This window comes from Mesorhizobium sp. M0478 (genome assembly GCF_040321305.1).
Classification (GTDB): Bacteria; Pseudomonadota; Alphaproteobacteria; order Rhizobiales; family Rhizobiaceae; genus Mesorhizobium.
Map to the genome: position 1 here is coordinate 1 of NZ_JAMYRH010000013.1, position 114,679 is coordinate 114,679.

Annotated in this window: 102 protein-coding genes and 2 pseudogenes (1 of these 104 cut by a window edge); 48 read left to right on the top strand and 56 right to left on the bottom strand. The window is 63.1% G+C overall.

The features are described 5' to 3' along the window. The 3 genes and pseudogenes from NKI64_RS25355 to NKI64_RS25365 form a co-directional block, all read right to left on the bottom strand. Positions 1-285, bottom strand: a pseudogene (locus NKI64_RS25355) (IS4 family transposase); the annotation flags it as partial. 211 nt (positions 286-496) lie between these two features. After that, positions 497-1,291: a class II glutamine amidotransferase gene (locus NKI64_RS25360; protein WP_023685116.1), complete on the bottom strand. Its 795-nt coding sequence runs from the start codon at positions 1,289-1,291 to the stop codon at positions 497-499. 15 nt (positions 1,292-1,306) lie between these two features. Beyond that, positions 1,307-1,561, bottom strand: coding sequence for a DUF6356 family protein (locus NKI64_RS25365; RefSeq protein ID WP_023685117.1), 255 nt, complete (start codon positions 1,559-1,561; stop codon positions 1,307-1,309). A 113-nt stretch (positions 1,562-1,674) separates the two neighbouring features. Here NKI64_RS25365 and NKI64_RS25370 point away from each other — a divergent pair, with 113 nt between their 5' ends. The 6 genes from NKI64_RS25370 (at position 1,675) to NKI64_RS25395 (ending at position 6,264) form a co-directional block, all read left to right on the top strand. Continuing rightward, complete coding sequence (locus NKI64_RS25370) at positions 1,675-2,145, top strand: Lrp/AsnC family transcriptional regulator (RefSeq protein WP_023672880.1); 471 nt, start codon at positions 1,675-1,677, stop codon at positions 2,143-2,145. A gap of 85 nt (positions 2,146-2,230) precedes the next feature. Continuing rightward, positions 2,231-2,716, top strand: coding sequence for a dUTP diphosphatase (dut, locus tag NKI64_RS25375; protein WP_023672879.1), 486 nt, complete (start codon positions 2,231-2,233; stop codon positions 2,714-2,716). Position 2,717: 1 nt separating this feature from the next. Further along, positions 2,718-3,377, top strand: a complete 660-nt coding sequence (locus tag NKI64_RS25380) for an HAD family hydrolase (RefSeq protein ID WP_352461785.1) — start codon at positions 2,718-2,720, stop codon at positions 3,375-3,377. A gap of 176 nt (positions 3,378-3,553) precedes the next feature. Continuing rightward, complete coding sequence (locus tag NKI64_RS25385) at positions 3,554-4,372, top strand: hypothetical protein (RefSeq protein ID WP_352670764.1); 819 nt, start codon at positions 3,554-3,556, stop codon at positions 4,370-4,372. Between the two features lie 77 nt (positions 4,373-4,449). Next, on the top strand, positions 4,450-5,253 hold the full coding sequence (locus NKI64_RS25390; protein WP_352670767.1) for an isocitrate lyase/PEP mutase family protein: 804 nt from the start codon (positions 4,450-4,452) through the stop codon (positions 5,251-5,253). Positions 5,254-5,265: 12 nt separating this feature from the next. Then, positions 5,266-6,264 carry a proline racemase family protein gene (locus NKI64_RS25395; RefSeq protein WP_352670770.1) on the top strand — a complete coding sequence of 333 codons (999 nt, stop codon included), beginning with the start codon at positions 5,266-5,268 and terminating at the stop codon, positions 6,262-6,264. A 5-nt stretch (positions 6,265-6,269) separates the two neighbouring features. On the opposite strand, the gene NKI64_RS25400 is transcribed toward NKI64_RS25395, so the two are convergent. Together NKI64_RS25400 and NKI64_RS25405 are read right to left on the bottom strand one after the other, a co-directional pair. Then, the gene (locus NKI64_RS25400) at positions 6,270-6,971 is read right to left on the bottom strand and encodes a sulfate transporter family protein (protein WP_352670773.1); all 702 of its coding nucleotides are present in this window, start codon (positions 6,969-6,971) and stop codon (positions 6,270-6,272) included. A gap of 197 nt (positions 6,972-7,168) precedes the next feature. Further along, a complete protein-coding gene (locus NKI64_RS25405; protein WP_352670776.1) occupies positions 7,169-8,071 on the bottom strand; it encodes a DMT family transporter in 903 nt (300 codons plus the stop codon). Between the two features lie 216 nt (positions 8,072-8,287). Between NKI64_RS25405 and NKI64_RS25410 the strand changes: the two genes are divergently transcribed. After that, positions 8,288-9,280, top strand: a complete 993-nt coding sequence (locus NKI64_RS25410) for an adenosine kinase (RefSeq protein ID WP_023738127.1) — start codon at positions 8,288-8,290, stop codon at positions 9,278-9,280. A 71-nt stretch (positions 9,281-9,351) separates the two neighbouring features. Here the strand turns inward: NKI64_RS25410 and NKI64_RS25415 are convergent, their stop codons facing one another. The 3 genes from NKI64_RS25415 to NKI64_RS25425 form a co-directional block, all read right to left on the bottom strand. Then, positions 9,352-10,431 carry a GGDEF domain-containing protein gene (locus NKI64_RS25415; RefSeq protein WP_023685126.1) on the bottom strand — a complete coding sequence of 360 codons (1,080 nt, stop codon included), beginning with the start codon at positions 10,429-10,431 and terminating at the stop codon, positions 9,352-9,354. A 124-nt stretch (positions 10,432-10,555) separates the two neighbouring features. After that, positions 10,556-12,835, bottom strand: coding sequence for an NADP-dependent malic enzyme (locus tag NKI64_RS25420; RefSeq protein WP_023672870.1), 2,280 nt, complete (start codon positions 12,833-12,835; stop codon positions 10,556-10,558). 143 nt (positions 12,836-12,978) lie between these two features. Beyond that, positions 12,979-14,160, bottom strand: coding sequence for a glycosyltransferase family protein (locus tag NKI64_RS25425; protein ID WP_032934763.1), 1,182 nt, complete (start codon positions 14,158-14,160; stop codon positions 12,979-12,981). A gap of 165 nt (positions 14,161-14,325) precedes the next feature. Between NKI64_RS25425 and mutS the strand changes: the two genes are divergently transcribed. The 3 genes from mutS (at position 14,326) to NKI64_RS25440 (ending at position 18,214) form a co-directional block, all read left to right on the top strand. Then, a complete protein-coding gene (mutS, locus tag NKI64_RS25430; protein ID WP_023752996.1) occupies positions 14,326-17,055 on the top strand; it encodes a DNA mismatch repair protein MutS in 2,730 nt (909 codons plus the stop codon). Positions 17,056-17,128: 73 nt separating this feature from the next. Next, on the top strand, positions 17,129-17,593 hold the full coding sequence (locus tag NKI64_RS25435; protein ID WP_023685130.1) for a nuclear transport factor 2 family protein: 465 nt from the start codon (positions 17,129-17,131) through the stop codon (positions 17,591-17,593). Positions 17,594-17,659: 66 nt separating this feature from the next. After that, positions 17,660-18,214, top strand: a complete 555-nt coding sequence (locus NKI64_RS25440; protein ID WP_023685131.1) for a TetR/AcrR family transcriptional regulator — start codon at positions 17,660-17,662, stop codon at positions 18,212-18,214. 4 nt (positions 18,215-18,218) lie between these two features. Here the strand turns inward: NKI64_RS25440 and NKI64_RS25445 are convergent, their stop codons facing one another. From NKI64_RS25445 to NKI64_RS25460, 4 genes are all read right to left on the bottom strand, one after another. Next, positions 18,219-18,977 carry an MBL fold metallo-hydrolase gene (locus NKI64_RS25445; RefSeq protein WP_352670782.1) on the bottom strand — a complete coding sequence of 253 codons (759 nt, stop codon included), beginning with the start codon at positions 18,975-18,977 and terminating at the stop codon, positions 18,219-18,221. A gap of 52 nt (positions 18,978-19,029) precedes the next feature. Then, a complete protein-coding gene (locus tag NKI64_RS25450; protein WP_023685133.1) occupies positions 19,030-19,875 on the bottom strand; it encodes an aldo/keto reductase in 846 nt (281 codons plus the stop codon). A gap of 92 nt (positions 19,876-19,967) precedes the next feature. After that, positions 19,968-20,351 (bottom strand): CopM family metallochaperone, encoded by a 384-nt coding sequence (gene copM / locus NKI64_RS25455; RefSeq protein ID WP_023685134.1) that lies wholly within the window; start codon positions 20,349-20,351, stop codon positions 19,968-19,970. A gap of 43 nt (positions 20,352-20,394) precedes the next feature. Then, complete coding sequence (locus NKI64_RS25460; protein WP_352670785.1) at positions 20,395-22,908, bottom strand: heavy metal translocating P-type ATPase; 2,514 nt, start codon at positions 22,906-22,908, stop codon at positions 20,395-20,397. A 176-nt stretch (positions 22,909-23,084) separates the two neighbouring features. Here NKI64_RS25460 and NKI64_RS25465 point away from each other — a divergent pair, with 176 nt between their 5' ends. The 6 genes from NKI64_RS25465 to NKI64_RS25490 all read left to right on the top strand — a co-directional run bounded on the left by NKI64_RS25465 (position 23,085) and on the right by NKI64_RS25490 (position 31,045). Beyond that, positions 23,085-23,927, top strand: coding sequence for a glycosyltransferase family 25 protein (locus tag NKI64_RS25465; protein ID WP_023690024.1), 843 nt, complete (start codon positions 23,085-23,087; stop codon positions 23,925-23,927). A gap of 33 nt (positions 23,928-23,960) precedes the next feature. Next, the gene (locus NKI64_RS25470; protein ID WP_023822843.1) at positions 23,961-26,756 is read left to right on the top strand and encodes a [protein-PII] uridylyltransferase; all 2,796 of its coding nucleotides are present in this window, start codon (positions 23,961-23,963) and stop codon (positions 26,754-26,756) included. A 76-nt stretch (positions 26,757-26,832) separates the two neighbouring features. Beyond that, positions 26,833-28,440 carry a murein biosynthesis integral membrane protein MurJ gene (gene murJ / locus NKI64_RS25475; RefSeq protein WP_023745217.1) on the top strand — a complete coding sequence of 536 codons (1,608 nt, stop codon included), beginning with the start codon at positions 26,833-26,835 and terminating at the stop codon, positions 28,438-28,440. A 173-nt stretch (positions 28,441-28,613) separates the two neighbouring features. Next, positions 28,614-29,681: a tryptophan--tRNA ligase gene (trpS, locus tag NKI64_RS25480; RefSeq protein ID WP_023672858.1), complete on the top strand. Its 1,068-nt coding sequence runs from the start codon at positions 28,614-28,616 to the stop codon at positions 29,679-29,681. A gap of 101 nt (positions 29,682-29,782) precedes the next feature. Beyond that, the gene (locus tag NKI64_RS25485) at positions 29,783-30,274 is read left to right on the top strand and encodes a universal stress protein (RefSeq protein WP_023672856.1); all 492 of its coding nucleotides are present in this window, start codon (positions 29,783-29,785) and stop codon (positions 30,272-30,274) included. A gap of 201 nt (positions 30,275-30,475) precedes the next feature. Then, entirely contained in the window at positions 30,476-31,045 is a 570-nt protein-coding gene (locus NKI64_RS25490) for a NifU family protein (protein ID WP_352534560.1), read from the top strand. Between the two features lie 183 nt (positions 31,046-31,228). On the opposite strand, the gene NKI64_RS25495 is transcribed toward NKI64_RS25490, so the two are convergent. After that, the gene (locus NKI64_RS25495) at positions 31,229-31,846 is read right to left on the bottom strand and encodes a L,D-transpeptidase (protein ID WP_023692663.1); all 618 of its coding nucleotides are present in this window, start codon (positions 31,844-31,846) and stop codon (positions 31,229-31,231) included. A gap of 238 nt (positions 31,847-32,084) precedes the next feature. On the opposite strand from NKI64_RS25495, the gene cueR reads away from it, so the two are divergent. Together cueR and NKI64_RS25505 are read left to right on the top strand one after the other, a co-directional pair. Next, positions 32,085-32,519, top strand: a complete 435-nt coding sequence (gene cueR / locus NKI64_RS25500; RefSeq protein WP_352670790.1) for a Cu(I)-responsive transcriptional regulator — start codon at positions 32,085-32,087, stop codon at positions 32,517-32,519. A 347-nt stretch (positions 32,520-32,866) separates the two neighbouring features. Next, positions 32,867-33,118: a hypothetical protein gene (locus NKI64_RS25505; protein WP_023725838.1), complete on the top strand. Its 252-nt coding sequence runs from the start codon at positions 32,867-32,869 to the stop codon at positions 33,116-33,118. Between the two features lie 58 nt (positions 33,119-33,176). Here NKI64_RS25505 and NKI64_RS25510 read toward each other — a convergent pair whose 3' ends face one another. From NKI64_RS25510 to NKI64_RS25520, 3 genes are all read right to left on the bottom strand, one after another. Next, complete coding sequence (locus NKI64_RS25510) at positions 33,177-34,256, bottom strand: deaminase (protein ID WP_352670793.1); 1,080 nt, start codon at positions 34,254-34,256, stop codon at positions 33,177-33,179. A gap of 198 nt (positions 34,257-34,454) precedes the next feature. Next, positions 34,455-34,691, bottom strand: a complete 237-nt coding sequence (locus NKI64_RS25515) for a hypothetical protein (RefSeq protein WP_352670796.1) — start codon at positions 34,689-34,691, stop codon at positions 34,455-34,457. Positions 34,692-34,965: 274 nt separating this feature from the next. Continuing rightward, the gene (locus NKI64_RS25520; RefSeq protein WP_352670799.1) at positions 34,966-35,061 is read right to left on the bottom strand and encodes a DUF6471 domain-containing protein; all 96 of its coding nucleotides are present in this window, start codon (positions 35,059-35,061) and stop codon (positions 34,966-34,968) included. Between the two features lie 120 nt (positions 35,062-35,181). Between NKI64_RS25520 and NKI64_RS25525 the strand changes: the two genes are divergently transcribed. Next, positions 35,182-35,682, top strand: a complete 501-nt coding sequence (locus NKI64_RS25525) for an MmcB family DNA repair protein (RefSeq protein WP_352537239.1) — start codon at positions 35,182-35,184, stop codon at positions 35,680-35,682. A 53-nt stretch (positions 35,683-35,735) separates the two neighbouring features. Here the strand turns inward: NKI64_RS25525 and nhaA are convergent, their stop codons facing one another. From nhaA to NKI64_RS25550, 5 genes are all read right to left on the bottom strand, one after another. Continuing rightward, the gene (nhaA, locus tag NKI64_RS25530; protein WP_352670802.1) at positions 35,736-36,923 is read right to left on the bottom strand and encodes a Na+/H+ antiporter NhaA; all 1,188 of its coding nucleotides are present in this window, start codon (positions 36,921-36,923) and stop codon (positions 35,736-35,738) included. 371 nt (positions 36,924-37,294) lie between these two features. Continuing rightward, complete coding sequence (locus tag NKI64_RS25535) at positions 37,295-37,858, bottom strand: ActR/PrrA/RegA family redox response regulator transcription factor (RefSeq protein WP_023672848.1); 564 nt, start codon at positions 37,856-37,858, stop codon at positions 37,295-37,297. A gap of 86 nt (positions 37,859-37,944) precedes the next feature. Continuing rightward, entirely contained in the window at positions 37,945-39,270 is a 1,326-nt protein-coding gene (locus tag NKI64_RS25540) for an ActS/PrrB/RegB family redox-sensitive histidine kinase (protein ID WP_352670931.1), read from the bottom strand. Positions 39,271-39,505: 235 nt separating this feature from the next. Then, a complete protein-coding gene (hrpB, locus tag NKI64_RS25545; protein WP_352670805.1) occupies positions 39,506-41,968 on the bottom strand; it encodes an ATP-dependent helicase HrpB in 2,463 nt (820 codons plus the stop codon). Positions 41,969-42,009: 41 nt separating this feature from the next. After that, positions 42,010-42,900 (bottom strand): DMT family transporter, encoded by an 891-nt coding sequence (locus tag NKI64_RS25550; protein ID WP_352670808.1) that lies wholly within the window; start codon positions 42,898-42,900, stop codon positions 42,010-42,012. Between the two features lie 26 nt (positions 42,901-42,926). Between NKI64_RS25550 and NKI64_RS25555 the strand changes: the two genes are divergently transcribed. The 15 genes from NKI64_RS25555 to NKI64_RS25625 all read left to right on the top strand — a co-directional run bounded on the left by NKI64_RS25555 (position 42,927) and on the right by NKI64_RS25625 (position 57,344). After that, positions 42,927-43,625 (top strand): PIG-L deacetylase family protein, encoded by a 699-nt coding sequence (locus tag NKI64_RS25555; protein WP_023715560.1) that lies wholly within the window; start codon positions 42,927-42,929, stop codon positions 43,623-43,625. A 254-nt stretch (positions 43,626-43,879) separates the two neighbouring features. After that, positions 43,880-45,211, top strand: coding sequence for an ABC transporter substrate-binding protein (locus NKI64_RS25560; protein ID WP_352670811.1), 1,332 nt, complete (start codon positions 43,880-43,882; stop codon positions 45,209-45,211). A 123-nt stretch (positions 45,212-45,334) separates the two neighbouring features. Next, positions 45,335-46,282 (top strand): carbohydrate ABC transporter permease, encoded by a 948-nt coding sequence (locus NKI64_RS25565; protein WP_031198535.1) that lies wholly within the window; start codon positions 45,335-45,337, stop codon positions 46,280-46,282. Then, positions 46,279-47,229: a carbohydrate ABC transporter permease gene (locus NKI64_RS25570; RefSeq protein ID WP_023696983.1), complete on the top strand. Its 951-nt coding sequence runs from the start codon at positions 46,279-46,281 to the stop codon at positions 47,227-47,229. The genes NKI64_RS25565 and NKI64_RS25570 overlap by 4 nt, the downstream gene beginning before the upstream one ends. Positions 47,230-47,443: 214 nt before the next feature. Further along, complete coding sequence (locus tag NKI64_RS25575; protein WP_023668776.1) at positions 47,444-47,647, top strand: hypothetical protein; 204 nt, start codon at positions 47,444-47,446, stop codon at positions 47,645-47,647. A gap of 2 nt (positions 47,648-47,649) precedes the next feature. Continuing rightward, entirely contained in the window at positions 47,650-48,762 is a 1,113-nt protein-coding gene (locus NKI64_RS25580; protein ID WP_023711246.1) for an ABC transporter ATP-binding protein, read from the top strand. Beyond that, positions 48,755-49,768, top strand: a complete 1,014-nt coding sequence (locus NKI64_RS25585; RefSeq protein ID WP_023711247.1) for an ABC transporter ATP-binding protein — start codon at positions 48,755-48,757, stop codon at positions 49,766-49,768. The genes NKI64_RS25580 and NKI64_RS25585 overlap by 8 nt, the downstream gene beginning before the upstream one ends. A gap of 60 nt (positions 49,769-49,828) precedes the next feature. Beyond that, positions 49,829-51,472: a dihydroxyacetone kinase subunit DhaK gene (locus tag NKI64_RS25590; RefSeq protein WP_352670816.1), complete on the top strand. Its 1,644-nt coding sequence runs from the start codon at positions 49,829-49,831 to the stop codon at positions 51,470-51,472. A gap of 70 nt (positions 51,473-51,542) precedes the next feature. After that, positions 51,543-52,145, top strand: a complete 603-nt coding sequence (gene dhaL / locus NKI64_RS25595) for a dihydroxyacetone kinase subunit DhaL (protein WP_023806153.1) — start codon at positions 51,543-51,545, stop codon at positions 52,143-52,145. Continuing rightward, positions 52,142-52,531, top strand: coding sequence for a dihydroxyacetone kinase phosphoryl donor subunit DhaM (gene dhaM, locus NKI64_RS25600; protein WP_023725850.1), 390 nt, complete (start codon positions 52,142-52,144; stop codon positions 52,529-52,531). Before dhaL ends, dhaM begins: the two co-directional genes overlap by 4 nt. 21 nt (positions 52,532-52,552) lie before the next feature. After that, the gene (locus NKI64_RS25605) at positions 52,553-52,855 is read left to right on the top strand and encodes an HPr family phosphocarrier protein (protein ID WP_023684207.1); all 303 of its coding nucleotides are present in this window, start codon (positions 52,553-52,555) and stop codon (positions 52,853-52,855) included. Beyond that, the gene (gene ptsP, locus NKI64_RS25610; protein ID WP_352670821.1) at positions 52,839-54,425 is read left to right on the top strand and encodes a phosphoenolpyruvate--protein phosphotransferase; all 1,587 of its coding nucleotides are present in this window, start codon (positions 52,839-52,841) and stop codon (positions 54,423-54,425) included. The genes NKI64_RS25605 and ptsP overlap by 17 nt, the downstream gene beginning before the upstream one ends. Positions 54,426-54,435: 10 nt before the next feature. Beyond that, positions 54,436-54,861 (top strand): hypothetical protein, encoded by a 426-nt coding sequence (locus NKI64_RS25615; RefSeq protein WP_023668784.1) that lies wholly within the window; start codon positions 54,436-54,438, stop codon positions 54,859-54,861. A gap of 22 nt (positions 54,862-54,883) precedes the next feature. Continuing rightward, positions 54,884-55,870, top strand: a complete 987-nt coding sequence (dhaK, locus tag NKI64_RS25620; RefSeq protein WP_023694188.1) for a dihydroxyacetone kinase subunit DhaK — start codon at positions 54,884-54,886, stop codon at positions 55,868-55,870. 448 nt (positions 55,871-56,318) lie between these two features. Beyond that, positions 56,319-57,344 carry a nucleotidyltransferase family protein gene (locus NKI64_RS25625; RefSeq protein WP_023668787.1) on the top strand — a complete coding sequence of 342 codons (1,026 nt, stop codon included), beginning with the start codon at positions 56,319-56,321 and terminating at the stop codon, positions 57,342-57,344. Positions 57,345-57,352: 8 nt separating this feature from the next. On the opposite strand, the gene NKI64_RS25630 is transcribed toward NKI64_RS25625, so the two are convergent. The 4 genes from NKI64_RS25630 to NKI64_RS25645 form a co-directional block, all read right to left on the bottom strand. Continuing rightward, positions 57,353-58,348, bottom strand: coding sequence for a phosphoenolpyruvate carboxykinase (ATP) (locus NKI64_RS25630; RefSeq protein WP_023694189.1), 996 nt, complete (start codon positions 58,346-58,348; stop codon positions 57,353-57,355). Further along, on the bottom strand, positions 58,345-58,779 hold the full coding sequence (locus NKI64_RS25635) for a lasso peptide biosynthesis B2 protein (RefSeq protein ID WP_023668789.1): 435 nt from the start codon (positions 58,777-58,779) through the stop codon (positions 58,345-58,347). The genes NKI64_RS25630 and NKI64_RS25635 overlap by 4 nt, the downstream gene beginning before the upstream one ends. Further along, entirely contained in the window at positions 58,779-59,066 is a 288-nt protein-coding gene (locus NKI64_RS25640) for a PqqD family protein (protein ID WP_023684213.1), read from the bottom strand. The genes NKI64_RS25635 and NKI64_RS25640 overlap by 1 nt, the downstream gene beginning before the upstream one ends. Before the next feature lie 545 nt (positions 59,067-59,611). Then, a complete protein-coding gene (locus NKI64_RS25645; protein WP_023689998.1) occupies positions 59,612-60,409 on the bottom strand; it encodes a DUF2259 domain-containing protein in 798 nt (265 codons plus the stop codon). Positions 60,410-60,627: 218 nt separating this feature from the next. On the opposite strand from NKI64_RS25645, the gene NKI64_RS25650 reads away from it, so the two are divergent. Together NKI64_RS25650 and NKI64_RS25655 are read left to right on the top strand one after the other, a co-directional pair. Next, complete coding sequence (locus tag NKI64_RS25650) at positions 60,628-62,535, top strand: propionyl-CoA synthetase (protein ID WP_352670825.1); 1,908 nt, start codon at positions 60,628-60,630, stop codon at positions 62,533-62,535. A 71-nt stretch (positions 62,536-62,606) separates the two neighbouring features. Continuing rightward, positions 62,607-63,308, top strand: a complete 702-nt coding sequence (locus NKI64_RS25655; RefSeq protein ID WP_023689995.1) for a metallophosphoesterase family protein — start codon at positions 62,607-62,609, stop codon at positions 63,306-63,308. An 88-nt stretch (positions 63,309-63,396) separates the two neighbouring features. On the opposite strand, the gene NKI64_RS25660 is transcribed toward NKI64_RS25655, so the two are convergent. From NKI64_RS25660 to NKI64_RS25685, 6 genes are all read right to left on the bottom strand, one after another. Beyond that, the gene (locus NKI64_RS25660) at positions 63,397-65,775 is read right to left on the bottom strand and encodes a polysaccharide biosynthesis tyrosine autokinase (RefSeq protein ID WP_023689994.1); all 2,379 of its coding nucleotides are present in this window, start codon (positions 65,773-65,775) and stop codon (positions 63,397-63,399) included. A 190-nt stretch (positions 65,776-65,965) separates the two neighbouring features. After that, positions 65,966-66,862: a UTP--glucose-1-phosphate uridylyltransferase GalU gene (gene galU / locus NKI64_RS25665; protein WP_023668795.1), complete on the bottom strand. Its 897-nt coding sequence runs from the start codon at positions 66,860-66,862 to the stop codon at positions 65,966-65,968. Between the two features lie 75 nt (positions 66,863-66,937). Beyond that, the gene (locus tag NKI64_RS25670; RefSeq protein ID WP_352670828.1) at positions 66,938-67,885 is read right to left on the bottom strand and encodes a glycosyltransferase family 2 protein; all 948 of its coding nucleotides are present in this window, start codon (positions 67,883-67,885) and stop codon (positions 66,938-66,940) included. Next, positions 67,875-68,819, bottom strand: a complete 945-nt coding sequence (locus NKI64_RS25675; protein ID WP_196814109.1) for a glycosyltransferase family 2 protein — start codon at positions 68,817-68,819, stop codon at positions 67,875-67,877. Before NKI64_RS25675 ends, NKI64_RS25670 begins: the two co-directional genes overlap by 11 nt. Then, positions 68,819-69,814, bottom strand: a complete 996-nt coding sequence (locus NKI64_RS25680; protein ID WP_023694195.1) for a glycosyltransferase family 2 protein — start codon at positions 69,812-69,814, stop codon at positions 68,819-68,821. Before NKI64_RS25680 ends, NKI64_RS25675 begins: the two co-directional genes overlap by 1 nt. Before the next feature lie 42 nt (positions 69,815-69,856). Beyond that, entirely contained in the window at positions 69,857-71,029 is a 1,173-nt protein-coding gene (locus NKI64_RS25685; protein WP_023694196.1) for a glycosyltransferase, read from the bottom strand. 294 nt (positions 71,030-71,323) lie between these two features. Between NKI64_RS25685 and NKI64_RS25690 the strand changes: the two are divergent. Beyond that, a pseudogene (locus NKI64_RS25690) lies at positions 71,324-72,373 on the top strand (polysaccharide pyruvyl transferase family protein); the annotation flags it as partial. Between the two features lie 225 nt (positions 72,374-72,598). Here the strand turns inward: NKI64_RS25690 and NKI64_RS25695 are convergent. From NKI64_RS25695 to NKI64_RS25735, 9 genes are all read right to left on the bottom strand, one after another. Beyond that, positions 72,599-74,062: a lipopolysaccharide biosynthesis protein gene (locus NKI64_RS25695; RefSeq protein ID WP_023684224.1), complete on the bottom strand. Its 1,464-nt coding sequence runs from the start codon at positions 74,060-74,062 to the stop codon at positions 72,599-72,601. Continuing rightward, complete coding sequence (locus tag NKI64_RS25700) at positions 74,059-75,228, bottom strand: glycosyltransferase (protein ID WP_023694198.1); 1,170 nt, start codon at positions 75,226-75,228, stop codon at positions 74,059-74,061. The genes NKI64_RS25695 and NKI64_RS25700 overlap by 4 nt, the downstream gene beginning before the upstream one ends. A gap of 221 nt (positions 75,229-75,449) precedes the next feature. Then, the gene (locus tag NKI64_RS25705) at positions 75,450-76,691 is read right to left on the bottom strand and encodes a glycosyltransferase (RefSeq protein ID WP_023696969.1); all 1,242 of its coding nucleotides are present in this window, start codon (positions 76,689-76,691) and stop codon (positions 75,450-75,452) included. A 223-nt stretch (positions 76,692-76,914) separates the two neighbouring features. Further along, a complete protein-coding gene (locus NKI64_RS25710; protein ID WP_352670833.1) occupies positions 76,915-77,994 on the bottom strand; it encodes a glycosyltransferase in 1,080 nt (359 codons plus the stop codon). A 31-nt stretch (positions 77,995-78,025) separates the two neighbouring features. Further along, entirely contained in the window at positions 78,026-79,357 is a 1,332-nt protein-coding gene (locus NKI64_RS25715) for a UDP-glucose dehydrogenase family protein (RefSeq protein WP_023729640.1), read from the bottom strand. A 54-nt stretch (positions 79,358-79,411) separates the two neighbouring features. Next, positions 79,412-80,311, bottom strand: coding sequence for an endo-1,3-1,4-beta-glycanase ExoK (gene exoK / locus NKI64_RS25720; RefSeq protein WP_352670836.1), 900 nt, complete (start codon positions 80,309-80,311; stop codon positions 79,412-79,414). A 121-nt stretch (positions 80,312-80,432) separates the two neighbouring features. Continuing rightward, the gene (locus tag NKI64_RS25725) at positions 80,433-80,828 is read right to left on the bottom strand and encodes a cytochrome P450 family protein (RefSeq protein WP_023696966.1); all 396 of its coding nucleotides are present in this window, start codon (positions 80,826-80,828) and stop codon (positions 80,433-80,435) included. A gap of 127 nt (positions 80,829-80,955) precedes the next feature. Beyond that, complete coding sequence (locus NKI64_RS25730; RefSeq protein ID WP_352670839.1) at positions 80,956-81,978, bottom strand: glycosyltransferase family 2 protein; 1,023 nt, start codon at positions 81,976-81,978, stop codon at positions 80,956-80,958. 145 nt (positions 81,979-82,123) lie between these two features. Continuing rightward, the gene (locus NKI64_RS25735) at positions 82,124-83,248 is read right to left on the bottom strand and encodes a nucleotidyltransferase family protein (protein ID WP_352670845.1); all 1,125 of its coding nucleotides are present in this window, start codon (positions 83,246-83,248) and stop codon (positions 82,124-82,126) included. Positions 83,249-83,725: 477 nt separating this feature from the next. On the opposite strand from NKI64_RS25735, the gene NKI64_RS25740 reads away from it, so the two are divergent. The 6 genes from NKI64_RS25740 to NKI64_RS25765 all read left to right on the top strand — a co-directional run bounded on the left by NKI64_RS25740 (position 83,726) and on the right by NKI64_RS25765 (position 89,451). Beyond that, entirely contained in the window at positions 83,726-83,878 is a 153-nt protein-coding gene (locus NKI64_RS25740; RefSeq protein ID WP_023684233.1) for a lasso RiPP family leader peptide-containing protein, read from the top strand. A gap of 134 nt (positions 83,879-84,012) precedes the next feature. Next, positions 84,013-84,312 carry a PqqD family protein gene (locus tag NKI64_RS25745; protein WP_352670848.1) on the top strand — a complete coding sequence of 100 codons (300 nt, stop codon included), beginning with the start codon at positions 84,013-84,015 and terminating at the stop codon, positions 84,310-84,312. Between the two features lie 25 nt (positions 84,313-84,337). Then, on the top strand, positions 84,338-84,712 hold the full coding sequence (locus NKI64_RS25750) for a lasso peptide biosynthesis B2 protein (RefSeq protein ID WP_245263854.1): 375 nt from the start codon (positions 84,338-84,340) through the stop codon (positions 84,710-84,712). A gap of 3 nt (positions 84,713-84,715) precedes the next feature. Continuing rightward, complete coding sequence (locus NKI64_RS25755; protein ID WP_352670851.1) at positions 84,716-86,635, top strand: lasso peptide isopeptide bond-forming cyclase; 1,920 nt, start codon at positions 84,716-84,718, stop codon at positions 86,633-86,635. After that, a complete protein-coding gene (locus NKI64_RS25760) occupies positions 86,632-87,609 on the top strand; it encodes a phosphoenolpyruvate carboxykinase (ATP) (RefSeq protein WP_352670854.1) in 978 nt (325 codons plus the stop codon). The genes NKI64_RS25755 and NKI64_RS25760 overlap by 4 nt, the downstream gene beginning before the upstream one ends. Before the next feature lie 6 nt (positions 87,610-87,615). Further along, positions 87,616-89,451, top strand: coding sequence for an ABC transporter ATP-binding protein (locus NKI64_RS25765; protein WP_352670857.1), 1,836 nt, complete (start codon positions 87,616-87,618; stop codon positions 89,449-89,451). Between the two features lie 47 nt (positions 89,452-89,498). Here NKI64_RS25765 and NKI64_RS25770 read toward each other — a convergent pair whose 3' ends face one another. Continuing rightward, positions 89,499-89,771: an exopolysaccharide production repressor protein gene (locus NKI64_RS25770; protein WP_023668815.1), complete on the bottom strand. Its 273-nt coding sequence runs from the start codon at positions 89,769-89,771 to the stop codon at positions 89,499-89,501. Positions 89,772-90,378: 607 nt separating this feature from the next. Between NKI64_RS25770 and NKI64_RS25775 the strand changes: the two genes are divergently transcribed. The 3 genes from NKI64_RS25775 to NKI64_RS25785 all read left to right on the top strand — a co-directional run bounded on the left by NKI64_RS25775 (position 90,379) and on the right by NKI64_RS25785 (position 93,766). After that, complete coding sequence (locus NKI64_RS25775) at positions 90,379-91,056, top strand: sugar transferase (RefSeq protein ID WP_023746616.1); 678 nt, start codon at positions 90,379-90,381, stop codon at positions 91,054-91,056. A gap of 217 nt (positions 91,057-91,273) precedes the next feature. Beyond that, the gene (locus NKI64_RS25780; RefSeq protein WP_032904309.1) at positions 91,274-92,497 is read left to right on the top strand and encodes a polysaccharide biosynthesis/export family protein; all 1,224 of its coding nucleotides are present in this window, start codon (positions 91,274-91,276) and stop codon (positions 92,495-92,497) included. 177 nt (positions 92,498-92,674) lie between these two features. Beyond that, the gene (locus tag NKI64_RS25785; protein ID WP_352670860.1) at positions 92,675-93,766 is read left to right on the top strand and encodes an acyltransferase family protein; all 1,092 of its coding nucleotides are present in this window, start codon (positions 92,675-92,677) and stop codon (positions 93,764-93,766) included. 10 nt (positions 93,767-93,776) lie between these two features. On the opposite strand, the gene NKI64_RS25790 is transcribed toward NKI64_RS25785, so the two are convergent. From NKI64_RS25790 to NKI64_RS25810, 5 genes are all read right to left on the bottom strand, one after another. Further along, a complete protein-coding gene (locus NKI64_RS25790) occupies positions 93,777-95,060 on the bottom strand; it encodes an O-antigen ligase family protein (RefSeq protein WP_023689977.1) in 1,284 nt (427 codons plus the stop codon). Between the two features lie 275 nt (positions 95,061-95,335). Next, complete coding sequence (locus tag NKI64_RS25795; protein WP_352670864.1) at positions 95,336-96,163, bottom strand: SDR family NAD(P)-dependent oxidoreductase; 828 nt, start codon at positions 96,161-96,163, stop codon at positions 95,336-95,338. Between the two features lie 101 nt (positions 96,164-96,264). Continuing rightward, positions 96,265-96,750, bottom strand: a complete 486-nt coding sequence (locus NKI64_RS25800; protein ID WP_023668821.1) for an acetone carboxylase subunit gamma — start codon at positions 96,748-96,750, stop codon at positions 96,265-96,267. After that, positions 96,747-98,951, bottom strand: coding sequence for a hydantoinase B/oxoprolinase family protein (locus NKI64_RS25805; RefSeq protein ID WP_023711270.1), 2,205 nt, complete (start codon positions 98,949-98,951; stop codon positions 96,747-96,749). The genes NKI64_RS25800 and NKI64_RS25805 overlap by 4 nt, the downstream gene beginning before the upstream one ends. A 12-nt stretch (positions 98,952-98,963) precedes the next feature. Further along, on the bottom strand, positions 98,964-101,123 hold the full coding sequence (locus NKI64_RS25810) for a hydantoinase/oxoprolinase family protein (protein WP_352670866.1): 2,160 nt from the start codon (positions 101,121-101,123) through the stop codon (positions 98,964-98,966). Positions 101,124-101,233: 110 nt separating this feature from the next. Here NKI64_RS25810 and NKI64_RS25815 point away from each other — a divergent pair, with 110 nt between their 5' ends. After that, the gene (locus NKI64_RS25815) at positions 101,234-102,013 is read left to right on the top strand and encodes a helix-turn-helix transcriptional regulator (RefSeq protein ID WP_023684245.1); all 780 of its coding nucleotides are present in this window, start codon (positions 101,234-101,236) and stop codon (positions 102,011-102,013) included. Positions 102,014-102,031: 18 nt separating this feature from the next. Here the strand turns inward: NKI64_RS25815 and NKI64_RS25820 are convergent, their stop codons facing one another. The 8 genes from NKI64_RS25820 to NKI64_RS25855 form a co-directional block, all read right to left on the bottom strand. Continuing rightward, entirely contained in the window at positions 102,032-102,613 is a 582-nt protein-coding gene (locus NKI64_RS25820) for a DUF1349 domain-containing protein (RefSeq protein ID WP_352597314.1), read from the bottom strand. A gap of 15 nt (positions 102,614-102,628) precedes the next feature. Continuing rightward, positions 102,629-104,068 (bottom strand): aldehyde dehydrogenase family protein, encoded by a 1,440-nt coding sequence (locus NKI64_RS25825; protein WP_352445197.1) that lies wholly within the window; start codon positions 104,066-104,068, stop codon positions 102,629-102,631. Positions 104,069-104,233: 165 nt separating this feature from the next. Next, positions 104,234-104,719, bottom strand: a complete 486-nt coding sequence (locus NKI64_RS25830) for a hypothetical protein (RefSeq protein WP_023823836.1) — start codon at positions 104,717-104,719, stop codon at positions 104,234-104,236. Positions 104,720-104,819: 100 nt separating this feature from the next. Then, on the bottom strand, positions 104,820-105,701 hold the full coding sequence (locus tag NKI64_RS25835; RefSeq protein ID WP_023738078.1) for an ABC transporter permease: 882 nt from the start codon (positions 105,699-105,701) through the stop codon (positions 104,820-104,822). Then, entirely contained in the window at positions 105,698-106,657 is a 960-nt protein-coding gene (locus NKI64_RS25840; RefSeq protein WP_352459281.1) for an ABC transporter permease, read from the bottom strand. The genes NKI64_RS25835 and NKI64_RS25840 overlap by 4 nt, the downstream gene beginning before the upstream one ends. 37 nt (positions 106,658-106,694) lie before the next feature. Next, positions 106,695-108,338, bottom strand: coding sequence for an ABC transporter substrate-binding protein (locus tag NKI64_RS25845; protein WP_023738076.1), 1,644 nt, complete (start codon positions 108,336-108,338; stop codon positions 106,695-106,697). A gap of 35 nt (positions 108,339-108,373) precedes the next feature. After that, positions 108,374-109,150 carry a DUF427 domain-containing protein gene (locus NKI64_RS25850; RefSeq protein ID WP_023738075.1) on the bottom strand — a complete coding sequence of 259 codons (777 nt, stop codon included), beginning with the start codon at positions 109,148-109,150 and terminating at the stop codon, positions 108,374-108,376. 15 nt (positions 109,151-109,165) lie between these two features. Then, positions 109,166-110,524, bottom strand: coding sequence for an LLM class flavin-dependent oxidoreductase (locus NKI64_RS25855; RefSeq protein WP_023738074.1), 1,359 nt, complete (start codon positions 110,522-110,524; stop codon positions 109,166-109,168). A 191-nt stretch (positions 110,525-110,715) separates the two neighbouring features. On the opposite strand from NKI64_RS25855, the gene NKI64_RS25860 reads away from it, so the two are divergent. Beyond that, on the top strand, positions 110,716-112,518 hold the full coding sequence (locus NKI64_RS25860) for a dipeptide ABC transporter ATP-binding protein (protein ID WP_352670871.1): 1,803 nt from the start codon (positions 110,716-110,718) through the stop codon (positions 112,516-112,518). An 84-nt stretch (positions 112,519-112,602) separates the two neighbouring features. On the opposite strand, the gene NKI64_RS25865 is transcribed toward NKI64_RS25860, so the two are convergent. After that, entirely contained in the window at positions 112,603-113,613 is a 1,011-nt protein-coding gene (locus NKI64_RS25865; RefSeq protein WP_352670874.1) for a sugar-binding protein, read from the bottom strand. A gap of 117 nt (positions 113,614-113,730) precedes the next feature. Continuing rightward, positions 113,731-114,679, bottom strand: the 3' portion of a protein-coding gene (locus NKI64_RS25870; RefSeq protein ID WP_352670936.1) for an ABC transporter permease. 32 nt of this gene lie beyond the right edge of the window; 949 of the gene's 981 nt are visible here — the last part of the coding sequence; the start codon falls outside the window, past its right edge; the stop codon is at positions 113,731-113,733.

A 114,679-nucleotide genomic window follows, 5' to 3' on the forward strand; every position in this document is an offset into this window, starting at 1 on the left:
AATCAACTGCTGCAGCCATGGTCCTGCATTGCGCAGCCGGCCAAGCAACGCCACGTCCGAAATGTCGGCAATCCCGCTCGCCGCCGCCCAGGCCACGACGCCCCGCATGCCAACCTTGCCAAGGCAGTAAGCCAGTGTCAGGCGCAACAGATCGCTCGCCGACCTGACGCCCCGCGGGCGCAGGAACGCCTTCGTCTCGCGGGCACTTCCTGCGATCAACTCTTCGCCGCCCAGAAGCTCAATCGTCTCGGCCCAGCCGTCATCAACAAGCGATTCGTGTGTCATCGCAGTGTAGAATCACACCCGATTCCGCAGGGCAATACCTATCTTAGCGCCTATGCCCACTTTGGGGGGAGATTGGCAGCTTTGGCTTCGGCGCCCCTTTTCCTGCGTTGAAAATTGGCGAAGGCCGCCGTGACCTCCAATCTCCCCCCTCGTGGGGGAGATGTCCGGCAGGACAGAGGGGGGCGCGAAGGAATGCGGCTTAGACTAGGGCCTAGACGACCAGTGCCAGCCTTGCCACAGCCGGCACGAACGGCCGAATGCTCATCCCATCGCCAGTGATCGTGACAAAACTCGCCGGCGGGATCGCCTGCCAGTCGCCGCCTTCGCGGTCGAAGGGTTCGGACACGATGCAACGACCGCCGTTGCGGAGCGACGTGTACAGCGTCGGTGCGTGGGCATCGCTTGCGTAGCGCACGGCATAGAGCGCGCGCCCATCGGAAAGGGCTGCAGTGAGTTTCAAGGCCGGTTCGAGACCGGCGTGGCGTGACGCCTCCAGAACCCGAGCGGTGGCGCGCGATACTGCCCCTTGCGGGTCGCCAGCAAGACCCTCGTCGATCATCAGCAGGAAAAACAATTCGGAATCGGTGGTGCCCTCGCGCTGGTCGAAGACGGCGTCAGAGAGCGAGTTCTCCAGCGCGCGGCGGATCTTTTCGAAGCCGCCGATCTGGCCGTTGTGCATGAACGACCAGTTGCCGGAGATGAAGGGATGGCAGTTCATGCGGCTGGTGGCGCCGCCGGTCGACGCCCTGACATGGGCGAGGAACAGGCCGGATTTGATCTGCCGGCATAGGCTTTTCAGATTGGGATCCGACCAGGCCGGCAGGATGTCGCGGTAGAGGCCGGGCTCGGGCCGGTCGCCATACCAGGCAAGGCCGAAACCGTCGCCATTGGTCGGCGACTTGGCTTCCTGGGCGCAATGGCTCTGGGCGATCAGCGAGTGGCAAGGTGCGGTGACGACGTCTTCGAGGAAGACCGCTTCACCCAGATAGGCCGCCCATCGGCACATGGCTTCTAACCAATCCTAGGCGCGATCCAAGAGAGCCTGGGGCTCCTTGACCGCGTGCGAGCCTCTGTTGTGCGTCCGCTCGTAGAGTTCGCGAACGATTCGGCTTGCCGTAGTTTCGAAGAGAAACGGCAAGAAAGCGTGAACGAGTGCCGCACCAGCGGCCATCAGGAGGCGCGAGCAGAACCAGGCGGCAAAGGCCATATGGCTGAAATAGGTCTCGCCCACCTTGGCCGGGTGAGAGGTGAACAGCTTCGAAAACAGCGTCGTCATGGTGATCCCTCCTGCCGGGATAAGCCCCGATGTGGGTATCCTGCCACGGGGTAAAGGTTCATCGGTCTCAATTTGTCCTTGTCTAACGCCGTGGTTCGGGACATTCATCCCACATGGCGCTTGAATTTGATGAAATCGACCGAAGATTGCTGGCCGAGCTGCAACGCGACGGCACACTATCGGTCGATCAGCTCTCCGAAAAAGTGTCGCTGTCGCGCAACGCCTGCTGGCGCCGGGTCAAGCGGCTGGAAGAGGACGGCGTCATCACCGGACGGGTGGCGCTGGTCGATGCCGACAAGCTCGGGCTCGGACTTTCGGTGTTCATCCTGATCCGCACCTCCAATCATGACCCGGACTGGCTGCAGAAGTTCCGTGCGGCGGTGACCGGTTTTCCCGAGATCACCGGGGTCTATCGCATGTCCGGCGATCTCGACTACGTGCTGCGCGCCCGCGTCGCTGACATGAAGGCCTATGACCGGCTCTATCAGCGGCTGATCGCCAAGGTGGCGCTGTCGGACGTTTCGGCCTCCTTCGTCATGGAGGAGATCAAGGAGACGACCGTCGTTCCGATGGAATTGCGCTAGGTCACACTGACGCCTGAAAGAAAGCCGTTGATAGGCCTGCGGACGAGTTGACCGAATCGCCGTTCGCGCCGATAGGATCGATTTTATGCGCGCAGCCTTCCAAAATTCCTCCGTCATTGGTCCCACTGTCGGCTTCGTCAGGTTGCCGCATGGAGATGGACTTCCCCTTCCCGCCTATGAAAGCACCGGCGCCGCCGGCATGGATCTGCGCGCCGCGGTGCCGGAAGACCGGCCGCTGCTGATCCTGCCTGGCAAGCGCGCCTTGGTGCCGACCGGTCTGATCCTGGAAATTCCCGAAGGAATGGAAGGCCAGGTGCGGCCGCGCTCCGGCCTTGCCTTCAAGCATGGGCTGACCGTCCTCAATTCACCGGGCACGGTCGACAGCGACTATCGCGGCGAGGTCAAGGTGCTGCTGATCAACCTTGGCGACGAGGATTTCGCGGTGACGCGCGGCATGCGCATTGCCCAGATCGTCTTTGCCGCGGTGACGCAGGTGACGGTTGAGGAGCGCTCGCTGGCCGGCGCCACGACGCGCGGCGCGGGCGGGTTCGGATCGACCGGCACCGCCTGAAATGAGCATACCGAAACTGGTCATCTTCGACTGCGACGGCATCCTGGTCGACACCGAGAACCTTGCCAACCGGCGGCTTGCCGAGTGGTTTGTTGCCGCCGGTTATCCCACCACATTCGAATATTGCCGCAAATATTTTTCCGGCCGCAGCATGGCTTCGGTGCAGAAGGAAATCGAAGAGACGACCACGGTGCGGCTCGGCGCCGATTTCGTAGATCGCTGGAATGCCGGCCTGCCCGATCTGTTTGCGCATGGCGTCGAGGCGATCCCCTACGTGCGCGACTTCATCGAGGCGGTTCGCGCGGCCGGCATTCCCTATTGCGTCGCCACTTCCGCGCGTATCTCGAAGATGCACATCACGCTCGGCCAGACCGGGCTGCTGCCGCTGTTCGAGCATGCCATGTTCTCTTCGACCATGGTCAGCCGCGGCAAGCCGTTCCCGGACCTGTTCCTGCATGCGGCAAAGACCATGGGTTTTGCGTCGGCCGACTGCATCGTCATCGAGGACAGCGTTGCCGGCACGCAGGCCGGCATTGCCGCCGGCATGCGTGTCTATTCCTATCATGGCGATCCCTATTCCGACCGCGATGGCCTGGCCAGCGCCGGCGGCGTCCTGTTCGACGACATGCGCGAACTTGCCGGGCTGGTGCCGATCCACTGAAGCTGTGTTAGGTTCCGCGCGGCCAGCCTGAGGCACCCATGCCAACGAACCTGCTTCGCTCCATCCTAAAGCGTTTCACCGTTTCATGGAAACGGCGAACCGCTCTATCTTTTTGTTTTGTCGCAATTTCCGGCCGGAAAACTGCACACACTTTTCCTGAAATTGCTCTAGCGCTTGTGCTGCTGCCGTGGCTTTGGACCGCAGCCGGCGCGCAAGCCGTCAGCTTCCCGGAATTCGGCAGCGCCATCCCCGGCCACATGGATGTGACCTATCTGGACCTCGCAAGGATGGTCATTCCCGGCCTCGCAGGTGACAGCAACGGTTTCTACCGGGGTGGATTGCCGATCGAGATGCGCCACATCGAGGGACCGGATGGCGGCGGTTCGCCGCCTGAGACATCGGGCCTCTCCAACGCCGGCGTGCTCGCCATCAAGGCCGGGGGTAAGGACCGGCTGGCGATGCTCTACGACCTCGGCGACTCTCCCGACAGCGCCGAAGGCTATGCCGTGCTGGCGCTCTACGACATCACAGACAGGCCGAAGCTGCTCGACGTCGTCAATGTCGCGCTCGACCGCGGCACCTATTTCCGTGAACCGGGCAAGCTTTCCGTTGGGCCGAACGACGACATCGTGATCACCATGAGCGCGCATTTCAATTCAAGCCAAAACTACGCGATCACGCCGCTGATCATGGTGCGCGACGACAAATTCCAACTGATCGACATGATCTTCACCTTCGATGAGAACCTGTGCGCCTACAGCCGCAAGCAGGATGTTGCTTTCCAGACGATCGCTGACGGACAGCCTTATGCCGCGGTCAAAGTGACGGTGACCGACGCCACGGTGCTCAACGGCGAGAGCTGCGACGACCAGCCGCCCAAGCCTGAAGCCCACGCAATTTCCGTTATCTATCATTGGGACAAGAAGACGTTGCACTACGTCAAGGATTCCGATGCGCTGGACAAATTGGCAGGAGAGAACGCCAAACGCTTCTGAGCCAACCGCATTCGTTTGCTCGGTGCATTGCTGCACGATAGAATCTGCCGGCATTTCCGCATCTGAAGGGAGCACTCATGGACAAGGGCAAGATCTTTCGCGACCTGCACGCCTCGACCTTCGTCATGCCCAACCCCTGGGATGTCGGCACGACCAAGCTCCTGGCCTCCTTCGGCTTCAAGGCGCTGGCGACGACCAGCGCCGGTTTTGCCTTCTCGCGCGGCCTGCCCGATGGCGCAGTGACCTTCGAGGCGATGATCCACCATTGCCGCGAGCTGACGGCGGCAACCAGCCTGCCGGTGTCGGCCGATCTCGAGAAAGGCAAGGGCGACAGCGCGACGAGTGCCGCCGAGACGGTTTTTGCGGCCGAAGCGGCAGGTCTCGCCGGCTGCTCGATCGAGGACCATACCGGCGATCCCGACAAGCCCATCTATGAGTTTTCACACGCCGTCGAGCGCGTTGCAGCTGCTGCTGAGGCCGCACGGGCGCTCAAGCATGATTTCGTCTTCACCGCACGGGCCGAGAATTTCCTTTGGGGCAAACCGGATCTCGACGACACGATCAAGCGGCTGCAGGCCTTCGAAAAGGCCGGCGCCGATGTGCTCTATGCGCCCGGCCTCAAAGATGTCGAGACCATCCAGAAAGTCTGCTCGGCGGTGAGCAGGCCGGTCAACGTCATGGCACTGCCGGCCTTCACCATCGCCGACCTTGCCATGGCCGGGGTCAAGCGCATCTCGCTCGGTCCGTGGCTGACCAATTTCGCCTTCGGCATGCTGGAAACCGCAGCGCGCGAGATCCAGCAGGACGGCACGTTCGGCTTCACCCGGGCCGCCATGCCGTTCGGCAAATTGCAGGCGCTGTTTTCCAAATCCTCAGGGTAGGGGTCCCGGCGCATGACGCTCACCGTCGTCGACATGCACACCGGCGGTGAGCCGCTCAGGATCGTCACGGACGGCTATCCAGACATTCCCAAAGGCACGATCCTGGAAAAGCGTGCCTATGTGCGCGACCACCTCGACCATTTGCGCAAGCTGCTGATCTTCGAGCCGCGCGGCCACTACGACATGTATGGCGCGCTGCTGGTGGAGCCCGACCTGCCCGGCGCCGAGCTGGCCGTGCTGTTCATGCACAACGAGGGCTATTCGACGATGTGCGGCCACGCCATCATTGCGCTTGGCCGCTACGCCGTCGACGAAGGGCTGGTGGTCAAGCAGGAGCCAATCACCACCGTCAACATCGAGGCGCCGTGCGGCATGGTCGTCGCTTCGGTGGAGGTCAAGGACGGCAAAGCGGGATCCGTGTCGTTCGAAAGCGTGCCGGCCTTTCTGTTTGCCCATGACCAACAAATCGAATTGGCGGGATACGGCAAGATTGCGTTCGACATCGCCTATGGCGGCGCCTTCTACGCGCTGGCCGACTGCCATCAATTCGGCCTGGAGTTCGGCCGCAGCCGGGTGCGCGATTTCGTCGACGCGGCAACCGCGCTGACCGAGCGGCTGAAGGCGGAGTTCCCTCTATCGCATCCCGACCATGCCGATCTCGCTTTCCTCTACGGCACCATCCTCACCGATGGACGAGATGCGTTCTCCAGCGAGGCAACGAAAAACATCTGCGTCTTTGCCGATGCCGAGGTCGACCGCTCGCCGACCGGCTCCGGCGTCACCGCGCGGCTGGCGGCAATGCATGCCAAGGGTGAAATCAACCCTGGTCAGGAGCGGTCCTTCGAAAGCATCGCCGGCTCGCGCTTTTCCGGAGCGGTGGCGCGCACGACCATGGCCGGCCCGCATGATGCGATCATCGCCCGCGTCGGCGGCCGCGCCTACTATTCGGGCCGGGCGGAATTCACCGTCGAGCCGGATGACGAATTGGGACGCGGTTTTCTTCTGCGTTGATAGGCCTATCGCCCGGCGCTCTCCCGCGCGCCGACCGCCTTGTGCAGATGCACCATCATGGCGGCGGCAAAGAGCGGCGTCAGCAGGTTGAGCAGGGGCACGGCGAGGAAGGCAGCGATGAGCAGCCCGGCCAGAAAGACGGTGCCGGCATATTTCCGGCGCAACGCCCTCGCCTCATCTTCCGGGCGGAAGCGCATGGCGGCGAATTCGAAGAATTCACGTCCGAGCAGATAGCCGTTGACGATGAAGAAGGCGGCGATGTTGACGCCTGGAACCAACAGAAGGAGCAAGGCGACGATGTTGCCCAGGATGACGACGCCGAAGAATTTCACCGACAACACGAGCGAGCGCAGCGCCGGCATGGCGCGTCCGACGGGATCGGCCGGATAGTCGGTGCGCTCGACCACTTCGGCGATGTCGTCGAGAAACAGGCCCGCCACGATTGCCGTCACCGGCGCGATCAGCAGCGCCATCCCGAAGGCAAGCGCGATGGCAGCGATGATGCCGCTCAGCCATCCGGCCCAGGACGGCAGGCCGGGCAGCAAGGAGTGAACCCATGGCAGCGCCAGCCAATCGACAAGCCCGGTCAAGACGAACCACAACGCGACCAGCGCCAGCACGGTCATGCCCAGCGTCTTCAGGAAAACCGCGCGGAATTCGGGAGAAAACAGCCGGCTGAAGGCGGCGCGGGCAGCGTTGAAGATCACGGCGTTTCACCCCCAGGAACGAACGGATATCTTCGACATAGGCTGAGACCCTGTCAGCCGCAAGCCTGCCGGAGCGGGCGCAATTCCGGACGGGAACTAGAGCATGATCCCAAAAAGTGGGTACCGGTTTTTGGAAAAGATCATACTCCAACAAAGGGTTAGATCATGATGAGATTTCAACCAAATCTCATCATGATCTAGCGCGCCAGCGCCCGGGAGCGGGCTGGGATGGTCATTGCCGCAACGCCGGCGACGACGCAGCCCATGCCCCAGAGCGCCGTCGGCCCGATGCTTTCGCCGAGAAACACGACGCCGATGCCGACGCCGATCGGCACGCGCAGATAGGCCTGCGACGTCGTGCCGACCGAACCCAGCGTGTGGATGAGGCGGAAAACGATGCAGAAGGCCAGCGCCGTGGAGAACACCGACAATGCGAACAAGGCCAGTATCGACGCCATTGAAGGCGACAGCGTCCACGGGCGGTCGAAGGCCAGGCTCAAGGGGACGAGGATGACCGCGCCGCACAGCATCGAGCCGGCGGCCGGCAGCATCGGGTCGAGTCCCCTAAAGCCGCGGCCAAAGATGGCGGCGCCGGCATAGCAGACCGTGGCGGCAATGACGGCAAGTTGCGCCCACAATTGATGGCCGAGCCCGCCAAGCGCCTGGGTGCCGACGATCAGGCAAATGCCGGCAATGCCGGCACCGACACCGAACAGCTTGCGTGCGGTCACGGATTCGTGGCGGGTGATGAGCGCGGTCAGCAGGAAGGTGAAGATCGGCGACGTCGCGTTGAGAATGGTGGCGAGGCCGGCGTCGATGGAGCGCTCGGCGGCGGCGATCAGCGTGAATGGCACGACGCTGTTGAGACAGGCCTGGACCATGAACCGCCACCAGGTCGCGCCGTCCTTGGGCATGGAAAGGCCGCGCCAGCGGATCAGCGCGAGCAGGATGGCGCCGGCGATCAGGGTGCGGGCGGCGATGAAGGTTATCGGCGGGATCGTCTCGACACCGATCTTGATGAAGGTATAGGACGCGCCCCACAGGGCGGCCAGCACGCCAAGCAGCGCCAGTTCGGTGGTCATGTCGGTCTTTGCTTGCATGCAGGGTGCTTCCAGGGCTTGATTTGAGGCCAAGCTTGTAGGCGACCCGGCGGTCAGATGCTTCGGCCACGGTCGAACTGTGATGGAGCCTCGTCCCAGGCGCGCGCGCCGGCTTGGGCCGGCAAAGGATGGAAATCGGTTGCCATTTTTCGGGGTGATGCTGTAGACCCGCCCGGGCGCGGCAGAAAGCCGGCAGGTTCCCAGGCGGAGACATTGATGCCGGATTTTGACGTGCTTTGCATCGGCAATGCCATTGTCGACATCATCGCCCAGTGCGACGACGCTTTTCTCGAGACCAACGGCATCATCAAGGGTGCGATGAACCTCATCGACACCAAGCGCGCCGAGCTGCTCTACAGCCGCATGGGGCCGGCGATCGAGGCCTCCGGCGGCAGCGCCGGCAATACGGCGGCGGGCGTCGCCAGCTTCGGCGGGCGCGCTGCCTTCTTCGGCAAGGTGTCGAACGATCCGCTCGGCGAAATCTACGCCCATGACATCCATGCCCAGGGCGTTGCCTTCGACACCAGGCCGCTCGAAGGACAGCCGCCGACGGCCCGCTCGATGATCTTCGTCACCCCCGACGGCGAGCGTTCGATGAACACCTATCTCGGCGCCTGTGTCGAACTCGGGCCGGAAGACGTCGAGGCCGACAAGGCGTCCGGCGCCAAGGTCACCTATTTCGAGGGCTATCTGTGGGATCCGCCGCGCGCCAAGGAGGCGATCCGGCAGACGGCGAAGCTCGCACACGAGGCCGGGCGCGAAGTGTCGATGACGTTGTCGGATTCGTTCTGCGTCGACCGCTACCGGGACGAGTTCCTTGAGCTGATGCGCTCGGGCACTGTCGACATCGTCTTTGCCAACAGCCACGAGATCAAGTCGCTCTACCAGACCAAATCCTTCGACGAGGCGCTGGCGGCGATCCGCAAGGACTGCAGAATTGCCGCCGTCACCCGCTCCGAAAAAGGCTCGGTGATCGTGCGCGGCGACGAGACTGTCACCATCCAGGCGACGACGATCCGCGAGCTGGTCGACACCACCGGCGCCGGCGACCTCTACGCCGCCGGTTTCCTCTACGGCTACACCTCGGGGCGCAGCCTGCAGGATTGCGGCGATCTTGGCTCGCTGGCCGCCGGGCTGGTCATCCAGCAGCTCGGGCCACGGCCGCGGCAGAACCTGCGCAGCGCGGCCCAATTGGCGGGGTTGCTGTAGGGCCGTCTTTCGGCGCGCAGCGCCGAGCCAGATGAGGGGTGCCCGCCGGTTCAGGCTGTCCGGCGCTCCGCTCAGGCGGTGCGGCGAAGGTCGTCGGACGTAGGCCCGGGTTCCAAAGCCCCGGCGGTGACCAGCCGGTTGCGGCCGCTCTTTTTGCCGATGTACATCAGTCGGTCGGCGAGCGTTATCAGCGCCTCCGAATCGGACGCTTCCGCCGGGTAGATGGCGACGCCAACGGTGCAACCAACATGGATGGCACCATTCGGCGTCGGCACCTTGATCCGCAGCTTTTCCAGGATACGTTCGGCGACGCCCACGGCCTTCTGTCGGGCCCGGCTAGCCTCTCCTGAAAACAGGAATGCGAACTCGTCTCCACCGAGCCGCGCCACGAAATCAGCGCTGCGCAGGACGGTGCGAAGCTGACCCGCCACCTCATGCAGCAGCGCGTCGCCGGCCTCGTGGCCGAGCGTGTCGTTGACCTTCTTGAACCTATCGAGGTCGATGAACAGCAGGCCGGCCGCCTGGCCGGTGCTGTCGCAGCGGTCGATCACCGACCTCAGCTCGTTGTGAAAGGCGCGCCGGTTGGGCAGGCCGGTCAATGCATCGTGGTTGGCCGAGTGGTCGCTGTGCTGCTTGGCCAGCTCGATCTCGCGCTTTTGTACGGAGAGTTCCTCATTGGCGGCCTTGAGTTCGAGCAGCAGCTCGGCGTTGAGATCCTCGACGACCTTGCGGTCGCTGATGTCGACGACGAAACCTTCCAGGAATTCCAGTTCGCCGGCCTCGTCCCAGACGCCGCCGCCGATCTCGCGGACCCAGAGCGGCTCGCCGACCTGCGGCACGATGCGGTAGTCGACGTTCCAGTTGCAGCGCGCCTCGAGCGCGGTATCGACGGCGGCATAGACGGCAGCGAGATCATCCGGGTGGATGGCCGAGACATAGTCGCGCACGGCATTTTGAATGAAGTCGCTCGGCCGATAACCGCTGACGGTGAAAATGCCGTCGCTGATGTAGAGCATGGTGTAGGACGCATCGTTGCGGCAACGGTAGAGATAACCGTCCATGCGGCCGGTGATGCTGAGCAGCGCATCCAGCCGCTCGTCGTGATAGACCCCCTGGCCGACCACAGATGCAGAAACCCCGTCATGCTTCATGGCCGCACCCCCGTTTTGGCGGTCTGAGCGCGCCGCCAATGCCATAAGGCCATAGGGGGCGAGAACGTTCCCTATAGCAGCCGAATATTATCAATCTCTTATGGGTTGGCTATTTTGCCGCCAATCAGGCTCCCGCGCTATAGGCCGCGATCGCAGCCATGTTGACGATGTCCGAATCCTTGGCGTTGAGCGAGACGATCTGGACCGGCTTGTTCAGCCCGACCAGCAGCGGGCCGATGACGGTCGAGCCGCCGAGTTCCTGCAGCATCTTGGTCGAGATCGAGGCCGAGTGGAACGCCGGCATGATCAGCACGTTGGCCGGGCCGGTCAGCCGGATGAACGGATACTGCGCCATGGCACGGGCGTTCAATGCAACGTCGGCGGCCATCTCGCCGTCATATTCGAAATCGACGCGGCGCTTGTCGAGGATGCGCACCGCTTCCTGCACGCGCTCGGAACGTTCGCCCTGCGGGTGGCCGAAGGTCGAATAGGCAAGCATGGCGAGCCTCGGCTCGTAGCCCATGCGGCGGGCAAATCCCGCCGCCTCTTCGGCGATGTCGGCGATCTGCTCGGCATTGGGCATGTCGTGCACGGCGGTATCGGCGACGAGGACTGTTTTGCCCCGCGCGAGCACGATGGAGACGCCGATGACGCGGTGTCCGGGCTTGGCGTCGATGACGCGGCGGATATCGTCAAGCGCCGTGGAATAGTTGCGGGTGACGCCGGTGACGATGCCGTCGGCATCGCCCAGCGCCACCATGCAGGCAGCGAAATGGTTGCGGTCGTTGTTGATCAGCCGCTGGCAGTCGCGGAACAGGAAGCCTTTGCGCTGCATGCGCTCGTAGAGATAATCGGTGTAGATGCCGTTGCGGCGCGAAAGCCTGGCATTGATGATCTCGATGCCTTGCTTGTTCAGGTCGATGCCGGCGTGCCTGGCGTTTTCCTTGATTACATCGTCGCGGCCGAGCAGGATCGCGGTGCCGAGCTTCTGGTTCACATAGGAGACGGCGGCGCGCATCACCTGTTCTTCCTCGCCCTCGGCAAAGACGATGCGCTTGGGCTGGCGGCGGACGCGATCGTAGATGCGCTGCAAGGTCGAAGCGATCGGGTCGCGGCGGGCCGACAGCTCCTGCGCGTAGCGGTCGAGGTCGAGGATAGGCTTGCGGGCGACGCCCGACTCCATCGCCGCCTTGGCCACCGCGAGCGGGATGGCCGAGATCAGGCGCGGATCGAACGGCACCGGGATGATGTAGTTCGGGCCGAATTTCGGCCGGTTGCCCTGATAGGCGGCGGCGACATCGTCGGGCACGTCCTTGCGCGCCAGGTCGGCCAGCGCTCTCGCTGCGGCGATCTTCATGTCGTCATTGATGGTGGTGGCCCTGACATCCAGCGCACCGCGGAAGATGTAGGGAAAGCCCAGCACATTGTTGACCTGGTTGGGGTAGTCGGAACGCCCGGTGGCCATGATGGCGTCGGTGCGGATTTCGGCCACTTCCTCCGGCGTGATCTCCGGGTCGGGATTGGCCATGGCGAAGATGATCGGGTTCTTGGCCATCGATTGCACCATCCTGGTGGTCAATGCGCCCTTGGCCGACAGGCCGAGGAAGACGTCGGCGCCATCCAGCGCCTCGGCCAGGCTGCGCGTGGCGGTCTTGACCGCATGCGCCGACTTCCACTGGTTCATGCCTTCGGTGCGGCCCTGGTAGACGACACCCTTGGTGTCGCACAAGATGATGTTTTCCGGGGCGAAACCCATCGCCTTCATCAGTTCGATGCAGGCAATGCCGGCGGCGCCGGCGCCGTTGCAGACCATTTTCGTGGTCTTCATGTCGCGGCCGGTGATCTCCAGCGCGTTGATCAGCCCGGCGGCCGAGATGATGGCGGTGCCGTGCTGGTCGTCATGGAAGACCGGGATGTCCATCAGTTCGCGCAGCCGCTGCTCGATGATGAAGCATTCCGGCGCCTTGATGTCTTCCAGGTTGATGCCGCCGAAGGACGGGCCGAGAAAGCGCACGCAATTGATGAATTCGTCGGCATCCTCGGTGTCGACCTCGAGATCGATGGAATCGACATCGGCGAAGCGCTTGAACAGCACCGCCTTGCCTTCCATCACCGGCTTGGAGGCCAACGCGCCGAGATTGCCGAGGCCGAGAATGGCGGTGCCGTTGGAGATGACGGCGACCATGTTGCCGCGCGTCGTGTAGTCGAAAGCGCGGCTGGGGTCTTCGGCAATGGCCAGCACAGGAACCGCGACACCCGGCGAATAGGCGAGGCTCAGATCGCGCTGCGTCGCCATCGGCTTGGTGGCGACGATCTCCAGCTTGCCGGGGCGGCCCATGGCGTGGAATTCCAGCGCCTCCTCGGCGCTGACGGAGGGGCCGCTATTTTCGGTTTTCTTGGCCATGATGCTTTTGATTTCCTCGCCGGTGTCGCCCCCTTGAGACGGGTGCGTGTTTTTGAAACTTCCGAATTAAGGCTACACGCCACCGCTGTAAACCGCCAAGCGATCTTCACGCCCGCAGCGAAATCCCCCAAGGTCGAACGGCGTCACGTCGGCTCTGGCTCGCTGACGAAGGCAGCGATTTCGCGCACCGTTCCCCGACGCATCATGCCGTCTGTGCCGGGGAAAGGCCACGTCTCGATGGGTGGCGCACGGCTTCCCTTGCGCCGCAGCAATGCAGTCAGGAACGCCATGAGTTCGATGCGCTGGGCGTGAACCTTCTCCAGCGTGCGGCGGCGGATGTGCTGACGCGGTATGGCACGATCTCGCAGCGTCTCGACGGCGCGGCGAATGGCAGCCGGTTCCGGATCGGCGACGATGCAATAATCCGGATCGAAATAGACGTCGCGACCGCCAAGGCTCGGCGTACTGACGATCGGCAGGCCGGCCATCAGATATTCCATCGAGGAGTACATCGCTCCTTCCACGGCCGACAGGCACAGCCCGACGGCGGCCTGGTTGTAGACGTGGTTGACCTGTTGCGCCGTCAGCTTGCCCGGCCAGCCGTCGACGAGCGGATTGGCGATCTGGTGGAGCGGCGAACGCGCCTGCAGTCGCCGAACAAAGGCGCGGGCGGCAACCGGCGGCAATTCGCCGATCGAATAGGTGATGTGGGCCAGCCGCTCTATGTCGAAGGCCAGGTGATGGCGTTTGATCGGCGAGATGCGGCCATTGTAGACCGCGTCGAATTCGACCGGCACGTCCGGCAGTGGCCGGAATATATCCTCCGACACCATCAGATTGTGGTTGGAGAAGATGGCATTGCCGCCCGCAGCTGCGATGAGACGGCGCTCTTCCTCGGTGTTGCACAGGAAGATGATTTCGTGCAGCGGAAACCGGCCGGCATACCAGGCGAGATCGCGGCCCATCCGGGCGATGACAGCCGGCCGCTCCATGGTCCAGGTCTGCATCGTCAGGAAGGTGACGCGGCGCGCCGCCAGGCGCCGGCCGAGCGCTGCCAGCGGATAGAGCGGCCGCGACCCGCCAATCGGGACATAGAGCACCAGCGGGTCGCGGCTGAGCACATGCAGCGACATGTCGATGCCGCCATCGACATCGGACAGCGGCCCGCGTGTCGGCAGGAGGAAGGGGACGCGCTTGCGCAGTGTCCCCCTGAGCTTGCCTTTGGTGCGGTGGACGCGCCGCGCCGCCAACAGCAGCAGGCGCTCAAGCGCCGATCCAGCCGGACCGACCAGCTCTTCGAACGCCTCCTGTTTGTCCTGATCCATGCCGCTTATCCCCGCCATGGCGATCATAGGGTCTGGTTGGCGCCCGAAGCAACCAACGGCTTCACCCGGCGTAGAGGGAGCACAAGCCGCCGTCGAGGCCGGTCGTCCCCTGCTTTTCGGGCCGCCGGCATTAAACCCCGCACCCACATCTGCTAGCGTGCGGGCATGAACATGCACACTTCAGCAGAAACCGACGCCCCCGAGGTGACACCGCCTGCGCCCGTCGGCAGCGTCACGCCGATGATGGAGCAATATATCGAGATCAAGGCGGCGAACCCGGATTCTCTGCTGTTCTACCGCATGGGCGATTTTTACGAGCTGTTCTTCGACGACGCCGAAAAGGCGAGCAAGGCGCTGGGCATCGTCCTGACCAAGCGCGGCAAGCACCAGGGTAACGACATTCCGATGTGCGGCGTGCCGGTGCATGCGGCCGACGACTATCTGCAAAAGCTGATCGGCCAAGGTTTTCGCGTTGCCGTCTGCGAGCAGATCGAGGACCCGGCGGAAGCCAGGAAGCGCGGCGGCAAATCGGTCGTACGCCGTGACGTGGTGCGCCTGGTGACGCCAGGCACCATCACCGAGGATAAATTGCTGGCGCCGTCGGAATCGAGCTTCCTGATGGCGCTAGGGCGGGTGAAGGGCGGCAACAGCGGTGACGCCTTCGCCCTGGCCTGGATCGAGATCTCGACCGGCGTCTTCCGCGTCGCCGAAACCACGACCGACCGCCTGCTGGCCGATGTCTTCCGCGTCGACCCGCGCGAGCTGATCGTCGCCGAGCCGGTGTTTTACGATCCCGAGTTGAAGCCGGTGTTCGACGTCATTGGCCGCGTTGCCAGCCCGCAGCCGCCGTCGCTTTTCGATTCGGCTTCGGCAGCGGGGCGGATCGCGCGTTTCTTCGAAGTGGCGACGCCGGACAGTTTCGGCGCCTTCTCGCGCGCCGAATTGTCGGCGATCTCGGGCGCCATCGCCTATGTCGAAAAGACGCAGAAGGCCGAGCGGCCGCCTTTGTCGCGTCCCGAACGCGAGGAGCAGGGCTCGACGCTGTTCATCGATCCTGCGACACGCGGCAATCTGGAACTGTTGCGCACGCTGTCGGGCAGCCGCGACGGCTCGCTGTTCAAGGCTATAGACCGCACGGTCACCGGCGGCGGCGCCAGGCTGCTCGCCGACCGGCTGATGGCGCCGCTGACTGACCCGGCGGCGATCGGCGCCAGGCTCGATTCTGTGTCGTTCTTCCGTGCGGAGACGCAGCTTTGCCAGGCGGTGCGGTCAGGCCTGAAGAGCGTCGCCGACATGCCGCGGGCGCTGTCGCGGCTGGCGCTCAACCGCGGCGGCCCGCGCGATCTCGGCGCGCTGCGTGCCGGCTTCGAAGCGGCGGCCACCATTGCCGAACTGTTCGGAACGGCCGTCCTGCCCGCGGAGCTGACAGCGGCACTTGCCGCGATAAAGGCGCTGCCGCGCGCGCTGGCCGGGCATCTGACCCAGGCTCTTGGCGAGGAACTGCCGCTGCTGAGGCGCGACGGCGGCTTCGTGCGCGGCGGCTACCATGCCGAGCTCGACGAGATGCGGGCGCTGCGCGATGAGTCTCGCAAGGTGATCGCCGGGCTGGAGCGCTCGCTGATCGAGGAGACTGGCATCCGCTCGCTGAAGATCCGCCACAACAATGTGCTGGGCTATTACATCGAGGTGACCGCCAACCATCATTCGATCATGACCGGCAGCGATGGCGCCAAGGCACGCTTCATCCACCGCCAGACCATGGCCAATGCCATGCGTTTCACCACGACGGAACTTGCCGAACTCGAGACCAAAATCGCCAATGCCGCTGACCGGGCGCTGAGCATCGAGCTTGCCGCTTTCGATACGCTGACGGCTGAGGCGGTCGGCGAGGCGCAGAAGATCCGCGCCGGCGCCGATGCGCTCGCCGTACTCGACGTGTCGGCGGCGCTCGCGCTGTTGTCGGAGAGCGAAGCCTGGTGCCGGCCGCTGGTCGATTCCAGCCTCGCCTTCGACATCTCGGGCGGACGCCATCCGGTGGTCGAACAGGCGCTTCGCCGTTCGGGCGAAGGGCCGTTCGTCGCCAATGATTGCGATCTGTCGCCGCAAGACGGTGCCAAGGCCGGCGCCATCTGGCTGCTCACCGGTCCGAATATGGGCGGTAAGTCGACCTTCCTGCGGCAAAACGCACTGATCGCCATCCTTGCCCAGACCGGCTCCTTCGTGCCGGCGACATCGGCCCATATCGGCGTCGTCGACAGGCTGTTCTCGCGCGTCGGCGCCTCGGACGATCTGGCGCGTGGCCGCTCCACCTTTATGGTCGAGATGGTAGAGACGGCCGCGATCCTCAACCAGGCCGGTGAGCGGGCGCTGGTGATCCTCGACGAAATCGGCCGCGGCACCGCCACCTTCGATGGCCTGTCGATCGCCTGGGCGGCGGTCGAGTATCTGCACGAGAAGAACCGCTGCCGGGCGATCTTCGCCACTCATTTCCACGAAATGACGGCACTCTCCGGCAAGCTGCCGCGACTGCACAATGTCACGATGCGGGTCAAGGAGTGGGAAGGCGACGTCGTCTTCCTGCACGAGGTCGGCAAGGGTGCCGCCGATCGCTCCTATGGCGTTCAGGTCGCTCGCCTTGCCGGTCTGCCGGAAGCGGTGGTCGGCCGCGCCAAAGAGGTGCTGCATCAGCTCGAGGAAGGCGATGTCTCCGGCAAGGCCAACCGACTGGTCGACGATCTGCCGCTGTTTTCGGTGGCAATGAAGCGGGAAGCGGCAAAGCCTGCGGAGAGCGACGCATTGGGCGCAGCGCTGGGTGAGATCAATCCAGACGAGATGACGCCGCGCGAGGCGCTGGAAGCGCTCTACCGGCTGAAGGGGCTGGCGGGGAAAACCTAGCCCGATTTCGGCCTTGACCAATTGTACCGATTGGTACAATGCTCGCCATCGCCTTTGCCTATGGGAGAATGACATGAGCCGTCCGCCGCTGCCGCCCTTCACCGCCGAGACCGCCGCGCAGAAGGCTCGGCTTGCCGAAGACGCCTGGAACAGCCGCGATCCCGAACGGGTTTCGCTCGCCTATACGCAGGACAGCACCTGGCGCAACCGCGCCGAGTTCGTCTCGGGCAGAAATGAGATCGTCTCCTTCCTCACGCGCAAATGGGCTCGCGAGCTCGACTATCGCCTGATCAAGGAGGTCTGGACCTGGAACGACAACCGCATCGCGGTGCGCTTTGCCTATGAATGGCGCGACGACAGTGGCCACTGGTTCCGCTCCTACGGCAATGAGAATTGGGAATTCGACGCGGCCGGGCTGATGCGTAGGCGCGTCGCCAGCATCAACGACCTGCCGATCGCCGAGGGTGAGCGCAAATATCACTGGCCGCTCGGCCGCCGACCGGACGACCATCCCGGCCTGTCCGAACTCGGATTTTAGAATATGATCCCTAGAGCTGTGTCGCGGTTTTCGGCAAAGATCATGCTCAAGCGGAAAAACTAGCGCATGCGCAGGATCGCGCCCGATCGCGCCGATTTGCTCTCCATCATCGGCGAGGTTTTCCGCGAACACGGCTATGAAGGGGCGAGCCTGGCGCGGATCGGTGCGGCGACCGGCCTAGGCAAAGGCAGCCTTTACCACTTCTTCCCCGGCGGCAAGGAAGAGATGGCGGCGGCTGTCATTGCCCATATAGATGGCTGGTTCGAGGAGAATGTCTTCGTGCCGTTGCAGGACAGGGCCTACCCTCGCACGGGTATCGATCGGATGTTCGAAGCGACCGACAGCTATTTCCGCTCGGGACGCCGGGTGTGCCTGATCGGCGCCTTCGCGCTGGACGAATCCCGCGACCTCTTCGCCATTGCGATCAAAAGCTATTTCGGCCGCTGGGTGGCGCATCTTGCCGAAGCGCTGACCCGAAGCGGGCACAGCGCTGCCAGGGCGGACGAACTCGCCGAAGAAACGGTCGGCGCCATCCAGGGCGCGCTCACGCTGGCGCGCGCCTTCGACGACACCGCAGTGTTTTCGCGCGCGTTGCGACGGGCGCGGGCGGCGCTCGGCTAGAGTGCTACAAGGGCTCGAAGCGGAAAGCCGTCTCGGTTCGAAAAACCCGGCCGACGCCGGGCGAATCAAGATGCGCGCCGGCGACGTAGCAGTCGTTGTTGGCCGCAAGCGCCAGCATTTGCAACCGGCTTGCCCTCGCCTGCTGCTGGTCTGCGTCGAATTCCCACGTGATCTCGGGTCGAGCGAATTGAAGCGACGGCACATGTACGATGTCGCCCCAGATCAACAGTGTTTCGCCTGCGCTCACAACGCGAAAGCAAGTGTGGCCGGCTTCATGGCCAGCGGAGCCGATCGAATCGATGTCAGCGCTGACGCGCTGTCCAGCATCGAGAGGCTGGGCGCGATCGTGGAAGCATTCCAGCCTCGCCACGTCGCGAAACATGCCGAGCTCAGCGCGCGGGACAAGCAGGCGAGAGAGCTGCGGGAAGCCGTCGCCACCATCGGCAAGGATGAGCCCGTGTATATGGTCGAGATGGGTGTGGGTGAAAGCAACAGTCCGAATCCGGTCGGTGGCGATCTTCGCCTCGCGCAGCGCCTCGGGCAGGTGCCCCATTGTCAGGTGCCAGGCGTTCGAAGCCCCTGTGTCGATCAGCGTGATGTCGTCGCCGTCATCGATGGCGAAGGCGTTGACCGACAGCCTGAGCGCACCGTCGACGAGCGGTACATGCGAGGGCAGGTTGTCACCGAATGTCCGGTCTCCGGGCTGGCGCAGCCGCCTGATTGGCATGTCGACGTAACCGTCGCGCAGCGACGTGACCGTCATGGCTCCGACTCTATACGCCGTATGATGATACCCGGTCGAAACCCGTTCCAATCTAGATCATCTCCAGCCCGCGCTTGCGCGTCGGCGGTGGAAAGGCGCGGTCGAGTTCGGCGAGGTCTTCGGCCGTCAGCTCGATGTCGAGCGCGGCAACATTCTGGCGGACATGCTCCTGGCTGCTCGCCTTCGGGATGGCGATGACACCGGGCTGCGCCATCACCCAGGCAAGCGCGATCTGTGCTGCCGTGGCGTTGTGGCGGGCGGCGATGGTTTCCAGCCTGGAATTGCGCGCCAGCGCGCCCTGCTCGACCGGCGAATAGGCCATCAGCGGGATGCCGCGCTGCCGGCTCCACGGTGCGAGATCGAATTCGGGGCCGCGCCGCGACAGATTGTAGAGCACCTGGTTGGTCTGGACATGATTGCCAGACGACAGGCCGGTCAGCTCCTCCATTTCGTCGGTGTCGAAATTGCTGACACCCCAGTGGCGTATCTTGCCGGCCTCCTTCAGCGCCTCGAAAGCCTCGACGGTTTCAGATAGAGGCACACTGCCCGGCCAGTGCAGGAGATAGAGATCGATGCGGTCGGTGCGCAGGCGCTTCAAGCTGTTTTCGCAGGCCCGCGCCACGCCGGCGCGCGAGGCATTGGACGGCAATACCTTGGAGACAAGAAAGAGTTCGTCGCGGCGCCCGGCAATGGCTTCCGCTACCACCTCCTCGGCGCCGCCGCTGGCATACATTTCAGCGGTGTCGATCAACGTGATGCCGAGGTCCAGCCCGAGCTTCAGGGCATTGACCTCGCCGGCGCGGCGGCGGGAATCCTCGCCCATCTTCCATGTGCCCTGTCCCAGCACCTGGACGGCCTCGCCCGAAGGCAGTGTGGTGGCTCTTATCGTCGATGGCATGTGGGCTCCTGGCGCCGTGTAATCGATGCGAATGGCATCACAAGCACGGAGAGAAATCCAGAATGAATCTCTCCGGCATGGCCGTTGCTGCCTTACTTCGCCGGATGGGCGGCGAGCCAGGCCTGCATCTTGGCGATCTCGGCTTCCTGCGCGGCGATGACATCTTCGGCCAGCTTGCGGATTTCGGGATCCTTGCCATTGGCGAGTTCCACCTTGGCCATGTCGATCGCGCCCCGATGATGCGGGATCATGCCGCGCACGAAATCGACATCGGCATTGCCGGAATATTCGATCATCATGTCGGTGTGCATCTTGTCCATCGCCGCCTTGTAGCCGTCGGTCGAAGGACCTTGCGCGCCCATCGCGCCCATGTCGTGTTTCATCTCTTCGGATTGCGCCGGGACGCTTTCGAGGAAAACGGCAAGCAGCATTCCCGCCGCCATCATCAAAAGCACGATCTTCTTAGCCAAGGTCATCCATGATCTCCTGTTGATTGATATTCGTATCTGGGGGCTTTGCTCAGAGTTTCAATGTCCGCAGCCGCAATGCGTTGGCGATGACCGAAACCGAAGACAGGCTCATGGCCGCCGCCGCCAGCATCGGCGACAAAAGCGTGCCGGTGAGCGGATAGAGCACGCCGGCGGCAACCGGCACGCCAAGCACATTGTAGAGGAAGGCGAAAAACAGATTCTGGCGGATGTTGCGGATCGTCCCCTGGGCGAGCGTTCGGGCCCTGACGATGCCGTTGAGATCGCCCTTGACCAGCGTAATGCCGGCGCTCTCGACAGCGACATCGGCGCCGGTGCCCATGGCGATGCCGACATCGGCGCTGGCCAGGGCCGGCGCATCGTTGACGCCGTCGCCGGCCATGGCTACGCCGGCACCTTTCGCACGCAACTCCTCGACAAGGGCTGCCTTTTGTTCCGGCAGCAGGCCGGCGCGCACCTCGTCAATGCCAAGGCTTTTGGCGATGGCGCGCGCCGTGCATTCATTGTCGCCGGTCGCCATGATGATCCGCAAGCCTCTGTCGTGCAGCGCCCTGATCGCCTCGGCTGTCGTTGCCTTGACCGGATCGGCGACCGCGACAATGCCGGCCAGTTTTTTGTCCACCGCAACGAACATCGCCGTCTTGCCTTCTGCCTGCAGCGCCTCGGCCCTGGCCGACAGGGAAGCGGTGTCGATGCCGACATCGGCCATCATGGCGGCGTTGCCGAGCGAAACCTTCCTGCCAGACACCGTGCCGGATACGCCCTTGCCGGTGACGGCGTCGAAGCCGCCGGCCTCAACGAGCGTCAGGCCGCGTTCGCCGGCGCCGCCGACAATGGCCTCGGCCAGCGGATGCTCCGAGCCTTTTTCCAGGCCGGCGGCGAGCGCCAGCAATTCATTCTCAGACAGGCCTTTGGCAGCGACGACATCGGTCAAGCGAGGCTTGCCTTCGGTCAAGGTGCCGGTCTTGTCGACGATCAACGTGTCGACCGAAGCGAAGCGCTCGAGCGCGGCCGCGTCCTTGATCAGCACGCCCGCGTGCGCCCCGCGCCCGGTGGCAGTCATGATCGACATCGGCGTCGCCAGGCCGAGCGCGCAGGGGCAGGCGATGATCAGCACCGAGACCGCCGAGACGATGGCAAAGATCAAGCTGGGTTCGGGACCGAAGATCGCCCAGGCGGCAAAGGCCATGAGCGCGACCAGCACGACGGCCGGCACGAAGTAGAAGGAGACGCGATCGGCTAAACCTTGAATCGGCGCGCGCGAACGCTGCGCCTTTGCGACCAGCTCGACGATGCGCGAAAGCGTCGTTTCGGAGCCGACCTTTTCGGCGCGCATGATCAGCGAACCGTTCTTGTTGAGCGTGCCGCCGGTCAAGGCATCGCCTTTCGTTTTTTCGACCGGCAGCGGCTCGCCCGAGATCATCGATTCGTCGATGGAGGAACGGCCTTCCGTTACAGTGCCGTCGACCGGCACGGCGTCGCCCGGACGGAGGCGTAGGTGGTCGCCGGTCTTGACCGCAACGAGCGGCACGTCGGTGTCGGAGCCGTCCTCCCCGATCAGCCGTGCCGTCTTCGGCGCCAGGTCGAGCAGCGCACGGATGGCCGAGCCGGTCTTTTCGCGCGCCCGCAATTCGAGCACCTGACCGAGGAATACCAGCGCGACGATGACGGCGGCTGCCTCGAAATAGACCGGCACTGTGCCGCCATGACCGCGGAACTGGTGTGGAAAAATGTCCGGGAACAGAGTGGCCGCCACGCTGTAGAGATAGGCAGCGCCGACACCGAGCGAAATCAGCGTCCACATATTGGGGCTGCGGTTGACCAGCGACTCCCAGCCTCGGTGGAAGAACGGGAAGGCCGCCCACAGCACGACGGGGCTGGCCAGCGCCAATTCCAGCCAGACCATCGTTCGCCCGTCGACAAACGCCTGGAACGTCAGGCCGAGCATCGGCGCCATGGCAACGATCAGCAGCGGCAGGGACAGCACCGCGCTGACCCAGAACCGTCTGGTGAAGTCTACCAGTTCGGGGTTCGGGCCCTCATCGCCAGTGGGAACGCCCATCGGCTCAAGCGCCATGCCGCAGATCGGGCAGGAGCCGGGCTTGTCTCTTACCACTTCGGGATGCATCGGGCAGGTGTATTGCGTGCCTTTCCGCACTGGCGACGGCGTCGGCCTGTCACCGAGATAGTTTTGCGGCTCGGCCTCGAACTTCGCCCGGCAGCCGGCCGAGCAGAAATAGAAACCCTGGCCTTCGTGGCGGAAAAAATGCCTGGCGGTAGCGCGGTCGACACTCATGCCACAGACGGGGTCGGTGGCGGTCAGGTATTTTTCGGGCCCGGCGACGAATTTCGTACGGCAACCCTCGCTGCAGAAGTGAAAGAGACGGCCGCCATGCTCGGCCGTCGGCTTACCGGCTGCCGGATCGACGCTCATGCCGCAGACCGGATCGCGCACCACTGCTTCGGCGGCCGGCTCAGCAGCCTTTGCCGTACAGCAGTTGCCATCGGCCGCGTGCGCGTGGTGGTGATGCTCGGAATGCGCCATCGAAAAGTGCCTTATATCTGTCTGGGTCAGGAGGTAGTGCTTCCAGTAACTGGAAGGTCAAGGGGCGATTTCCACTTTTCGATCGTGGCCGTCATCGCGCACATCGAGGGAAAATCGCTTACGCAACTTTGTTCCCATGCTATGGACGCGCGTCCCACTGCATCGATCCCACCCAAATGAAATGCCTGATTATCAATCTCGATCGGTCCCGCGATCGCCTCGCCCATGTAACGGCGGAGTTCGCGCGCATCGGCATCGCCTTCGAGCGGGTCGCCGCCATCGATGCGCGAGATCGGCCGGATCTGGCCGAAATGCCGCAGGGCAAGAAGCATTTGCGCCTGGCCGACGCCGAGATTGCCTGCCTGCTCAGCCACCAACAGTGTTGGTCGACGATCGCTGCAGGTGAGGATGCTTACGCGGCGATTTTCGAGGACGATGTCGTTTTCCCGGACAAAGCCGGCGCTTTGCTTGCCGATGCGGGCTGGATTCCCGCCGATGCGGACATCGTCAAGTTGGAAACGTTCTTCAACCGGACCGTAATTTCACGCAAGCAAGTTGCCTGCGGCCACGGTTTTTCTGCGAGCAGACTGCACGGGCTCCATATCGGTACGGCGGGATACATCCTGTCCAGACAGGCCGCGCGGGACCTTCTTGCGGCAACGAATGAGATCAGCATTCCCGTCGATCACCTCATCTTCAATCCGCGTTTTGCTACCTCGTCCGACAAGGTCATTTACCAACTCGTCCCAGCATTGTGCCTGCAGGCACAATTCCTCGGCGACAGTCCGGTGAGATTGCCAAGCCTGCTCAAGCAGGAGCGAACAGAGGAATGGGTGGCAAGCGGGATAGGTAAACGGCGCCCCAGGCCAATCACCGCCAAGGTAAGGATCGAGACCAGGCGGTTGACGCGGCAGATCGCCGATCTCTTCCGGCTCCGGCGCGAGATGATCATCCCTTTCTGGTATCGCGGCCGACGCGTCCGTCCGCCCCATACACAGCGCCGTGAAAACGCGCTATAGACGCCGCGCAAAGGCGAGGCCCACCGGCAATCCATGGCAAAAATCTCCCTCAAGCTCGACGCGCTGATCGACAGCGAGGCTTTGCGCCGCGACATGACGGCGCTGATCTCGGCGGCCAGCGGCATCGAGCCCGGCGCGCGCGTCGGTGCGCTCCGGCTGCTGAAGGATCGGCTGACCGAGGGCCGCAAGGTTGCCGAGCGCATGCTGATGGACGATGGCAGCGGCACGGCCTGCGCCGCCCGGCTGTCGCATCTGATGGACGAGATCATCCGCGCCCTCTACGAGTTCGCCGCGACCCACGTCTACCGGGTGAAAAGCCCCTCGACCGCAGAGCGCATGGCGGTCGTCGCCGTCGGCGGCTATGGCCGCGGCACGCTGGCGCCGGGCTCCGACATCGACCTGTTGTTCCTGCTGCCCTACAAGCAGACGCCGTGGGGCGAACAGATCGTCGAATATATGCTCTATATGCTGTGGGACCTCGGGTTGAAGGTTGGCCACGCCACCCGCAACATCGACGAGTGTCTCAGGCTGTCGCGCAGCGATATCACCATCCGCACCACGATCCTGGAAGCGCGGTTCCTGTGGGGCGAACAGAAGCTCTTCGACGAATTGCTCGCTCGCTTCGACCATGAAGTGGTGCGCACCACCGGACCGGAATATGTGCAGGCCAAGCTCGCCGAACGCGACGATCGCCATGCCAAGGCCGGCGAAAGCCGCTATCTGGTCGAGCCCAACGTCAAGGACGGCAAGGGAGGCCTGCGCGATTTGCAGACGCTGTTCTGGATCGCCAAATACTTCTATCGCGTGCGCACAGGCGAGGAACTGGTCGACAAGGCTGTGTTCACCGAGGCCGAATACCGGGAATTCCTCAAGGCCGAGGATTTCCTGTGGGCGGTGCGCTGCCACATGCATTTCCTCACCGGCAAGCCAGAGGAACGGCTGCATTTCGATATCCAGCGCGAGATCGCCGAACGGCTGGGCTACACCACGCATCCCGGTCTGTCGGCGGTCGAGCGCTTCATGAAGCACTACTTCCTCGTCGCCAAGGATGTCGGCGACCTCACCCGCATCTTCTGCGCCGCGCTCGAGGAAGAGCAGGCCAAGCATGTGCCCGGCTTCAACCGCATCTTCCTCACCTTCCAGCGCCGCAAGCGCAAGCTGGCAGGCACGTCGGACTTCATTGTCGACAATCACCGCATCAACGTCGCCGACGACAGCGTGTTCGAGCGCGACCCGGTCAATCTGCTCAGGCTGTTCTGGTTCGCCGACAAGCACGGGCTGGAGTTCCATCCCGATGCGCTGAAGCTGCTCACCCGCTCGCTCGGTCTGGTCAACAAGTCGCTGCGGCGCGACGAGGAGGCCAACCGGCTGTTCCTCGACATCCTGACCTCGGACCGCAATGCCGAGCTTAATTTGCGGCGCATGAACGAGGCCGGCCTGCTCGGCAGGCTGATCCCCGATTTCGGCAGAATAGTCGCCATGATGCAGTTCTCGATGTACCACCACTATACGGTGGACGAGCACCTGATCCGCTGCATCGGCGTCTTGGCCGAGATCGAGCGCGGCGACGGCGAAAAGGTGCATCCGCTCTCGCACACGCTGATGCCGGGGCTAGAGAAGAGCCGCGAGGCACTCTATGTCGCGGTGCTGCTGCACGACATCGCCAAGGGCCGGCCGGAGGATCACTCAGAGGCCGGCGCCCGGATCGCACGCCGCATCTGCCCGCATATGGGGCTGTCGGCGGCCGACACCGAGACCGTCGCCTGGCTGGTCGAGAACCATCTGGTGATGTCGATGACGGCGCAGACGCGCGACCTCAACGACCGCAAGACGATCGAGGATTTCGCCTCGATCGTGCAATCGGTCGAGCGGCTGAAAATGCTGTTGATCCTGACCGTCTGCGACATCAGGGGTGTCGGGCCGGGCGTGTGGAACGGCTGGAAGGGCCAGCTCCTGCGCACGCTCTACTACGAGACCGAACTGCTTTTGACCGGCGGCTTCTCGGAAGTGTCGCGCGCCAAGCGGACGGCGGCGGCGCGCGAGCGGCTGGCCGAGGCGCTGGCCGATTGGCCGGACAAGGCCCGCAAGCGCTATGTCGGCCTGCATTACGAGAACTATCTGCTGACGGTCGACCTCCCCGATCAGCTGCGCCATGCCGAATTCATTCGCGAAGCCGACGCGGCAGGCAAGAAGCTCGCCACCGTGGTCAGGACCCACCAATTCGAGGCGGTGACCGAGATCACCGTGCTGGCGCAGGATCATCCGCGCCTGCTTTCGGTCATTGCCGGCGCCTGTGCCGGCGCCGGCGGCAACATCGTCGACGCGCAGATCTTCACCACGTCCGACGGCCGCGCGCTGGACATCATCCTGATCTCACGGGAATTCGACCGCGACGAGGATGAGCGCCGTCGCGCCGAGCGCGTCGGCCGGCTGATCGAGGACGTGCTGTCGGGCAAGAGCTGGTTGCCGGAGATGATCGAGAAGCGCACCCGGCCGCGGCGCGGCGCCAAGGTGTTCAAGATTCCGCCGCGCGCCGAAATCCGCAACACGCTGTCGAACCGGTTTTCGGTGATCGAGGTCGAGGGACTCGACCGGCCTGGGCTGTTGTCGGAAATCACCAGTGCGTTGTCCGATCTCTCGCTCGACATCGCCTCGGCCCACATCACCACCTTCGGCGAGAAGGTGATCGACACTTTCTATGTCACCGACCTGACGGGGCAGAAGATCGACAATCCGGCGCGCACCGCCGCCATCCACACAAGGCTGATCGCGGCACTTGAAGGCGTTGTCCCGGAGCGCGGCGGCAAGGCCAAGGCGGCGGCCGAGTGACCATCACTTTGTCCCAATCACCCCCTTTGTCCCAATCATCCCCTTTGTCCCAACCATCCAGGCAATCTCCCCGCGCATGAGCCTCGTCAAGAAATTCGCCACGGTTGCGTCCGGCACGCTGATGAGCCGCGCCCTTGGCTTTGGCCGCGAAATGCTGATGGCTGCCGCACTCGGCACCGGGCCGGTGGCGGACGCCTTCAACGCCGCCTTTCAGTTTCCCAACACGTTTCGCCGGCTGTTTGCAGAAGGCGCCTTCAACGCCGCTTTCGTGCCGCTGTTTGCCAAGGAGATCGAGACCCACGGCACCGACGGCGCCAAGCGCTTTTCGGAGGAAGTGTTCGGCGTCCTGTTCACCGCACTTCTGGCGCTGACCATCGTCATGGAATTGGCGATGCCGCTGATCGTGCGCTATCTCGTGGCGCCGGGCTTTGCCGACACGCCGGGCAAATTCGAGACGACCGTCCTGCTGGCGACGATCATGTTCCCGTATCTCATCTGCATGTCGCTCGCAGCCATGATGGCCGGCATGCTGAATTCGCTGCGCCGCTATTTCGCGGCTGCCGTGGCGCCCGCATTCCTCAACATCATCCTGATCAGCGTGCTCGGCTACGCCTGGTACCACGGCATGGATGCCCGTGAGGTTGGTTTCAGCCTGTCCTGGGGCGTGCTGGCGGCGGGGCTGGTACAGCTTGCCATTGTCTGGGTGGCGGTGCGCAATGCCGGCATCGCCATCGGTTTTCGCCGGCCGAAGATGACGCCCAACGTCAAGCGCCTGCTGATCCTGGCGCTGCCGGCGGCGATCACCGGCGGCATCACCCAGATCAACCAGCTGATCGGCACGGCGATCGCGTCGGCGCAGGACAGCGCCGTGTCGTCGCTCGCTTACGCTGACCGCATCTACCAGCTGCCGCTTGGCGTCGTCGGCGTTGCCGTTGCCATCGTGCTGCTGCCGGAGCTGTCGCGGGCGCTGAAATCGGGCAATCTGGTCGAGGCGGCCAATCTGCAGAACCGCTCGGTCGAGTTCACCCTGTTCATGACCTTGCCGGCGGCGGCGGCACTGTGGGTGATGGCGGAGCCGATCGTGCGGCTGGTCTATGAGCGCGGCGCCTTCGCCGCCAACGGCTCGACGCCGACGGTGGCCGCGATCCTGGCGATCTTTGGCCTCGGCCTGCCGGCCTTCGTGCTGATCAAGGCTTTCACTCCCGGCTATTTCGCCCGCGAGGACACGCGCACGCCGATGATGTTCGCCGCCATCTCGGTCGGCGTGAACGTGATCACCGCGCTGACGCTGTTCCCCAAAATGGGCGCGCCCGGCATTGCGGTGGCCTCGGCCGTCGCCGGCTGGGTCAACGCGGTGATGCTGCTTGCGGTGCTGATCCGACGTGGCCATTGGGGCCGCGACGTGCCGCTGTTGAAGCGCATTCCGCGCCTGGTGCTGTCGGCTGCGGTGATGGCGGTGGCGCTCTATTTCGCCGAGCACTGGCTGGCCGTCAGGCTCGGCCCCGGCTCGCCACTGGTGATCAAGGCCGTGACGCTTCTCTCATTGGTAGCCGGTGGGGCGCTGCTCTACTTCGTCACGGCTTTCGCCACCGGCGGCGCCGATTTCGGAATGATCCGGCGCAATGTGAAACGCGGCTCGGGCAAGGCAGCGGCGCCAGCGCCAAAGGCCGATCTGGACGAATAGTCCGGGCGAGCTAACAGCAACACCGGTCTTGATCCTCTCCGCCCCTTCGTCCATAAGCGCGCCGTCGCAAGACTTTCGCCGCGCGTGGTTTCCAGCCGCGTGATTGGCTCCGAAAGGTCTGCAACTTTTCGGAAACACGCTTAATCGGCCCTCCACAAGCCCATGAGGAACCCATGACCGCCTTCAAACAGCTCGTCTTTTCCGGGGTACAGCCGACCGGCAATCTGCATCTCGGCAACTATCTCGGCGCCATCAAGAAATTCGTTGCGCTTCAGGACACGTCAGACTGCATCTATTGCGTCGTCGACCTGCATTCGCTGACCGCGCAGCTCGTCCATGACGACCTTGCCGACCAAACCCGCTCGATCACCGCTGCCTTCCTCGCCTCCGGCATCGACCCGAAGAAGCACATCGTCTTCAACCAGTCGCGGGTGATGCAGCATGCCGAGCTTGCCTGGATCTTCAATTGCGTGGCGCGCATCGGCTGGATGAACAAGATGACGCAGTTCAAGGACAAGGCCGGCAAGGACCGCGAGAACGCCTCGCTGGGCCTGCTTGCGTATCCCTCGCTGATGGCGGCCGACATCCTGCTCTACCGCGCGACCCATGTGCCGGTGGGCGAGGACCAAAAGCAGCATCTGGAGCTGACCCGCGACATCGCGCAAAAGTTCAATAATGATTTTTCGAGCCGCATCGCCAGTCTTGGCGTCGGCGTCGAGATGCAGGTTGGCGAAGAGACGGTAAACGGGTTCTTCCCGATAACCGAACCGGTGATCGGCGGGCCGGCGGCGCGCATCATGAGCCTGCGCGACGGTTCGAAGAAAATGTCGAAGTCGGACCCGTCCGACCTGTCGCGCATCAATTTGACCGACGATGCCGACACCATCTCGAAGAAGATCCGCAAGGCCAAGACCGACCCGGAAGCGTTGCCAAGCGAAGTCGACGGCCTGGAAAGCCGCCCGGAAGCGGAAAACCTGGTCGGCATCTATGCAGGGCTGGCCGAGATGTCGAAGGCGGACGTGCTGAAGGAATTCGGCGGCCAGCAGTTTTCCGTGTTCAAGCCGGCGCTCGCCGACCTTGCCGTGGAAAAACTGGCGCCGATCGCCGGCGAGATGCGCCGTATCGAGGGCGACCGCGCCTATGTCGACGCGGTGCTGAGAGACGGCGGCGAACGCGCCGGCGCGCTGGCTGAGACCACCATGAAGACGGTACGCGACATTATAGGCCTGTTGCAGGGCTGATCCTACCGTCAGTGCACCGCACCATTCTGGCCCAAGGCCGGCGGCTTGCCGCCGGTCTGCCGCGGTGGCAGATTGCGGCCGAAAACATCGAGTAGATAGACATGGTCTCCAAACGCCTCAGTCGCGAAGCCGGCCATCGCAGGAAATTCCTGACGATCATCGACGACACGCCGGAGTGCGAGCGCGCCGTCGCCTACGCCTCCAAGCGGGCGCAGAGCACCAGCGGCACGCTGGTGCTGCTCTACATCATCACACCGGACGACTTTCAGCACTGGCTGGGCGTCGAGAAGATCATGCGCGAGGAAGCCAATGCCACGGCACGCGCGGCACTCGACGGCTACGCCAACAAGGTGCGCCAGAAGCTTGGCATCGAGCCCGAGATGGTGGTGCGCGAAGGCAAGCCGACCGAAGAGATCCACAAGCTGATCGAGGAAGACCAGGACATCGCCATCCTGGTGCTGGCGGCAGGTGCCGGCAAGGAAGGACCCGGGCCGCTGGTCGGGGCTGTTGCCGGCAAGGGCGCCGCCTTCCCTATTCCGGTCACAGTGGTGCCGCAGAACCTGTCTGACGAGGAGATCGACAGCCTCGCATAGAGAGTGATGCCGGAAGTGTGAAGCGGTTTCGGATAACATCACGATCCTGGATTTATAGCCCGCGCGGGATTCATTCCCAGCCAGCAAAAACATTCCGCCAGCCAGCCGTTTTGAGCGACGCGTTTCGCTTGAATGTCCAGCCGATTGAGCCTATTTAGAACTATTCCAAACTAGCTGCCCGACTGGGGCACGGAGACGGCCATGTTCATCCAGACCGAATCGACGCCGAACCCGGCAACGCTGAAGTTCCTGCCCGGCAAGGAAGTCCTTGTTGAAGGCACCGCCGATTTCCGCGACGCCGACAGTGCAGCCAGCGCATCGCCGCTGGCCGGCCGGCTGTTCGAGATCCCCGGCGTGACCGGCGTCTTCTTCGGCTATGACTTCATCACCGTGACCAAGGACGGCCCGGACTGGCAGCACCTGAAGCCGGCGATCCTGGGCGCCATCATGGAGCATTTCATGTCGGGCGCGCCCGTGATGATCAACGCCGGCCCCGCCGCCGAGACCAGCCAGACCGGCGAATTCTACGACAAGGCCGATGAGCAACTGGTCATCACCATCAAGGAACTGCTCGACACCAGGGTGCGCCCGGCGGTTGCCCAGGATGGCGGCGACATCACCTTCCGCGGCTTCGAGAACGGCACCGTGTTCCTGCACATGAAGGGCGCCTGCGCCGGCTGCCCGTCCTCGACGGCGACGCTGAAGCACGGCATCCAGAACCTGCTCCGCCACTTCGTGCCGGAAGTACAGCAGGTCGAGCAGGTCTCCTAAGACCCCTTCACGCATTCGAGCGAGCAACAAAAAACCGGGCCAGATTGCCCGGTTTTCTGTTTTGGACGTCCGTTGTTGCCTAGACGGTCCGCGTACGAAGGGTAACGCCTATTTTGACCATGATCTTCCCGAAAACCGGTTCCACTTTTCGCTTTCGTGGACCTCGGTTCCGGATCATGGTCCCTACATCACGATGACCTTGGCACCGACCGACGTGCGGTCGTAGAGGTCGATGATGTCCTGGTTCATCAGCCGGATGCAGCCTGACGACATCGCCTTGCCGATCGAATTCCATTCCGGACTGCCGTGCAGGCGGTAGCCCATGTCGCCGCCCTTGTTGAACAGATACATGGCGCGCGCGCCGAGCGGGTTCTTCAAGCCCGGCTCCATGCCGCTCGCGAACTTCGCTAGCTCCGGCTGGCGCTGGATCATCTGCCGCGGCGGCGTCCAGGTCGGCCATTCGCGCTTCAGCGCGATATGGGCGGTGCCGTGCCATTCAAAGCCTTCGCGGCCGACGCCGATGCCGTAGCGGATCGCCCGGCCGTCGCCTTCGACGAAGTAGAGAAACTTGTTCTGGGTATCGACGACGATGGTGCCCGGCTTTTCCGAGGTGTCGTAGTTCACCTCTTGCCGGTGGTACTTCAGCGGCACCCTCTCGATCGGGATGCGCGGCAGTTGGTAGCCTGCATCGTTCACCGAACCGTAGTTGTTGGTGAACAGTTGCGAGCCGATCGTGCTGCAACCCGAGATCGCGGCCGACAACGCAAGTGCGGCGACGATTGCAAATGACTTCATGCGCATGAAATGGCCCGATGCCCCGCCAAGATGTCGCGACACGTTACGGCCGCTTTTCCTGAAATCATTCATGCTGGCATTTGCTTTGCTTGCCAAGCGCGCGATGCCTATATGCAGGAGCTTACGTGCCGGTAAGCCGTCAACTATGGCATTTCGGCAACAGGACTCACGGGATTGTGAAGGAAAAACAATGGGCGGCCCTGTCGGATAGCCTAGAATCAGGGAACCACATCGAGGAATCACAATGAATGTAGGCGATGCCGCGGCGCGGTCCGGCCTGCCGGCCAAGACCATCCGCTACTATGAAGAGATCGGCCTGATCGCGCCGGCGCGCGCCGGCAATGGCTATCGCGATTATTCCAGCGACGACATCCATCGGCTGGCCTTCCTGCGCCGTGCCCGCAACCTCGGCTTTTCAATCGACGATTGCCGCCAGCTGATGGCGCTCTACCGCGATCGCAGCCGCGCCAGCCACGATGTGCGCGAGATTGCCGCCGCCCATGTGAGCGCCATCGAGGAAAAGGTGCGCGAGCTGCAGTCGATGCGCACGACCTTGCAGACGCTGATCCAGGCCTGCCATGGTGACGACCGGCCGGATTGCCCGATTTTGGATGACATTGCGGGGGCTGCGCAGCCGCAGACAGGCGGGCCACGGTTTGAAGCACGGGCGCCGGGATAGACTGGGCGCCGGACGCGCAAGAAAAACCTCCAAAGGTCTATATCTCATTTGGCTAAAATTACGGAACGTCCAATGGACAAGAACGGAACCAAAGCGGTTACATCAGACCTTTGCGCTCACGACGTAAGACTTTAGTCCGGCCGATTTATAGCTAAGAACGGAAGTCGATCGGCACGACATAGGGCCGCTGCGGATCAATACCAGACTGCACCCAGACGAATATGGTGCGATCGCGGAAGACGCTCGGATCTGCCGCCGCTCTTGGGTTGTCAACGATAGAATCGCCTTCCAAGATGAGATTGTCTGGTTGGCGAACTTCAAACCCGAGAGACCGCTAAGGGCATCCAATGAGCGAGAATGTCGGCCTCATTATTTATCCGGTACCCAGCCTAGTCGCGACCCTGCTTAACCGGGAGCGAACAAAGGGCAGTCCTTTGACAGAGGAAGAAGTGATCCAAATCCGCGACACCTGCCCGGCGATCGCGATGCCTCCCGACGTTGCTCGACAGGTGGATGAGTCACGAGGCTATCTCGATATTGATCCAGAAAATTGCTGGGAAGAATGGCAACGAGTTCGGAAGGAGCTGGCCGAAAGTTAAGGCATTATGGAGCATAACTCACCAAATATGATGATGTTTGCCACCGTTGGCGGCGGATTCATTGTGCTGGATCCGCGCCGTCACTGATTAACGTTGAAGGCGCTCTGCTGATTATCTCGCCTTCAAGCGCCTGATAAAACGGGAATTTGATATCAATGTATGGCGTCGGAACTCCATTCTTGCCCGCATATTGGACCAGTCTTCCCGTGCCACGGCTCTTCCGCGCTGAACGCCCGAAAAGGTCACTATATCGGCGCGGCGTCACTCCGAAGAAATGTTCAAATATGACAGAGGGGTAGTCTCGATATTTGCCACGATCGCCGCCCTCCACCAGAAGCGCATCAGCATGTAGATCAAAAGCTAGGCTCTTTGGGTACGGCTCCAAAAACACAACCCGCTCTATCCCGCTTGCTATGATGTGCTTTGCGCACATATGGCATGGGAAAGTAGTGCAATGGAGTGTGCCGCCTTTAACGGCAACACCAAGCCGAGCAGCGACAGAAATTGCAGACATTTCAGCGTGGACGATACGACCGTATTCGAGTGCATCCATGAACTGACTGTCTTCAATTTTGGGATCAGAAAGCAGAGCATCGATGTCTGCGTCGGGCTGGATTACGCGGATTATCTCACTCAGAATTTCACGTTTCCTTTGGTCATTTGAGTCCACTCCACGCACGTACTCACGGTCATCGAATGCCTCGTCGCACCAATATGTTCCCCCTGTGGCCTTGGGAACTTCGTTGGACCCGAGCGACACGACCTCACCTGTTTTGGAAAATATTGCGGCTCCAACTTGCCTGGAGAGGTCCAAAGTTCGAAGTGCAGCCGCCTTGGCTAAAAACATGCCGTATTCCATATGTGTCGGTGAGATAATGTTTGAGCCAAAGATAAGCTCACACATTCTCTCCACCTGGTCCTTGACCGTCTGCGGCGAATCCAAATTGATAATCAGGTCGGCGTCATGAAATATCTTGGCTACCCTCTGTCCATGCGCTTGCCCGACCTCGTTTTCATCATCTTGTATTATTTTTTCGGCGAGGTCACGGTAGCGATAAGGTCCAGATTCGTTCTTACTGTGAGCAAAATCCCTTGAAAGAAAATCTACCCGTGATCCCCTGCGAGAATATATAGACACTTGAAAGAATAATCGTCCATATGCAGATCGGAGGAGGTCAATTTCCTCTTTTCGTTTAAATTGATGCAGAAGGTATACAGTTCGAGAGAACTTATCGTCTTTTTGAATGCGAATGCGCTGGCGAACTATCCTAGCTATTGCTGAAACCGCCAGAACGTCATCGGTAAATTCTGCCCTAAGTTGATTTCCGTACGCAATCTATGAGCGGAAGCGTTTGAACCTATCTCTTCGTTCTAGTTCGATGCCAGGAGTTATGTAATTCTGCATTATATCAAATATATCGGTGACTTTGATTTCAACAACACGATAGTTTCGCTGCTCGAAATAGGTCCTAAACTCCTTTACAGCGGGTATATGGTCAGCGCCAATTGGCGCGACAAATCCGAAGAACATTTCCGGGAATTCGATTCGTGAAATAGCAGCGGATGTACTCATTTTGTTCTCCCCTCCCACGCTTTTTTATGGTATGATATAGATCAACGCTAGATTGATGGTGATTCGTTATGAAGCGACCGACGCGACATTCACGGCACGATCTCGCAATCTCTAGCCAGGCGCTTTTGATTCGCCATCAGGCTCATCTTGATGGATGGCGCAACGAAAGATCACTTTCGCGCGCCGAGGAATATCATATCTCTGATGACGAGACTGCGCCTGCCCCCGGCGCAACGACTCGTGTATTATGCGAGCCTCCGTCAGAATAGTCGAGCTACGCCTCCAGACTGACTTGCCGGACGCCGATCACATCCATGCACATCATAAAGAACGCGGCGGTGAAGCTGCCACGGTTTATCTTGTTTGCCAAGTTGCGGTCGCTGTCATGCGCGCCGCGATCCTTCAGCTTTTCCGCCAGAACGGCATACGTTTACAATCCATTTCCAAAAACAGGTTCAAACCGTGAACAAAATCTGGCATGGTGGCTGCCATGCCGATCATCTCCCCGATTCTCCTCAATCCCCTGATCGATGGCCGCCAGTCGGAACGCGCCATGCTGGTGCGGCGTGGCGTGCAGCGGCTGCTTATGCAAATGGGCATGCATGTGCTGCCCGAACTGTCGCTGGCCACCGGGCGGCGCGCCGACCTTGTGGCGCTGACCAGGCAGGGCGACATCTGGATCATCGAGATCAAATCCTCGATCGAGGATTTTCGCGTCGACCGCAAATGGCCTGATTACCGGCTGCACTCCGACCGCTTCTTCTTCGCCACGCATCCGGGCGTGCCCTCGGATATTTTTCCGGAGGAATGCGGCTTCATCCTGTCCGACGGCTACGGCGCCGAGATTTTGCGCGAGGCGCCCGAGCACCGCATGGCCGCAGCAACGCGCAAGGCGCTGATGCTGCGCATTGCACGGGCGGGTGCGGCGCGGCTGCTGGCGGCGGAACTGGCGGGTGTGGCGGTGCCGGCGCTGGCGGGAGAGAGCGAGTAGACGAAGCTCAAGTTCCTCGCCCCGCTTTGCGGGGGCGAGGAACCCAAGAACACCTACTCCACCACCTCCTCCACCCCTGCCGCCGGCGCCATCAGGAGCACGGCGGCACCCAGCAGCGCTGCAACGAAGGACCCCGCCAGGATGCCGACCTTGACGGCGTCCTGCAGCGCCACGTCGTTGGCGAAGGCGAGCAGGCCGATGAACAGGCTCATGGTGAAGCCGATGCCGCAGAGCAGCGAAATGCCGATCATGTGCAGCCAGCCGGCATTGACCGGCAGGTCGGCGAAGCCGAGCCGGATCGCCAGCGCCGAGGAGCCGAAGACGCCGGCCAGCTTGCCCAGCACCAGGCCGGCGGCAACGCCGAGCGTCAGCGGCTCGACCAGGGCAGAGGCGCTGAGGCCGGCCAGCGACACGCCGGCATTGGCAAAGCCGAAAATCGGGATGACGAAGAACGGCACGATCTTGTGCAGGCCGTGCTCCAACCGGTGCAGCGGCGAATGGTCGAGATCGTGCCCGCTGCCGGGAGAAGTTTTCAGCGGAATGGTGAGCGCCAGCGCCACGCCGGCCAGCGTCGCATGCACACCCGATTTCAGCACGAGCACCCACAGCACGGCGCCGAGCACGAGGTAAGGCGTCAGCCTCGTCACCCGCATGCGGTTGAGCACGATGAGCACCGCGATGACGGCGAAGGCCGCACCGAGATAGGCCAGCGACAGGCCGCTTGTGTAGAAGATGGCGATGATGATGACGGCGCCGAGATCGTCGATGATGGCGAGCGCGGTGAGAAAGATCTTGAGCGACGCCGGCACGCGGTTGCCGAGCAGCGACAGCACGCCGAGCGCAAAGGCGATGTCGGTGGCGGTCGGGATCGCCCAGCCGGAGAGCGCGGCGGCGTTGTTGCGGTTGATGGCGACATAGACGAGTGCGGGAACCAGCATGCCGCCGGCGGCGGCGACGCCCGGCAGCACGCGGCGCGGCCAGGTCGAGAGCTGACCGTCGAGCATCTCGCGCTTGATCTCGAGGCCGACCAGCAGGAAGAACACCGCCATCAGCCCATCATTGATCCAGTGCGACACGCTGAGCGGGCCGAGATAGGCGTGGAGAGCGGCGAAATAGGTTTCGGCCAATGGTGAATTGGCGACGATCAGCGCAAGGGCTGCCGCAACCATCAGGATGATGCCGCCCGCCGCCTCGCCGTCGAGGAATTCGCGAAGGATGGATTTCGGCTGCTTGTCGCGCATCTGTGCTCCGTTGCCGGGTTTTCCGGCGGCGTTATTGCCGATGATGGGCAAAGGTCGATGGCAAGGCAAGCGCAACTGTTTCCAGCGTTGGCGCCGCCCCTCATTGTCCTGCCGGACGTTCGTCATTCGAAAAGCCAAGCAGTTGGCTTTTCGTCCGCTTCGCGGACCATTCCTCAACTCCCCACATAGCGACGGGGAGAAAGAGGCAGCTTCAGCCTCGCCGTCGTCTCCTGCAACGCCGGCGATTGGCGAAACCGGCGATGAGAGCGCCCCTCTCCCCCGTCTCTATACGGGGAGAGGATGCCGGCAGGCAGGTGAGGGGCAGCGCTGAGGTTCGGCAATTGGCCGCCGGCGCCACCGGCGCGTGAACCTCAGCGTGGTGCGCGCTTGGCGAGTATGCGCTGCAGCGTGCGGCGATGCATGTTGAGCCGGCGCGCGGTTTCCGACACGTTGCGGTCGCACATTTCGTAGACGCGCTGGATGTGTTCCCAGCGCACGCGGTCGGCCGACATCGGATTTTCCGGGGGGGCGGCGCGCTCGCCGGCGGTGCGGGTGAGCGCTGCAAACACGTCGTCGGCGTCAGCCGGCTTCGACAGATAGTCGATGGCGCCGAGCTTCACCGCGGTCACCGCGGTGGCAATGTTGCCGTAGCCGGTGAGGATGACGGTGCGGGCATCGTCGCGCTTCTCGCGGATGGCGGCGACGACGTCGAGGCCGTTGCCGTCGCCAAGCCGCATGTCGACCACCGCATAGGCCGGCGGGTGGGCGCGCGCCTTGGCCACTGCCTCCTCGACGCTCTCGGCCGTCTCGACCACGAAACCCCTGGTTTCCATGGCGCGGGCCAGCCGCGTCAGGAACGGCTTGTCGTCGTCGACGATGAGCAGCGAGGTGTCCTCGCCTTCGACCATTGCGCCAATTGCTTCTTCGCCAGTCATTATCTCAAAAAATCCTGCTGCCTTAATTTTACGCAGATATAGTTCCTGAACGCCATTGTCCAATTTTGCCGCCTCCGCCAAGGCTTTTACGCGGTGTCGAACATCGAGATCCCCACCGATTCCGGGTTGAGGAAGACCGTGCGCGGCCACGATATCTGCACGATCGCGCCTTCGCCCAGTCCGCTCGAATTGCGGAAATCGAGCGTGGCGCCGGAGCGTTCGAGCAAGGTCTTGGCGATGAACAGCCCGAGACCCAGGCCACCGCCGGCCTCGTTGCCCTGGCGTGTCGACATATAGGGCTCGCCGATGCGATCGATGATTTCGGGCGGAAAGCCCGGCCCGTCGTCGATGATCGAGAAGGTGACGTCGAGCTCGTCCCAGCTCCAGCGCACGGTGACGGTCTTGCGGGCGAAGTCGACGGCGTTCTCGACCAGATTGCCGAGGCCGTAGATGACGCCGGGGTTGCGCCGTCCCACCGGTTCGGGGCCGACGCGCTCGCCCGGCCGAAGCTTGATCGAGATGCCGAAATCGCGGTGCGGCGCCGTCACCTCCTCGACCAGCGAGGTCAGCGGCAGACGCGACAGATGCGCCTCGCCCTCGGAGGACAGGCTGGTCAGCCGCTTCAGGATCTCGCGGCAGCGCTCGCTCTGCGACCGCAACAGCTTCACATCCTCACCATATTTCGGATCGTTACCCAGCGCCTTCTCCATTTCCTTGGAGACAAGCGCGATGGTGGCGAGCGGCGTGCCGAGTTCGTGCGCGGCGGCGGCGGCGAGGCCATCGAGCGCCGACAGATGCTGCTCGCGCTGCAACACCAGTTCGGTGGCGGCAAGCGCATTGGCGAGCAGGCGGGCTTCCTCGGCAACGCGGAAGGCATAGATGGCAGTGAAGGCGATCGAGGAAAACACCGCCATCCATATGCCGGCGACATAGATGAATGGCATGGGCAGCGGCGCGCCCTCGTACCATGGCAGCGGCTGGTGGAAGAAGACCAGCAACGTGGCCGCCGCCATGACCAGCGCGCCGAGCACCGCAGTTAACCGCAGCGGCAGCGACGCCGCCGAGATGACGACGGGCACGGTCATCAGCACCGAGAACGGGTTGGTGAGGCCGCCAGTCAAAAAGAGCAGGCCGGCAAGCTGCAGGCTGTCGAAGGTCAGGATGAAAAAGGCTGAGAACGGGGTCAGCCGGTGCGCTGCCGGATAGCGGAAGGTCAGCACCAGGTTAAGCCAGGCCGAGCAGGCGACCAGCGCGAAGCAGAGGCTGACCGGCAGCGGGAATTTGAGCCCATAGGCGACGACCAGCACCGCCAGGCTCTGGCCCACGATGGCCAGCCAGCGCAGCCGGATCAGCGTGTTGAGGCGCAGCCGCTGGCTTTGCTGGAAGTCTGGCGCGTGCAGGATGTTGATCATGGCCAAGGATTATAGCCGGGAAAGGATGAGCGCTAGTAGCGCTGCAGCAGGGGTTTCATAGATGCGGACCGTTGATGGGATGGGCTAAGACTCGCGCTTTCGTCATCCTATGGTCTGCGCCGCGTCGCTTCGCTCCTTGCTACGCCCGTGGATGACGACGCGATGAATGTTTTACGCTAATCGCCAATGTGTGCCGCCCGTTGAAGCAAGCGGCTCGCCAGGCATTGGTTCAAGGTTAGGTGCCTCTTGGCTTCGCTCTTGCCGTCGCCGCAGCGAGCAGCGGATTTTCCGGCCAGACATGGCGGGGATAGCGGCCGCGCATATCGGTGCGCACATCGGCCCAGGAGCCGCGCCAGAAGCCGGGCAGGTCGCGCGTCGTCTGGATCGGCCGGTGCGCCGGCGACAACAGCTCGAGCGTCAGCGGCACGGTGCCGTTGGCGATTGCTGGATGGCGGTCAAGGCCGAACAGCTCCTGCACGCGGATCGCCAGCACCGGCCATTCGCCGTCATAGCGGATCGGCACATCGCTGCCGGACGGCGCGTCGAAATGGGTCGGCGCCAGTGTGCCGATCTTGCGCTGCAAATCATGCGGCACCAGCGCCATCAGGCCCGACGACAGCGTGCCGGGATCGATGGCGGCGAAGGACGCCTTGCCCGACAGGAACGGCAGCAGCCAGTCGTCGAGGCGTTCGAGCAGGGCGGCTTCCGAAACATCGGGCCAAGGCGCGCCTAGGCCGCGATGCAGCCAGCCAAGCCGTTGGCGCAGCGTCTCGCCGTCCTTGCTCCATTCCAGCAGCGACAGGCCGTGCTCGCGCAAGGCATCCAGGATGGCGCGGTCGGCGTCTGTTCCAGTTGGTGCGGGCAGCATGCGCTCCGACAAAGTGATGGCGCCGAGCCTGGCGGTCTCGCGCACGCGCACCGCGCGCCGCTCGCGGTCGAAGCTTGTCTCGCGGCGCGTCTCGATCCTGTCGGCGAGAGCGGCACGGATGTCGGTCTCGTGGACCGCGGCCGCGGCGGTTATACGGGCGTTTTGCGCCTTGCCTTGCAGATCGGCGATGACCAGCCAGGTCTCGCCGGCCAGCGGATCGGCGGCATCGAGCATGGCGCCGGAGCCGTTGGCGAGCACGAAACGCCCGCGCTCGCCGCGCGCTCTGGCGACACGGTCCGGCCAGGCGTGGATGAGGAGAAGACCGGCAGAAGCGGTTTCGCTGCTCTTGGCGCCGCCCGCCTGCTTCGCCAATCGCCCGGCAAGCTGCCTTGCCGCAACGGCGCGCGGTGACTTTTCCGTGCGGAAGCGCATCAGGCGCCGTTCGAGGTCGGCGCCGTCGCCGCCAAGGCCACGCTCGGTGAGCAGGACGGCTAGCATCGCAGCTTCGAGCGCGTGGCCGCCGCCAGCGGCTTCAGCGACCATGTGTGCGAGCCGCACGGGCAGCGCCAGCTTGCGCATCGCGCCGCCTGCCTCCGTCAGCCGTCCGGCCGCGTCGATGGCGTGCAGCGCCGTGAGCAGCGCCCGCGCCTCGTTGAGCGCGGGAATGGGCGGCGGATCGAGGAAGGAGAGACTTGCGGGATCGGCGACGCCGAAGGCGGCGCAATCGAGCAGCAGGCCGGACAGGTCGGCTTCCAGAATCTCGGGCGGGGTGAACGCGGGAAGGGCCGCCGTCTGCTCGGCCCGCCAGAGGCGGATGGTGACGCCTGGCTGCGTGCGCCCGGCGCGGCCGGCGCGCTGGTCGGCGGACGCCCTGGAAACGCGCACCGTCTCCAGCCGGGTCAGGCCGCTCGCCGGTTCGTAGCGCGGCAGCCGCGACAGGCCGGAATCGATGACGACGCGCACGCCGTCGATGGTGATCGAGGTCTCGGCGATCGACGTCGCCAGCACCACCTTGCGGCGGCCGGGCGGCGCCGGTTTGATGGCGGCATCCTGCGCCCTGTTGTCGAGCTGGCCGTAGAGCGGCACGATGTCGGTGTCGGCGCCGAGCCGGCCCTGCAGCCGCTCGGCGGTGCGCTCGATCTCGCGCTGTCCCGGCAGGAAGGCGAGCACGCTGCCGCTCTCGCCGGCAAGAGCGGAGCGGATCGCCTTGGCCATGGCGTCTTCGATGGGAACGCCGGCTGGCCGCTCGTCGTATCTGACATCTACGGGGAACGCACGGCCTTGGCTTTCGATCACCGGGGCGCCGGACAGGAGTTTCGCGACGCGCGCGCCATCGAGCGTTGCCGACATCACCAGCAGCCGCAAATCCGGCCGCAGCGCGCCCTGCACGTCGAGCGCCAGCGCCAGGCCGAAATCGCCGTCGAGCGAGCGCTCGTGGAATTCGTCGAAAATCACCGCCGAGACGCCGGGCAGTTCCGGATCGTCTAGGATCATGCGCGCCAGGACGCCTTCGGTGACGACCAGGATTTTTGTCCGGGCCGATGTGCGGTTTTCCATGCGCATGGCATAGCCGACAGTGGCGCCGGGCTCTTCATCAAGCAATTCGGCCATGCGGCGGGCGGCGGCGCGGGCGGCGAGCCGGCGCGGTTCGAGCAGGACGATCTTGCCGGCGACCAGCCAGGGCGCATCGAGCAGCGCCAGCGGCACCAGCGTCGTCTTGCCGGCGCCAGGCGGCGCCACCAGGACGGCGCTGTTGCCGGAGCCGAGCGCCTCGCTCAGGGCCGGCAGCACGGCGGATACCGGAAGCTCCGGCAAGGATCTCGTCGTCATTGCGTCCGCATATCAGCGGTCACTATGGCCATGCAACCGGATCAAAGCCTCGTGCGCGCAAACGGGTTCCAGCGCACCGTGCCCAGCCGCACCTCCTCGCGCACCATGGTGAGCAGGCCGGACGCGCCAACGACGGCCAAGCCGACCAGCGATATCCAGTCCGGATACTCCTGGAAGAACAACGCACCGAGGATCACCGCCCAGACGATCTGCGAATAATGCGTCGGCGCGATGCGGTTGGCCGGTGCGTATTTGGCGGCCAGCAGCTGCAGCAATTGGCCGCCGGCGGTAAAGGCGCCGCCCAGCACCAGCCACAGCAGCTGCATGGCGTTGGGGAGGGTGAACGATGTGGCGATGGTGCCGGCCCCGTTGAACAGCAGCCCGTAACCGATGAGCACGCCGAGCATGGTGGTGCGCTTTTCCTGCTGGGCGAGCGACCGCATCAGGATGACGCTGGCCGCGGCAAGGAAGGCCACCGTGAAGGCGGCAAGGTGTCCGAGATGCAACTCGCGAAAACCTGGCCGCACCACCAGCATGACACCTGCAAAGCCGGCAACCACCGCCAGCCAGCGCCATGGACCGACCTTTTCTTTCAGGATGACGGTCGAGAGAATGGTAAGGCAAAGCGGCGCCAGGAAGATCAGTGCATAGGTCTCGGCCAGCGGAATGGTGGTGAAGGCGTAGACGCTGAGCACGCCCGAGGCGATGCCGGCCCAGGCGCGGGCCTGCACCGCCCATGGCCGCCCGGTGCGCCAGAAGTCGCGCCAGCGCTCATCGACTGGGCGGCTGAAAAACAGGAAGCAGCCGGCAAACAGCGTGATGAAGAAGCCGATCTCGAAGACGGTGAACTGTCCGCCAAGGCTCTTGATAACGGCATCGCTGCACGAATAGCTTGCATAGGCGATGAGGGCGAGCAGGATTCCGTTCGTCACGTTTTTCCATTTCCGGGGAGAGTGCAGTGAAGGTATTGGCGCTCGGCGCGCATCCCGACGACATCGAGATATTCATGTTCGGTACGCTGGCTGCCTATGCCACGCAAGGCGCAGAACTGACTTTTGCCGTGGCCACGGATGGCGCCAGGGGCGGCATGGGCGACCCGAGCGTTTTGGCTCGTGTCCGCCGCGACGAGGCGGCGGCCGCTGCGGCGTTGCTCGGCGCAACCCTTCGCTTTCTCGACTTTCCCGACGGCGAACTGGTGGCCGATGCGGCACTGATCGCTTCGCTGAAAGCGCTGATACGCGAGACCGCGGCGGATCTGGTGATCACGCATGCCCCCAACGACTATCACGCCGACCATCGTGCTTTGTCGGACGGCGTGCGCATCGCGGCCTCGTTCGGCGTCCCCGTGCTGCATGCCGACACGATGGGCGGCACCGGCTTTGCGCCGACGCATTACGTCGACATTTCCGCCTACGGCGATATCAAGACGCAGGCGATCCGAGCGCACCAGTCGCAGTGGCCGGAGCAATATGTCGACAGAGCGCGCGTCCAGAATGAGTTTCGCGCCGGGCAATGCAACAGCGTTCCCGGCTCCCTGGCCGAGGCCTTCCGATTCGAGCCGACATTTCCCTTCGCCGACATCCGCGCGCTGCTACCGCCCGCGCCCCCTGTTCGGCCGGTGACGCCGCAGACGAAAATTATAGGCGACCCCGGCTAAGCAACTTCCGGGCGAGCCGTCCGGCAATCATTTCCCAACGATTTCAATCGCCGTTTCGCCATGTTGCGGCGCAGCGACGAATTCGCTTGCCTTGTTTAGTAAAAATTGCATCACTAAACAAATTACTAAACATCTGCGGCGCACCGCGCCGCCCTGGCGACGCATAGTGCGCCGTGTTTAGCCCCTCGGAGGAGCGAGGGTTGAGGGGTTCTTGAAACGGCCATCCGGGCGCGTTTCGCAAATGGGAGGAAGGCATGAAATCGAGCTTGAAACAGGCGTTGGGGCTGGCCTCGGCGATTACCGCGTCGACAGCCGTCTCGAACGCGGCGCACGCTGAAGACCTGACGCTTTGCTGGGCCGCCTGGGATCCGGCAAACGCGCTGGTCGAACTGTCCAAGGATTTTACCAAGGAAACCGGCATCGGCATGAAATTCGAATTCGTGCCGTGGACCAACTATGCCGACCGCCTCCTCAACGAGCTCAACTCGCACGGCAAACTTTGCGACCTGATCATCGGCGACAGCCAGTGGATCGGCGGCTCGGCCGAGAACGGCCACTACGTCAAGCTGAACGACTTCTTCGACAAGGAGAAGATCAGCATGGACGACTTCGTGCCGGCAACCGTCGTCGGCTATTCCGAATGGCCGAAGAACACGCCGAACTACTGGGCGCTGCCGGCCATGGGCGACGTCGTCGGCTGGACCTACCGCAAGGACTGGTTCTCCAAGCCGGAACTGCAGAAGGAATTCAAGGAAAAGTATGGTTGGGACCTCGGCCCACCGACCACCTTCGACCAGCTGAAGCAGGTCGCCGAGTTCTTCCAGAAGCGCGAGATCGACGGCAAGACCGTCTATGGCGCTTCGATCTACACCGAGCGTGGCTCGGAAGGCATCACCATGGGCGCCATGGACGTGCTCTACAGCTACGGCTTCCAGTATGAAAACCCCAAGAAGCCCTACGAGATGGAAGGCTTCGTCAATTCGCCAGACGCGGTCAAAGGCCTGGAGTTCTACAAGTCGCTCTACGATTGCTGCACGCCTCCGGGTGCCTCGAACAGCTATATGGGCGAAGGCGTCGACGCCTTCAAATCCGGTCAGGTGGCCATGCACATGAACTTCGCCTTCACCTGGCCCGGCCTGCAGAAGGACGAGAATGTCGGCGGTGACAAGATCGGCTACTTCGTCAATCCGAAGGGTCCCGGCGGTGCCCAGTTTGCGCAGCTTGGCGGCCAGGGCATTTCGGTCGTGTCCTATTCAGACAAGCAGGAATCGGCGCTGAAATACATCAAGTGGTTCGCCAACAAGGATGTGCAGGCCAAATGGTGGTCGCTCGGCGGCTATTCCTGCCTGAACGCGGTGGTCAAGGACCCGGCCTTCCCGTCCAGCCAGCCCTATGCACAGACCTTCCTCGACTCGATGGCGATCGTGAAGGACTTCTGGGCCGAGCCGAGCTACGCACCGCTGCTGCAGGCGTCGCAGAAGCGCTTCCACGACTATGTCGTTGCCGGCCAGGGTTCGGCCAAGGACGCGCTTGACGGCCTGGTCAAGGACTGGACGCAAGTGTTCCAGGACGACGGCAAGATGTAACCGGACAACGGTTTAACGGCTCCTCCCGAGTCGCGCCGACGCGTCCCGTGCCGCCCTTGGCACGGGACGCAGTTCAGATAAATTCCAGTGTCGAGACTTGACGTGACCGAAGCAGGACTCACCATGCTCAATCGGACTGCGGAGAACGTTGCCCGGGCGACCCCGGAGCCGTTGGCCCGCAAGGTCCGGGGCATCAGCGACAAGGGCCTCGCCTGGCTGTTCATCTCGCCGACGATCCTGTTGCTCTTGGCCATCAACATCTTCCCGCTGTTCTGGGCGATCTACCTGTCCTTCACCAACTTCCGCGCGAACCGCCCGAACGAGGTGGTGAAAAACCTCGGCTTCGCCAACTACCAGCGCATCCTCGGCGACCAGGACATCTGGATCGCCATGCAGACGACGGCGCATTTCGTGTTCTGGACGATCCTGCTGCAGACGCTGATCGGTTTCACGCTGGCATGGCTGATCGACAGGAAGTTTCGCGGCCACGCCTTCTGGACGACCATCATCCTGGTGCCGATGATGCTGTCGCCGGCGGTGGTCGGCAATTTCTGGCGTTTCCTCTACGAGCCGCAGATCGGCCTGTTCGCCTACGCCATCTCGTTCGTCACCCGGATACCACCGACCGACATCCAGATGCTGTCCAACGTGTCGCTGGCGCCGTGGTCGATCATCATCGTCGACACCTGGATGTGGACGCCCTATGTCATGCTGATCTGTCTCGCCGGCCTGCGCTCCATCCCCGAATACATCTATGAAGCCGCCGAGGTCGACCGCGCGTCCAACTGGCGGCAGTTCTGGTCGATCACGCTGCCCATGGCGCTGCCCTTCATCATGCTGGCGGTGCTGTTTCGCGGCATCGAGAACTTCAAGATGTTCGACATGGTCAACCTGCTGACCGGTGGCGGGCCGGGCTCGACCACCGAGGTCGCCTCGATCACGCTGAAGCGGCAGGCCTTCGAGAGCTGGCGCACCGGATATTCCTCGGCCTTCGCCATCATCCTGTTCGTCGCGGTGTTTGGGCTGGCCAACATCTACGTCAAGGCGCTGAACAAGGTGAAGCAGAGATGAGCCTGACCACCGCCCACTCCGTCGTCGCCCCCTCGGCCAATTCGAAGCGGATCGCCGGCACGATCATCGTGCTCTACGCGCTGATCTCGATCGTGCCGTTGCTGTGGATCTTCGCCACCAGCTTCAAGACGCCGCCGGATTCGATCGCCTATCCGCCCAAGATTCTGTTCCAGCCGAGCATCGAGGGCTATTGCAACCTGTTCACGACGCGCACCAGGCAAACGCCCGACTACATCAACTCGCTCGGACCCGCGACCGGTTTCTGCGACGAGACCTCGCGCAAGCGCAACATGGTGATTGCCGGCCCGTCCAATTTCCTGCCGCGCTTCGTCAACTCACTGATCATCGCCTTCGGTTCCACCTTCTGCGCCGTATTCCTCGGCACGCTTTCGGCCTACGGTTTCTCGCGCTTCAAGGTGCCGCTGGCCGATGACCTTCTGTTCTTCATCCTGTCGACGCGCTTTATGCCGCCGATCGCGGTCGCGATTCCCATCTACCTGATGTACCGCGAGCTCGGCCTGTCCGACACCGCGCTGGGCATGATCCTGCTCTACACCGCGGTCAACGTGTCACTCGCGGTGTGGCTGCTGAAAGGCTTCATCGACGAGATCCCGCGCGAGTATGAGGAAGCGGCGATGATCGACGGCTATACCAGGCTGCAGGCCTTCTGGCGCACCGTGCTGCCGCAAGCGACTACCGGCATCGCCGCGACCGCCATCTTCTGCCTGATCTTCGCCTGGAACGAATATGCATTCGCTGCACTCTTGACGTCCGGCACCGCGCAGACCGCGCCGCCCTTCATCCCGACCATCATCGGCGAAGGCGGCCAGGACTGGCCGGCGGTGGCGGCCGGCACGACGATCTTCCTGGTGCCGATCCTGGTTTTCACCGTCCTGCTTCGCAAACAATTGCTGCGCGGCATCACTTTTGGGGCGGTGCGCAAATGATTGGTGTGCCAGGTCGACCCCCACTCCCTCGAGCTTCGCTCGACACCTCTCCCCCGATCGACGGGGTAGAGGAAGGACGCGAACTTCATTCAGCCAGGCTCCCTTCCTCTCCCTCCGGAGGGGGGAGAGGTGGCGCTGCGAAGCAGCGACGGAGTGGGGGAACCACCTGGCAACCGTCTCGCCCCGTTACCGGGCAGAAGGAAGGGAGCTACGCATGACGCGCCCAGCCATCTCCAAAAAGTCATCCTGGCCTCGCTGGGCCCGGCGCGGCCTCATGGAAAATATCGCCACGACGCTGATCGCCATTGGATTCCTGATGCTGTTCCAGCCCTTCGCGCTGGCGCTCTACACCTACTCCTTCATCACCATGCTCGCCGGCACGGTGATGTTCATCATCGTCTCGAAATTCCCGGAATAATCATGGCCGAAATCCGCGTCCAACATTTGGGAAAGGCCTTCGGCGATTTCGTCGCCGTGCAGGATTCCAGCTTCGTCGTCGAGGATGGCGAGTTCTTCGTGATGCTTGGGCCGTCAGGCTGCGGCAAGACGACGACGCTGCGCATGATCGCCGGGCTCGAACTGCCGACCGGCGGCCAGATCCTGCTCGGCGGCGAGGATGTCACCATGCGCCGGGCGCGGGAGCGCGACATTGCCTTCGTGTTCCAGCTGTTCGCGCTCTATCCGCATATGAATGTGCGCAAGAACATCGGCTTCCCGCTGCTGGCGCAAGGCATGCCGTCCGCCGAGATCCGCCAGCGGGTCGAAGAGACGGCCAAGCTTTTGCGCATCGACCACCTGCTCAACAAATCGGTCTCAGGGCTTGCCGGCGGCGACCGCCAGCGGGTCGCGCTCGGCCGTGCCATCGTGCGGCGGCCAAAGTGTTTTCTGATGGACGAGCCGCTCGGCACGCTCGACACCGAATTCCGCGATCTGATGGTGCATGAGTTGCGCGAGCTGCACAACCGCATCCACGCCACCACCGTCTATGTCACGCACGACCAGATGGAAGCGATGTCGATGGCCGACAAGATCGCCGTCATGAACCATGGCGTCATCGAACAGTTCGGCAGCCCGCGCGAAATCTACGACCGCCCGGCAACCATGTTCGTCGCCGACTTCATCGGCTCGCCGCCGATGAATTTCCTGGGCTTCGGTGGCGGGCTGGCGAAGGGGGCGAAGGAAATCGTCGTCCAGGGCGCCAAGGTGGCGGTGCCGGAAGTGCGCGAGGAAATTGCGCCCGCCGACATGGCGCTCGGCATCCGTCCCGAGCACATCCGTTTCGACGATGCGTCGAAACTGCGCGGCGCCATCTACGGCACCGAATATCTCGGCACGACGCAGATCGTGGCGGTGGAGACGGCGGACGGCATCATCAAGGCGCGGGTGCCGGCCGAAATCCGGCTCGCTGCCGGCGATCATGTCGGCCTGATGTTGAACAGCGCGCGGCTGTCACTCTTCGACAAGGGATCGGGCCGCGCCGTGCGCACCGCTGTTCACGATACCGCCTCTCAAGGGAGAGCGCAGCATGGCTGACGTGCACATCAAGGGCGTGACCAAAAGCTTCGGCGACCATGTCGCCGTCGATGGCCTCGACCTTAACATCGCCGATGGCGAATTCGTCGTGCTGCTCGGTCCCACAGGCGCCGGCAAGACGACGACGCTGAGATTGATCGCCGGACTGGAGCGGCCGGATGGCGGCACGATCCATATTGGCGGCCACGATGCGACGACGCTGTCGCCGGCCGAGCGCGACACCGCCTTCGTGTTCCAGCAATATTCGCTCTACCCGCATCTGTCAGTCTACGACAACCTCGCCTTCCCGCTGCGCTCGCCGGCGCGGAAAGTACCGGAGGACCAGATTCGCCGCCGCGTCGAAGAGGTCGCAAGGATGGTGCGCATCCACCACAAGCTCGCCAACCGCTCGACCAAACTGTCGGGCGGCGAGATGCAGCGCGTCGCCATCGGCCGAGCGTTGGTGCGCAAACCGTCGATCTATCTGATGGACGAACCGCTGTCGTCGCTGGATGCCAAATTGCGCGCCGATCTCAGGCTCGAACTCAAGCGCATCCAGGCCGAACTCGGCGCCACCATGCTCTATGTCACGCACGACCAGATCGAGGCGATGACCATGGCCGATCGCATCGGGATCCTCAATGACGGCGTGCTGGTGCAGATCGGCACGCCGCGCACAATCTATTCGGAGCCGGCCAACCTTCATGTCGCGGCCCGCCTCGGCCAGCCGGCGATCAACCTGCTGCCGGCCGGGCTGCTGCCTGATGGTGGGGCGCCGACCGGAACCAAGACCATCGGCGCGCGCACCGAGCATCTGTCGATCGAGAAGGCCGCAAACGGCCATGCCGAAGGCGTCGTCGACTGGGTCGAACATCTCGGGGACCAGAACCATCTGCATGTTACGGTCGGCCCAAAGAAACTGGTGACGCTCACCGACCCCGATACGGATCTGGCCGAGGGCGACAAAGTGGTGATCCGCTACCGCTCGCCGCTGTATTTCGGCGCCGACGGACAACGACTGATGTGACGGTTTCGGCGGTCTAGACGCCGGCTTCTGACTGACGATTGCGAATACGGGACGAACTCGATGAAGCACTTTTTCAACCGCAGGGAAACGATCGTCACCGAGGCGCTGGATGGCCTGTTGCGGACCATCGGGTCCGGCGATCTCGCGCGCCTCGACGGTTACCCCGAGATCAAGGTCGTGCTGCGCGCCGACTGGGACAAGGCGAAAGTTGCCGTCGTCTCCGGTGGCGGCGCCGGACACGAACCGTCCCATGCCGGCTTTGTGGGCAAGGGCATGCTGACGGCGGCGGTTTCGGGCGAGATCTTTGCCTCGCCCAGCGTCGAGGCGGTGCTGGCGGCGATCCGCGCGGTGACCGGCCCCGCCGGCTGCCTGCTGATCGTCAAGAACTACACCGGCGACCGGCTCAATTTCGGCCTGGCGGCCGAGAAGGCGCGCGCCGAGGGGTTTCGCGTCGAGATGGCGATCGTTGCCGACGACATCGCCCTGCCGGGTATCAACCAGCCGCGCGGCGTCGCCGGCACCTTGTTCGTGCACAAGATCGCCGGCCATTTGTCGGAGACCGGTCAGGACTTGGCAGCCGTTGCTACAGCCGCTCGCGCGGCGGCGAAGGACATCGTCTCGCTCGGCATGTCGCTGTCGTCCTGCTCGATCCCCGGCCAGCCACATGAAGAGCGGTTCGGCGAAAATGACGGCGAACTCGGCCTCGGCATCCATGGCGAGCCGGGCGTCGAGCGCATCGCGGTGCAAAGCGCCGACAAGCTGGTGGCGATCATGGCGGAGCGGCTGGCCGCGCGGCTCGACCCGAACGCCAGCCACGCGTTGCTCATCAACAATCTCGGCTCGGTGCCGCCGCTTGAGATGTCGCTGGTCGCCAATGCCGTGCTGGCCTCGCCGCTGGCCAAGACCGTCAAACTTGCGATCGGCCCCGGACCGCTGATGACGGCGCTCAACATGAACGGCTTTTCGCTGTCGCTGATCAAGCTCGATGCGGCGCGCGAGGCAGCCTTGCTGGCGCCTGTCGGCCCACATGCCTGGATGCCGGCCAAAACCGTCGTCGCGCCGGCTATCGTGCCTATGGCGAAAGCGGCTGGAAACAGCGCAGCCCAAAAGGCCAGTCAGGGTCCCGGTACCAGGCGTTTGATCGTCACGGTCTGCGAACGGCTGATCGAGCTCGAAGAGACACTGAACGGGCTCGACGCCAAGGCGGGCGACGGCGATACCGGTTCGACGGTGGCGACCGGCGCGCGCAGCGTGCTGGAGAAGCTCGACACGCTTCCGCTTGCCGATCCCGCCGCCACGCTTGCGGCGGTGGGCGATGCTCTGGGCGTGGCCATGGGCGGCTCCTCAGGCGTGCTGCTGTCGATCTTCTTCACCGCGGCGGCGCAGGCTTCGAATACTGGTGCGACCCTGTCCAGGGCGCTGCTGGCCGGGCTTGACCGGATGACCTTCTACGGCGGCGCCAGGGTCGGCGACCGCACCATGGTCGATGCCCTTGAGCCGGCGCTGAAGGCGCTCGACGCCAAGGGGCTGGATGCCGCGGCGACCGCGGCGAGGCACGGCGCCGAGGCGACCGCGGCCATGGAGAAGGCGAAGGCCGGCCGCTCCGCCTATGTCGGCACCAAATTGCAAGGCGTGGCCGACCCTGGCGCCCATGCCGTGGCCGAAGTGTTCGCGGCCGCCGCCGCGCTGCATGCAGCGGCCTGACGGCATGCTTCGATTGTCGAATGAGAATTCTTTCGATACTGCCGGCAGGATCGAAACCGGGAATCTGGACATGGCAGCGTTCGACCTTGCCAGGCTGATCACCGCCGCCGCGGACACGATCGCCGCTCACTCGGAAGAGTTGACCGCGCTCGACCAGGCGATCGGCGACGGTGACCATGGACTGAACATGAAGCGCGGCTTCGAGGCTGTGCGCGCCGATGCCGGGGCGTTCGCTGCAAAGCCGCTGCCCGAGGCGCTGAAGGCGATCGGCACCAAGCTGGTGATGACGGTCGGCGGCGCGTCCGGGCCGCTGTTCGGCACATTGTTCCTGGCGCTGGGCAAGGAGATTTCAGGAGAGCCGGATCGCCCCAAGCTGACGGCTGCTTTCGGCAAGGCAATCGAAGCTGTGGCCGCCAGAGGCAAATCCCAGGTTGGTCAAAAGACCATGCTCGATGTGCTGCAACCTGTGCAGGACGCGTTGGTCGAAGGAAAGACGGCCATGGAAATTGCAGATATCGCCGACGTGGCTGCCGAGGCGACCGTGCCGATGAAGGCAACACGCGGTCGCGCCTCATTCCTCGGCGACCGCTCAATCGGTCATATGGATGCCGGCGGACGCTCTGTGGCGCTGCTGGTGCGGACCGTCGCCGAAACCGTCGAGGGCCAAGCATGAGCAATGTCGGCATCGTCATCGTCTCGCATTCGCCGCTGGTTGCCGAAGGCACGGCCGACATGGTGCGGCAGATGGTGGGCGACGAAGTGCCGCTTGCATGGTGCGGCGGAAACGGCCATGGCGGGCTCGGCACCAGCGTCGAAGCGATCATGGGCGCCATCGACAAGGCGTGGTCGGAGGCGGGCGTCGCCATACTGGTCGATCTCGGCGGCGCCGAGACCAATTCGGAAATGGCGGTGGAAATGATCGGCGAGCCGCGGGCGCTCAGGATTATCGTCTGCAACGCGCCGATCGTCGAAGGCGCGGTGATGGCTGCGACGGAGGCGTCCGGCGGGGCCTCGCTGAAGGAAGTGGTGGCGACGGCGCATGAATTGTCGCCGTCGTGAGCGAACGGGAATTTTGACCTGATGTCCGCATTTGCCGAGGCCACCGTCCTGATCACCCACGAGGTAGGTCTGCACGCGCGCCCTTCGGTGAAGTTCACCAAGCTTGCCAAGAGCTTTGCCGCCGAGGTGGAGATTGCGCTTGCCGCCAACGGCCCATGGTTCGACGCCAAGAGCATCGTCAAGGTGATGGCGGCCAGGGCGCCGAAAGGCACCATGCTGCACATCCGGGCCACAGGCGACGGCGCCGATGATGCCGTGAGAGCGCTGGCCGAGCTGGTGCGACGCGGTTTCGACGAGGATGCGGGCCATGCCCGAACCGCTTAGGCTGCAAGGCATTTCGGCCTCGGCCGGCTATGCCGAGGGGCCGTTGTTCAACCTCGACAACGGCACCGCGCACTACACACGGAAGGCGACAGCCGGCGAGGAAAAGGCTGCATTGGAAGCAGCTATCGCCAGTTCGGCTGACCGGCTCGCGACCCTGATTGAAACCGCCGATGAGGAGGCCGCCGGCATTCTCGAATTCCAGCTCGCCATGCTTGAGGACGATGCCCTGACCGGCCCGGCTTTTGCCGCGATCGCGTCCGGCATGCCGGCTGACATGGCCTGGCGACAGGCGCTGGACGCCGAGATCTCCGGCTACGAAACGTCAGACCAGGACTATTTCCGGGCTCGCGCCGCCGATATCAGCGATATCCGCGACCGCGTGCTGCGCGCCCTTACCGAGGAGCAGGAGAGCGCTCCACCAGCCGGCGCCATTCTCTATGGCGAGGACATCGCGCCGACGCGCTTTCTCGAGACCGACTGGAGCACCGGCGGCGGCATCGCGCTGAGGGCCGGCAGCGCCGCCAGCCACGTCGCCATGCTGGCGCGCTCGCGCGGCGTGCCGATGGTGGTGGGGCTTGGCGCTTCGCCGGCTAATCCCGTCGGTCTGGCTCTGCTCGATGCGGAGCATGGCGGTATCGTGCTTTCGCCGACCACGACCGAGATCGAAGCGTTCCACCGGTCCTCGTCCTCGTTTGTGGCACATCGAGACAAGGCCGGAGTCTATCTCGCGAAACCGGCGGTAACCCGGGCCGGGACGACAGTGCGCGTGCAGGTCAACATCGCCGATCCGTCCGAGGTCGACGGCATCGACATTTCGACCTGCGACGGGGTCGGGCTGATGCGCACCGAATTCCTGTTCGGCAAGGCGCCGCCGGACGAGGAGACGCAATACCAGGCCTATCGCAAGGTGCTGGAATGGGCAGGCGACAAGCCGGTGACCATCCGTACCGTCGACGCCGGCGGCGACAAGCCGGTGCCGGGCTTCACCGTCGAGGAGAGCAACCCGTTCCTCGGGCTGCGTGGCATCAGGCTGTCGCTGGCAAGGCCGGAGGTGTTTCGCGTACAGATCCGGGCGCTGCTGCGCGCGGCGGTGCACGGCAATCTGAAGGTGATGTTTCCGATGATCGCCGTCGCGGAGGAATACCAACGCGCCGCCGCTCTGTTCGTGGAGGAGCAGGCCGGGCTTGCCGCGCGCGGCATCGCGCAAAAAATGCCGCCGCTCGGCATCATGGTCGAGGTGCCTTCGGTGGCGATCGCGCCGGAGGCGTTCGCCGATGTCGCCTTCTTCTCGATCGGTTCGAACGATCTGACCCAATATGTAATGGCGGCTGCCCGCGATAACGCAGCCGTGGCGCATCTTAATTCTGTCCGCCATCCCGCCGTGTTGCGGCTGATCGGCTCGGTTGCCGCTTTTGGCCTGCGCGCGAAAATCCCAGTCAGCCTGTGCGGCGATGCCGGCGGCGATCCGGCATCGATCCCGGCACTGCTCGAGGCCGGCCTGCGGGATCTCTCGGTGGCTCCCGCCCAACTCGCCATGGCCAAGGCGGCCATCTCGGATGCATCGGTCTAGGATGACTGAGATGGCCGACAAGACACCAGAAGCCGGCTCCGAAGAGGCGATCCGCGCCTACAAGACGATCCTGTCGCAGGTCATCGACCAGCGACCGTCGGGTATGCGACAACGCCTTGCCGACGCGCTTGGCAAGCACCGCAGCTTCGTCACCCAGATTTCCAGCGCGGCCTATTCGACCCCGATCCCGTCAAAACATCTGCCGGCTATTTTTTCGGTCTGCCATTTCAGTCCGGCCGAGCGCGATCAGTTTCTGGCTGCCTATCATCTGGCGCATCCCGGCAAGATGTCGGTTGCGGCAGGCATGCGCAAGACCCGGCATGTCTCGCTGATCGTGCCCGATTTCGGCGACGACAAGCAGAATGCAGCGCTCGACAAGGCGATCAACGAATTCATCCAGAAGATCACCAGCATCACCGGCAGGAGTGGTGGCTGATCGTGTTGTGTCGGGAGGACACATGAAGAAGTTTATGAATTCCGTCGACACGGTGCTGACCGAAAGCCTCAACGGCTTCGTTGCAGCTCATGCCGACATCCTGGTGCTGGGCGAGGAGCACAAATTCATTCGCCGCAAGGTGATGAAGCCGGGGAAGGTGGCGCTGATCTCGGGCGGCGGTTCCGGCCACGAGCCGTTGCATGCCGGCTTTGTCGGTCACGGCATGCTGGACGCCGCCTGCCCCGGCCAGGTCTTCACCTCGCCAACGCCGGACCAGATACTGGCGGCGGCCGCCGCCGTCGATACCGGCGCCGGCTGCCTGTTCATCGTCAAGAACTATGAAGGCGACGTGATGAATTTCGACATGGCCGGCGAAATGGCCGACGGCGTCCTGCAGGTGGTGATCAATGATGACGTCGCCGTCGAGAATTCGTCCTTTACGACCGGCCGGCGCGGCGTCGCCGGCACGCTGGTGGTGGAGAAGATCGTCGGCGCCGCCGCCGAGCAAGGCATGGCGCTGGCGGATCTCAAGGCGCTCGGCGGTCGCATCAACAGCGCGACGCGTTCGATGGGCGTGGCGCTGACCAGTTGCACGGTGCCGGCGGCCGGCAGGCCGACCTTCGAGATTGGTGATGGCGAGATGGAATTCGGCGTCGGCATTCATGGCGAGCCCGGCCGGCGTCGCGACACGTTGAAAAGCGCCGATGCGATCGCCGAAGAGATTTGCGCCGCGATCCTGGGCGATCTCGGCGACAGGGCGAAAGGCCCGGCACTGTTGTTCATCAACGGCTTTGGCGGCACGCCGCTGATGGAGCTCTATCTGATGTACAACAGCGCCCGAAACATCTTCGAAAAACAGGGCGTGACGGTGACCCGCTCGCTGGTCGGGTCCTACGTGACATCGCTCGACATGGCCGGCTGCTCGATCACGCTGACCATGCTGGATGACGAGGTAACGTCAATGTGGGACGCGCCGGTGCACACAGCCGCGCTGCGCTGGGGACTGTAACGGAGGGGCCTTGCCCATATCCCGAACAGGCGGCTTATGAACTTGCCTTAGCCTGCGGGACCGGACGGACCGTTACCCGCAGTCACGCCGACAGATTGCCCGCCTGCAGCGCGGCTTGCCTTGCGGCCGACCGCTCCGGCTTCATCCAAACCGAAGCCGTAGAAGTCTTATCGCGGTATCGGCAGCGACGGCCCGGCCACCACGCTGGACAACTTTCCTGCCTTGCGCAGCACGGGCGCTTCATACTTTTTCTTGGCCATTCCAAACACCCTTTTCAGTCAAGTGCAAAAGAATGGACCGAAACCGTGGAAAGTCAATTCATGAGCTGGTTCTGCCACCACACGCTGGCTTCATGCATGCTTTTCTGCAACATACGCTCCTCTGAGTTGGTTGTTTGACGCAATTCCGGACGGGAATTGCTGATGTGGGCGAACGCAATCCGGGTTTGATGCTGCCATCTCTTGCGCCTGCCGATGAAAAACTGCTGCTGACCTTCGCCGACCCGGAGGCGACGGTTGCCATTGGCCGTGACGTTGCTGCCGAAAGCTTGCTGGCACTGCTCGCCAATGCCGAGTTCCACGGCGTGCTGCCGATCATGCTGCGCAAGCTCAGCGAGATCGGCGACGCCCAACTGCCTGCGGACGCAGCCTTGCGGCAAAAGCTGTCGGAACTGCGTGATCGCTCGACGCTGGCGACCGGCCAATCGATGCTGCTGCAATATCATGGCGACCGCATCATGAAGGCATTGGCGGCGAAAAATGTTCCGGCCCGCATCGTCAAGGGTCCGGTCTTCGCACGCAAACTTTACCGCCACGCCGCTGACCGGCCGTTCACCGACATCGACATTCTGGTCGAGCCGGCCAGCATCATTGAAGCCAACACGGTGATTGCCGGATGCGGCTTCGAGCTCTGGAGCGGCGAGGCGCAGTCGCAGGATCTGCAGGAGTTCAAGTGGCTGGAGAAGGAGAATACCAGCCTGCTGATCGAACTGCACGGCAACCTGGTGCATGATTCCGGCATGCGGCGGCGGCTGTCGCTGGGCTTTCGCGAATTGCAGATCATCGACGGCAGCGAGGCCGACACGCCGGCCGCGCTGCTGACCATCGCCATTGTCCACGCCGCCGGCGGGCACAAGTTCCACCGGCTGCAGCTTTGCGTCGATGTGCTGCAGGGCGTGCGCGCGCTGCGGTCGCCCGCGGATGAAGACCGGCTTTTCGAGGCGGCGCGCATCAGCGGCATCGAGCTCGAACTGGCGACGGTTCTCAATGTGACGGGGCGGCTGTTTGATGCACCGCGCGCGATCGAACTGGCCGACCGCATCAAGCCCGACCTCTCGATATTTTTGGCCAAATGGCTGATCACCGGCGATACGCTGCTCGGCGTCAATTCCAGGGACAAGATGCATTCGCGCCTGCGCCGCGACGCCTTCCGCTGGATCCAGCGCCTCGCCAGGCCAAAGCCGCATTCTGCCTGAAGTGTGCTTTAGTCCCGCGCCGCCAGCGCCGAGCGGATCAGCGGGGCCGCCTCGGCCGGGTTCGCGCCGACTTCCAGGGTAAATGTCGGGACGGCTTTGACCAGCGTTGCGATGGTTGCCATGCGGCGCTTCTGCGCCGGCAAAAGGCCGGTCATGCCGGTCCTGACATTGTCGGTGGCAAGCGCCACCATGGCGTCTGTCCTGGTCATGGGCACGAGCCGGGTTTGCGCGTCCGCCGAGCGGGCGAGATGAAACAGTGCCGCAACCGGTCTGCCGACAGTTTCCTCGATGCGGATGATCTCGGCGAGACGTTCCAGCGAGACGGCCTGCTCGCCATTGGCGTCCCATTTGTCGCCAAGGCAAGGCGCCACGAAGGGCAGCATTGCCGCGGTGTGGCGGTGGACCTTCACCTTGCGCGGCAAGCCCCAGGCCGTGATGCCGCCACCGGCCAAAACCTTGAGGATCATGGCGTCATCCGAGCACAGGCCGAAACCTTGCGACGCCAGCGCCAGCGACGTCGTTGACTTGCCGGTGCCGCTCGGCGCATGGATCAGCACGAGCGCCTCGCGGCCGGGCAATGTCAGGCCGGCGGTGTGCAGCATGTGCTGGTCGCCGGCATCAAGTGCTGCATCCAGCACCATCATCAGCACCGTCCATTTGACCTTGGCATCGGGATGGACTCGTATCTCGGCCCAGCCTCCATCGGCATTGATCGAGACGGTCTGCAGGCCGGGAAAGACCAGATGAACGGTGCCGCCACCGTCGATCAGCCGGCAATGGCCGTCCTCCGGCACCTCGCCGTCGAAAGCGAGTTTTCCGGCAGGCGATTCCGGTAACTCCCGCGTCTCGACGATGTCGACGCGGAAATCGGGCTCGACCGGCCCGCTCACGCGCAACGTGCCGAGCAAGAGGTCGAAGCTCGGCCAGAGATCGGCCCGCGAGGCCGATATGCTGATGACCTGGCCCTGGAGATCATAGCAGAAGGTGGTCGCCGGACCGGTCAAGCAGCGTGCGCCTTTCCGGCATCGGCGTGATGGCGATAGATCTGCACCATGCCGGGGAGGCTGTCCGAGACCACCGGGCGGCCATCGAGACAGACCCAGCAATGGGCAGACATACGCGGCGCCTGCATCGACTTCGGATCGACGCCGAAGCGCAGATCCGGATCGAAGCCGGCAAAGCGCAGGAAGCGGTGGGCGAGCAGGCCCTCGCGCAGGCATCTGCGGTCGCGCATCAGCCAGGGGTGCCGGACGGTCCGGTTGACGGCAGCGACGATGTAGGCTGACGACAGGCCGCGATAAGGGGTGGGTGCGCTGAGCGGCGCCCATTTCAGCACCGATTCGAAGCTGCGGCGGCCGATCAGGGTCGGCATCAGCCGCGCGCTTGCCCATAAATGGACACGAAACAAAGCGCGCAGGAGAACGCCGTCCACCATCAGGGAGCCGGGTCGGCGAGAATGCCTTCGCTCACCAGTTCGGCGGCCAGCGCCGCCATGTCCTGGTCGAGCGTGCCCTTGTCGACCTCGAACTCGTCAGACAACAGGACGACGATCTGGTCAAGGCTGCGGGCGCCGTCCACCTTGTCGAGAAAGGCTTCGGTGGTGCCGTTGCAGGTGTAAAGCTGGCCGCTGCGCGCCAAGAGCACGACGGCGCCATCGCCGACATGCTGGACCGAGGCGTCGTCCGCCAGCCGCAGAACCATTTCAGAACCGATTTGGGCCATGGAGCCCCTCCACCATTTTCCTGGAGAGCAGATAGCGCGGCGATGCGGGTCTGTCCATTGCGCGGACGAGAGGGAGAACAAGCCGGCCTGACCGTTCTGTGGCAATCCGGCAACGCCACCATCCTCACGACACAGGCAACCGAAGCCTAATGGAGACATCCAATTTCAGATTGTGGTAACTTCCACATCATTCAGAGCCTGAGAACGGGGAAGCACCCCAGAAATAGTCGGTGATTGCGGCTGGGAATCACCGCCGCAAACGGTCAAGCCAGCTATCTCGCAGGGTCAAGGTGTTGCTTTTCTTACCTAAAGTAAGCTATGGAGTCGCGGGGTTTTGGGAGAGCATTGGGTATGCGTTACAACTGGGAGCGGGCGCCGACCGCGTTCGAACGTCATCGAAAAGCGTTGGCAGCCGCCATATTGATTGCGGGTGGCGTCGGGCTGATGCTGGCGGCCTTGCCGCTTTAAGACTGATATCCGACACGAACGCCCTGCTTTCTCCGGGCGCATGAGCTTTTTCTGCCTGCCACAAGACGGGCCGCGGCTTAGCGTGCATGGCCGGTTACGGCGATGAAGCGGCGGTCGCGTCCTTCGAAGCCCTGGCTGAAGCGCTGCACCAGCACCGCCACTACCGCCGGCCTGCCGGGCGGGGTGTATTCGTAGGATTCCGACAGGCTGTAGGAAGTCGGGCAGTTGCGCGAGCCCGGCACGGCCTTGTCCTCGTGCAGCACCTTGAACGGCTTGCCGTCCTGCCCCTGCAGCGACAGGCGGAAGCCGCGCGCCTTGCCCGTCTTGGCGCCTTGAAGTTTCTTTTCGCCCTGAAGTGTCTTGTCGCTCGGAAGAGCCTGGTCGCTTGGCTTGGCGTCATCGAAGCTTGCCGAGCAGTCCGTCTTGCTGTCGGCCAAAATCTCATCGAGCTGGATGGTCGAAATCTGTGTTTCGCCATAGAACGGCGACAGCCATTTCTGCGCGGCCTGCTCGAGGCGGGAAATGTCGTTGTACTCGACCGTGTCGTCCGGGAAGGTGAACCTGTCGGAGGCCGTGCGCGTGCCGCGCTCGGCGATGCCGTATTTGGCCAGGATTGGCGCGGCCTGCTTTGCGGCCTGCGCCCGTGCCTGCTCCACCGTCGTGGTCGCCTCTTCCGATTCGTCGAGGACAAGGATCGGCTTGCCGCCGACGAACTCGTCTGTGCTTGTGTCGATGATGTCGATCTGCGACCAGCCGGAAACGGCAGCGTCGAGCTCGCCATATTGCTCGAAGGCGAAATATTTGCCGTCGGGGGAAAAGCCGATGATGCGCCGCGCGGCGGCATCGCCGGCCTGGGCGGCGGAAACGATCGTCAACAGCAGCGCTGCTCCAACGGCAGATCCAACCCCGTATCGTACCGTCATTGCGCGCCCTGCCCCGATTTCAAACCCGGCCATGGTGCCTGCAATTTATGGCCAAGGCGAGATCGGCCAAGCGCCAAATTTCGGGAAAGACATGGCATTTGGGGAAAGACGTGGCCGGGAAAACCCGCATAGGCTATTGCAAGATAGAGAGTTTTCCCGAGGAGGGATGAATGGCGTCACGCTACCACGAGGTCTATGACGGCTGGAAACGCGACCCAGAACAATTCTGGGCCGATGCGGCCGAGGCGATCGACTGGTATTCGCCGTGGACCAGCGTCTTCGATGCCAAGGCCGGCGTTTACGGGCGCTGGTTCAACGGCGCCAGCTGCAACACCTGCTTCAACGCTCTCGATCGCCATGTCGCAGGCGGCCGTGCCGACCAGATCGCACTTATCTACGACAGCGCGATCACCGGCACGGTCAAGAAATTCACCTATGCCGAATTGAAGCGCGAAGTGGTAGCGCTGACTTCGGTGCTCAAGAACCGCGGCATTCGCAAAGGCGACCGCGTCATCATCTACATGCCGATGGTGGCCGAAGCGGCGGTCGCGATGCTTGCCTGTGCCCGCATCGGCGCGGTGCATTCGGTGGTGTTCGGCGGCTTTGCCTCGCACGAGCTCGCCACCCGCATCGACGACGCCAAGCCGAAGCTGGTCATCTCCGCGTCCTGCGGCCTGGAGCCTGGACGTGTCGTGGCCTACAAGCCGCTGCTCGACAAGGCGATCGAAATGTCCCGCCACAAGCCGGACGCCTGCCTGATCCTGCAGCGCGACCAGCTGCGCTGCGATCTGAGGGAGCATTACGATATCGATTTTGCCGACGCCGTTGCCCGCGAGCGCGCCGCGAGCGCCAACGTCGATTGCGTTCCGGTGCTCGCCACCGACCCGCTCTACATCATCTACACCTCCGGCACGACCGGCCAGCCGAAGGGCATCGTGCGCGACAATGGCGGCCACATGGTCGCGCTCAAATGGACGATGGAAAACGAGTTCGGCGTCAGACCGGGCGAAGTATTCTGGGCGGCCTCCGATGTCGGCTGGGTGGTCGGCCATTCCTACATCGTTTACGGACCGCTGCTGCATGGTGCGACAAGCGTGCTGTTCGAGGGCAAGCCGATCGGCACACCCGACGCCGGCACCTATTGGCGGGTGATCGCAGAACACGGCGTGGTCGCGCTGTTCACCGCGCCGACGGCCTTCCGCGCCATCAAGGGGCAGGACCCCAAGGGCGAATTCGTGCCGAAATACGATCTGTCGAAATTCCGCACTCTGTTCCTGGCCGGCGAACGCGCAGACCCGGAAACCATCAAATGGGCGGAGCAGAAACTCAACGTGCCGGTGGTCGATCATTGGTGGCAGACCGAGACCGGCTCGCCGATGACCATCAACCCGGCGGGCCTCGGCCTGCTGCCGGTGAAATACGGCTCGCCCGGCGTGCCGATGCCGGGCTACGACATTCGCGTGCTCGACGATGCCGGCCATGAAGTGCCGCGCGGCACACTTGGCAATGTGGCGGTGAAACTGCCGCTGCCGGCCGGCTGCCTGCCGACGCTGTGGAATGCCGACGAGCGTTTCCGGCAAGCCTATCTCGAGGAATTTCCCGGCTTCTACAAGACGGCCGATGCCGGCATGATCGACGACGACGGCTACCTCTATGTCATGGCGCGCACAGACGACATCATCAATGTCGCCGGACACCGGCTGTCGACCGGAGCCATGGAGGAGGTGCTTTCAGCGCATCCCGATGTTGCCGAATGCGCCGTCATCGGCGTCGCTGACGCTATGAAGGGCCAGGTCCCGCTCGGCTTCGTCGTGCTCAATGCCGGTGTGTCGCGCGATACCGCTGCCATCGAAGGCGAAGTGGTGGGGCTGGTGCGCGAACGGATCGGCCCGGTCGCGGCCTTCAAGACCGTGGTGACGATCAAGCGCCTGCCCAAGACGCGCTCCGGCAAGATCCTGCGCGGCACCATGCAGAAGATCGCCGACAAGGAAGAATGGACGATGCCGGCGACTATCGACGATCCCGCCATTCTTGACGAGATCACCGCGGCGCTCAAAGCCCGCGGCATCGGGGTCTGACGGCCCCAGTGGCGTTGTTCCAGCGATCCAGGCCCCCCCGGCCGGCGCCGCGCGAGCGCCTGGAAATGGATATGGACGACACCGTCGTCTACGCGATCGGCGACGTGCATGGCTGCTACAAGGAATTGCTGTCGCTGGAGCAGAAGATCCAGCTCGACGCGCTGCAATTTCGCGGCCGCAAGATTATCGTCATGCTCGGCGACTATATCGATCGCGGGCCGCAATCGGCGCGCGTGCTCGACCACCTCTTGGCGCTGCCGCCAACAGGGTTCCTGCGCGTCTGCCTGGCGGGAAACCACGAAGTGGCCATGCTGAACTATCTCGACGGCTATCTGTCGCGGGACCGCTGGCTGGCGGTCGGCGGCCGCGAGACTCTGTTTTCCTATGGGGTCGATCCGGCGCGGCTTGCCAGCCTCTATGCCTCGAGCGACGCGGTCGACCGGCGCGTGAAGGAGGTCATTCCGGCCAGCCATATCGACTTCCTGCGCAGCCTGCCGGTGCTGCTCTGTTCGGATAAATTCGTTTTCGTCCATGCCGGCATCAGGCCGGGCATCGACCTGGTCGCACAGGATGAGCAGGATCTGCTCAACATCCGCGACGAGTTCTTCAAGGCCGCACATCTGCTCGACCGCCTTGTGGTGCATGGGCACACGCCGGTCGATATCCCCAGGCTTGACGGGCGAAGGCTCGGCATCGACACCGGCGCCTTTCAGAGCGGACGGCTGACAGCGCTCAGGATCGCGGGTAAGTTCGGCAAGCTGATCTTTTCCTGACCTGCCGTGCTTCTTCGTTTGAGCGTGATCTTTTCCGAAAACCGGATCCGCTGTCCGGATCACGCTCCTTTTCAGGATCGCGCTCCGTTCAGGCGGCGGTCTTGGCTCGCACGTCCGATTTCTCCAGATAGTAGGTCGAATAGCGGTCGAAGAACTTTTCCGAGCCGCCGAGCGAGCCGTATTTCGGCAGCTTCTTCAGATCGACCTTGTTGAGCACGGCGCCGACGACCTTGCTTGCGACGTAGGGTTCCTGCTCCAGCAGCGAGCGCACCATGGCGCGCGGCGTGCGGCCCCATTCGGCAACCAGCACGAAGCCGTCGACCAGCGGCGCAAACGCCTTGGCGTCGACCACGGGGCCGAGCGGCGGCAGGTCGACGATGATGTACTCGAACGTCTCCTTGGCGTTGTCGATGAAGCGCCGCATTCCGGCCGACGACAGCAGCTCGCTGGTATGCGAGAATTGCCCACGCAGCACGGCCGGGATGATCGCCAGCTTGGTCTGGCGGTCGACTTTGCCGACCGACTGCCAGGTCTGGCCGTTGACCACGGCCTCCATCAGCCCCTGCTCGGCTTCCATGCCGAGGTTGCGGCTGAGGCCAGGATTGCGCAGATCGGCGTCGATCAAAAGCGTCTTCGAGCCGTTGGCGGCCAGCAATCCGGCGAGATTGGCGGCGACCGTAGACTTGCCCTCGCCGGGCAGGACCGAGACCACGCCTATGACCCGGCTGCCTTGCCCTTCCATGACGACGTCGAAGGCGATCTTGGCGTTGCGCAGCGTTTCGGAGAACATTGATGCCGGCGCATCGACGCTGACCCGCATGCGCGCCCGTTTCTCGGCCGCCGACAATGTGTTGGCGCCTTTGGCATCCGCCGCACCGCCGTCGGCGTCCTTGCCGAGCCTGCCGCCGATCATCGGCAAATAGCCGAGGAATTTGAGGCCGACGCGATCGCGAATGTCCTCGCCGGTCCTGAAGAAGCGCTCGTTGAACTCATTCAGGCCACCAAAGCCGGCGCCAAGCAGCACGCCAAGCACCAGCGACAGCGCCAGCACCCTGGAGGTGCGCGGGCTCGAGGCGGAAAGCGGCGTTGAGGCATCCGAGATGATGCGGACCTTGCCGACCGGGAAGGATTGCTGCTGCGAGGCCTCCTCGTAGCGGCTAAGGAAGGTCTGGTAGAGCGTGGTCAGCGCCTGCGCCTGCTGGTCGAGTTCGCGCAGTTTGACCTGGCTCTGGTTGTCGATGGAGCTCTTGCCGGCCGCGTCGGCGATCTTCTGCCTCAGTGAGGTCTCGCGTGAAAGCGCGACTTCATATTCATTGCGATAGCTTTCGGTCAGTTGCTTCAACTCGCCGAAAATCTGGGTCGACAGGTCGGCCTTTTCCTTGGCCAGCGCCACCGCCTGCGGATGGTCGGCGCCGAAATTGGCCGTCACGTCCTGCAGCCGCTTGGCCACTGCGAGATAGCGGGTCTTGAGCGTTGCAATGACGGAGCTTGCCGGCTGATCGCTTGAGATGGCGGAATCGTTGAAGGCATTGTCCGAGCCGCTTTCGACGATGGTCTTGTATTGCTGATAGCGGGCGCTGGCGCGCGCCGTATCGGCCTGCGCGACGATCAGTTGCGCGGTGAGATCGGCAATCTGCTTGTCGCTGATCAGCTGGCCGTCGCTGTTGGCGGCCAGACCATGCTCGGCCCTGAATTTCTCGACCGCCATAGCGGCCGCCTGTGAGTTCTGACGAAGCTCGGTCAGCCGGCCCTGCAGCCAGACCGCAGCGCGCTCGGTGGCGTCGAAGCTGGCATTGAGCTGGTCGGCGAGATAGGCGTCGGCATAGGCCTTGGTGATGGCGGTGGCGAGCGCCGGATTGGTCGACTGGTAACCGATGGCGAGCACATAGGAGCGGCCGTTGCGCTGCGCCAGCACCTCGCTCTGCAGCTTCAGCACGGCATAGTCGTGGCGCGCCGTCTGCATCATGGCCTGGCGTGTCGCCTCATCGACGTTTTCCATGCCGGGAATCTGCTCGGCGGAACTTGAGCGGAAATAGCCGATCACGCCGCGCACGAAGCCGATGCCCTTGACCAGCGCCGATTGCGGCGGGTTCATGAACTCTGCGTTCTGGTCGAGTTTCAGCTTGTCGACCACCACCGAGGCCAGCCGCGCCGAGGTGATGATTTCGATCTGGCTGAGCAGGGCGGCGTCGGTCTGCATGGTGACGGATGCAGCCGAGATGTCGTCGATGACCTTGTTCAGGCCTTCGTCGATCAGCACGCTGGCGACCGACATGTATTGCTTGGGCGTGGTCTGCAGATAGAGCAACCCCAGGAACAGGCCGATGATGGCGCAGACCGCCACCACCTTGACCTGACGCGCCGCCATGCCAAGCAGGCGCTCGACGTCGATGAAGTCTTCACCCTTTTCCTGATCGGGGTTGGGCAATGGCATCCTCTTGTCGAGAGGAAAGCTGGCATAATTCATCTTCGATCCAATTCTAGGTTACAGGCGCCGGAGCGAGACGGGTCAGGTCCCACCTCGTCCGAAGCTGCGGAGATCGGGGGCAAGATATGCAACGCAAGCTTCATGCCATCCGGCGCCGGGCCTGAGCGGCCAGGCGTGCAGGCATGAGCCGCGCCATCGTCCAAACGCATATGCCCTCGAAAGATGGGCATTATGCGGCCACTTCCTGACGCTCATGCGACCGCACGAACGCCTGCAGCATTTCCAGCACAGGTCCCTTCATGTCGTCGCGCGCCAGCGCGAAGGCGATGGTCGCCTCTATGAAGCCTTCCTTGGAGCCGCAGTCGAACATGCGGCCATTGAAAGGCTGGGCAAAGAAAGACTGGCTTTTCGCCAGCCGCACCATGGCATCGGTAAGCTGGATTTCGTTGCCGGCGCCGCGCTGCTGGTTGCCCAGCAGCGAGAAGATCTCGGGCTGCAGGATGTAGCGGCCGTTGATGTAATAGTTCGACGGCGCATTGGCCGGCGCCGGCTTTTCGACCATGGCCGTCACCTCGAAGCCGCTGCCTGTCTCGGCGCCGCGCCCGACGATGCCGTATTTGCTGGTCTCGCTGGGATCACAGCGCTCGACGGCGATCACATTGCCGCCGGTCTGCTGATAGAGATCGACTGTTTCAGCCAGGCAACCTCGGCGACCGAACGACACCATATCGGGGAGCAGCAGGGCGAAGGGCTCGTCGCCGATGACTTCGCGTGCGCACCACACCGCATGGCCGAGACCATGTGGCGACTGCTGGCGGATGAAGCTGGTGGCGCCGGCCACGGGCAGCATGCTTTCGAGCGCCTCCAGCTGGGTCTTCTTGCCGGTTTGTTCGAGCGTTCCAATCAGTTCGGGGTGCAGGTCGAAGTAGTCCTCGATGACAGCCTTGTTGCGGCCGGTGACGAACACGATGTGCTCGATGCCGGCTTCGAAGGCCTCGTCCACCGCATATTGGACGACCGGCCGGTCGACCACGGGCAGCATCTCCTTCGGAATCGACTTGGTTGCCGGCAGGAACCGTGTTCCAAGCCCCGCCACAGGGATGACTGCCTTCCTGATTTTCTTCATCGCAAATTCCTTCTGAGCAGATCGATTTCAGCCTGTTGCAGGCCACGAACAAACGTCTTCATGTACTCGCCCTCCTTACTCCGCGCCGACAGCAAACTGCGCCGCCACCCTTTTGAGGCGGACGGCGATCGGCATCGACATGTGCCTGACAGCCGCCGGATCACTTAGCGCGGTGCGTATCGCTTTCAACGGCGAACGCGCCTTGATGTGCTGGACCAGCGACAGGAACGATGCCGCCTTGCGCAGGCTGCGGGCGCGTTTGGCGAAGGCGGCCGCAGCAGCAGCGTCCATGGAATTGGTCTCGGCGAAGACCGCGTCGGCCTTGCGCATCGCCTCGATATGGTGAAGCTCGAGCACGCGCGAGATCGAGCCCGTGCGGATGTGGTAGATATAGCCGGTCGTCGGCTCGACGACGCATTTTCCGCTCTTGGCCAGCGCGTTGGCGAGCAGGATGTAATCCTCGCCTATGCTCAGACTTTCATCATAGCGAAGCCCGTTTTCGATCAGGAAACGGCGCTGGAAGATCGGCTTGAGATAGCCAAGGTTGAACGTGGATTCGAAAACGATGTTGCCAGCGATGTAGTCGGCGAGCGTGATTTCACGCAGGCCCTCCAGATATTTGGCGGGAAACATCGTCGCTTCGGCAATGCCGTCCTCGCGCACCACCTGGAGGTTGTCGACGGCGATTACAGCGCCCGCACTTTCGGCTCGCGCGATCATGGCGGCGAGCCGCCCGGGCAGGACGGCATCGTCGGAATCGAGCACCGCGACCCAGCGGCCTGTGGCGAGGTCGAGGCCGGCATTCCTGGCGCCGCCAGGGCCACGATTTGCCGGCAGCGCAACCACTTTGACGACATCTTTTGGATAGGCTCTTGCGACGTCGAGCGTGTTGTCGCGCGACTGGTCATCGGCGACGATGATTTCGACGCTGACATCGCGCTGGGCCATGGCGCTTGCGATCGCCCGGTCGAGCGTGGCCGCGGCATTGTAGGCTGCGATGACAAAGGAGACGTCAGGCTGCACGCTTGCCTCCTTGCTGCGGGGAAGACAGTCCGTATTGGCGAATTTCGCTGATACCGACGAGGCCGCTGACGACGCCGACATGCATGATGCCGCGCAGCACGCTGCGGTTGCGGCGGACCGGGCTAATCGCGGTCAACGCCGCCATGCCGAAGCAATAGACGGCCTTGGCCGAGGCAAGGCCGACAGCCTTCGCACGCTCTATCACGCCTGCGTCATGGCCGATGAGGTGGCCGTGCGTCTGGCCGAAGCGGAAGCGGCGGCGGCGCAGCCAGTCGAAAGCGGCTCGCGAACGCGGCACGACTTCCTCGACCCACGCCTCCGGCGCAAAGGCGATGCGACCGCCTGCCTTGACCATGCGGTCGAAGAATTCGGTGTCCTCGCCGCCGCTCTGGCCGCGCGCCAGGCTGAAACGACGGTCGCGCAAGCTGTCGGCGCTCATCCTCAAAAGGACGTTGCAGGTGTAGCCGGTGCGGATTTCGCCCTGCACCCAGACCGGCAAGGTCGAATGGAAATCGCCCTTGCGCATCCAGTCCGGCGCATCCGAGCGGTAGAGCGCCCGCACCGGACCGAGCACGGCCTCGGCGCCGCTTGTCTCCGCGATAGCAATCAGTTCGGCCAGCCATTGCCGGGAAGCGGTTTCATCGTCGTCGATGAAGGCGACAAAATCGGCCGTGCTGGCATCAAGACAGGCGTTGCGGGCAACCGAGATGTTGCGCGCCGGGGCGTGCCGGTAGCGGGCCACGAGCTTCAATTCGCTCGCCAGCGCGGTCACCAGCGGCTCGGCGGTCGGCTCGTCGTCATTGTCGGCGACGATGACGCCGATGCCGAAACCGGCAGGCATATCCATGGCAGCGAGCGACCGCAGCGTGTCGGCCAGTTCCGGCCGCCGGAACGTGCAGACGCAGATGTCGATTCGGCGGCTGTCGGCGACCATCATGCCACCCCGCGCTGCGATCGCGAGCCGAGCAGTTGCAGCCAAAACCCGAGCGACCAGCCGAAATGCATGACCATCGCCGAAATGCCCGCCAGCACATTGTTGGGATTGCGCTGGCTGATGGCGGTCACAGCGCCGTAGCCCAGACAGACCGAAGCCCAGACCAGCAGCGGCACCGCCGCCAGCCAGTGGATAAAGGAAAATACCGCGAGAAGGACGACCGGCGCCACCAGCAGCGGGATCATCTGCCGAACTTTCGGGATCATGCGGTGCTTGAGCACATTCTTGGCGCGGCCGCGGCCATAGCCGAGATATTGGAAATACAGGCCCTTCAGCGACGAACGCGGATAGTAGACCATCTGCGTCTTGCCGCTCATCCAGATGCGGTAGCCTGCCCGGCGCAGGCGGTAGTCGAGTTCGGCATCCTCATTGTGGCTGAAGGTCTCGTCATAGCCGCCGACCGCGGTGAAGGCCGAGATCCGGATCAGCGCGTGATGGCCATGGTCCACCCATTCGCCGGCGGAAAGGTGCCGGTGCTTGGAGCCGCCGGTGCCGAGCTTGGAATTCTGCGCCGCCGCGACCGCTTTCTGCACCGCGCCGCTGCCGCTGGTCAGCATCGAGACGACGACCGAATCGGCTGAAGTGGCGAGCGCCTCCTCGACCAGCCGGTCGCAATAATCGGCGGGATAGCCGCCATGGGCATCGATGCGGATCAGGTATTCGGCGCCGTCACCGAGGCTGGCGACGGCGAGATTGATCGCCGCGCTCTGGATACGTTTTGGGTTGTTCAGGAGGACGACCTGAGGGTCCTTGGCCGCAACCGCTTCGGCAATGGCCAAAGTACCATCGGTGCTGCCGCCATCGGCAACGACGATGCGGGCGCCGAGCCTTAGCGCTGCCGGCCTGAGCTGCTCGAGCAACGCGCCGATATGGGCTGCCTCATTCAGGCACGGAATGACGATCAGGCTTGGCGGCAGCGCTTCGGTTTGCGTCATCGGCGCCTTTCCATGAACTGCACTTTTGTCATTGGTCATCCTTCAGGCCAGTGCCTCGGTGGCGAACGAACCAGGGGCAACCGCAAGGCCGCGCAGCCTGTCGACAAAGGCGCGGCAGTCGCTGCGGTCGTAACTCCAGGTTCGTGGGTTGCGGGCCAGCACACGCGCCTTGGCCTTGCCGAAGTGCTCCTGGTCCATGCGGCCGAGCGCGGTTTCCAGGATTTCGGGCGTGGCATCGGAAAGCAGGACGCCAACGTCCTGCTGGTTGAGAAAGCGCCCGGTCTCGGTATTGCCCATCGAGATCGGTACGGCGCCGAAGCGGCAGCCCTCATAGAGGCGGTTGGGCAGCAGCCATTCCGAATTCTGCCCTTCCTCGAAGAAATCGATCGCCCAGGAAAAATGCACTTCGCCGTAGATCGCGGCCATGTCTTCCGGGTTGCGGTAGGGGCCACGAAAGGAGAGATAGGGTTCGGCCTCGACAAAAGCGTGGAAATCCGGGAATTCCGAGAGTGCCGGACGGCCCCGGAGGACGACCTCGAAGCGCCCGCCCTGACGGCGCGTGAAGTCGGCCAGCAGCTCCAGCGAGCGGCGGCAGCGCAGCGCGCCGAACCAGCCGATGCGCCACGGGGGTGCTGCAGGGTTTTCGGCCGTTGACCTGTCATCCAAGGCGATCGGCGCGGTTTCGAAGTATTTGTTTTCGACCAGTTCCACCGGTGCGGCGACCTGCCCGAACGGCTTGAAATAATTGGCGATGAAGGCCGGTGAGCTCGTCACCAGAAGCTTCACGTCGCGGGCGAGATAACGCTCCGCTGTGCGCAGCGCTTTGCCCAGCATGTCATTGCGCAGCACCAGGCGATGAATGTCGAGGCATTCGTAGACGATCGGCACGCCGCCGCGAAAGGCGGCCTTGGCGCGCCTGGCCAGCGCCAGCATTTCCAGATTGCGCGCGATGATGAGGTCGGGCTTCGGCATCGCCGCAAGCTTCGAGCCTATCGACAGCGCCGCCTTGGCGACCGCCGCCAGACGCTGGCCGAATCGGCCGTCACGCGTCGCGCCGAGGTCGACCGGCTGCAGCCCCTCGACGTCGGGAACAGCATTTGTGGTCCGACGGAAGCCGGCCAACGTGACCCGCGCGCCGCCTGCCTTGAGCATTATGATCCGCCGGCGCACCGCCGGGTCGGAAACATCGTGCACAAGGTACAAGACATGCAGCATGAAAACTCGACCGCTGTTGGCCCACCCACGGGAATGCTAACCCAGCTTTTGCTGCATCGCAACATTTTTGGTGCGCCGTAGCATAAGTGCACGTTTTTTGTTGCACTGCAAAATTGATGCGTTACCCTCCGTCGGGCTTGAGCGCCGCTCTGACTGGTCACCCAGCCCGATGCAGCGATGAATTGTGACGCGAGCCGCATCGGGATCGTCCTGGCGTGGGTATTTTCGGTCACCATGCCCGTCCTAGGCACCGCAGGCCCCGCCGCGGAATCTGCTGACGAAATGAGGTATCCCATGAAGATCGTCGTTGAAAACACAGTCTGCCTGAATACCGGGGATGCGGCGATTCTGCTGGCGATCCGCCACATTCTCAGGACGATCGTGCAAGGCGACGTGCGGTTTGCCGTCTTCGACAGCCAGCCCGAGGTTGCGGAACGACTCTATCCGAAGACGGATTATCCCGACCTCGAATTTCATAAGCTGCTGTCGGAATCCCTGTTCCGATACAAGAATGGCAGCGGGCTGAGGGACCGGTTCAAGCCGATCTACAATCGGCTCGTTCTCCAGGCCCTGCGCTGGTTTGGCAGCAGCGCGCTAGGCAATTTTTTCAGCCATCGCGACCGGCGCGGTCTCGATATCTACGCCGACGCGGACATGGTGGTCACCACAGGGGGAACCTATCTCGTCGAGAACTACAATCTCGAACGACGCCTCAATCAGTTCAGGCTCGATGCCGTATTTGGCAAAGATCCGGTCTTCTTCACGCAATCCCTCGGTCCGTTCGACAAAAGTTACAACCGCCAGGAGCTCGGCCCGATCTTTGACCGCAGTCCGCTCATCCTGTTGCGCGACGAACGGTCGCGGACCCATATCCGGGACTTGGTGAAGGATCTCGGAAAGTGCCACGTGGTGGCCGATGCCGTATTCGCCTTGGCCGATACCGACAGGATCGGCAAGCGTCTCGCTTCCAGCCAGCCGCCGGCGTCGACGGGCCGCGTCGCTATTTCGGTCCGCCACTGGAACTACGTCAGCGACGGTGAGGGCGGCATGCGCCGCTATCTGGATTCGATCCGCGAGATCGCCACAATTCTTGTCAGGGACCTTGGCAAGGAGGTGACCTTCGTCTCCACGTGTCAGGGCGTGCCGGAATATGCCCATGACGATTCCAAGACCGCACAGGCCATCGTTGCCGAGCTCGATCCTGAGATCGCCAGCCACGTGACAGTGGACGCTTCGTTCCACACGCCGGACCAGTTGATGGGGCTGGTGAAGGGCTTCGACTTCGTCGTCGCGACGCGCATGCATATGATGATCATGTCGCTTTGCGTCGGCACGCCGGTGCTGCCGATCGCCTACGAGTTCAAAACCAAGGAAGTGGCCAAGCGAATCGGTGTCGACGATGTGCTGCTCGACATCGACACCGTGACGCCCGAAGAGGCGCGCGAAAAGCTCGGCCGGTTTGCGGGAAATCTCGACCGATATCGCAAGACAAGCCTTCAGGCCGTGCTCGAAGAACATGCTTCGGCAATGTCGGCCACAAACCTGCTGGCGCCGCTGATCGCCGGCCGCTCAGCGGATATTGCGCGCGGCGTTGGACAGGGTGGTGAACAAGGCGCGTCGCGACTGCGGGACGGCAAGCATGAAAACGAGACCGATGCCGTAGTTGAGGGCAAGCGCCAAAAAGACCGCGAGCAGGTCTGACTGGCCCGTTAGAGACGCCGGCAACCACAGGTACAGGAACCAGGCAAGCAGGGACGAGGCGATGAAAAGCCCCTGCATGAGCAGGAAGTCGGCGGCGGTCACCGGACCGACGCGATGGACCAGTAGCGCCAGCACGGGAACGCGCAGCACGTAACCGCTGATGGCATAGGCCGCGGCAACGCCGACGGCGCCCCAGTGCAGGCCGACGACGAAGGCAGCGACGGTCGTCAGCGACGAATAGATGCCCCAATGGAACATGGTCTTCGTCTTGCCCTGACAGATGAATATCCATCCCGTCGTGCTTGAAACGGACTGGACCAGGCTGGCGATGCCCAGCCAGGCAAAGATCGGTGCGACCGGTGCCCAGCCCGCGCCGAAGAGAAGTCCGACGATCTGATTAGAGGTCAGCGTCAGCGCCGCGATGCCCGGCATGGTAACGGCCGCCAGCATCCAGTTGGTGCGCACATAGATATCGCGAAAGCGGGCCTTGTCATCGTGAATGCGGCTGAGCAGCGGCACCATGACCCGTGTCAGCGGCTGGTTGATGTTCTGCAGCGGGAACAACAGGAGCTTGTAGGCGCGGTCGTAATAGCCGAGTTCGATCGCACCGGAATATTTTCCGATGAGAATGTTGTCGAGATTGCGCGAGAAGAAGTTGGCGAGGTTGAAGCCGGTCAGGTTGGCGCCGAACGACAATATATCGGCATCGACCTTCAGGTCCGGCCGCAAAGGCGTCCAACGCGCCACCAGCCAGGCGGCAGCCAGGGCGATAGCTGCCGAAACCGCCGGGCCGATGACCAGCGACCAGTAGCCCAACCCCGCATAGGCCGCGATCGCGGCGGCCAGCAGTCCGGCGGCGGCGCTTATCACATCGTTCAGTGCGAGCTGGCCGAACTGCAGGTGCCGGTTCATCAACGCCAGCGGCACTGCGGCCAGACTGCCGAGAAGCAGCGGCAGGGCAGAGCCAAGGGTGATGCCGGACATACGTTGATCGCCATAGAACGCGGCGATGGCAGGCGCCAGGCCGGCCACTACCACGGCACTACCCAGCCCGACGAGCGCGCTGATCCAGAACACCTGGTTGAGCTGCTGGTTGCTGATGTCCTTGCGCTGAACCACAGCCTGCTGCAGGCCCAGATTCTGAAGCAGCCCGACGAAGGCGACGATCGGCCCGACGGAAGCCACCAGACCGAAATCCTCGGGGACGAGCAGACGGGCCAGCACGATGACGGAGAGAAACTGGATCGCCATCTTGAAGCCCTGGGCGCCGATGGTTACCAGCCCGCCGCGCAGGGCGACACGACCGAACTGGGGGGGCGGATTGGCGTTCATGCAAGCGACCTCGTTTCGCCAAGCCGCATGGCGATTTCCACGAAATGTTGGTTCAGCAGATCGGAGTTGAACTCGGCCTCGATCTTCTTGCGCGCCGCGAGAGCGATCTCTTCACACGGCTTCGGATTCTCGGCGATCCAGGCAAGCTTTCCGGTCAGCGCCGCAACGTCCCGCTCAGCCACGAGAAAACCCGTCTTGTGATCGTCGATCAGTTCAGGGATCCCGGAATGATATGTGCTGACCACCGTCAGGCCGGCGGCCATCGCTTCCATCAGCGAAACCGGAATGCCTTCCAGATCGCCATCGCGGGCGCCGACGCTGGGCAGCAGGAATACATGCGCATCGCGCAGACGCTGTTTGACTTCGCTGTGCGGCCGGGGCCCAAGAAAATTCACCCTGTCGGCAATGCCGAGCTCTGCGGCGATCCCCTTCAGCTGCTCGAGAAGTTCTCCGCCGCCGATCACCGAGTAGATCCAGTCTCGCCGCGGCAGGCCAGCAAGCGCGCGAAGCGCATATTCGATGCCCTTCTTTTCAGTCAGGCGGCAGACCGAGATGAAAGAGAGCGTAGCCTGCTCCCATGAACGCCACCGATAGTCGATGTCACTCGGCCGCACCCCCATATGGTGAACCACAACCTGCTCCGGCGATGCACCGACCTCAATCAAGGCATCGCGGAAAAACGCATTCACCGGCAGTTGAAGAACGCCCTTTTCGAACACAATCTTGTAGCGCGCGAGCGTATTGTCATGCAGCGGTTCGCCGACATCACGGCCGTGAAATATCGTCACCAGGGGAGCGGAAATCCTCCCGCGCTTGATGGCGCGGGCCACGCGCATGCCGTTGTTGCCGAAATGGGCAACGATGACGTCGGCGCCCTGCAGTTTTCGGGCATGAGCAATGTCGATGGCGGTCGAGAGCTTGTCCCAGAACCTGCCGGACCACTTCCTGAGCAGCGGGCGATAGCGACCCAGGCCACCCCACCAGCATATGACCTTTCCTGGCAGCGCCTGCCAGCGCGGATCATCGATGTTGCTGTCCCTGCCGAAGGACGTCTCGTTGCAGACGACGCCGACTTCCATGCCGCGCTCAAGGCATCCGGCTATCTGGTCGAGAACAAAGGTTTCGGACAATGAGGGGAACTTGTCGACTACGAAGCAAATCTTCATCGGCAGGATGCGCTCGTGCGGAGAGCCGGTGTGCCCTTGACAAAAGCCGGGCCGAAAACAGGGTGCCGGAGGCACAAGACATGCAGCATGGAACTCTACCGCTGTTGGCCCACCCGCAGGGACGTTAGTATAGGTCTTGCTGCACTGCAACATTTTTGGTGCACTGTAGCAAGATTTCCCTCGGCTTGGCGTGTCTGCCGATCAAACGCAGAGCAGCAGTGTCAGCCGGCAGATGAAGGATCCGCCAGGCCCTCGGAAACCCCGACATGACCGGCAGGTTCATGCGCAGGGCTCGATGTGGCCAGTTGGGTAACGATCTGCGCAAAACGTTCATTCAGAACATCTGCGTTGAAGTCGTCCTCGACTTTGCGGCGTGCGGCAAGCGCGATACGCTCGCATTCGGTCGGGTGCTCCCCGGCCCAGGCAAGCTTGCCGGCAAGCGCTGAAATATCTCGCTCGGGCGTAAGCAACCCCGTCTCCCCATCCTTGATGAGCTCCGGGATTCCCGAATGATACGTGCTGACCGCAATCAATCCGGCGGCCATGGCCTCCATGAGCGCGACCGGAATGCCTTCCATATCCCCGTCGCTGGCAGTGATACTTGGCAGCAAAAAGAGATGCGCCATGCGAAGCCGTCTTTTCACCTCTGCGTGAGGGAGGCTGCCGAGGAATGTTACGCGACCAGCCAAGCCCAGCTCTACAGCCAGCCTCTCCAGATTCATCCGCAGAGGACCGTCGCCAACAATGTCGTAACGCCAGTCTAGCTGCGGCTGGGAGGCCTTGAGGGAGGCCAGGGCTCGCAAGGCGAACTCGACGCCTTTCTTTTCGACCAGGCGGCAAACCGTCGTCACGACCAGTTGGGTGCCTTCCCACGATTCCCAGCGATAGCCGATTTCGCGGGTGTCAATTCCCATATGGTGGACCGTCGTGCTCGCCTGGGACAGGCCGGCTTCCAGCAGCATCGTGCGGAAGTAATCGTTGACGGGCAGGTTCAGGGTCCCATGCTTGGTCAGCCCGGCATATTGTGTCGCGAGCACTGCCTGCCGCGCCGGGATCGCCACGTCCGCGCCGTGAAAGATGGTTATGATCGGTGGTTTGAGCACCTTCCATTTCTTCAGTGCGGCTGCTCTCTCGCCGTTCTGTCCGAAGTGGGCGACAATCACGTCGCAGCGGTTCAGGCGGCGTGCAAAGGCGATGTCGAGAACGGTCGAGGCCTTGTATCGCAGACGCGGCGGCAGACGCTGTACAAATTTGCTGATTACAGCGGCCCATCGCCACCAATGTCGGGTTCTGGCGAGCAGCGTCGCCATCGGCTCGCTTTGCCGGTCAATTCGGTGGTCACCTTGCATCTTTTCGCAGACCACTTCGACCTGAAAGCCCCGCGCCAGCAGCCCAGCCATCTGGTCCACGACGAAGGTTTCCGAAAGCAGAGGGAATTCGCCGACGACAAAGCCCACGCGCATGACCCGCCCATAAGGTTGGGGCTTGCTCGGACCAAGCGGTCCATATCGCACAAGCCCTAATGTAGACAGGCAGAATACACGTTGATTGCTGCAGTGCCACAAAATATTGCACTGCAGCAATTAAAAGTGATCCGGACGGGCGCACGACGTCTGGACCTGGCTAACGGGAACTTTGCGCGACCACGGTCGTGCAGCGTCTCAGCTGAACTGCAACACGACGCGTTTAGGCTGCGCGCTCCAAACCGACACGTCTTGCGCGGTCGAGAACGCCCATGAACGTTGCGAACTGGCTGTCGGGGTTCATTTGCCGCCGCTCCGAAAACTGACGTGCTGTCGCTGACAGCCGCTCGTACTCGGCCTCGTCGCTCCACAGCCGCCTGACCGTTGCGACCCAGTCGGCGAGCGGTGCGTCGTAGTCCAGTACCACGCCGCCGGCGCCGATCGCTTCCGGCAGACCGCCGCGCCGCGAGCCGACCACGGGAATGCCACTACAATGCGCTTCCGAGGCCACCCGGCCCCAGGCTTCTTCCCATTTGCTGGGCGCAAGCAGGATTTTCGTGCGGCCGTAGACCGTCTTCATGTCGCTGGTGCGGCTTTCAAGCTTGACGTTCTGGAGGGGAGAGATTGTTGCTTCGATCCGGGCTCGATGATCGTCGTCGAGCTTCCAGCTTTCGACGAACAGGAACGGGATCTCGGGACAGGCGGCGGCAATGCGCACCGCAAGATCGAAGCCTTTTTCCTCATATGGATTGATGAGCGTGACAAATTCACCGGTCGTCGGTGTGCTGTAGAACGCGGGATTGATGGTCGGCGGAATAACCGTCGAATCGATATCGAATTTTGCCTTATAGGCGCGCGCGGTGAACTCGGAGTTGGCGATATAGACCGCCGAATGGAGCTCACGCAGATCGCCGGCCAATTCGTCGAATTCGACATTCCTCAGATAGACGGTCAGCGGCACGCCAAGCCTCTGCAACTCTCTGCCGATCGGCACCGAATTGTGGCACTGCACGACCGCGACATCCGGCCTCAACTTTTTGACGGCGAAGTCAGCCGCTTCCCAGGGGAACCACGCCCGTACAACCGGATAGCCCGGGAAATTGTCGATGACCGCGCGCTGACGAAGGAGCTTCATCTTGGCGCGCGCCCGGAAGCCGAACATGCCGTCGCCGAACAGCGCTGCCAGAACGGATGCCTCGTGACCGTTTTCGCGCAATTGCTCGACCAAGTGGTGGGTGCTCGACTGGACGCCCCCGCTGAATTGCGGCGTGTAGCCGGTGCCGCCTGCAAACAGAACTTTCATGAACCTGGCTCCGCGTTGTGCCGCCCTGCCTTCACGCCGCCATCCTGCCGATCGAGAAATACTCGATGCCGTGACGGGCGATGACCTTGGGATCATAGAGGTTGCGGCCATCGAAGATGACCGGCGTGGTCAGGGCATCCTTCACCGCGTCGAAGGACGGGGCGCGGAAACTCTTCCACTCGGTGGCGATCAGCAACGCGTCGGCGCCGCGCAACGCCGCCTCCTTGGTGCCGCACAAAAGCAGATCGTCGCGCAGGCCGTAGATGGCCTGGCATTCCTGCATCGCCTCGGGATCGTAGGCCTGCACATTGGCGCCGGCCTGCCACAGCGCCTCCATCAGGACGCGCGCCGGCGCCTCGCGCATGTCGTCGGTGTTGGGCTTGAAGGCGAGGCCCCAGAGCGCGAAGGTCTTGCCCTTGAGACTGCCCTTGAAATAACGGTGCACCTTGTCGAACAGCACCGACTTCTGGGCATTGTTGCGCTCCTCCACGGCGCGCAGCAGCTTGGCGTCGAACTTGACACCTTCGGCGGTCTTGATCAGCGCGCGGACATCCTTGGGGAAGCACGAACCGCCATAGCCGAGGCCGGGATAGATGAAGTGGTAGCCGATGCGCGGATCCGAGCCGATGCCCTTGCGTACCTCCTCGATGTCGGCGCCGAGCTGCTCGGCCAGATTGGCCATTTCGTTCATGAAGGAGATCTTGGTCGCCAGCATGCAGTTGGCGGCGTACTTCGTGAATTCGGCGCTGCGCACGTCCATCACGATCATCTTCTCGTGGTTGCGGTTGAACGGCGCGTAGAGCTCGCGCATCACCGCCTCGGTGTCCTCGCTGTTGGTGCCGACGATGATGCGGTCGGGCTTCATGCAGTCGGCGACGGCGGAACCCTCCTTGAGGAACTCAGGATTGGAAGCGACGTCGAAAGCCAGGTCCTGGCGCCCGCGCGCCTTCAGCGTCGCGACGATTTTGGCCTTCACCTTTTCGCAGGTGCCGACCGGCACGGTCGACTTGCCGACGACGATCTTGGGACTGTCCATCTCGCGGCCGATGGTCTCGGCCACCGCCAGCACATATTTGAGGTCGGCCGAACCATCTTCGCCGGGTGGCGTGCCGACCGCAATCATCTGGATCTCGCCATGCTTGACGCCGGCGGCGGCATCGGTGGTGAATTTGATGCGGCCGGCGGTGTGGTTCTCCTTGACCAGGGCCTCCAGTCCCGGTTCGAAAATCGGCACCAGGCCCTGGTTGAGCCGCTCGACCTTCTTTTCATCGACATCGACGCACACCACCTGGTGCCCGACCTCAGCCAGCACCGCGGCCTGCACGAGACCGACATAGCCAATTCCAAAGACCGTCAAATTCATTCGGGTTAATTCCTGTTCACGCCCTTTGGCCTTATATGGCCGGGCCGGTTCAGATTACTTTATGCTGCTTACACTGCATGCCAACGATTCCGGAAACTGGCACGGCTGGCCGAGTGCGGTGAAGGCGACGCGCTGCACCTGCATCGTCACCTGGCGGCCGGGGTCCGAAAAGGCGCCCATCCAGTTTTTCAGCGTGTCGCTGCCCCAGAGGCTGAAGAATATCTTCTGCGAGTGGGTCGGCAATTGCTCGGGATTGGTCACTTCCTGGACCAGCTTGCCGTTGACGTACCAGCGCAGCCGGTCCTTTTCCCAGATAAAAGCATAGTCGTTGAAGCCCTTGTCGGCGCCGCCTTCGACCTCGGCCAGCTTCTCGTTTTTGGGTTTGCCGGCGATGTAGCTGTTGACCTGCACCTTGGATGTATCCTTGGTCAGCACCTCGAAGTCGATCTCATACCAGGGCTGTTTGTCGGCAGGGCCGATATAGGTGAAGAAAGCGGCGTTGAGACCGGATCCGGTGTCGGTCTTCATCCGTGCTTCATAGGTGCCATAGCCGAAGCGCTGCTTGGTCTGGATCTCGGCGCAGGCGAACTCGCGGTCCTTCAGTTTGCGCTTTTCGAAGCCGAGCGTCAGCATGTTGTCGGAAACTTTTACCAGGCTTTTCGACCAGGTGCAGTTCTGGTGATTGCCGTTCGACCAGCCGTCGGAGACATACCAGCGCGAACGATCGAAACTCTTGAAATCGTCGACGAAGGACGGTGCGCTTTGCATCTCCGGGGAGGCGTCCTGGGCGCGGGAGGGGTGCGCGGCGCCGAGCAGAGCTGCGGCTGCCGCCAACAGAAGCGCACCAACGGATAGAAGACGCGTTGGGTTTACAAGACGCATTGGCCGATTTGGCCGCGTTGAAATCATGGCATCGATTGCCGCCATGGGCGTCGTCTTCAGATCTGCGTTCATATCAATTCACCTTTGTGCTGTTCCGCCCCAACCCAAAGTCACCGATTGGCCCACATTGCTAACGGGCCGATCCCGATCCTCCGTCCCCGAACTTTCTCTTCTGTGTCTCGTGTGACCGTGTTCAGCCGAAGCGACCTGCGGGTTTGACATATTCCCCGTGCGAATCAGAACTCTGGCCATCCTCGCCGACGATCGCGTCGAGTGAATGACGCAGTTCCTTCATCCGGCTCGTCTGGCGCACCAGCTCGGCGATGCGCTGTTCGCAGTTCAGGATGGACTTCGTCAGCTCGCCGACTTCCGACAGCTTGCTTGCCGACGCCGAGCCGTTCTCCATCGACTCGACCAGGAAGGCCGCGTTGGTGGACTTCGACCGGTAGCGGGCCTCCAACCCGGTCTTCTCGGCCGCAATCTCGGCCGTGATCTGATCCAACAGCTTTGCCAGACGGTCGAAACGCGCCAGATCGGTCTGCTTGTCGCGCGCTGGGTCCCTGGACCTGAAGCCGAAAATTGAAGCCATCCGGTTGGCCTTCCAAAATTGCTGCACCGCAACATACAGTGCCATCGTCGGGGCGTGTAGGCAACCTCCGAGTTTCAGAAAGGCAATTTTTTCAGCCTTGCGGCCGCCGTCCCGGACTTGGCGGAGCCTACTTTTGCGCCGCCGTGCTGGTAGCGGCCATGAGGAAGCGCAAGGGCGGCACCGGCTGCTGCCGCGGGGGCAGACCGGCGTGGCGAAACAACGCATCGAGCTTGTCGGCGGCCACGCCGACAACGATGGGAATGAAGTTCGACTGGCTGGCCAGCGCGTAGGCGGCGGCAGACGCCATGCCGCGCTCGGCCTTCACATCGAGAAAATTGCGCAGCCGGTATTTGTCACGCACATGCCGCTCGTGCTTGCGCAGCAGGGCCTTGGAGCCTTCCGGCAGGCTGTCGATCTTGAGCAGTGCCAGATCCGCATCGGCGAGGCGCTTCAGATCCTGTGTCTTGTGGCGCCCGCTCAGCGAATCGGCGCGCACGATCGCGCCATAGCCGCAGGAACGGATGACCTTGAAGCGTGCGCCAAGGGCAAAGGCGCGGGCGTACAGTTCATAATCTTCGCCGAGACGCAGGTTCTCGTCGTAACGCAGCCCATGCCTGTCGAGGAAAGCTCTTGATATCACCGGCTTGAGAAAGCCGAGTTCGCCGCGCTGGACACGCCGTCTGGAGATGTTGCCCTCGATGAACCGCTCGAAGTCGAGGAATTCCGGGTCCGCCGAAAAGGACGGGGCGACGATCTTAGAGACGTCGGTCGCCGTATCGTCACGGATCAGCATGATGTTGTCGGCGGCGAAATCCCAGTCGGTGCTGGCAAACAGCTGGCGAAACCGTCCCTGAAGGAAGAAATCGTCGGCGTCGAGAATGCTGATGAAAGGCGATTTCGACCCGGCAATGGCGGCATTGCGGGCGAAGGACGGGCCGCGATTGACGTCGAGCCGGATGACCGAAAGCCGACCGCTGCCATCGTCGGCAGCGCTGGCCACTTTTGCGGTGTCGTCGGTGGAGGCGTCGTCGACGACAACGACTTCCACCACCTCCGGCTCGCGCAGCGCCGAGGCGATGGCTGCGGGAATGGTCCGGGCCGCGTTGCGCGCCGCGATGATCACGCAGACCCGGGATTCTGTCATGGACATAGGATGGCCTTTCGATTGCATAAAGTGTCGCGAGGCCCCTCGCCCTCCCGGCGCGCGGCGCCGGACCCCGATCCATCCTCCCATGATCCATCCCCAGCGGATCGGGACGGAACGTTTTCTGCCTGCTGCATGACGACCCTCATCGTCACCGGCTTTCCCGCTCGAAAATCCGCCGGCTGAGGTCGGCTGACGCGGCCCAGCCGGCCTCGGTCAGGTAGCGGACAGGTTCGCGGCCGCACAATTCCCACAAAACGGTGCGCCGTTGCGGCCATCTGAGCGACGACAGCCACGGCGCGATGACCATGTGGAACAGGTCTTCATTGCCGATGCGTGACAGGATCCTGGTGGCCCGATCCGACAGCAGCGTGCCGGCGCCACCAAGCAGCACATCGGCGGCGCGCAGGCCCAGCAGCAGGGTGTCGGCCAGCCCCTGCTCGGCCGCGTAGTCGAGCACAGTCTGCTGCTCGGCCTCGCTCAGCCGACTGGCAGCGGCCCGGATATCGCAGACATAGCCCGCGCATGGCTCGCGGTTGAACAGCGCCTTTGCGACACTGATGCAGGACAGAAGCAAAGTGTCGGAGGCCGAGATGAACGGCACGCTGGAGCCGGCGATCGCAAGCGCGCGCTTGCGGCGCAGGAACCCTTCCGTATCGCGCGGGCTGGGCGATCCCGGCTGCTGGAGCCGGTAATGGAGATCGACGGTGGACAATTTCCGACCTTGGCTGCGAACCATGTGCTGCTCGCCCAGAAAGCGCACCCACCAGACGGAGCGGGACTTGCCGGCGACCTCGTAGCCGATCGAGCGCAGCGCATCGCGAGCTCTAAAGAAGCCGACCGGCGACACCAATATGTCGACATCTCCGGACGGCTTCATGAAATGGTCGCCATAGAGCAGTTGCTGCTGGAGGGGCCCCTTCAGGAACACGAAATCGATGCCGCTGCCGCGCAGCGCCTTGTCGATGGCCATCGAATCCATGATGCCGGACGAGTTCATCGCAATCGTGCGCCGGCGATAAGTGTCGAGCCACTCGAGCAATCCCGGCGGCGTCTCGCCCGCCGGTGGGCGCGACAGCGCCTTCAGAATGAAGGTGGCGACCTTGTTCAGCCTGGCGATGTCGCAAACATCGGCAACGGAGATGGCCGGTGCAGGCGCGGTGCTGGGGCTCGCCCCGGAGGCGAAGAACAGCCGCAGGCACGCCTGCACATAGGCCATTTCGTCGGCGCAGCCAGCGGCGCGCAACCTTTCGAAGGTCCCTTCCTGCAAGGCCATCTGCTGCAGCATCTCCGCAAAAAATTCGCCAGGCGCGTTATATTGCAAGTGCGAAGCAAAGCATCGCCAAATTCATGCGCCGCGTCCAGTTTTTCCTTTGGCGCCAATTTCCTGCAACCTGAACGTTTCGCAACACAGTCCTAGATGCAAGGCGCCACCTGATCGGGGCTTGTGACGGGTACGTCAGCAACAATTTTGTGGGAATGCGCCAGCGCCCAAGTGAGGAGCATTCGAAGAAAATTTAACGCAATTAGATCAGACACTTAGTTGGTAGCCTCGGACACTCTGCTGAATTCTCCTGGGATGTGAAAATGCAAAGCGCTTTGATCACCATTGAAGGGAGTCGCAACCGAGAATTGATTAACGGCTGGTAAATCAGGCTTGACTCATAAATGCTGCCATGCAGCTATTGCGGTGCAGCAATAGCTCGCTGCCGGCAATCGACAGGCCGCTTCCAGTCCACAAGTGGAGAGTAAATTGGAACAGAATGTTGAAAAGCATGAGTACGAAACCCCTAGCCTGACGGTCCACGGCTCGATCGAGACCATCACGCAAGGCGGTAGCGGTACTACGGCACTCGACGCCTCGTTTCCGGCACATACGCCGGTCGGCGAACTCACCTTCTCCTGAGTATTCTCTCGTTGGGGTGACAAAGTCCGGACTCTGCAAACAGAGCGCACTAAGGAGAGTCGGGGGTCAAACCCCGGCTCTCGCGCCTTTTTCCGGACTTGCCGAAGCGTTGGTGTTGTGAGTGAGGTTTAGGAATGGACTGGAACCCCTCGGACCATCATCGGGTGAGCGCGAGCGAGGATGCCGTGGCCTGCGAATTTGGCAACGGCCTGGCGCTGCTCGATATGAGGTCCAACATCTATTACAGCCTGAACAGCGTCGGCGCCTATATCTGGGAGCTGATCCAGGAGCCGCGGCCGATTTCCGAAATCCGCAGCGCCGTGCTGGATCGCTACAATGTCGATCCGGAACGCTGCAAGGCCGATGTCGATGGATTGTTGAAGGGCTTGGCGGACGCCGGGCTTGCGAGGCTCCATGATGAGGAACTTGTCTAGAGCTTTCTCACTGAGCGGGCCGGAGATGCTCTTTCTCGCCCACTGCCTTGCGGTGGTCGTGGCGGTGCGGCTGGGGCTGACGCTGCTTTCCTACAACAAAGTGCGCCGCATGGTGACCCGGCTCGACGCGCGCGAACCAGCCGACATCGGCGATCTCAGGCGTGTCGCCTGGGGCGTGGCTGCGGCTGCCCGCCTGGTGCCTGGCGCAAGCTGTCTGACCCAAGCGCTTTCCGGCCAATATTTGCTTGCCCGCCAGGGCAACGCCTCAAAAATCCGCATCGGCATCGAGCGCGATACCGGCACCGAGTTGAAGGCGCACGCCTGGCTGGTCAGCGGCGACCACATCGTGCTCGGCGGCTCGCTTGGCGGGTTTAACCATCTCGTCGACCACGGCCATTGAGCGATGAGCGGCGTCGCCGGAATTCTGCTGAGGCAGGAAGGCAGGCAGGCCGCCGCGGCCGGCATCCAGCGCATGCTTGCCCGCATGCAACATCGCGCGCCTGACGGCAGTTCGTGGTGGATGGACGAGGGCGTCGTTCTTGGCCACGCCTGGCTCAACACCACCGATGAAGCCGGCCCCGGCCCGCTGACCATGGCCGGCGGCAAGCTCGCGATCACCGCGGACTGCCGGCTGGACAATCGCGACGAATTGCTGGCCAGGCTCGGCATCCGGGACAATTCGGTTGCCGACGCCGTGCTTGTGATGCGCGCCTATCTGCGCTGGGGCGAAGCCTGTCCCGAACATCTGCAGGGCGACTTCGCCTTTGCCATCTGGGACGCCGAGCGCCGGCAGCTGTTTTGCGTGCGCGATCATTTCGGCGTCAAACCCTTCTATTACCATTCGAGCGACCGGCGTTTCGTCTTTGCTTCCGAGATCGGGCCGATCCTCGATGTCGGCGGCGTCGACATGCGCATCAGCGAACACCAGATTTCGGGATTCCTGGCCGGGCTGCCCGATAATCCGCAGTCGACAGCCTATGCCGATATCTTCCGCCTGCCGGCGCGCCACAGTCTGACAGTGACCGGCAACCAGGTGGTGCTGCGCCGCTACTGGCAGATCGAACCCTCGCCAAGGCCGATGCGGGCGGACACGGCCGAGGAATTCCGGCATCTGTTTTCGCAATCGGTCCGCAACCGTATGCGCGGCACGCCTGCGGTCGGTGCTATGCTGAGCGGAGGGCTCGATTCCTCGTCGATCGCCTGCGTGGCGGGCCTGCAGAATGCCGCGCAGCGAAAGCCGAGGCTGCCGACCTTCTCGCTGATGTTCGAAAAGGGTTCGCCGATGGACGAGCGGCCTTTCATCGAGGCAGTGCTTGGACAGGAGAAGGTCGACGGCACTTTGATTTCCGTCGGCAACTACGCGCCCTTCGCGGAATTCGAACGCATTCTGGAGGAGCAGGAAGAAACGTTCCTGGCCCCCGGCCTGTCGCTGACCCGCGACATCTACAGGACCGCCGGCGCCAAGGGCATGAGGGTGCTGCTGGACGGCCATGGCGGCGACGAGGTGGTTTCGCAGGGCCACGGCCATCTGCACGAACTCGCCTATGCCGGCAAATGGATGGAGCTGTGGCGTGAGCTGCGCAGCGCTTCCAACACTTATGGCGACGGCATGCTCGGCCTTTACTACAAGTTCCTGACCCTCTACGGGCCTGCCTGGCGCGTCGCGAAAATCATGCGGTTCGCGAACCGCGCAATCAACAAGCTGCGGCGCCATCCCGCCGGGCGCCCAGCGACCAGCTGGCGCGGGCTGATCAATCCGGACCTGGCGATGCGCACGGACCTCGTCGAGCGCTTTCGCCGGGCCGGCTACATGTCGCCCGCGGTCAGCGCCAGCGAGACCTTGACCCATCGCTGGCTGCTGTCGAACGGCATGGTGCCGCACGCCTTCGAGGTGCTCGACAAGGCGGCGGCGAATTTCGGCGTCGAGCCGCGCTACCCCTTCTGGGACAAGCCGCTGGTCGAGTTCTGTCTGGCGCTGCCCGGCGCGGAAAAGCTGAACCAGGGCTTTGGCCGCTCGGTGCTGCGCCGCGCCATGGAAGGAATTTTGCCGCCGGCAGTGCAGTGGCGGCGCGACAAGATCGATTTCACCTCCAATTTGGTCAAAGGCATGCTCGGCAATCACCGCGATCTCCTGGACAAGGTGCTGGTGAAAGATGCGGCGCGGATCGCCCCTTACGTCAACCTGCCTGAGGTGACCGCCGCCTATGGCCGCATCGCGCGGCAACCGGACGAAGCCACCCTGCCCGATGTCCAGTATGTCTGGCGTTCGATCGCGTTGTCGCTGTGGCTAAGGCAGGTGCAACAGCGCGGGAGCCATGCATGACACCGGCCAACATGCCACTCACCGCCGATTCGATCCGCGATGCCGGCCATCCCAAGGCTCGCGCGCAACACTTCTACAAAGCCTATGGGCTGACGATCAGCTCGCAGGTCGAATTGCCCGAGCTGGAGCCGAGCGCGCCGGCGGCGGTCGATGTGGTGATTGCAGTCGGCCCGATCGACTTGCCAAAACCCTCGCCCGAGACCGGAACTGCTTTCCGCTTCGAGGCGCGGCAGCAATATCTGGCATGGCAGACGGTCGGCGCATTCCTGATTACCGATGCCTGCCGCATCGAGGTGGAGCCGGCGCCTGATGTCGACGATGCACTGCTGGCGTTTCCGCTGCTCGGTCCGGTCATGGCACTGCTCCTGCACCAGCGCGGCCTGCTCATCCTGCACGCCAGCGCCATTGCCGTCGGCGTCAAAAGCGCTGTTTTCATGGGCGACAAGGGCGCCGGGAAATCGACGACGGCGAGCGCGATGATCCGCGCCGGCCATCGCTTGCTGACCGACGATGTCGTGGCGCTCGATCTCACGGACCGGCCGATGATCGTTCCGGGTTTTCCGCAGTTGAAGCTCGCCGCCGATGCCGCCGCCGCGTTTCCCATCCGCCAGGCAGAAATACGCCCGCAGGTGCATGCGGCGATCGACAAGATGCAGCATCGCCTGCACGCCGGATTTGCGGCAGACACGGTGCCGGCGACCCGGATCTATATCCTCGAGCGCGGCGACAAGGCAGCGATCACGCCGCTGCCAGGCATCGGCGCCCTGCCGGCAATCATCAAATTTTCCTATGTGACGCGTTTCGGCCGTCCAGCCCTGGTCGGCGATTTTGCCACGACACATCTTCGCCAATGCGCCGCCCTGGCCAGCCAGATCGGCGTCTGTCGCCTCGAAGTGCCGACCGGGCTCGACCGTATCGGCGAAGCTGTCGCCCTGATCGAAAACGATCTGGCGGCCGACAAAGGACCGCGGTGAGCTGACATGGCCGCATCGCAGATCCTGCGCTTTTCGTTTTACCGCGATGTCGTCGGCTTCGGCGCCGCCATGGCCCGGATCGGCGGGCGCAGGACCTTGACGGCATTGCTGTTCCTGATCCTGGGAAGCCTGACCGAAGGCATCTCGATCCTGCTTCTGGTGCCGCTGCTGCATCTGGTCGGGCGACCCGAGCAGAATTTCGCCGTCAGACTGCCTGACCGCGACTGGGTGCGCTGGCTGGCTCCGGACGGAACGCTGCAATTGACCACGGTGCTTTGCCTGCTGGTCGGGCTTGTCGCGCTGCAGGCAGCGTTCAACCGCTATAAATCCGTCTACATGGCGCGACTGCTGCTCGACTTCATCAATCGCCTGCGCATGAACCTGTTCGAGAGCATCGGCAAGGCGCGGTGGGGGATATTCGCGCGCATGCGCAGCTCCGATCTCGACCATGCGCTGACCGGCGATATCGACCGCGTGCAGTCGGCGGCGTTCTCGCTGCTGATGCTGGTGCAGATCGCCGTGCTTCTGGCGGGTTATCTCGTTGTCTCGCTGTTCATTTCGCCAGTGATGACGGCGTTTGCCATTGTCGTCGGCATCGTCACCTTCCTGGCACTGCAGCCGTTTCGGGCACGAGCCAGCGCCTTCGGCCGGGTCTTGACCAGCAATCGCCAGGAGCAGTACCGAACGGTCTCGGAGTTCCTCGGCGGCATCAAGGTGGCCAAGAGCCTGAATGTCGAGGCGACCTATTACGCGCAGCTTCGCGCGACGCTGGAGAAGATGAAGGCCGACAACATCAACTATGTGCGCAACAGCACCATCGGCACCGCGCTGTTCCAGGTCGCCAGCGTCATTGGTCTGAGCCTGTTCATCTATGTCGCCCTGGTCCGCTTCAACCTCTCACTGGCCGAGATCGTAGTCTTGCTTCTGGTGTTTATGCGCATCGCGCCGCGTTTCATGGACATGCAGATGCAGGCGCAGCAGGTGCTGATTAACCTGCCGGCCTATGCCTCGATGCGCGACATGCAGGCGCGTTTCGATGCCGAAAGCGAGCCGGCAAACCTCGAATCGGATGCCAAGCTGTCGCTCGATGTCGGGCTCAACATCCGCAACGTCTCCTTTGCCTATGAGGCCGGCGGCAAGCCGGTGGTGAGCGATGTGACGTTTGGCCTTCCCGCCGGCAAGGTAACGGCGCTGATCGGTCCGTCAGGCTCGGGCAAGAGCACGCTTGCCGACATGCTGCTTGGCCTGCTCGAACCGAGCGAGGGCAAGATCCTGGCCGATGGCGTCGAGATCGGCGCCGCCAACCGCCGGCGCTGGCGCGACCAGGTGGCGTATGTGCCGCAAGACGTGTTCCTGCTGCACGATACGATCGCCGCCAATCTGCGCCTTGCCGCGCCGCAAGCCAGTGACGCGGAGCTGTGGACTGCACTGCGCGCTGCGCATGGCGCCGACTTCGTCGAGCGGCTGGAGTTGCGGCTCGACACGGTGGTCGGCGACCGCGGCGTCCGGCTCTCGGGCGGCGAACGCCAGCGCATCGCGCTGGCGCGCGCGCTGCTGCGCAAACCTTCGCTGCTCATTCTCGACGAGGCGACCAGCGCGCTCGACTGGCAGAACCAGTCCCTGATCGCCAAATCGATCGACGGCTTGCGCGGATCGATGACGATCCTGACCATTGCGCACAGGCCATCGATGATCGCCTTCGCCGACTGGGTGGTTGCAGTCGAAAACGGACGAATCGTCGAAGTGGGGCAATATCAGAGGTTGAAAGCGAAGGCCGGCAGCCGCCTGTCGAAAATGCTTTCAGGCGAGCAATCGGAACCCGAGCCGGCCGAAGCAGGCTGAGTCCGGCTGCAAGATGATCCGAGGCCGACCTTGCGGCTTCAGACTGTTCAATGCACGCTGCGCCTCGCCGAGAGCTTCTCGCCTTCAACCGCCTTGTCGGCGCCGAGGCTTCTTTCGGCGTCGCGAGCCCTGTCGGCCGATGTCGGCGCGCTCCTGGCGATCATCACATACACCAGCAGGAAATAACCGATTTGGATGAGGACAGCGCAGCCGATGACGCGAAGCACCGTTGTGGTGACCGTCGCGCCGTCGACATAGGACCACGCGACCACGATCGCGAGGGCGAAAACCATTCCAATGACGAATTTTGGTAATGACATGTTCGGCGGCCCGTCAACCGGCCCGAGCATGCAAAAGCGATGACTTACCCACCCGAGTATCTCCCCATTCGCCATGCGAGCTTATTTAGCTGCTCTTTTTCGGCCGGTTGCTTCCGGCCTTCCCAACCCATCCAGACTCTATCAGGAATAATTTGCGACTCTATTAAGGCGCGAAACTGACGGCAAGGGCAACCAGCAATAATTTTCGGGTTGGCGGCGGCTTGGACTCCGCCATGCTGCGATGCACACGCAGGGGTGGTGACCTAACTCGTCATGCGCTTTATACTACAGTAGAATCTACAATGTTGATTAGTATTTTACTTGATTAATTTAGCAAAGCCAGTGATTCGAAAATCAGTTAAAGCCGTTCCCTCTGCGGCAAAGGACGATTTGCCCAAAACCCGCCGAAAAAAGGCATTACATTTCCTACGGTTGCTAATTATTCGTCACAAACCCGCCATAAAGGGCAAAATTTGGGCAAGGAGCGTTTATTATTTAGTCAATTCCTGACGTGACTATTTCAGCCATATGGGAAATTGTGTGTTGCGCTGCAGCATTTTTTTGGTATCGTGGCATAAACCATCCGTTCAACGTATGGAGCTTTTGCATGAGGGACGTTGCCAAGTCGGCCAATGCGGCATTTTCGCATGTCGGCGTAGATTTTCCGCCACCCATCGGCGGGCTGCTGAAGCGCAGTTTCGATGTTTTCGGTTCACTTGTCGGCCTGGTGGCGCTTAGCCCGCTGTTCCTGATGGTGGCCCTTCTGGTCAAGCTTTCCGACGGCGGCTCGATCTTCTACGGCCACAAGCGCATCGGACGCGGTGGGCGGATTTTCCCCTGCCTCAAGTTCCGCACCATGGTCGAAGACGGCGAACGTGTGCTGGCCGCCTATCTCGCGGCCAATCCGGAAGCCAACGCCGAATGGATCGCGACCCGCAAGCTGAAGAACGATCCGCGCGTCACCCGCGTCGGCGCCGTTCTGCGCAAGCTCAGCCTCGACGAGCTGCCGCAGATCATCAACATCCTGCAGGGCGACATGAGCCTTGTCGGGCCTCGCCCGGTGGTGCGCGACGAGCTTGAGATCTACGGCAGCGCCGCGGTCTATTATTTGAAGTCGCGGCCGGGCCTGACCGGGCTCTGGCAGGTGAGCGGACGCAACGATGTCTCCTATGACAGTCGCGTCGCGTTCGACCGTCACTATGTCGAGAACTGGTCGCTGTTCGAAGACGTTCGCATCATCCTCAAGACCGTGCCTGCGGTGTGGATGTCGCGCGGTTCCTACTGACCGACCGCAACTGGTCAGCAATCGGGCCGGCACGGCCCGAAGCCAATCCGGTCCAAAGCTATTCGGCGATGGGCCGGTCTCGCATTGCAGCCATAGTGTTCTGCCAGGTTCCGAAGGAGGCACTCGGCAGCAGGCCTATCGGGCGGATGGGGCCAAAACGGATCGGAAACGTCAGTTGAAAACAGACATATCAGCGTATTTTCGCCTTGCCGGCCCGATGCGGCCGGCACGGCTCGTCGCCACGTGCCTCGCTCTGTCACTCGCGGTTCCGGCCATGGCCGACGAGTACCGGCTCGGCTCGCAGGACAAGCTCAACATCCGCGTCGCCGAGTGGCAGACGGTGGAAGGCACGTTCCGTGACTGGTCGGCGGTAAACGGCGAATATTCGGTCGGTCCAGCCGGCAATTTGTCGGTGCCGTTCGTCGGCGAACTGCCGGCCGCCGGCAAGACCACGTCAGAGGTTGCGGCCGCGATCAGCGTCGCCCTGCAGCGCAAGCTTGCCTTGTCGGACAAGCCGGAAGCCTCGGTGGAAATGGTGCAGTTCCGGCCGTTCTACATCTCGGGCGAGATCCAGACGCCTGGCCAGTTTCCCTATGTGCCGGAGCTGACCGTGCTCAAGGCGATCAGCATCGCCGGCGGCATCCGGCGCAACGCCGATTTGGGCACCCAGCTCGGCAAGGACCTGATCACCGCCAAGGGCAATTTCGACATTTATGACGACCAGCGCGTGCGGTTGATCGTCAAGCGTGCCCGCATCGATGCCGATCTCGCCGGCAAGGAGAGTTTCGAGGCGCCTAAGGAAGTTGAGGGCGACCCGCGCCTGGCGACAATCGTCGCCGACGAAATGCAGATCCTGATCTCCGACCAGAAAGCGTTGAAGCTGAAGCTGCAGGCGCTTGACGATCTGAAGGGGGTCCTGCAGTCCGAAATCGAGGCGCTGCAGAAAAAGATCGTCAACCAGCAAAAGCAGGTCGACCTGGCGCAGCAGCAGGCGGACAGTATCGGTCCGCTGGCGCAAAAGGGCCTGGTCGCCAACGCACGCCTGCTTTCCTCGCAACAGTCGGTCACCGATCTGCAGGGCAAGATCCTGGACTATGAGACGGCGGTCCTCACCGCCAAGCAGTCGGTCAGCAAGGCGACGCAGGATGCCATCGATGCCCAGAACACGTTGAACTCGAGACTTGCCGCCGACCGGCAGCAGGTCGAAGCAGACCTCAACGAAGCCGCACTCAGGGTCAACATGCAACAGGGCCTGATGGCCCAAGCATCGGACCCGGCCACGACCGCCGCCATCACAAACAACAATGAAGAGCCGGCGCTCATCTATTCGCTGGTGCGCGTGACCGACGGCAAGACCAGCGAGATCGACGCCAAGGAAGATACGCCGGTGCTGCCGGGCGACGTCATCAAGGTGAAGCTGGCGCCGACGGCCAGCCAGTAACCTGCTTGTTTGGAGCAATTCCGGACGGAAAACCGTTTCCCACTTTTCCCGGAATTGCTCTAGCGCTCGGGCTCGCTCGGCGAGGCCCGCGCGATGGAGGCGGGAGGAACCAGTTCGGCTCGTTCGCGCCAGGGTGCGGGCGGGAACTTCCGTTTTTCGACCGCTTGAAGGCATTCCATGCAGCCCGCCGCACCGCGCCACGTCTACCTCAATCTCGATGCCATCCGCGGCGTCGCGGCGATCAGCGTCATGCTCTACCACTTCTCGCCGTTCCTGGCCGCCGGCAAGGTGCTGCCGTCGAGCTATCTGGCGGTCGACCTGTTCTTCCTGCTCAGCGGCTTCGTCATCGCGCATGCCTATGACCGCAAGATCGAAAACGGCATGGGCTTCGGCACGTTCCTGGCGATCCGCCTGATACGCCTCTACCCGCTCTACCTCGCCGGCACGCTGCTCGGTTTCTTCTATCTCATCGTCAAGAACCGGCTGATTCCGGCGGAATACATGCCGATCTCCGAGATCGGCGCCATGCTGACGACCGGCATGTTCTTCATCCCGCTGGTCAGCGATGCCTATCACACGATCTTTCCGCTCAACCCCGCGTCGTGGTCGCTGTTCTTCGAGCTGATCGTCAACATCGCCTATGTCGCCGTCTTCTTCCTGCTGACGAAACGCGTGCTGACCGTGCTCATCGCCGTCAGCCTGGTGCTGCTGGTCATCGCTTCGATCGTGGCCGGCACCCTCGACTTCGGCATGACCGGCTCGACCATCATCAGCGGCCTGCCGCGCGTCTGTTTCTCGTTCTTCCTGGGCGTGCTGCTTTGCCGGTCCATGACACGCTATCAAAGCGGGCTCGGCTTCCTGCGGCGCGGCTGGTGGGTCGAGGGTGCGATCGCGCTGACGCTCATCGTCTTTGCCATCGCGCCGGCCGGCGGCGCGCGCGTCGCCTACGATCTCGCCTGCGTCGTCTTTGTTTTCCCGGCGCTGGTGGTGGTCGGCACTATTGCGCCGACGGCGCCGCGCCTGTCAGGCCTCTATGGCTGGCTGGGGCGGATTTCCTACCCGATCTACATCATCCACACGCCGCTGCTGATGATCATCGCCGGGGCGGGCAAGGCCGCAGCGATCGACCCGTTCGCGCATCATCCCTGGTTCGGCATCGTCATGGCGGTTTCGGTCATCGTCATCGCCGACATCGCCACGCGCGTCTATGACGAGCCGTTGCGCCGCTTCCTGCAGCGGCTGATGCTGCGCAAGCGCGCCGTCGCCTGAGATAAGCAAGTCAGACGCGCGCCGGCATGCGGCCGTTGGCGGTGTTCTCGTCCGGCACCGGAACATAGGCCCGCCTTGCCCTGGCGAGCGGCACCGGGCGCAGCTTGAACAGGCCGTAATAGACGATGAACGAGGCCATGAAATAGGGGCCGAGGATCTCGACCTCGAAGAAGGAGCGGATCAGCATCATGCCGACCGCGCCGGCGAGCACCACCGAATCGGCGCTCCAGTCACCGAACACCACCTTCGAAACATGGCCCCAGAAGGAGCGCAGGATGATCAGCGCCAGCATCGTCACGCCGATGAAGCCGAGCTCGACCAGCGTCTCGATATAGGTGTTGTGGAAATGGAAGCCGGTGCGGGTGGAGATGTAGAACTCGGCCCAGAGCCGTTCCGGATCGGCAAAACCCTGGATCCAGTAGGCGGCATAGCCATAACCGAGCACCGGACGCTGCTGCGCGGCGGCCCAGCCCTGTTCCCAGAGATAGGTGCGGCCGGTCAGCGTCGAATCCTTGCCGAAGATGCCGAGCACGACATCGAGCAAGCCAAGGTTCAGCGCAGCCATCACACCGCCCACCAGCGCCGTAGCGCCGACGACGAACAGCACGCGGCGGTAGCGGCGTGACAGAACCTTGCTCATGGCAAGCAAGGCAACGACACCGATCACCGCCGGAAGCGAAGCGACTGACGTCGCCGAGTGGGCGATCGCCAGCATATAGACGGACAGCAGGATGATCGGCGCGGTCCAGACGAAGCTCATCCAGTTGCGCCGGTAGAAGGCCAGAAAAGCGAAGCAGAAGAAGATGCCGAGCGAGGCGAAGAAGCCGATCTGGTTCTTGGAGCCGAAGGCGCCGACGAAATTGGTGGTGCCGTCGATAGTGTCGAGCGCATAGGCGCCAACCTTCAGCGAATACAGCAGCACGATGAAGATGCCGATCAGCGAGCCCAGCACCAGCGTGCGCGTGCTGATGGTGCGCGCCGCGATGTAGGCGCACAGCATGTGGGAGAAATATTGCAGCCCCGCCCGCGCGCTGGTGCCGGCCGCTTGCGACCAGAACAGCGACAAACAGACATAGGCCGCAAACAGCAGCGGCAGCCAGGCGCTGGAGAGATCGCGGGCGAAACGCCGGTAGTCGACGAACAGCAGCGGCAGCCATACCAGATAGTAGGCGAGGATCAGGATCTGGCCGAAATTGGTGGAGTAGGCGAAGGCAAAGACCGACACCGCAACGGCGAAGGCGGCATAGGCCTTGTTGTTGTCCGGATCGATCAGAATGGATTTCGGGATCTTCATATCCGTACCGGATTTCTCATGCTGCCGCCTTTCAGCTGGGCTGAAGCGCCCATGGTCGGCTTTTCTGCGTCATGCGCGATCGCCGGAACCTGCCCTTGCCGGATCCCGATCAGCGGGCATCCATTGTGCAGTGCACAATATAACCTCTATCGCCTGTCACTCAATGGTAAATTTGCCGCGAGGGGTAAAGTTGCCGCAGGCAGGGCCAAAACGAACATGCAACCGACAAATGGCGTTAATGCGGCTCGCTCGTTCGAAAATTCAAACTGTGGCCGCTACCACAGCGCTCCGCCGGTGATCTGGATGTTTTCCATGGTGATGCCCTTGGCCAGATCCGAGCACAGGAACACGGCTAGAGCCGCGATTTCCTGCGGCTGCAGCATGCGCTGCTGGGGATTGCCCTTGGCGATCTCGGCCATCGCTTCCTCGGCGGTTCTGCCGTTGCCCTCACGCTCGACCACCTGCGCCACGTTGCGGCGCATCAGTTCGGTCTCGACCCAGGTCGGGCTGATCATGACGCAAGTGACACCGTGCGCGGCGCCTTCCAGCGCTACACAGCGGGTAAGGCCGAGCAGCCCGGCCTTCGAGGCGCAGTAGGCCGGGTTGTCCTTCCAGCCGACGGAAGCCGCCGTCGAGCCGATGTTGACGATACGGCCCCAGCCGCGCTCGATCATGCCGGGCAGCACAGCTCGCGTGACGCGGAACGCTCCGCTGAGATTGGTGTCGACGATCTTGTCCCACAGCGCGTCGGAATGGCCGCAGACCGGCTGTTCGGCGGTGGTGCCCGCGGCATTGACCAGTATGTCGGCCGGGCCGATGGCGGCCTGCACGTCGGCTGCAAACCGGTTGGTCACCTCGCTGTCGCGGACATCGAGATGGGCGGCACAAACCCTGGTGCCGTGTGCCGACAGGGCCAACCGCACGCCCTCGAGTTCATCGGCGCCGGGATAGTAGGCGGCGTCGGATCTGTCGGCGCCGGCGGGCGCGATGTAGGAGCCGACGGCGACATTGGCGCCGGCTTGCGCCAGGGCCGTAGCAATGGCGAAACCCATGCCGGAAAACCCGCCGGTGACGATGGCGCTGCGGCCGGAAAGGTCTGTCATGGTGGGCAGTCTCCGATGCGACGTACGATGCGTTTATTCATAGTCCGTCGCCGGCTAGGAGCGCTACCTTGCCGGCAACGCGGCCGTAACATCGAGTTTCGCTAAAGCGGTTTGCCCAGCCACTCGCGGTAGAAGCCTTCGAGATCTGGCTCGAAATCATGGACGATCGGGTAGCCCGGCGCCGCCGCTTCCACTTCGTGCATGGTGCCGCATTGTGGACAGATGAATTCGCGAATTTCCATCCATTGCGGATCGGGGATATCGCTGTTGGGATAGATCTCGCGCAGCGCTTCCTCGGTGTTTCGCACGTTGATCGCAGCCTTGAGCTTCCAGTTCTTGCGGTAGTCGCCGAAGGAGTGGCCGCATTCGCAGCGGGTGATCCGTTCATCGCCGCTTTGGCAGATGAAGAGGTGATCCGAGACCGGCAGCAGGATCGGGTCCTTCCATGCGACACGGTCCTGATAGACGGCGAGCATCTTGAAGAAGCGGTCGTCGTCCTTGTAGGCGCTCATGATGCGCTTTGTCTGCGGCCAGGGCAGCTTGCCGGCTGAGAGATCGCCGAGGACTTCCTTGCTGTATGAGGTCATGGCTTTGCTCCCGGCATGAAGATCGATCTGGCGTCGACGGTCCAGAAATCACTGAAATCCCTGGTGAAGCGCGACGATAGCTTGATCGCGCTGGCATACATTTTCTTCACCTCGGGCGCGAAGTCGGCCTTCTCGACACGGCCGCGTTCGGCAGCGATCCAGTCCGAAACCGGGATCGCCTTGGCCAGACGCTCTCTGCGCATGGCGGCACGACGTTCGACGGTGGCGTCGATATCGGCAACCGGATAACCCTCGGCGTCGTCCTTCAGCACGATGCCGAAAATCTGGATCGCCGCCTGGCGGGTGAGAAAACCGTTCTCGACATCCCAGGCGGTCTTGACCGGATCGCGCTCCAGCACGTCGCCGTAGCCGCCGCCACCATTGTAGGAATGGCTGAAGATGTCCCCCGACTTGTGCGGCGAGGTGATGTAGGGGCCTTCGACCACGGCATGGTCGCCGCCGATGTTCTTCTCGTAGTCGGAGACATGCGGATCGATACCTGGGGCATGCGCGAGCGGTTCGCCTTTTGCCGCCAGTTCGTGGATGTTGGAGTTGCGCACCGCGCGATGCTTCTGGCAGGTCGGCGCGGGATAACCGCCGCACATGCCGCCATTGTCGAATACCCGCGAGGAGTGTTCCGAGGTGTGCAGTCGCAGGTGCGAGGTCTTGTTGATCAGCCAGGTCGAGACGAAGGAACAGCCGCCGCGATATTTGCCGGCGCCGCCCGAATTGGGCATGATCGAGCGGCCGATATAGACCATCGGCATCGACTGTTCCCAGACCTCAATGTTGCCCATGTCGGATTCCGGATTCCAGCCGACATAGGCGGTGTCGAGGCCATCGGCGATGGCGAGCGCGCCGGAGCCGGCGGCGGCGCATTCGAAATGCGCCATGCCGAACGGCGTGCCGTACTGGCTTTCGCCGCCCATCTCGATCATCGGGCTGTTGACCTGGCCGACGAAGGCTTCCTCGACGAAGCCGCGCGCGACGAAGCCGCGCGACAAAAGGCGCTGGAACACGCCATAGGCCGGCAGCAGCAGCGCCCAGGATGTGGCGGTCGCCACCATCTCATTGTCGGGATTGGTCCAGGTGCCGTGCGGCAGCTTCAGCTCGGTCGCCATCCAGGCGCCGTCATTGACCAGGCCCTCGAAATTCATGTGCTGGGTCAAGGTGACGAACATGCCGCCATCCATGCCGGCCGGCGTGCAGTTCATCGAATGGTAGCCCCAGGGCTGCGTGCCCTCGAAGTCCATGGTGATCTTGCCGTCGGTGGTGATCTCCATCTCGATCGGGATGTTGTAGAGCCAGTCGGGATCGCCAAGCAGCTGGAAGCCGGGCTTGCCCGTCGTGACATGGCCATAGAAGGTGTGGCCGCGATAGATGCCGGGCACGGTGAGCTGGCGGGTGCGGGCGAGCTGGGCACGACGACCCTCCTCAATGAACTCCTTCGATACCTTCATCCAGTAGTCGAGGCCGATCTCCGAGATCAGCTGCTTGACGCTTTCGCGCATGTCGATGCAGGAGGCGACCTTGGCCTTCTCGTCGAGCACCCAGTAGATCGGCATGCGTAGATTGCGCTCGCAGCGGATGACGTAGTCGCGGCGGATCTCGTCATTCTCGCCGATCTTCTCGGCGCAGACGAACAGGCCTTCGGTGAAGCGCTCCTGCGCCAGGCAGACGTCGCCGCCGGGCGTGATGCCGCCGGCTTCGAGCTCGTGGCAGACCGCACCGGCCCAGCCGACCAGCGTGCCTTCATGGAAGATCGGCACCACGTCCATGACGTCGGGCACCTGCACTGTGCCGATGAAGGCATCGTTGTTGGCAAAGATGTCGCCTTCGCGGATCTTCGGGTTTTCCTCGTAATTGTTCTCGATCATCCATTTGATGAAGCGGCTCATCGTGTGGACGTGGACCATGATGCCGTTGGACAGCGCGATCGCATCGCCCTCGGGCGTATAGATCGCCACCACCATTTCGCCGACTTCGCGCACGCCGGGCGAGGCCGAGATGCGGCGGGCCATTTCGCGGGCCGAGACGCAATAGGCACGCAGCTTGGTGTGCAGCGTCTCGAATTTCAGCGGGTCCTGGTTGCGTAGCGTGAGCTCGGTGATGCCGTCATAGCAGCCGGTCTCTTCCATCAGCCGTTCTGAATCGAGCAGCCGTTCGCGAAGGCGCAGGGCCGAGGCAGGTCTGTCCAACATGGCGGTGCCCTTTCAAGAATGGGTGTAATGCAGCAGCGTCCACTCATCGACGTGGACACGGTCCTGCGGATGAACAACGAGCGTGGTGGCGGGATGTTCGATGATGGCCGGACCGATCACCTCATGACCGGGCTGCAGTAGGTCCATCTCGTAGAGATTGGCCTTGTGCCAGCGTCCCCCGATATAGGCCTCGCGCAAGCCCTTGTGCGCTGCTGCCGGGGCCGACTTGCCGAGCGGGCGCTTCAAGAGCACCGGCTTGACCTTGTCGGCGGTGGCGATCAATCCGAGCTCGGTGATGGTGAAGCCGGCTTCGCCATAGCGCGAAACGCGATGGTTGACCTTGGCGTAGACCGCCTCGAACTCGTCGATGACCCTACGCATGTCGTCAGCCGAATTGACCTCGGCAAGCGGTGCCATGACCTCGACATCCTCGAGCTGGCCGGTGTAGCGCATCATCAGGAACGGCACGGTCTTGATCTTGTCTCTGATATGGCCGTCGCTGATCATCTCGTTGACCGCCGCCTTGGTGAGATCATTCCAGACGTCGGTGACCTTCTTGCCGAAAGCGAGCAGCTCGTTATCGCTTGCGCGGGCGCCGATGTCGTGCTGCGTCGACACCGAATGCCGACGCATGAAATCGGCGGTGGTGCAGCCGAAGGCCGAGAAGGCGGCGGCAAACTGGAAGGTGATGATGTCCTTGAAGCCGATGCCCCTGGAGCAGCCGGCCAGATGCAGCGGACCCGAGCCGCCATAGGACAGCAGCGTGAATTCCGAGGGATGGATGCCCTGGCCGGAAATGACCCGGCGCAGCGCGTTGTTGGCATCGGCTTCCAGCATGTCGATCATGCCTTCGGCAGCCTCCTCGACCCCGACGCCAAGGATGCTGGAGCATTTTTCCTCAAACGCTTTGCGCGCCTTCTCGACCTGCAAGACGACCTTGCCGCCGAGGAAATAATACGGGTTGAGGCGGCCTAGTATGGCGTCGCAATCGGCGATGGTGGGTTCAGTGCCGCCCTTGGCGAAGCAGATGGGGCCGGGGTCGGAACCGGCGCTTTCCGGCCCGAGCGAGACTTTCTTGGTCAGCGGGTCGACCTTGAGGATCATGCCGGCGCCGGCGCCGATCGTGTCGAGATGCAACGTCGGCACGTTGAGCTTGAAACGGTCCATCAGCGGCTCGTTCTCGATCCGCGTCTGGCCGCGCGAAATGACGCCCATGTCGAAGGAGGTGCCGCCCATGTCCGAGCAGATCAGGGAGTCGTTGCCGATGAGCTTGCCGACATAGGCCGCGCCGAGAATACCGCCGATCGGGCCCGAAATCATGGTTTCGTGCAGGCGCGGATGATTGATCGAGGTCAGGCCGCCAAAGGAGAGCAAAGTCTGCACGCCGTATTTGAAGCCGTATTTCTTCGAGACGTCCTCGATGCCTTTGAGCTGCTTGCGGCCGCGCGACGTCGCGTAGGCCTCGATCAGCACCGAGTTCAGCCGCGACTGTTCGCGGATGACCGGGCGGACCTCGTGGCTGGTGTAGATGAGGATGTCGGCGCCGGCTTTCAGCACCTCCTCGCGGCATATCTCGGCGATGCGCTTTTCGTGCACCGGATTGACGTGCGAGAAGATGGTCATGATGCAGATCGCCTCGACCTTGTCGGCAATCAGCTTCCTGGCCGCAATCGCGACTTCATGCTCGTAGAGCGGCAGCACGATGTCGCCGAACTGGTCGATGCGCTCGGTGACGCCATGGGTGCGACGACGCGGCACCAGCGGATCGGGATGATGGTGGGTCACCGCATGCAGCCGGTCGGCATAGGAATAGTCGGCCCAGGCCTGCAGGCCGCGACCCATCAGGATCATGTCTTCCAGACCCTTGGTGGTGATCAGGCCAAGCCGGCGCCCGGTGCGCGACAACAGTGTGTTGAGCATGCCGGTGCCGGAATAGAGCACGACTTTGACGCCGGAGAACAGCTGCTCCAGCGAGATGCCCCAGGCGTCGGCCGCGTCTTCGGCCGATGCGAGGAAGCCTTCGGCCTCGTTCTTCGGCGTGGTTGCCGACTTGCCGATCTTGAAGTGGCCGTCCTGGTCGACAAGGATCGTGTCGGTCATGGTGCCGCCGGCGTCGATGCCGATGACGATTGGATTGCCGACGATGGGGCTGGTGAGGTTGGGTTGGGTCACGGTCGCCTCAGGATTGCTGTAGGATGGCTCAAGCTAGATTCCTTGGGCGGCCTTGCGCCATATGCCAAAAGACACAATGTCCGCCGGACCGGGATCGCCGAGAAAAGGGCATGCGCATGGGCAATATCTGGGGGCCGCTCGCCAGGGCGATTGCCGCCACCGGTACGGACAGGCATGTCGACTGCCTGATTGACCTGATCGGCGCCGACATCGAGCACGATCTCGTCACCGTGACCCGATATTCGGCGACGCAGACGCCGGAATTCATCAAGCACCGGCGCTTCTCCGACGAGATGGTCCGGCGCTATCTCGACAATTACTACGTCTTCGACCCGTTCTATGCTTCGTGGCGGCGTGAGCAGAGGCTGGGCATCCTGCCGCTGAAGCGGCTTGCCGATGACGAGGCCAAGCGCGGCCAGTACATAGCCGGCTTCCTGGCGCAGTCGGAAATCTGCGATGAGGTCGGCATCATGCTGGCCGATGGCGGCGACTGGTGCCTCGGCATCTTCCTCGACCGCTCGACCTCCACCTTCAAGGAGAGCGAGATCGCCCTGCTGGACGAGCGGCTGCCGGTGTTCGAGGCCTTGCATGCGCTCGACATCAAGGCGCGCGGCACCGAGTTCTCCCGCACATCGGCGCCGACCGGCCCCGGCGCCTCGCCCCGGCAGGAGCCGACCATCCCGGCGAGCCTGTGGCCGGAGCTGTCGCTGCGCGAGCGGGAATTGGTGCAGTTGATCCTGGCGGGACATCCGACCGCCAACATCGCGGAACGGCTCGGCATCGCCGTCGGCACGGTGAAGAACCACCGCCGCCGCATCTACGAGAAGCTCGACATAACCACCGAACGGGAGCTGTTTTTGCAGTTCTTCCAGCATCGGGCAGACGGTTAGTCCGCCATCGATATTGCGTCAGTCGTGCAGTTGCCTGGAAATCGGCGGGCCGACAGTAAAGCCGGAGAATGTTACCTCAAACCCTTCGCGCTGCGGCGAGCAGCACATCATGCCGACATCGACGGATTTGGAGATCGGGAAATAAGCCAGCCGCACCGGCTTCCACTTGCCATCGGTGGTATCAAGATATTGGATGCGGATCGCCTCGGCATGGCGGGTCAGCCGGATGCGCACGCCGTCGGGGCCGGTGGGAATGCTGAGCAGCGACCAGTCCGAGGTGTCGTTGGTGACCACCACCGAAATGTAAGCCAGCCCGTCGGTGTATTCGATGCCGGCCTTGATCCAGTGCGTTTCACTCAGCCGCAGCATCAGCCCGGCCTGGTCGTAGAGCACCTTGTAGTCGCCCTTGACCGTGACTTCGGCGCTGAAGTCACCCTCGACCGGCCGATACAGGAAATGGCCATTGTCACGCCAGAAACCGTAGAAGGTTTCGCGCCAGAAGTCGGTTTCCCCGGCGGTGCGCACATGCACGATGCCATCGCCGAAGGCATGGTGCGGCGGCGGGTTGAGCCAGGTCAGGTCCTCTTTCGCCGCTGCCATCGGGTCACCCGTCGATCAGCCGGCGAATGTATAGGCTGTCTTCACCGTGGTGTAGAACTCCGCGGCATAGCGGCCCTGCTCGCGCGGGCCGTAGCTCGATCCCTTTCGGCCACCGAACGGGACGTGGAAATCGACGCCGGCGGTCGGCAGATTGACCATCACCATGCCGGCCTCGGAATTGCGCCGGAAATGCGTGGCATGCTTGAGGCTAGAGGTGCATATCCCGGAGGTCAGGCCGAATGGCGTGTCGTTGGCAACCGCAAGCGCCTCGTCATAGTCCTTGACGCGAATGACGTTGGCTACCGGGCCGAAGATTTCTTCCCGCGAAATGCGCATGGCGTTGGTGCTCTCGGTGAACAGCGCCGGCCGGAGGTAGAAGCCGGGCGTTTCGCGATCGAGCCGCTCGCCGCCGAAGGCAAGGTTGGCGCCTTCCTGGCTGCCGATAGCGATGTAATCCTCGTCCTGCTTCAGCTGGCTCGCATCGACGACGGGCCCGATCTGGGTCTTGGCATCGAGCGCATCGCCGATGATGAGTTTTTCCAGACGCTCCTTGAGCGCGGCAACGAAGCGGTCGTGAATACCTTCGGTCACCACCAGGCGCGACGAGGCCGTGCAGCGCTGGCCGGTCGAGAAATAGGCGCCGTTGATGGCGCACTCGACCGCCGTGGCGAGGTCGGCGTCGTCGAGCACGACCATCGGATTCTTGCCGCCCATTTCGAGCTGGAACTTGCGCATGTGCTCGACGCTTGCCGCGGCCACGCGTTTGCCGGTGCCGACCGAGCCGGTGAAGGTGATGGCGTTGAGGTCGGGGCTGTCGAGCATGGCCTGGCCGACCACCGAGCCCTTGCCCATGACCAAATTGAGCACGCCTTTCGGCAGGCCGGCGCGGTGCAAGATGTCGACGATGGTCCAGGCGCTCTCCGGCACCAATTCGGCCGGCTTGAAGACGATGGTGTTGCCGTGGGCGAGCGCCGGCGCGATCTTCCAGGTGGGAATGGCGACGGGGAAATTCCACGGTGTGATGATGCCGACGACACCGACAGCTTCGCGGGTGATCTCGACGCCGACGCCCGGGCGCACGCTGGGCACCAATTCACCCGACAGGCGCAGCGTCTCGCCGGCGAAGAAGTCGAAGATCTGGGCGGCGCGGATGGTCTCGCCAATCCCCTCGGCCAGCGTCTTGCCCTCTTCGCGCGACAGCGCGCGGCCGATCTCGTCCTTGCGCGCCATGATCTCGTCCGAGGCCTTTTTCAGCACGGCGTGGCGCACCAGCGGCGCCGAGCGCGACCAGGCCGGGAAGGCGGCTTTGGCCGCCGCGATGGCCTGCTTTGCCTGCTCGGCGCCGGCCGAGGCATATTCGCCAACGACATCGCCCGTGTTCGAGGGATTGATGTTGCGCGAGCCGGCCTCGCCCACCCACTCGCCATCGATCAGATTTTTACGAAACAGGCTCATGTCGCGGTTTCCTTGTATTGGTTCGCTGGGGGTGCCGTATGCCTGAAGCATTTATCAGACAAATGACGACACTGTGAGGGCTGAAATCTGGCTGCGGACTGGATAGCCGATGGCGCGCGGCTATGAAAGCCGCGGCCTCAAGATGGACAATATGAAGCGGCCCTGTCAGGTCGGAAAAGTCCAGAACAGGCAAGCCAGCGTCGCCGCGGCGAAGATGACGAAGAACAGGCTTCTGAGCAGGATGTTGCGACGCAGCTCGTTCATGGTGAAATGGCAGCCGACGATGGCCGCGGCGAACAGGAAGCGCCAGTTCAGCAGCGCCCACAGCACGCTGCTCTGGCCAAAAGCCCAGCGCGCGACGAGACAGCCGACAATTGTGGCGAACAGGGCAATCACCGCCCAGAACAGCGCATCCGCCGCATGGGTCAAGACGATGCCGGCGGCCCGGATCGGCAGGATCATCATCAGCATAGCGCCGAAGAAGTAGACGGCGGCGAGCGGCAGGAACGAGCCGGCATCGGCAATACCGTCCAGCCGCCGCACGCCGATCGCGCCATAGGGATAACCGTGCCTGGCCACCGCCAGGCTGAGCGCCATGAGCAATGCGGTGAGCACCGCGACCAATGCGAATGTAATGAGGGCCTTGCTCATGCCGTTCCTTGCTTTGAGGCCCTGTCAGAGCCGAATCACGAGGAATGATTTTAGCGCACGGTCCGCGATTGCGCGTCAGCTTTGCTGAGCGTTGCGCTCTTCACCGATCGCTGTTTTCGAAGGCGCCCATGCCTTGCGCGATCAGATTGGTTGCCATGACAAGCGAAACGATGGCCGCCGAGTTGAAGATCACCACCCACCATTTGCCGCCGGTCAGGAAGCCGTAGCCGTCGGCGACCGCCAGTCCCCAATCGGCTGAGGGAGGCTGGATGCCGAGGCCGAGGAAGCTCAGCGTGGCGATCGAAAAGAAGGCGTAGCCAAGCCTTGTGACCAGCTCGATGAGGATGGTTTCCCTGACATTGGGCAGGATCTCGAGGAACATGATGGCAAGAGCGCTCTCGCCGCCGAGGCGGGCGGCGCTGACATAGTCGCGGTCGCGCTGTTCGCGCACGGCGGCACGCACCGTCCGTGCCACCAGCGGGGCATAGGCGATGCCGATCACCAGGATGACGGTGAGGTTGGACGGCCCGAGCGCGACAAGCGTCATGGTGACGAGAACGATGAAGGGAAAGGCCATCAGCGTGTCGAGCAGCCTGGCACCGATGGCGTCGACCAGCCCGTCGAAATAGCCGAGCACGAGCCCAAGCACGCTGCCGGCGGCAACGCCGAGCAGGGTTGCCGCCGGCGCGACCAGCAGGATGTCGCGCGAGCCGACGACGATGCGCGACAGCACGTCGCGGCCGAGCTGGTCGGTGCCGAACCAGTGCGCGGCGTCGGGCGGTGCCAGCATGACCAGGAAATCCTCGGCATAGGGGTCGTAAGGCACAAACAGGCTGCCGAACACGGCGCAGCCGACCCAGAACAACAGCAGCAACGACCCGACGATGACCGAGGGCGGCAGCTGCGAAACAGTCTCGCGGATGCGACTTGCTGCCCGCCAGCCCAGCGTACGGCGCTCCGGCAATTCCATCAGTTCCATCATGGCGAGACACGGCGGCGCTGCCGCGGATCGAGCAAGGCATTCACGAGATCGCCTGCCGCGGCCGACAGCACGAAGATGGTCGCCATGACCAGCACGCCGGCTTCGAGCATCGGGAAGTCACGCGACTTGGCGGCGTTGAGCACCAGATTGCCGAGACCCTGTATGCCGAACAGCGCTTCGATGACCACCAGCCCGCCAAGCATGTAACCGGTCTGCGTCGCGAGCACGGCGATGGTCGGCGTCAGCGCATTGCGCAGCACGTGCCGGATGAGGATTTCGCGATGCTCGAGGCCTTTCAGGACGGCGGTGCGCGTATAGTCGGCGGCCAGCGCCTCGATCACGCCGGCCCGCGTCATGCGGGTGATGTAGCCGGCAAGGTTCAGCACCAGCGGCAGCGCCGGCAGGATCAGATAATAGCCACTGACCCACAGCCCGGCGCCATCGGGAGCAGCGCCGGTGATCGGGAACCAGTTCAGCCACAGGCCGAAGACGATGAGCAACAGCAGGCCGGAGACGAAGTCCGGGACGATGCCGAAGGACACGCCGGCGAGTACGATCAGGCGGTCGATAAAGCGGCCCTGGTTGAGACCGGCGACGATGCCGGCGCCGATGCCCAGCGGCAGCAGAAAGACGAGGATAATTCCGGCAAGGGCCGCCGAGCGCTTGAGGCTTTCCAGAACGAAGGGCGCCACCGGCAGACGCAGCGACAGGGAGGTGCCGAAATCGCCTGACAGCACGCTGCTGAACCAGTGCCAGTATTGCACGAGCACCGGCTGGTCGGCGCCGAGCTGCCTGTTCAGCGCCGCGACGGCCTCGGCATCGGCGAACGGCCCGAGCATGAGGCGACCGACATCGCCGGGCAGAACCTGCCCGGCGAAGAATACCAGCATGCTGACCAGCCACAGCGTGAGCAGAAGCGAGGCTGCCCGCGCCGACACAGTGCGGCCGGTCAGCATCGGATTTTAGTGCCCGGAGTGGCTGGACGTCTCGCAATCATGCCTGGGCGAACGTCACGCGGTCGAGCAGCAGATGCGAGATCGCCGTGAAGCGGACGCCCTCGACCTTCGACGAGACGATGCGGCTGTATTGCGAGAAGTAGCTGATGATCAGCGGCGTCTCGTCCAGCAGCAAGGTCTGGATCTTGCCCGCGGCAAGGCGTTGCGCCTGAAGGTCGCGGGCCTTGCCGTATTCGAGCAGCAGCCCGTCATAGGCCGGGTTGTTGAAATGCGCGGCGTTCCAGGCGCCCGAACTCTTCAGCGTCGCGTTGAGGAAGATGTCGGGCGTGCCGCGATGTCCGAAATCGGTGATGCCGAGATTGGAATCGAGCCATGGCGACGAGCCGAACTTCGCCGAGCCATAATAGGCGTCCTGCGGCAGCACGTTGAGCTTGATGTCGATGCCGGCCTTCTTGGCGAAGTTCTGGATCAGCACCGCATAATCGGGAATGTCATAGGCGCGTTCGGTGGTCAGCGTCACCGGGAAGCCGTTCGGCACGCCGGCCTCGCCAAGCAGGCGCTTGGCCTCGGCGATGTCCTGCTTGCGCTGCGGCACCGACGGATCGGCCGAGGGGAAGATCGGCGCGAACGGGGTGTCGTTGCCGACGATGGCGCGGCCCTTGAGCAAGCCCTTGACCACCGCCTCGCGGTCGATGGTGAGCGCCAAGGCGCGGCGGATGCGCTTGTCGGTGAACGGCGCCTGGTCGGTCCGCAGATGCACCTCGTCATGCGAACTTGCCTGCACGCTGAGCAGCTTGAAGTTGGGATTGCCCTCGATCGCCAGTTCGAGCCGGGTCGTGCTCGGGATGACGTCGAGCTGGCCGGCCTGCAGCGCCAGCACCTGCGCCTGCTCGTCGTCGAAGAACTTGATCTCGACGCGGTCGGGCAGCGCCTTGTCGCCCCAATAGTCTGGGTTGCGCACGAAGCTGGCGCCCTGCTTGGGGCGGAAGGATTCGAGCTTGAACGGGCCGGTGCCGTTGAAATTCTTCTCGAAATCGCCGGCATAGTCGGCCGGCAGGATGACGGCATTGTAGACGTCGGACGAGACATAGAAGGGGAAGTTGCTGTTGGGCCCGTCGAGATCAAAGGCGACTGTCTGGTCGTCGACGACCTTGGCGCCGCCCTTGGACAGGATGCCCTTATAGGCAGACAAAGCGGACGAACCGCTGGCCGGATCGACCAGCCGCTCGAAGCTCGCCACCACATCCTTGGCGGTGACGGTGCGGCCGTCGTGGAATTTCACGCCCGGCCGCAATTTGAAGGTCCAGCGGCTGGCGGTCTCGTCGGCCTCCCACGACAGAGCGAGCTTGGGCTGCAGACCGTCCTTGGGATCGTCGAGGATGAGATATTCGCCGACCTGGCTGATGACGCCGATGCTGGCCGGATCGGTGATGGAGACGGGATCGATCGCCTTGGTCGGCTGTCCGAGCCCAACGCGGACCGTGCCGCCGGCGCCGGCAGCGCGCGCAGTGCCGAAACCAGCAAGTCCCTGCGAGGCGGCAAAGCCGGTGAGGCCGATCAAGGCTGCGTATTTCAGCAGATCGCGGCGCTTGAGGAAGCCGGCCTGGTGCTCATCGACGGCGACGTTCCAGATGTCGCCGGACAGATTGCGAAGCGTATCGATGTCGTTGCGTTTGGTCATTTTGAAACCCCTGTCTGAAATGACTGTTGAATGGCTTAAGCGACTGGTTCGCCGTCGAGATGGATGCGGTCGACGGCTTGCGGGTAAAAGGCGATGAGGCCCCTGATCTTGGGCATTTCGGCAATGGGATCGCGGTAGCTCCAGGCGACATCGGGGCTTACCGAGCCGTCGGCGCGCCGGCCCGACCAGTAGGAGGCGATGCCCTTGTAGGGACAGCGCGTCGTGCTGTCCGAAGCGACCAGCCGGTCGAGCCTGACATCGTCCGGGTGCAGGTAGAAACGCGTCGGTAGATGCGTTTCGAACAGCAGCACCGGGCGATGGCTGTCGGCGATCAGTTCGCCGTCGAACCAGATTTGGACGTGACTTGAACTCTGCAGCACATCGATGCGTGCGTATGGATCGCGGGCGTGGACGAAGACCTCTTCTTCCTCCTCGAACCATTGGTCGACCGCCTTCCAGGTGAAGGCGATACGCCCGGCCAGCGGCGACAGATTTTCATCCGGCGGCGCGACAAGCGACCAGGCCGCGTTGGGCGAAGCTTTTTCTCCCGTCTCCAGGTTCCAATAGGTGGTTTCGCCACCGACGGGATGGCGCTGGCTATGCTCGGACGGCTTTAAGAGCGAGCGGTCCACCGAGGAGGCCGGGAAGAAATAGATCGGCAGAAAATGGTTGGAGCGCAGCACCAGGACGTTGCGGCTGTCGGCGATGGTGCGGCCGGCGAATTTGACCCGAATGCGCTTGGGGCTGTGCAGAACATTGATGAGCTGCGGAGCCGTGGCTTCGCGGGGCTGAAGTTTTGGCGCTGCGGTCATATCAATTGCCCCAAGTCAGGATACGGCGCGCACATTGTCGCGCTGTTCGGCGAAGCGGTTGGCCGGCCGAGCCAGGCCGAAACGGTCACGCAGCGTCCCCGGCGCATATTCGGTGGGGAATACGCCGCGGCGCTGCAGTTCCGGCACGACCTGCTCGGCAAAATTCACCCAATCCTCCGGGAGCAGCGGGAACATCAGGTTGAAGCCGTCGGCGGCACCTGCCTCGAACCAGTCCTGCAGCTGATCGGCGATCTGGTTCGGTGTGCCGACGACGGTCGGCACCGAACCGCTGTTGGCGAGCTTGCGAGCGATCTCGCGCAGAGTGAGGTTCTGCTTCGACCATTCCTTGACGCGATTGAGCGAGGTGCGGCCGCCATTGAAGGTGCTCTCGTCCGGCAGCGGCGGCAGCGGGCCGTCCGGCGGATATACGGAGAGATCGACGCCGCTCCAGCTCGAGAGAAGGTCGATGCCGACCCTATCGGGAAGCAAGCTCTGCAGATACTCCTGCCGCTCGCGTCCCTCCGCTTCGGAAGCTGCGACGATCGGCAGGATGCCCGGCAGGATCTTGAAGCTCTCGGGCTTGCGACCGTAACGGGCGAGGCGCTCGTTGATGTCCTGCCTATAGTTGATGCCGTCTTCCTTGGTGCTGTAGATGGCAAAGTGCGCATCGGCATGCGCGGTAGCGAAATTCTTGCCGTCTTCGGACGAGCCGGCCTGGACGATCAGCGGATGGCCCTGCGGCGGGCGCGAGACATTGAGCGGTCCGCGCACCTTGAAGTGCGGGCCCTTGTGGTTGATCGCATGGACCTTGTCGGGATCGGCGAAATAGCCCGATGCCTTGTCGATAAGCAGGGCTTCGTCTTCCCAGCTGTCCCACAGTGCCTTGACGATATCGAGGAATTCGGTGGCGCGCTCATAGCGAAAGGCGTGCTCGATATTGCCGTCGCGGCCGAAATTGCGGGCCTCCTCGTCCATGGCCGACGTCACCACATTCCAAGACGCCCTGCCCTTGCTGATATGGTCGAGCGTGGCAAACATGCGGGCGACATTGTAGGGCTCGCTGTAGGAGCTCGAGGCGGTGGTGATGAGGCCGATATGCCTGGTCACGCCGGCAAGCGCCGACAACAGCGTCAGCGGTTCCAGGCGGGCATTGGCGTAATGGGCTACGCCGCTCTGTACGGAATCCCAGATCGCGACATGGTCGGCGACGAAGATCGTATCGATCCTGGCGCGCTCGGCAGACTGGACGAGATCGCGGTAGAAGTCGAAGTCGAGCACTTCGCGGCCCGGCGCGCGCGGATGGCGCCACGACATGCGATGATCGCCCTGCGGATTGAAGAAAAACGCGCTGAGGATCATGTGGTCGCGTGCCATGCCGGTCTCCTTGCAGAACTGCTTCAGGCGACCGTCGCGATGCCTCGACCGGCTGCGACAATCTCTCCTGAGCGGTGAAAGGTAGATTGCGCTCCAGCTTAATTCGAGTAATTTTATAGAGATTGTGCGGCGCGAAAGCGGAAGCGATTGCCCTCGAAGACCGCGCCGAAAGAAAGTGGTTTCAGCAAGACATGTCGTCATCGGTTCTGAACGTCGAGCAGCTCACCGTCGCCTATGATGAACGCCGAGGATCGCATCCGGCCGTCAACGGCGTGTCGCTCACCATCGGCGAAGGCGAAGCGCTCGGCCTTGTCGGCGAGTCCGGCTCGGGCAAAAGCTCGGTGGCACTCGCTATTCTGCGCTATCTGCCGAGTAACGCCCGGATCGCCGCGTCGGCGCTCGAGTTCCAGGGCCGCGAGATCCGCAATCTCTCCGGCGAACAGCTGCGCCGGCTAAGGGGCGATCGCATCGCGGCCGTCTACCAGCATCCGGGTGCGGCGCTCAATCCGGCCATGACGATTGGCCGGCAGATCACCGAGACGATCATGCGGCATCGCCCGGTTCGGCAGGACGAAGCACGCACCCGCGCCGCCGAGTTGCTCGGCCGCGTCAGGGTGAGCAATCCGGAGCGGGTGCTCGATCTCTATCCGCACGAATTGTCGGGCGGCATGCAGCAGCGCGCCAACATCGCGATTGCCATTGCGCTCGACCCGTCGCTGCTGGTGCTGGACGAGCCGACGACGGCGCTTGACGCCAGCGTCCAGTCCGAGATCGTCGCCATCCTGCAGGACTTGCGCCGCGATCACCAAACCAGCGTTCTGCTGATCAGCCATGACATCAACATGGTCCGCCGGGCCTGCGATCGGGTGGCCGTGATGCAGTCGGGGACGGTGGTCGAAAGCGGCATCGCCAACGATGTCTTCGAGAACCCTGTTCACGCGTACACCAAGGCGCTGATCGCCTCGATCCCGGCGCTCAACTTCACCAAGCGCGACGGCAGGCTGGCCGAGATGCACACAACCGGCCCGTCGAAGCCTGTCCGCAGCGATCAACCGGAAGCCGCACGTCCGATCGCCGTCGCCTGCAAAGGCATCAGCCACGCCTTCGGCTCCCAGGCCGTCCTGCACGATATCGACCTGGAGATAGCCCAGGGCGAGACGTTCGGGCTGATCGGCGAATCCGGCTCCGGCAAGTCGACATTGGCAAGGATCGTGACTGGCCTCCAGACGCCGGACGCTGGGTCGGTCGAGCTGTTCGGCAGCACTGTCGCGCCGCGCGTCGAGAAAAGAAGCCTGAGCGAACGGCGCGACGTGCAGATGGTGTTCCAGTCACCCGACCGCACGCTCAATCCGCGCCAGCGGATCGGCAGGATCCTCGGCCGTCCGCTGCGGCGGCTCGCCGGCTTCGGCCGCAGCGAGGTGAAGCAGCGTGTCGCCGATCTCCTGGCCTCGGTTCGTCTTGCCGCTACGACCGTCGACCAGAAGCCGAGATCGCTGTCTGGTGGCCAGCGCCAACGTGCGGCGATTGCGCGCGCCTTTGCCGGCGTGCCGAAGCTCGTGGTGCTGGACGAGCCAACCTCTGCGCTCGACGTTTCCGTGCAGGCGACCGTGCTCAATTTGCTCAACGACCTGCAGCGCGACAAGGACACCACCTATCTGTTCATCAGCCACGACCTCAGGGTGGTGCGCTATATGGCTGACCGGATCGGCGTGCTTTATCGCGGCCGGCTGGTCGAGACCGGCTCATCCGAGCAGATTTTCCGTGGCCCCAACCACCCCTACACGAAGCTGCTTCTGGCCGCCTCCTCGGATGAGACGGCGCCGAAGGCTCCGGCTCAGCTCGACGTCGCGGCACACGATGCCGAGACCTCCGGATGCTCCTTTGCCGCCCGCTGTCCTGTCGCGCTGCCCGATTGCCGAAAGGCGCAACCACCCGTCAGGCGGGCCGGCGACGGTCATCTGATCGCCTGCTGGAGAGACGCAAGCAGTCTCTGACTGCGAAGCGGGCAACTGACAAGCCTGCCTTCGAGGAGATGTCCCCCGGCCGATGCGGCCGGAGGACAGGCTTGGGAGGCCTGATCAGTTGGCGACCTTGCCGCAGGTCGTCAGAGCGTCTTGCGGCGTGCAGATCTCGGTGCCGGTCTTGATGAACGGTTCGACCGTGCCGCCCTTGCTCAGTTTGTCCAGCGGCATGATGGTCTCGAAGCCCATGTCATAGGGGCGCTGGCCGATATTGTAGTGGCTGAGGCCGGCGGCGAGCAGCGGCAGTTGCGGACCGAAATTGTCGCCGAACACGACCACCAGATCCTTGCTGTCGAGGCGCGCCTTCAGCGGTGTCATCGCCTGCTTGTAGGCTTCCGGCGCGTATTGCGCCCAACCGCCGACTGCAACGAAGGCGCTGAGATCGGGATTGTTGGTCATGACGTCGCGCACCTGCTGGGCGGCAAGCGTGATGTCGTCATTGTTGTAGACCGGGCAGCCCGCCGGCTCGGTCCAGCCGTTCTGGCCGGTCAGCGTCTCGATGCCCTTGTCCTTGGTGACGCCGGCCAGCGTATCGCGAATGCCTTGCACGCGCGCCTTGAGGTTCTCGGAAGCCGGTGCGCCGGACTGGATGCACACGGTGCCGTCCTTCTTGTGGGCGAGCACCTTCTGCGCCAGCGCCACGCCGAACTCGTAATTGTCGGTGCCGATGTAGGTCGAGCGCAGGCCGGCATCTTCCGGCAGCACGTCGGTGTCATAGGTGACGACCGGAATGCCCTTTTCCTTGGCCATCTTCATGATGCGGGCCATGGCTTTCGGATTGCCGGCCGAAATGCCAAGGCCGGCGACGCCACGCGTGACCATGTCCTGCGCGAGCTGCACTTCCTTGGCCTCGTCATATTCGGTCGGCCCGATATAGGTGCATTTGACGTCGCCGAGCTTCTTGGCGGCGGCTTCGCAACCGGCTTGGATCGGCGGGCTGAAGGCGTTGTTGAGAACCTTGAAGACGAGCGCGAATTCGCGCTCTTCGGCATTGGCCTGGACGGCCGTCATGCCGATTGCAAGGCAGGCGAGGGAAAGCGTAGTTCCTAGCGTTTTCGACAGCGACATTGTTTCCTCCATTTGGTTCGCCGTGACGTGTCCGCTCGGTTTCTGTTGGAGCATGATCTTTTCCGAAAACCGGTTTCTACTTTTGCGGTCGCTGACCTTCGGTTCAGGATCATGCTCTTAGCGTCGCACAGAGCGGATTCTTTCCAGGAGGACGGCTGCAAGGATGAAGCACCCCACAAACGTGCCCTGCCAGAACGGGTTGACGCCTGCCAGAAGCAGCGCGTTGCGAATGGTTTCGACGAGAATGGCGCCGATGCCGGCGCCAAGTGCCGAACCGAAGCCGCCGGTCAGCGAAGCGCCGCCGATCTCGGTCGAAGCGATGACCTGCAACTCGTAGCCGGTGCCGATCGAGTTGGTCACTGCGCCGAGCCAGCCGACGAGGAAGATTGCCGTCACCGCAACCATGAAGCCGCTGAACGCGTAGGCCGAGATCTTGATCAGATCGACGGGAATGCCCGACAGCCGCGCGGCCGGCTCGTTGCCGCCAATGGCGAAGAGATAGCGGCCCCAGCGCGACATGGTCAGCAGGAAATGCAGGACGATCACGCCGATGATCAGCGCATAGACCACATTGGGCAGGCCGAATGTGTAGCCGCCGCCGAGCGCGACGATCGCCTCGCTTGCCCGGCCGAATTCGTAGAACACCTGGTTATTGGTCAGCACCAGTGCCAGGCTGCGGCCGATCGACAGCGTCGCCAGGGTGACGATGAACGGCGGCAGCTTGACGTAGGCGATGATCGTTCCGTTGACGGTGCCGCACAGCACGCCCATCGCCAGCGTCGCCGCGATGCCGACGACCAGTGGCATGTCGGCGTTGAGCACGATGCCCAGCGTGACGCCGCACATGCCCAGGATCGAACCGACCGAGATATCGATGCCGCCGCTGATGATCACCGGCGTCATGCCGATGGCCATGATGCCGATGAAGCAGGCATTCTGGAAGATGTTGAGCAGATTGCCAGGGGTGGCGAATTTCGGCGCGATCATCGACACGACGAGGCCGAGCACCAGGATGGCAAGCGCGATCCAGGTTTCCTGCGCCAGAAGCACGCGGTTCAACAGCGTG

Bases quoted from the DNA above. Each gene is read 5' to 3' on its own strand.
- NKI64_RS25780 (WP_032904309.1), top strand. From the start codon at position 91,274: ATGCGGCCGGCACGGCTCGTCGCCACGTGCCTCGCTCTGTCACTCGCG.
- mutS (WP_023752996.1), top strand. From the start codon at position 14,326: ATGAACATGCACACTTCAGCAGAAACCGACGCCCCCGAGGTGACACCG.
- dhaL (WP_023806153.1), top strand. From the start codon at position 51,543: ATGGCAGCGTTCGACCTTGCCAGGCTGATCACCGCCGCCGCGGACACG.
- NKI64_RS25405 (WP_352670776.1), bottom strand. From the start codon at position 8,071: ATGCAAGCAAAGACCGACATGACCACCGAACTGGCGCTGCTTGGCGTG.
- cueR (WP_352670790.1), top strand. From the start codon at position 32,085: ATGAATGTAGGCGATGCCGCGGCGCGGTCCGGCCTGCCGGCCAAGACC.
- NKI64_RS25525 (WP_352537239.1), top strand. From the start codon at position 35,182: ATGCCGATCATCTCCCCGATTCTCCTCAATCCCCTGATCGATGGCCGC.
- NKI64_RS25715 (WP_023729640.1), bottom strand. From the start codon at position 79,357: ATGAATTTGACGGTCTTTGGAATTGGCTATGTCGGTCTCGTGCAGGCC.
- NKI64_RS25660 (WP_023689994.1), bottom strand. From the start codon at position 65,775: ATGAATTATGCCAGCTTTCCTCTCGACAAGAGGATGCCATTGCCCAAC.
- NKI64_RS25640 (WP_023684213.1), bottom strand. From the start codon at position 59,066: ATGGCCCAAATCGGTTCTGAAATGGTTCTGCGGCTGGCGGACGACGCC.
- NKI64_RS25360 (WP_023685116.1), bottom strand. From the start codon at position 1,291: ATGTGCCGATGGGCGGCCTATCTGGGTGAAGCGGTCTTCCTCGAAGAC.
- trpS (WP_023672858.1), top strand. From the start codon at position 28,614: ATGACCGCCTTCAAACAGCTCGTCTTTTCCGGGGTACAGCCGACCGGC.
- NKI64_RS25485 (WP_023672856.1), top strand. From the start codon at position 29,783: ATGGTCTCCAAACGCCTCAGTCGCGAAGCCGGCCATCGCAGGAAATTC.
- NKI64_RS25505 (WP_023725838.1), top strand. From the start codon at position 32,867: ATGAGCGAGAATGTCGGCCTCATTATTTATCCGGTACCCAGCCTAGTC.
- NKI64_RS25675 (WP_196814109.1), bottom strand. From the start codon at position 68,819: ATGGTCGCCGACAGCCGCCGAATCGACATCTGCGTCTGCACGTTCCGG.
- NKI64_RS25450 (WP_023685133.1), bottom strand. From the start codon at position 19,875: ATGCCATCGACGATAAGAGCCACCACACTGCCTTCGGGCGAGGCCGTC.
- NKI64_RS25835 (WP_023738078.1), bottom strand. From the start codon at position 105,701: ATGATGGAACTGATGGAATTGCCGGAGCGCCGTACGCTGGGCTGGCGG.
- NKI64_RS25840 (WP_352459281.1), bottom strand. From the start codon at position 106,657: ATGCTGACCGGCCGCACTGTGTCGGCGCGGGCAGCCTCGCTTCTGCTC.
- NKI64_RS25380 (WP_352461785.1), top strand. From the start codon at position 2,718: ATGAGCATACCGAAACTGGTCATCTTCGACTGCGACGGCATCCTGGTC.
- NKI64_RS25735 (WP_352670845.1), bottom strand. From the start codon at position 83,248: ATGGCCTTGCAGGAAGGGACCTTCGAAAGGTTGCGCGCCGCTGGCTGC.
- NKI64_RS25490 (WP_352534560.1), top strand. From the start codon at position 30,476: ATGTTCATCCAGACCGAATCGACGCCGAACCCGGCAACGCTGAAGTTC.
- dhaM (WP_023725850.1), top strand. From the start codon at position 52,142: ATGAGCAATGTCGGCATCGTCATCGTCTCGCATTCGCCGCTGGTTGCC.
- NKI64_RS25410 (WP_023738127.1), top strand. From the start codon at position 8,288: ATGCCGGATTTTGACGTGCTTTGCATCGGCAATGCCATTGTCGACATC.
- dhaK (WP_023694188.1), top strand. From the start codon at position 54,884: ATGAAGAAGTTTATGAATTCCGTCGACACGGTGCTGACCGAAAGCCTC.
- NKI64_RS25795 (WP_352670864.1), bottom strand. From the start codon at position 96,163: ATGACAGACCTTTCCGGCCGCAGCGCCATCGTCACCGGCGGGTTTTCC.
- NKI64_RS25775 (WP_023746616.1), top strand. From the start codon at position 90,379: ATGAGGGACGTTGCCAAGTCGGCCAATGCGGCATTTTCGCATGTCGGC.
- NKI64_RS25760 (WP_352670854.1), top strand. From the start codon at position 86,632: ATGACACCGGCCAACATGCCACTCACCGCCGATTCGATCCGCGATGCC.
- copM (WP_023685134.1), bottom strand. From the start codon at position 20,351: ATGACCTTGGCTAAGAAGATCGTGCTTTTGATGATGGCGGCGGGAATG.
- hrpB (WP_352670805.1), bottom strand. From the start codon at position 41,968: ATGACGACGAGATCCTTGCCGGAGCTTCCGGTATCCGCCGTGCTGCCG.
- NKI64_RS25515 (WP_352670796.1), bottom strand. From the start codon at position 34,691: ATGAGTACATCCGCTGCTATTTCACGAATCGAATTCCCGGAAATGTTC.
- NKI64_RS25755 (WP_352670851.1), top strand. From the start codon at position 84,716: ATGAGCGGCGTCGCCGGAATTCTGCTGAGGCAGGAAGGCAGGCAGGCC.
- NKI64_RS25570 (WP_023696983.1), top strand. From the start codon at position 46,279: ATGAGCCTGACCACCGCCCACTCCGTCGTCGCCCCCTCGGCCAATTCG.
- NKI64_RS25770 (WP_023668815.1), bottom strand. From the start codon at position 89,771: ATGTCATTACCAAAATTCGTCATTGGAATGGTTTTCGCCCTCGCGATC.
- NKI64_RS25390 (WP_352670767.1), top strand. From the start codon at position 4,450: ATGGACAAGGGCAAGATCTTTCGCGACCTGCACGCCTCGACCTTCGTC.
- NKI64_RS25845 (WP_023738076.1), bottom strand. From the start codon at position 108,338: ATGACCAAACGCAACGACATCGATACGCTTCGCAATCTGTCCGGCGAC.
- NKI64_RS25420 (WP_023672870.1), bottom strand. From the start codon at position 12,835: ATGGCCAAGAAAACCGAAAATAGCGGCCCCTCCGTCAGCGCCGAGGAG.
- NKI64_RS25615 (WP_023668784.1), top strand. From the start codon at position 54,436: ATGGCCGACAAGACACCAGAAGCCGGCTCCGAAGAGGCGATCCGCGCC.
- NKI64_RS25865 (WP_352670874.1), bottom strand. From the start codon at position 113,613: ATGTCGCTGTCGAAAACGCTAGGAACTACGCTTTCCCTCGCCTGCCTT.
- NKI64_RS25575 (WP_023668776.1), top strand. From the start codon at position 47,444: ATGACGCGCCCAGCCATCTCCAAAAAGTCATCCTGGCCTCGCTGGGCC.
- murJ (WP_023745217.1), top strand. From the start codon at position 26,833: ATGAGCCTCGTCAAGAAATTCGCCACGGTTGCGTCCGGCACGCTGATG.
- NKI64_RS25650 (WP_352670825.1), top strand. From the start codon at position 60,628: ATGGCGTCACGCTACCACGAGGTCTATGACGGCTGGAAACGCGACCCA.
- NKI64_RS25730 (WP_352670839.1), bottom strand. From the start codon at position 81,978: ATGTCCATGACAGAATCCCGGGTCTGCGTGATCATCGCGGCGCGCAAC.
- NKI64_RS25805 (WP_023711270.1), bottom strand. From the start codon at position 98,951: ATGTTGGACAGACCTGCCTCGGCCCTGCGCCTTCGCGAACGGCTGCTC.
- nhaA (WP_352670802.1), bottom strand. From the start codon at position 36,923: ATGCGCGACAAGCAGCCGAAATCCATCCTTCGCGAATTCCTCGACGGC.
- NKI64_RS25815 (WP_023684245.1), top strand. From the start codon at position 101,234: ATGCGCATGGGCAATATCTGGGGGCCGCTCGCCAGGGCGATTGCCGCC.
- NKI64_RS25710 (WP_352670833.1), bottom strand. From the start codon at position 77,994: ATGAAAGTTCTGTTTGCAGGCGGCACCGGCTACACGCCGCAATTCAGC.
- NKI64_RS25565 (WP_031198535.1), top strand. From the start codon at position 45,335: ATGCTCAATCGGACTGCGGAGAACGTTGCCCGGGCGACCCCGGAGCCG.
- NKI64_RS25825 (WP_352445197.1), bottom strand. From the start codon at position 104,068: ATGAGCCTGTTTCGTAAAAATCTGATCGATGGCGAGTGGGTGGGCGAG.
- NKI64_RS25590 (WP_352670816.1), top strand. From the start codon at position 49,829: ATGAAGCACTTTTTCAACCGCAGGGAAACGATCGTCACCGAGGCGCTG.
- NKI64_RS25625 (WP_023668787.1), top strand. From the start codon at position 56,319: ATGCTGCCATCTCTTGCGCCTGCCGATGAAAAACTGCTGCTGACCTTC.
- NKI64_RS25855 (WP_023738074.1), bottom strand. From the start codon at position 110,524: ATGGCACGCGACCACATGATCCTCAGCGCGTTTTTCTTCAATCCGCAG.
- NKI64_RS25830 (WP_023823836.1), bottom strand. From the start codon at position 104,719: ATGAGCAAGGCCCTCATTACATTCGCATTGGTCGCGGTGCTCACCGCA.
- exoK (WP_352670836.1), bottom strand. From the start codon at position 80,311: ATGAACGCAGATCTGAAGACGACGCCCATGGCGGCAATCGATGCCATG.
- NKI64_RS25415 (WP_023685126.1), bottom strand. From the start codon at position 10,431: ATGAAGCATGACGGGGTTTCTGCATCTGTGGTCGGCCAGGGGGTCTAT.
- NKI64_RS25635 (WP_023668789.1), bottom strand. From the start codon at position 58,779: ATGGTGGACGGCGTTCTCCTGCGCGCTTTGTTTCGTGTCCATTTATGG.
- NKI64_RS25750 (WP_245263854.1), top strand. From the start codon at position 84,338: ATGCTCTTTCTCGCCCACTGCCTTGCGGTGGTCGTGGCGGTGCGGCTG.
- NKI64_RS25655 (WP_023689995.1), top strand. From the start codon at position 62,607: ATGGACGACACCGTCGTCTACGCGATCGGCGACGTGCATGGCTGCTAC.
- NKI64_RS25785 (WP_352670860.1), top strand. From the start codon at position 92,675: ATGCAGCCCGCCGCACCGCGCCACGTCTACCTCAATCTCGATGCCATC.
- NKI64_RS25460 (WP_352670785.1), bottom strand. From the start codon at position 22,908: ATGGCGCATTCCGAGCATCACCACCACGCGCACGCGGCCGATGGCAAC.
- galU (WP_023668795.1), bottom strand. From the start codon at position 66,862: ATGAAGAAAATCAGGAAGGCAGTCATCCCTGTGGCGGGGCTTGGAACA.
- NKI64_RS25700 (WP_023694198.1), bottom strand. From the start codon at position 75,228: ATGAAGATTTGCTTCGTAGTCGACAAGTTCCCCTCATTGTCCGAAACC.
- NKI64_RS25585 (WP_023711247.1), top strand. From the start codon at position 48,755: ATGGCTGACGTGCACATCAAGGGCGTGACCAAAAGCTTCGGCGACCAT.
- NKI64_RS25850 (WP_023738075.1), bottom strand. From the start codon at position 109,150: ATGACCGCAGCGCCAAAACTTCAGCCCCGCGAAGCCACGGCTCCGCAG.
- NKI64_RS25425 (WP_032934763.1), bottom strand. From the start codon at position 14,160: ATGGATCAGGACAAACAGGAGGCGTTCGAAGAGCTGGTCGGTCCGGCT.
- NKI64_RS25395 (WP_352670770.1), top strand. From the start codon at position 5,266: ATGACGCTCACCGTCGTCGACATGCACACCGGCGGTGAGCCGCTCAGG.
- NKI64_RS25705 (WP_023696969.1), bottom strand. From the start codon at position 76,691: ATGCGCGTGGGCTTTGTCGTCGGCGAATTCCCTCTGCTTTCGGAAACC.
- NKI64_RS25680 (WP_023694195.1), bottom strand. From the start codon at position 69,814: ATGACGCAAACCGAAGCGCTGCCGCCAAGCCTGATCGTCATTCCGTGC.
- NKI64_RS25580 (WP_023711246.1), top strand. From the start codon at position 47,650: ATGGCCGAAATCCGCGTCCAACATTTGGGAAAGGCCTTCGGCGATTTC.
- NKI64_RS25535 (WP_023672848.1), bottom strand. From the start codon at position 37,858: ATGACTGGCGAAGAAGCAATTGGCGCAATGGTCGAAGGCGAGGACACC.
- NKI64_RS25860 (WP_352670871.1), top strand. From the start codon at position 110,716: ATGTCGTCATCGGTTCTGAACGTCGAGCAGCTCACCGTCGCCTATGAT.
- NKI64_RS25820 (WP_352597314.1), bottom strand. From the start codon at position 102,613: ATGGCAGCGGCGAAAGAGGACCTGACCTGGCTCAACCCGCCGCCGCAC.
- NKI64_RS25370 (WP_023672880.1), top strand. From the start codon at position 1,675: ATGGCGCTTGAATTTGATGAAATCGACCGAAGATTGCTGGCCGAGCTG.
- NKI64_RS25605 (WP_023684207.1), top strand. From the start codon at position 52,553: ATGTCCGCATTTGCCGAGGCCACCGTCCTGATCACCCACGAGGTAGGT.
- NKI64_RS25695 (WP_023684224.1), bottom strand. From the start codon at position 74,062: ATGAACGCCAATCCGCCCCCCCAGTTCGGTCGTGTCGCCCTGCGCGGC.
- NKI64_RS25765 (WP_352670857.1), top strand. From the start codon at position 87,616: ATGGCCGCATCGCAGATCCTGCGCTTTTCGTTTTACCGCGATGTCGTC.
- NKI64_RS25470 (WP_023822843.1), top strand. From the start codon at position 23,961: ATGGCAAAAATCTCCCTCAAGCTCGACGCGCTGATCGACAGCGAGGCT.
- NKI64_RS25435 (WP_023685130.1), top strand. From the start codon at position 17,129: ATGAGCCGTCCGCCGCTGCCGCCCTTCACCGCCGAGACCGCCGCGCAG.
- dut (WP_023672879.1), top strand. From the start codon at position 2,231: ATGCGCGCAGCCTTCCAAAATTCCTCCGTCATTGGTCCCACTGTCGGC.
- NKI64_RS25800 (WP_023668821.1), bottom strand. From the start codon at position 96,750: ATGACCTCATACAGCAAGGAAGTCCTCGGCGATCTCTCAGCCGGCAAG.
- NKI64_RS25540 (WP_352670931.1), bottom strand. From the start codon at position 39,270: ATGATCAACATCCTGCACGCGCCAGACTTCCAGCAAAGCCAGCGGCTG.
- NKI64_RS25365 (WP_023685117.1), bottom strand. From the start codon at position 1,561: ATGACGACGCTGTTTTCGAAGCTGTTCACCTCTCACCCGGCCAAGGTG.
- NKI64_RS25495 (WP_023692663.1), bottom strand. From the start codon at position 31,846: ATGCGCATGAAGTCATTTGCAATCGTCGCCGCACTTGCGTTGTCGGCC.
- NKI64_RS25685 (WP_023694196.1), bottom strand. From the start codon at position 71,029: ATGCTGCATGTCTTGTACCTTGTGCACGATGTTTCCGACCCGGCGGTG.
- ptsP (WP_352670821.1), top strand. From the start codon at position 52,839: ATGCCCGAACCGCTTAGGCTGCAAGGCATTTCGGCCTCGGCCGGCTAT.
- NKI64_RS25790 (WP_023689977.1), bottom strand. From the start codon at position 95,060: ATGAAGATCCCGAAATCCATTCTGATCGATCCGGACAACAACAAGGCC.
- NKI64_RS25445 (WP_352670782.1), bottom strand. From the start codon at position 18,977: ATGACGGTCACGTCGCTGCGCGACGGTTACGTCGACATGCCAATCAGG.
- NKI64_RS25725 (WP_023696966.1), bottom strand. From the start codon at position 80,828: ATGGCTTCAATTTTCGGCTTCAGGTCCAGGGACCCAGCGCGCGACAAG.
- NKI64_RS25440 (WP_023685131.1), top strand. From the start codon at position 17,660: ATGCGCAGGATCGCGCCCGATCGCGCCGATTTGCTCTCCATCATCGGC.
- NKI64_RS25745 (WP_352670848.1), top strand. From the start codon at position 84,013: ATGGACTGGAACCCCTCGGACCATCATCGGGTGAGCGCGAGCGAGGAT.
- NKI64_RS25560 (WP_352670811.1), top strand. From the start codon at position 43,880: ATGAAATCGAGCTTGAAACAGGCGTTGGGGCTGGCCTCGGCGATTACC.
- NKI64_RS25465 (WP_023690024.1), top strand. From the start codon at position 23,085: ATGAAATGCCTGATTATCAATCTCGATCGGTCCCGCGATCGCCTCGCC.